Genomic DNA, 112,811 nt, shown 5'->3' with positions numbered 1-112,811 from the left:
CTTGTTCACCACGACCCAGAGGCGTGCCGGATCGCTGAGCGAGATGCAGGGGGCATTGCCGGCGACGACGGCCGAGCGGAACGCGGCGCCCCCGCCGAAGCCGGCGATCACGGACGCGTCGTCTCCGGCGGCGAGAGCATCCTGCACGGCCTTCTCTGCACACGGGTCGACGGCCATCGTCTGCCCGACGTCGACCGTCGGCACCTGCATCACCGCCACCGGCTCGGGCAATGGCGACGACTCGACCGGAGCCGCCACGGGGGCGGATGCGAGAGACAGCAGAACACCCACGGCGGTCACCGCGACGCCGACCGGCAGGGCGGGACCATGGATCGGGGAGCGCGGTGCCGCATGCTGAGCGTGCGGCGTTTCGGGCATGCCTTCCATTGTGCCCCGATCGTCGGGTGCGTGCGGGGAACCGTCCACAGGGCGGGCGCCCGTCGTAGATTTCTTCGATATCGGCTTGCGGACGAACCGTTCCTATGTTCGAATGAAGCATGCGTTGGCAGGGTCAGAAGCTCGAAGACACGGATGCCGCGGCTCTGCCCGGACTCGAGAACCGGTCGAGCGTTCTGCGATCGGTCACGACGCCGGAGTTCGCCGGGATGACGTTCCACGAGGTGCTGTCGAAGTCGGCTCTCAATCATGTGCCGGGGGCGTCGCGGATGCCTTTCGCCTGGACGATCAATCCGTACCGCGGCTGTTCCCACGCGTGCGTGTACTGCTTCGCGCGCGGCACGCACGAGTATCTCGATCTCGACGGAGGGTCGGATTTCGACTCGCAGATCGTGGTCAAGGTGAACGTCGTCGAGGTGCTCGAACGCGAACTGCGCCGCGGCAACTGGCAGCACGAGACCGTCGCGTTGGGCACGAACACCGACCCGTATCAGCGGGCCGAGGGGCGATACAAGCTCATGCCCGGCATCATCGAGGCGCTCGCGGCCTCGGGCACACCGATCTCGATCCTCACGAAGGGCACGCTGATCCGGCGCGACATCCCCCTGCTCGTCGAGGCGGCGAAGCGTGTGCCGGTCGACGTGCAGATGTCGATCGCGATGTACGACGACGACCTGCAGAAGGCGATCGAGCCGGGCACCCCGACCACGCAGGCGCGGCTCGACACGGTGAAGGCTCTGTCGGAGGCGGGGTTCCCGGTCACCGTGTTCCTCATGCCGATCCTCCCCCACATGACCGACTCGGTCGAGGCGATCGATCATGCACTCGCTCGCATCAAGGCGGTCGGAGCGCGCTCGGTCATCTACGGCGCCCTCCACCTGCGCCCGGGCGTGAAGCCGTGGTTCTTCCAGTGGCTCGGCGAGCACCGCCCCGACCTGGTGTCGTCGTACCGCGGGCTCTACCCCGGTGCCTCCGTCGAGGCCCCGAAGCCCTACCGGCAGTGGCTGGCGCGACGCGCGAAGCCGCTGATCCGACTGCACGGGCTCGACGGTCGGCATGAAGACGACTACCCCCGCCGCGGATCGCGCGCCGGGGAAGGGCACGTGCAGTCCATCTGGCGGCAGAACGACGACCAGGGCGGGGCGCGGGAATCCGACCCCGGCCCCGGCCCGGTGCGCACGACGCGGCGCCTGACTCCCGGACGCGCGGCGACGGTCTCGTTCCTGCCGACACGGTCGACCCCGCCCGCGCAGCCGCGCCTGTTCTGAGTCGCGGCGTCGGGCGCAGCCACGACGAGCGGCACGCGCCGCGGAGGACACCGCGTGCCGGGCTGCCCGGGGCGTCGGGCGCAGTGCATCCCGCCGCGTAGGCTCGAGGACTATGGCGATCGGCTCCACCATCCACACGTTCGACGTGCAGCTCGCAGATACCGACCGGGGCGTCTACGAGGACTACGCGCTGCGCGTCGCACGGCATCCGTCCGAGACCGACGCCTACATGCTCACGCGGGTGCTCGCCTACGGTCTCGAGTACGTCGAGGGCATCGCGTTCAGCGAGGGCATCTCGAAGACCGATGAGCCGGCCGTGCTGGTGCGCGACCTCACCGGTGCGATCACGGCCTGGATCGAGGTCGGTGCGCCCGACGCGGAGCGCCTGCACTACGGCAGCCGTCTGGCCGAGCGATGCGTCGTCTATACGCATCGAGACGCCGAGAAGGTCATGCTGCCGTGGACCGGCAAGCGCATCCACCGCGCCGAGCACCTGCGCGTGTTCAGCTTCGACCCCGGCTTCATCGAACAGGCCGTTCCTCACCTCGAGCGCCGCAACACCTTGACGCTCACCGTCACCGAGCGGGTGCTCTACCTCGACCTCAACGGCACCAGCCTCACGAGCTCGATCCACGAGCACTCGATCGCCTGACCCCCTCACCCGCACCCCGCACCCGCTCGCACAACTTCGGAGATCGCGCGCGACACGCCGCGCCGACTGCCCTGCACTCCGGCGCGTCGCCTCAGAACTCCGAAGGTGTGCGCCGGCTCAGGCGAAGCGGGGTCAAGAAAGGCCGGGTCGGAGGCATCCGACCCGGCCTTTCTTGACCCTTCACCGCCCGCGGCACGGAGTGCGCGCGGTCGACGCTCAGTTCGTGAGGTCGGCGGCGGTCGGAACGCGACCGGCGATCTCCTCGATCAGGTCATCGTCGAGACGCGCGTTCTCGAAAGGTGCGTCGATCTCGGCCCGGTCGAGCAGCTCGGTCATACGACGCTGACGCTGACGCGTGATCAGCGTGACGACGCGGCCGGAGCGACCGGCACGACCGGTGCGGCCCGAACGGTGCAGGTACGTCTTGTACTCGTCGGGAGCGTCGGCCTGCACGACCAGGTCGATGTCGTCGACGTGGATGCCGCGGGCGGCGACATCCGTCGCGACCAGCACGTTGACCCGACCCGAGGTGAGGCGCTCCAGGTTGCGCGTGCGCTTGGCCTGGTTGAGATCGCCGTGCAGCGACACGGCGGGGATGCCGGCGTCGTCGAACTGCTCGGCCAGCATCTCGGCGTACGCACGGGTGCGGGCGAAGACGAGCGTCTTGCCCTCGCGGTCGACGAGCGACGTGAGGATCTCGGCCTTGTCGCGGTGCTCGATCACGAGCACGCGGTGCTCGATCGTGCTCGACTCCTGGTCCTCACCGGCCACCTCGTAGACGGCCGGGTCGACGAGGAACTCATCGACGAGCGCCGCGACCTCACGGTCGAGCGTCGCCGAGAAGAGCAGCTTCTGGCTGCCGTCGGCGGTGTGGCGCAGGATGCGCTGCACCGGCTCGACGAACCCGAGCTCGCACATGTGGTCGGCCTCGTCGAGCACGGCGATGCGGCAGTCCGAGAGGTCGAGCTTGCCCTGGTTGACCAGGTCCTCGACGCGCCCCGGGGTGCCGATGACGATGTCGACGCCCTTCTTGAGAGCTCCGACCTGACGCCCCTGGGGCACACCGCCGTAGATCTGGGTGGTGAACAGACCCACGCTGCGCGCGATCGGCTGGATGGTGCGATCGATCTGCAGAGCGAGCTCGCGGGTCGGAGCGAGGATGATCGCGCGCGGCGACCGACCGAACTCGCGACGCTTGCCGGCCTGCGACTGCAGCACACGCTCGACGAGCGGCGCACCGAAGGCGATGGTCTTGCCCGAGCCGGTGCGCCCGCGGGCGAGCACATCGCGCCCCTCGAGCACGGCGGGGATGCTCGCCGCCTGGATCGGGAACGGCGTCGCCGCGCCCATGTTCGCCAGGGTCTCGACGATGTTCGATCCGAGGCCGAGGTCGGCGAAGGTCACACCGTCGACCTCGACCGCGGCGACCGACTTCGCTTCGAGGCGCTCGTGCACGACGTCATCGGTCGGCTCGAAGGCGGCCTTTGGCTGGGCGTTCCAGTCGCTGCGGTTGGGTCGCTCGTCGCGACGGGGCTGGTCGGCACGGCGAGGACGCTCGGTGCGGTACGCGCCGCCCGTCGAGGGGCGGCTGCGCTCGCCCGGCGCGTCGTACGAGCGCTGCTCGCGGTCGCGACCGAACGCACGGCGCGCACGGTCGGCGTCGTAGGAGCGCTCGGGGCGCTCGGCGCGGTCGCTCGAGCGGCCGCGGTCGGCGCCGCGGTCGTCACGACGGGGACGGTCGTCACGCTCGAAGCGCGGACGCTCGCCCCCACGGTCGAACCGGGGACGCTCACCGCCACGGTCGTCGCGACGCGGACGGTCGTCGCGGTCGAAGCGCGGACGCTCGTCGCGACGGGGACGGTCGTCACGCTCGAAACGCGGACGCTCGCCACCTCGGTCGAAGCGCGGACGGTCGCCGCCGCGGTCGAAGCGCGGACGGTCGCCGCCGCGCTCGTCGCGACGCGGACGGTCGTCACGCTCGAAACGCGGACGCTCACCGTCACGCTCGAAACGCGGACGCTCGCCGCCGCGCTCGTCACGACGGGGACCGTCATCGAACCGGCGTGCACCCGAGGGGCGCTCCGAGAACCGACCGCGGTCGGAACCGCCGTCGAAACGAGGACGCTCGTCGCGGTGGTGCGGCGCGTCCCGGCGACCCGACTCGGCGCGGTTGCGGATGCCGCGCGCCTCGTCGCGGCCGGCGCGCTGCGGCGCACCCCACCGCTGCTTCGGAGCGCCGGACTCGGCCTCCTCGGGGCGGTAGCCGCGGTGGTTCGGGCTGCGGCTGCCCGGGCGACGGTCGTAGCCGCCGGCCGAGGAACGCCGGTCTGCGGCATCCGATCGCGCACCGCGCTCGTCGCGACCGGCGCGCTCGTCGCGCGGACCGGCACCGTGGTGGCGGTCGTGGAAAGAGGTCTTCTTGGCGCCGAAGCGCGGCTCGAAGTTGCGGGCGGCGCGGCCGCCCTGGGGCTTCTTGTTCTTGGGCATGGTGTGTCTTTCGTTCTCGCACGAGAACAGCACGGCGCATGCGGAGGCACCCGGGAAGACGGGTGCCGGACGCTCGAGGGCCGGGGCCATTCATGTGATGGTTCATGCGCACCGATGGGTGCTCACCATCGGCCCCTGGACTCACACTTCACACACATAAAACGTCCGCGCCCTGCGCGGGTGTCCGAAGCCGACCGCAATAGCCTACCGGCCGCCCCTGAGAAACACCTCCATCGCCCTACGATGGCGGGATGAGCCTCCCGACCCCCACCGGCATCCAGGTCGCGCTGCGTCGCGGCGACGTCACCGCGCAGATCGCCCAGGTCGGCGCCTCCCTGCGCGAACTCACGGTCGGTGGGGTCGATCTCATCTCGACCTATCCGCTCGACCAGCCCACCCCGGTGTGCGCGGGCGTCGTGCTCGCGCCGTGGCCCAATCGCATCCGCGACGGCCTGTGGATCGACGAGGGCACCGAACGCCAGCTCGCGATCACCGAGCCGAAGCTCAGCAACGCCAGCCACGGCCTCCTGCGCTTCACCGCGTACGACGTCGAGCAGACCGACGACGCCGCCATCCTGCGCGCCCACATCGTGCCGCAGACCGGGTATCCCTATCTCGTCGAGACATCCGTCACCTACATGCTCACCGACCAGGGCATCGAGGTGACGCATGCGCTGACGAACCTGTCGGCCACCCCAGCACCCGTGGCGCTGGGCATCCACCCGTTCCCGACGATCGGCGGCGTCGACCCGCACGATCTGGTGCTGCGCGTTCCCGCGACGACCACGCTCGTCGCCGACGACCGCAAGATCCCGACCGGCAGCGAACCCGCCGACCCCGCCTTCCGCTCCGGGGTGCGCCTGGGCGACGTCGAACTCGACACCGCGTTCACCGATCTCGATCGCGATGACGACGGCCGGGTGCGGGTGTCTCTGACCGCGCCCGACGGGCGGCGCGTCACGGTCTGGCAGGGCCCCGGCTTCGACTACGCGCAGGTGTTCACGACCACGACCAAGTTCCCCGGTCTCGATCTGGCGGTCGCGATCGAGCCGATGACGGCTCCCGCCAACGCCTTCAACAGTGGCGACGGGCTACGCCGACTCGCCCCGGACGAGACGTGGATCCTGCATTGGGGCATCACGCTCGACTGAGCCGCCGCACCACCTCAGGACCGCCGGACGTCGAGAGGCCCCGAAGCGTCGGATTCGACGTCTCCGGGGCCTCTCGTCCTGAGTTGTTGTCCGGGCCGGCTCGCAAGCCACCGGTCCAGTCGACCTAGAGCACCCCGCGGTCGCGCAGCTCGCGCCGAGTCAGGTGGTGCTCCTCGGCATCGGCGGCCGCACCACCGGGTGCCGTCACTCCGACCGACTCCGCGGCCCCGTCCGTCGCGCCCGGTCCCCGGGGGTCGTCGGCGTCGCTCGGCGCCTCGGCGTCACCCGCGCCGCCGGACTTCCGGGCCTGCCGTCGCTCCCTGGCGCCCTCGACGAGGTTGTACAGCGTCGGCAGCACGATGAGCGTCAGCACCGTCGACGAGACCAGTCCGCCGATCACGACGATGGCGAGCGGCTGCGAAATGAATCCGCCGTGGCCGGTGATGCCCAGCGCCATCGGTGTGAGGGCGAGGATCGTCGCGAGCGCCGTCATGAGGATGGGGCGCAGACGCTTCTCGCCACCGGCCATCACCGCCTCGGCCGTCGACAGTCCCTTCTCGCGGTACTGGTTGACGAGGTCGACGAGCACGATCGCGTTCGTCACGACGATGCCGATGAGCATCAGCACGCCGATGAGCGAGGCGACGCCGAGCGGCACCCCTGTGACGATCTGCAGCAGGATCGCCCCAGTCGCCGCGAACGGCACCGACACGAGCAGCAGCAGCGGCTGACGCAGCGACTTGAAGGTCGCGACCATGACCACGTACACGATGAGGATCGCGGCGAGCATCGCCAGGCCCAGCTGCGAGAACGAATCGGCCTGCTGCGAGGCGACGCCGCCCACCTCGGCGGTCGCGCCGGCGGGAAGGTCGACCGCGTCGAGGGCGGCGGCGACCGACACGGTGGCGACGGTCAGGTCGTCGGATGCGGGCGGCACCGTGACCGTCGAGGTGCGCTGTCCGCGCTCGGTGGTGATCGACGTGGGGCCGTTGCGCTCCTCGACGGTCGCGATGTCGCTCAGCGCGACGGGCCCGCGGGCGCTGGGGATCGTGAGGGCGCGGAGCGCGTCGAGCGTCGCCGGCGGTTCGGACGTCGCCATGTAGACGGTGAGCGAGGTGTCGTCGATCTCGACGGTGCCGAGCTCCTGCGGGCGCATGGTGTTCGACACGAGCGCTCCGACGGCGACCTCGGAGAGTCCGCGGGCGGCGGCCGCGTCGCGATCGACCACCACGGCGATGTACGGCAACGAGGCGGCGAGGTTGTCGGTGACCTGACCGATGCCCTCACGACCGTCGAGCTCGGCGACCACGGCATCCGTCGCGGTGGAGAGGTCGTCGGCGTTCGAGGCGGCGACCGTGATCTCGATGTCGCTCGATCCGAAGCCCGCCGACGATCCGACCGTGATCTCGCCGGCGTCGTCGAGGCCGTCGACCGCGTCCTGCACCTCGGCGCGGAGCTTCTCCTGGTCGGCGTTCTCGTCAGTGAGGATCGAGTACGTCACCCCTGCCCCGCCGCCCGAGAAGGCGTCGCGCACGGCAGATCCGCTCGACCCGATCGAGGCCTGCACGTGCTCGATGCCGTCGATGCCGTCGAGTGCGTCCTCGACCTGGAGCGCGGCCTCCGACTTGGTCTCGAGGCTGGCGGTGGGCCCGAGGTCCTGCGAGACGGTCATGGTGTTCTGACCGGAGTCTCCGAGGAAGTTCTGCTTCATCAGCGGGTAGGCCGCGAGCGTCGCTCCCAGCACCACCACCGCGAGGATGACGGTGACCCCGGAGTGCTTCAACGTCCAGCCGAGCACCGGACGATACGCCTTCTGCAGGCGCGTGGGCGGCGCTTCGGGCGACTCGGGGTCGATGGCCCAGCCGTCGGCGTCGAGCAGCGGCTTGCCGGGCTTGAGGAACCAGTACGCGAGCACCGGCACGATCGTGAGCGACACGAGCAGCGAGGCGATCATCGCGATCGACACCGTCATCGCGAAGGGCCGGAACAGCTCTCCCACCATGTCGCCGACGAAGACGATCGGCAGGAACACGGCGACGGTGGTGATGGTCGATGCCGTGACGGCCATCGCCACCTCGCGCACCGCGAGGCGGATGGCGTCGCCCTTGTCGGCATCGCCGACGTAGTGCCTCTTGATGTTCTCGATCACCACGATCGAGTCGTCGACGACGCGACCGATGGCGATCGTGAGCGCACCGAGCGTGAGGATGTTGAGGGAGTACCCGAAGGCCTGCAGCCCGATGAAGGTGATGAGTACCGAGGTGGGGATCGAGATCGCCGTGACCAGGGTCGAGCGCACCGACAGCAAGAAGACGAGGATGACCAGCACGGCCATGACGAGGCCGAGCAGGCCCTCAGTCGCGAGCGTCTCGATCGACTGCACGATGAACGGCGCCTGGTCGAAGATGACGGTGAACGTGGCGTCGGGGAAGGCGTCGCCGATCGTGTCGAGGGCGGCGATCACGCCGTTCGACACCTCGACGGTGTTGGCGGCGGGCAGCTTGGTGATCGAGATCGACAGGGCATCCTTTCCGTCGACGCGCGAGAGCGAGCTGACCGGGTCGGACTCCTGCACGACGGTCGCGACCTCGCCGATCGTCACGTCGGTGCCGACGAGCGGCAGTGCGGCGATCTCGTCGACCGAGGTGATCTTCGCGCCGGTCTGCACCGTGAGGGTGCGTCCGTCTTCGGTGATGTCACCGCCCGGGAAGAGCGTGCCGTTCTGCTCCAGTGCGTCGCTGATCGCCTGCGTGCTCTCCCCTGCCGCGGCGAGCTTCGCGACGTCGGGCGTGATGGTGACGCGCTGACCGACCCCGCCGACGATCTCGGCCGCGTTCACCCCGTCGACGTCTTCGAGTTCGGGGATGGCGACGTTCTCGAGCTCGGCCTGCGCGTTGTCGGCGTCGTCGAAGCCCGAGACGGCGACCTGGATGACCGGCAGATCGTTGATCGAGATGGCGAGCACCTGCGGGGTGACGTCGGCCGGGAGCGTCGACGAGATGCGGTTGATCGCCTGCTGGATCTTCTGCTCAGCGGTGGCGAGGTTCGTACCGTACGCGAACGACGCCTGCACGATCGACGCGTTCGTCGTGCTCGTGGCAGTGGTGGCGTCGAGGTCGGGCACGCCCTGGATCGCCGACTCGATCGGGGTCGACACGTCGTTCTCGACGACCTCGGGCGAGGCACCGGGGTAGGTGGTCATGACGACGAGCGCGGGGAGCTCGAGCGACGGGATGAGCTCCTGCTTGAGGTTGGTCAGCGCGAGTCCGCCGAACACCGCGGCGACGATCGTGATGAGAGCGATGAGCGCGCGGTTCTTCAGGCTCAGGACGGCGAGTTTCGACAAGGCTGTTCCTCAGGGTGCGGAGGGGACGGATGCAGCGGGGACGGGGGCGAGGATCCCGGTGAGCGCGTCGCGGATGACCTGCTCGTCGAGGGGTTCGTCGTGGATCTGGGCGTGCCAGACGAGGCCGTCGATGAAGACGGCGGCGGCTCGGGCGCGGGCTTCGCCGTGCACGGGGGTGAGGAAGCCGACGACCTCGTCGGACCAGCGGCGGGCCAGGTCGCGCACCCGCGGGTCGTGCACGGCGGCGGTGACGACGGCGCGCTCGGTCTCGATGGCGCGCGCATCGGCGAGGCTCGCGTGCAGCAGGCGCGCGATCGCCTCGGGCGTGGCACCGGCGGCCTCGACGGCGGCGCGCGTCTTCTCGACGTGCTCCTCGATCTCACGCACGAGTTCGCGCAGCGCCTCGTCGCGCAGGTCGTCGAGCGTGGCGAAGTACTGCGTCGTCGATCCGAGCGGCACCCCGGCGCGTGCGGCCACCTTGCGGTGGGTGAGCGCCTCCACGCCGGCCTCGACGATCAACTCGGCTGCCGCGCGTGTGATCTCGCGGCGGCGCGCCTCGGGGTCGCGGCGGCGGCGCTTCTCGGTCATCGATCCTCCCGGGACATCCGTACATGTACATTTGTACATTCCCCCGATGGGAGGAGCCTGAGAGCGCCGGCGCTCACCGCGCCAGCGTCCCCAGCGCGAGCCCGGCTCCGGCGGCCCCGAGTCCCAGCACCAGCATGCCGACGGCATGGAAGGCGGATGCCCGGCGGGCACCGTCGCGCCACAGAGCCACGGCATCGAGCATCGCCGTGCTGAACGTCGTGTAGCCGCCCAGCAGACCGGCACCCAGCAGGGTGAGCTGGGAGGGCAGCGCCGCGGTGACGATGCCGAGCGCGAACGACCCGGTGAGGTTGATGACGAGGATGCCCCACGGATACCGACGCTCGAGCATCCGCCCCACTCTGCGGTCCACCACGTAGCGCACAACGCTGCCGACACCTCCGGCGAGCGCGGCCCCCACGAACAGCAGCGGGGTCATGCCCCGGTCCCCGTCGCCCGATGCGGTCGCCCGATCCGCAGTCCGAGCACCGCCGCCGCGAGACCGAGCACGAGCGACGCCGCCGCATAGGCGAAGGCGACGGGTGGGGCCTCCGTCCAGAGCTCGAGCGTGCCCGTCATGAACGCGCTGTAGGTGGTGAAGCCGCCCAGCACGCCGGTCGCCAGGAACAGGCGCACGTCGGCGGTGGACGGAAACCGGGCGGCCACGATCCCGATCAGCAGCGCACCGACGACGTTCGCCGCGAAGATCGCCCACGGGAATCCGCGGTCCGGCAGCACGAGGCCGAGCCCCAGTCGCGCCGCCGTGCCGATCGTTCCGCCCGCCATCACGAGCAGCAGGCGGCGGAGGGTCATGGCACCACGCTACCCTCGCCTGCCAGGGTGCCGCGCCGATGTCAAGGCGCTGGGGCGCGGGCGCCGACGGGCGTTGACTGAGCAGCATGAAGCCGCTGTGGAAGACCGCCCCTCCCGCTCCGACCGGCACGGCCTTCGAACCCGGCTCCCGTCACGACGTGGTGGTCGTCGGCGCCGGACTCACCGGGCTCTCGACCGCGGTCATGCTCACCCGGGCAGGCCTCGACGTGGTGGTGCTCGAGGCCGGCGAGATCGCCCAGCTCGCCTCGGGCGGCAACACCGGCAAGCTGTCCCTGCTGCAGGGCCAGCGTCTCGCCGAGATCCGCCGCCACCACCCCGCGTCGCTCGTGCAGGCCTACGTCGACTCGAACCGCGCCGGCATGGACTGGCTCACCGCGTTCGCCGACGGAGCGAGCGTGCCCTATCTCCTGCGTACCGATCACTCGTACGCCCAGGGCCCCGACGGCATCGAGTCGGTGAACGCGCAGCACCGGGCGGCACGCGAGGCGGGACTGTCGACGCGACTGCTCGACCTCGACGAGCGCCGACGGATGCCCGTTCCGATGAGCGCCGCCGTCGCACTCGACCACCAGGTGACGATCGACCCGGAGCTGATCACGCAGGCACTCGCCGCGGAGTTCCTCGCCGGGGGCGGCACCCTGCACACGGGCATCCGCGTGACCGGTGCGCGCGTGCTGGGCGACCCGCACGTGCGCACGGCCCACGGTCCCGTGTTCGCCGAGCACATCGTGCTCGCGACCGGCAGCGCCATCCTCGACCGCGGCCTCTACTTCTCGAAGACCAGCGGCATGCGGTCGTACTGCGTCTCGTTCCGCGTGCCCGGCGAGGTCCCGACCGAGACGTTCCTGTCGGTCGACGGTCCGACGCGCTCGATCCGTCCGGTCTCGGTCGGCGACGGGCCGGCCGACGTGGCCCAGCTGATCGTCGGCGGCAACGGGCATCCCGTCGGCCGCTCCGACGGCGAGACCGCGGCGATCGACGACCTCGTGGCGTGGACGCAGGAGCACTTCCCCGGCGCCGTCGAGACCCACCGCTGGTCGGCGCAGGACTATCAGTCGCACAACCAGATCCCGTTCGTCGGGTCGCTGCCCCGTGGGCTCGGACGCATCCGCGTCGCCACGGGCTACGCGAAGTGGGGGTTGTCGAACGCCCCCGCCGCCGCCCTGCGGCTGACGTCCGAGATCCTCGGCGAGAAGTGGAGCGAGCGGCCGCGGTGGATGACGCGCATTGGAACCCGCCTGACGCAGCCCGCCGATCTCGCCCAGGGCGCGCAGGAGGGGCTGAAGGTCGGAGCAGCGGCGGCCAAGGGCTGGGTCGAGGCCGAGCGCACCGCGGTGCCCGTGCCGCGCCCGGCCGAGGGCGAGGGCGTCGTCGCGAACCGCGCCGGCCTGCCGGTCGGCGTCTCGACGGTGGGCGGCGTGACGCGCGCGGTCGACGCGGTGTGCCCGCACCTCGGCGGTGTGCTGACCTGGAACGACGCCGAGTGCAGCTGGGACTGCCCGCTGCACGCCTCCCGGTTCGCCCCCGACGGCACGCGCATCGAGGGCCCGGCGCTCAGCGACCTGAAGCCGCTCCCCCGCGAGCGCTCCCGCTGACCCGCGCTCCGCGCTCCCCGCGCGCACCCACCCCGCGCGCGCCCACCCCGCGCGAGGGGTCAAGACACGCCGTATCTCCTCCGCGACTCGCGGCGTGTCTCGACCCCTCACGGGGGCGGGCGGAGGGGGCCCGCGTCAATCGGCGTGCGGGGGCGGAGCATCCCACCCCTGCTGCGGGTTCTCGCAGTCCTCGCGGAACACGTACTGCGACACCAGCTTGCGCTGGCTGCTCGACCAGTCGATGGCCGGCCGGCGCTGCTCGGGCGGTAGGTAGCCGAGGCGGTAGACGGCCATGAGCTCGAGGTCGTCGGGCACGCGCAGCAGGTCGACGATCTCGTCCCACTTGCCCGGCACCTCCATGGGGAACGAGATGAACTGGATGCCCATACCCAGCTCGACCGTCGTGAGCCAGATGTTCTCCATCGCGGCCCCCATGCTGAACACCGAGTAGAACGACGAGAGCTGCCCCGGGCGGTACTCGCTGCGGTCGAGCATCACGCCCAGCAGCAGCGGAGAGCCGGCGACCAGCTTGCGGTTCTCGTCGCCGAGGGTCTTGGGCACACCGAACGTGTTCATCAGCTTCTGCCCGCGCTTGGTGAACACCTGACTCGTGAACGGCCGCAGCGCGGCGGGAAGCTTGTCGAACAGCATGCCGCTGCGCTTCTCGTCCATCTCGGCCTGACTGAACCGGAAGTACGGCTTGTAACGCTCGAAGAACGTGCCGTTCGACATCGCCTCGGTCATGCTCTCGCCCGAGATGCGCGAGATCTGCTCGATCGTGTCGCGGTTCTCGATCACGACGAAACGCCACGGCTGGCTGTTCAGCTGCGAGGGCGCACGGCCGGCGGCTTCGAGCAGGATGCGCTGATGCTCCTCCGAGACCGCGTCGGGAAGGAACCCGCCGTTGGTCGTCTTGCGGCGGCGGATGGCGTCGAGCAGTTCCATGCGGTCACTTCCGGTCGGGACGGTTCGCGCGCACGAGGCCCGCGACGATGAAGGGGGCGGCGGTGAGGGCGACGAGCGGATGCCGGATGCTGCGGGAGCCGAGGTACGGGATGGCCGCGAGCGGGGCGGCGGCGGGCAGCAGCACCAGGGCTGCGCGTCGGCTGGCTCGTCGAGGGTGGGCCCCGAGGAACCCCGCGGCGAGCGCGGATGCGGTGGTGGCGCACGTCGCGATGTAGAGGGCGTGGTGCAGCCAGCGGAAGTCGCGGGTGTCGATGACTCGGGCGGCGACCGCACTGCCGAGTGCGACGTTGGCGCCGTACGCGATGGTCGCGGCGAGGAACAGCGGCGCCGCGTTCGTGCGACGTCGTGCCCTCCACCTCATGTCCCGACTCTACGCCCGCGGTCGCGCGGCGGGTCGGCCCCTTGCCGGTGGCCGCGTCAGCGGGTACGGGCCAGCGGGTACGGGCACCAACGGGCACGGCATCCGCCGGTGCGTCCGAGCCGGGTGCCACGGGGTTCGGACGGTGAGGGTCGGCCGGTCCGCGCATCCGGCGACGAACGCGAAGCAGCCGGCAACGGCCCCGGGGTAACGGGTCCGTTGCCGGCTCGGCACTCACAGGTACGCGTCGGCGTACACGCGCAGCGCGTCTCGTACGAACTCCGCGCCTTCGGTACCGCCGCGCGATGTCGCGTAGTTCGCGCCGAGGCGCGGGTCGGCGACGTACATCTCGCCGAGACCGATGACGTACGCCTGCACGTCGCCGTTCGGTGCCGAGGCCGGCGTGCCCGGGATGCTCCGCAGCCACGCGACGTGGCGGCCGGCGAGCTCCTGGGCGGCGTCGGATGCGGGGTCGATGCCCTCGTCGGCGACGGCGGCCCAGTCGCGGGCGAGGTCGGAGGCCGTGCGCTGCCACTCGGCGCGCTCGGCATCCGTCATCCCCCGCCACCAGCGGTCGCCGTCGGCGTAGGCCTTCGCACCCCAGCGCTGTTCGACCTCGTGCTGGTGCACGGTGTGGTCGAAGCCGTCGAACATGTTCTCTGCCATGAGTTCTTCACCTCCTCTCAGGGCGGCGATGGTGGATTCGACCGACGAGATGCGTCGGGCGAGTCTGCTCTGCTCGTCGCGGAGCAGAGTCAGGTGGGTGGCGAGCGCGGATGCTTCGCGCTCGCGGTCGTCTGCGCCGTCACCGCTCGATCCCGCGAGCAGGTCGGCGATCTGCGGGAGCCCGAGCCCGAGCTCCCGCAGCAGCAGGATGCGCTGCAACCGGACCAGCGCGCGAGCGTCGTAGTGCCGGTAGCCGTTGGCGGCGATCCGCGTCGGGGGAAGCAGGCCGATGTCGTCGTAGTGCCGCAGGGTGCGGCTCGTGGTGCCGGCGAGCCGCGCGATCTCCTGGATCGACCAGTCGCGTGCGAGCATGCTCTCTCCTCTCCTCGCCCTCCGGGTGATGTTTCCACCGTAGAAGTTGACGTCGCGTCAAGGTCAAGCGATGCGCGAACGAGTTTCGCCGGCACCCTTGACAGCATCGAGATATATCGTGTTACGGTGTGCGGACACGATATATCTCGATCGTCCGAACGAGGAGAACAAGACATGACCGAGAAGTGGCTCATCGCCCCCGGCGAGGAACGCGTCATCGACATCGAGTCCGCGTCCCGCCTGAAGATCGGGCTCGTCGGCGGGCAGGTCGACGTCATCGCCCACGACGAGCCGGGCATCCGCATCGAGGTGCACGGCGTGACCGTCAAAGACCTCCGCATCGAATCGCACGGCGGTGAGATCGAGATCGACCACCCGCAGCTCGGATGGGACAACTTCCTTGAGGTCTTCCGCAACTTCGGTTCGGGCGGCCCGCGCGCCGAGGTGAGCGTCGCCGTTCCCCGCGGCATCGCCCTCAACCTGGGGGTGGTCAGCGCCGGCGCCCTGGTCTCGGGCATCCGCAACGATGCGCGTCTCAGCACCGTCTCGGGCGACCTCATCGTCGACACCCTCCTCGGCGACCTCACCGTCAACACCGTCTCGGGCGACGTGCAGGTGCGCGGTCTGAACGGCTCGATCAACGCCAACAGCGTCTCGGGCGACGTGGCGGTCACCGGAGTCGTCCGCAAGGCCACCGTCGACATCGTCTCGGGCACCACCACGGTCGACGCGGCGGGAGACGTCAACACGATCACCGTCAACTCGGTCTCGGGCGGCACCACCGTCCGCCTCGACGAGTCGCTCGCCGCGAACTACGTCATCCGTTCGCTCAGCGGCCGTCTGCTCATCGACGGCGTCGAGCGCAACACCTCCGGACCCAGCAACTACACCGGCACCACCGGCGAGTTGGCCGGTCGCTTCGTCGACCTCCGCGTGAACTCCGTCTCCGGCGGAGTGACGGTGCTGCGACGCACCCCCACCTCGACCGCCGACGACCCCGAATGGGAGGACGCATGAGTCCCGCCGTCTTCTCCCACGGAGACCTGCGGCTGTATCTGCTGTCGCTGCTGGCCGAGTCCCCGCAGCACGGGTACGGCATCATCCAGGCGCTCACCGACCGCACGGGCGGCACCTACACGCCGAGCGCCGGAACCATCTACCCGCGCCTCGGCAAGCTCGAGGAAGAGGGTCTCGTCACCAAGACCGTCGACGGCCGCACCACGATCTACGCGATCACCGACGCCGGACGTGCCGAGCTCGCCGCACGCGAGAGCGACCTCGCCGGCATCGAGTCGGGACTCGCCGACTCGGTGCGGCTGATCGCGAACGAGGTGCGACAGAGCGTGCAGGAGGCCATGAAGAGCCTGCGTGCCGACCTCGCCAGCGCAGCGCACGACGAGCGCACGGCGGCGCAGAGCCGGCCGCGCGGAGCATCCGACGACACACGCTCGACGAGTCGCGAGGAACTGCACCGGGCGGATGCCGTCGTGAACGCGTTCCGCGCCCGCATCCGCACCGATCTCCGCACGCATGTCGCGAAGGGCGGGGCACTCCCCGCCGCGGTCGTGACGGATCTCGAGAACGCGCTCGACGCCGCCGCCCGCGCCGTGACCGCGGCTCTCTCCCGCCCCCAGCCCTGACCCCTCTCCTCTCACTGCTCCCGTCGCAAAAAGTGTCGGCTGCCACCCCGGCGGCCGACACTTTTTGCGACGGGAGCGGCGGTCTTGAATAACGATTCAGGACCTGGACATCGGGCGGCACCCCGGGGGCGATACGGTCGAGCCATGCACCGCTCCTCGCGCTTCGCGCTCGCGTCTCTCACGGGCTTCGCCCTGCTCCTCGCCGGATGCTCCACCCCGGGATCCCCCGACGCCGCTTCGAGCTCGGCCCCCTCGACGCCGTCGGCTTCCGCTCCCGCTTCGTCGCCCTCGCCGAGCCCGACGCCCGCGAACCACACAATCGAGATCTCCGTCGACGGCGTCTCGGTCGACGGCGGCGCAGTCGCCCCGTACGACGACGCCGATGCCGTGGTGCAGGCGCTCACCGACGCACTGGGCGCGCCCACCGAGACGACGGTCGATGCACCGTATGGCGGGTCGTACCCGGCCTACGACTGGGAGGGTCTTCGCGCCACGGCTCGGGAGTCGCGCATCGACCTGCGCGCGACCGCGAACCAGGCCACGGCCTCGTTCATCGCCGTCGAGGGCGTGGGCATCGGATCGACCAGGACTGAGGCGATGGCGGCCGGGGCCGAAGACGAATGGGACGAGGACGGCGACGGCGTCGCCGACTACCTCAAGGTCGGAATGCGCGAGGTGCCCGGCACGACCTCGCTCGTCACCGGTCAGGTCGGTGTGGAGTACGTCTCGTTGACGATCACCGACGACGTCGTCACCGCCATCCTGAGCGGCGCAAACGACTTCTCCGACCTCTGACCCCTCCGCCGCCTGTTCCCGTCGCAATATCTGTCGGCTGCGAGCCCGCGGGGCGACAGATTTTGCGACGGGAGCACCGGCGAGAAGGGGGCGCGCGACGGTATACTTCTAGTATGACCACGACGATCAAGGTGAGCGATGAGCTCCGGGATCGGCTCAAGGAGCAAGCATCCCGAGACGGCCTCACGCTCGGGGCGCATCTGACCCACCTCGCCGACGCCGAAGACCGTCGTCGGCGACTCGCACACCTCCGCGCCGTGATTGCCGCGACGCCTTCGTCGGTGCGCAAGGGTCACGCGGATGAGGCCTCGGCGTGGGAGCGCACCGAGCTCGCCCCCCGGTCGTGAGTACGCCCGACCTCGCTCCGGGCACCATCGCCTGGGCCTCGCTGGAGCCCGTCCGCGGCCGGGAGCAGGGTGGCCACCGCCCCGTCCTCATCGTCGCCTCAGCCGGCTATCTCGACGCGGTCACGACCCTCGCCATCGTGTTGCCCATCACGACGACCGATCGCGGGTGGCCGAACCACATCCGCGTCGAAGGGCCCAGCGGTCTCGATCGAGACTCCTGGATCATGACCGAGCAGCCGCGCACTCTGACGCGCGACCGCCTCACCGGTGTCGCGGGCACCGTTAACCCGGGCTGCCTGTCGCGCGTGCGCACCTGGCTCGGCGACTTCCTCGACCTCTGAACGATCCGTCCATCGATTGCTCCCGTCGCAATATCTGTCGCCCCGCGGCCTCGCAGCCGACAGATTTTGCGACGGGAGTGGTCGAAAAGGGGCGCGGGTCACTCGGCCGATTCGGGCCAGATCTCCTTCTGCGAGTCGGGCACCAGGTCGCCGAGCGGGACGACGAGGATCGACCGGTGCTGCCGGTGGGCGAGGCGCGCCGCGACCGAGCCGGTGAAGAACTCCCGGATGCTCTCGCCCAACCCCCGCTTGCGGGTGCCGACCACGATGAGCTGGGCGTCGAGCTTGTGCGCCAGCTGCTTGATCGCGAGCGCCGGGTCGCCGACCAGCTGCCGCGCGGTCCAGGTGAGGCCCGAGGCGTCGAGGATGGGCGCCACCGCCTGCTGGACCGCCTCGAACTCGGCGATGCCCGCGTCGAAGTTGATGTCGATGGGCGCCGAGTGCACGTAGCCGTCTGGGTCCTCGTAGGTGACGAATCGCGTCACGTCGACGTGCGCCACGACGAGCGGCGAGCCGAGCAATCGCGCGTAGCGCACGGCCTCGTCGACGACGCGACGATCCTGCGAGGGCTGCACGCCGACGATCACTGCTTTCTGCAGCGCCGCGTTCTGTGCGGCTTCATCGGACGGAGTGGAGGTGCTGTCGGACATGAGATCGCTCCCTTCACCGGTCTGGCGGCGGCCAGAGGGTCTTACCCGCGTGCTATTCTGAATGCTACTCTTACCGGCCGCGAGCCGGTGTCGTGAATGACTCGGGCCATCGTTTGCCCGTAGCTGACTCGTGAGGGGGTCTCGCGCATGGGCCGTGGCCGTCAAAAGGCGAAGCACACAAAGATCGCCCGCGAACTCAAGGCGTACAGTCCGTCGGTGAACTATTCGGCGCTGGAACGCGAGCTCGCGACGTCGGGCGACTCCGAAGACGAGTACGTCGACAAGTGGGCGGATGACTACGCCGACGAAGACGAGGACGAACTAGAGAAGGCCTGACCGCCTCCTCCTGATCGACTTCTCCCCCGCGCAACCCGCGGGGGTTTCGTCGTCTCCGCGCAGCACCTGCCGGGGATGCGCATCACCCACCCGGGTGCCGGCACCTGCCCGCGACACCAGCACCCACCGGGGATCACCAGTGGCCGTGCCGCGCCTCCCATTCGTCTTCGATGGTGCGTCGGCGCCCCGCGACGAGTCCGGCGGGGATCGACACGACGAGCACGCCCATGACGACGATGAGCGGCACCTGCCACCCGCCCGTCGTGTCGTGCAGCAGCCCGACGAGGAGCGGGAACACGGCGGCGATCGCGTAACCGATGCTCTGCACGAACCCGCTCAGCGCGACGGCGCTCTCGGGCGTGCGCGCGCGGATGCTCAGCAGCACGAGGCTCAGCGGGAACAGTGCGGCCGAGAAGCCGTAGACGATCGCCCAGAGTGCGGGCGCGACAGTCGGCACGACCAGCAGTCCCCCGAGGCCGAGGAGACCGCAGACGATCGAGAACAGGAACAACGGACGCGTCGCCTGGAATCGCACCACGAGGATGGGCACGAGCAGCCCGCAGGGCAGCCCGGCGAGGGCGAACAGCGAGAGCAGGAAACCGGCGGTCGCCGGGCTCACGCCGGCCGTGTCGACGAGCACGCTCGGCAGCCAGGCGAACGCCACGTAGGCCATGGTCGACGACGTGCCGAAGACGAGCGCGAGAGCCCAGGCGAGCGGCAGCCGCCACAGTCGGCCGAACACCTTCGGGCTGGGCGACGCGACCGCGATCGGACCGGTCGCGGCGGCGACGGCATCCGTCAGGTCGTGGACCCCGTCTGTGGGATCGTCGGCCGGCGCGGTCCCCCCGGAGGCGGGAGCGGATGCCGCTCCTCGGCCGCGTTCGGCGACGAGCAGCGCGATCCAGGGCAGCAGCGCGAGCACCGCGAACACGCCCCACACCCCCAACGAGACCCGCCAGCCGAGCGAGTCGGCGATCGGCACGGCCACGAGCGGGGGCACGAACGTCGACACCGCCATCATCGTCGAGTAGAGCGTCATCATGACGCCGAGACGGTCGGGGAAGTACTTCTTCACGAGCGGCGGGAGCAGCACGTTCCCGGCGCCGACCCCGGCGAAGACGACGACGGTCGCGGCCAGCAGCGCGGTCGAGTCCCCCGCGAAGCCTCGCAGCAGCAGACCCAGCGAGACCAGGGCGAGTGCGATGACGGCGACCCGCTCGAGGCCGAGACGCCGCTCGACGAGCGGGGTCACGAGTCCGAACACCGCGAAGCACACCGGAGGCGCGGCGCCGATGAGCCCGACGACGACCGACGACACGGCGAAGTCCCGCGCGATGTGATCGATGACCGGCGAGAGGGAGGCGACCGCCGAGCGCAGCGAGAACGCCACGAGGACGATCCCGAGGAGCGCGAGCGCCCTCCCCTGCCACAACGGACGGGGCGCGTTCATCGCCGGCCCCACGACGAGCGCTGCGGGTCGACGCGCAGAGGAACCCCCATCAGGAGGTCTGCGAGCCCTCGACCCAGGCGAGGTACTCGTCGGAGACGGTGCCGGTGACGTAGCGCCCGTCGAAGCAGCTCATGTCGAGGTCGTCGATGGAGGAGCCATCGGTGATCGCGGCCTTGAGGTCGTCGACCTCCTGGTAGACCAGGTGGTCGCAGCCGAGCTCCTCGGCGATCTGCGGGATCGTGCGGCCGTGGGCGATGAGCTCCTGACGCGACGGCATGTTGATGCCGTACACGTGCGGGTGCCGCACCGGCGGGGCCGCCGAGGCGAACGTCACCGAGGTGGCCCCGGCATCGCGTGCCATCTGGATGATCTGCTTCGAGGTCGTGCCGCGCACGATCGAGTCGTCGATGAGCAGCACGTTCTTGCCCTGGAACTCGGTCGACATCGCGTTGAGCTTCTGGCGCACGCTCTTCTTGCGCACCGCCTGCCCCGGCATGATGAAGGTGCGGCCCACGTAGCGGTTCTTGTAGAAGCCCTCGCGGTACTCGATGCCGAGCTTGCGGGCGACCTCCATCGCCGCGGGGCGGGCGGAGTCGGGGATCGGCATGACGACGTCGATCTTGTCCATCGGCACGTGCTTCGCGATGGTGGCGGCGAGGCGCTCACCCATGCGCAGGCGCGACTCGTAGACCGAGATGCCGTTCATGACCGAGTCGGGGCGCGCGAGGTAGACGTACTCGAAGGCGCACGGCGAGAGCTGCACCTCGGCGGCGCACTGCTGGGTGTGCAGCTCGCCCTCGGTGGTGATGAACACGGCTTCGCCGGGCTCGACCTCGCGCACGACCTCGTAGTCGCCGTTCTCGAGCACGAGCGACTCGCTCGCGACGACCCATTCGTCCTTGCCCTCCGACCCGGCGACGGTCGACGGACGACGGCCGAGGATGAGGGGGCGGATGCCGAACGGGTCGCGGAACGCGAGCAGCCCGTACCCCGCGATGACGGCGATCACGGCGTAGGCGCCCTCGATGCGCTCGTGCGTGCGGGCGACCGCCTCGAACACGCGATCGGGGTCGAGGTCGACCGTCGAGGTGGTGTTCTGCAGCTCGCCGGCGAGCACGTTGAGCAAGAGCTCGGTGTCGCTGGAGGAGTTGAGGTGACGACGGTCGCGCTTCGCCATGTCGGCGGTCAGCTCACGCGTGTTGGTGAGGTTGCCGTTGTGGATGAGGATGATGCCGTATGGCGCGTTCACGTAGAACGGCTGCATCTCCTCCTCGCTCGACGCGGTGCCCTTGGTGGCGTAGCGCACGTGACCGAGCCCGACGTTGCCGAGCAGCGCGCGCATGTCGCGGGTGCGGAACGCCTCGCGCACCATGCCCTGGGCCTTGGCGTTGTGCATCACGCCGTTCGCCTCTGCCGTCGCGATGCCCGTGGCGTCCTGCCCGCGGTGCTGCAGCAGGAGGAGAGCGTCGTAGATGTCTTGATTGACCGGGGCCGTCCCGACCATTCCGACGATGCCGCACATAGGGGGTTACTTCGCTCCGTCCGCGTAGGCGCCCACGAGGCGCACCGCTCCGCCGTCGACGCCCTTGGCGCCCTGTTCGAATTCTCCTGCCGGGCGACCGCCCACGTGCACCGTGCCGACCTGCCACGCGGGCATGCCTTCGGCCGTCAGCGCGGCGAGCGCGGCATCCTTCGCCGTCTCCGACACGACGGCGAGGAACCCGATGCCGAGGTTCCAGGTGCCCTCGGCCGATTCGAGCGTCGAGCCGGCGATGTCGCTGAGCACGCGGAAGACCGGGCTCGGCGACCAGGTGCTGCGGTCGACCTCGGCCCAGCTGCCCTGCGGCAGCACGCGGGCGAGGTTCGCAGCGATGCCGCCCCCGGTGACGTGGCTCAGGGCGTGCACGGCGCCGGGGATCGCGTCGATCAGGCGCAGCAGCGGAAGGGTGTACAGGCGGGTCGGCTCGAGGAGCGCCTCGCCCCACGTGGTGCCGAGGTCTGCGGCGTTGTCGCCGTAGGAGATGCCGGCGCCGGTCACGATGTGGCGCACGAGCGAGAAGCCGTTCGAGTGCAGACCGCTCGACGCGATCGCGATGACGGCGTCACCGTCGGCCACCCGCTCGGCCCCGAGGATCGCGTCGGCCTCGACCACGCCGGTCGCCGCACCGGCGACGTCGTAGTCGCGCGGACCCAGCAGTCCGGGGTGCTCGGCGGTCTCGCCGCCCACGAGGGCGGTGCCGGTCGCGGCGCACGCCTCGGCGATTCCGCGGACGATGTCGGCGATGCGCTGGGGCACCACCTTGCCGCACGCGATGTAGTCGGTCATGAAGAGCGGCTTCGCGCCCACCACGACGATGTCGTCGACGACCATGCCGACCAGGTCCTGCCCGATCGTGTCGTGCTTGTCGATCGCCTGGGCGATCGCGACCTTGGTGCCGACGCCGTCGGTGCTCGTCGCGAGCAGCGGGCGTCGGTAGTCGCGCAGCGCCGCGGCGTCGAAGAGGCCGGCGAAACCGCCGACGCCTCCGAGGACCTCGGGGCCGTGCGTCGCCTTGACGGACGACTTCATCAGTTCGACGGCGAGGTCACCCGCAGCGGTGTCGACGCCGGCAGCGGAATAGGGATCGGTGGGGGAGGCAGCCACGCCATCAGCCTACCGCCCGTCGGACGCGTCGAGACGCCGCCCGAACGCATCCGCTCCCGTCGCACTTCCTGTCGGCCCGGGGGGTCGGATGCCGACAGAAAGTGCGACGGGAGCTGCGGATGCCGCGAGGTCAGGAACCGGTGACGTTGGTCCGGGCCTCGTCGGCGCTGTCCTTCACGGATCCGGCGGCCTGGGTCGCCTCGTCACGGACGTGCTCGGCCGCGCCGGTCGCCTCGTCCTTGACGGCGGCGAAGGCCTGCTGCGCGGGCTCCTTGAGGTCCTCGCCGAGCGACTTCGCGACCGACGTCGCCTCATCGACCAGGGGCTGCGCCTTGTCCTTGACCTCGGCCGCCAGCTCCTTCTCCTTCTCGGAGGCGGGGATGACGGCAGCGATGACGAGGCCGGCGGCGAAGGCCATCAGGCCCACCGCGAGCGGGTTGCCCTGCGCCTTCGACACGGTGCGGCCGCCCGCGCCGCCGACGGCGTCGGCGACCGACGAACCGGCGTGCGACACGGCGTCACCCGCATCCTCGGCAGCGCCCATCACGCGGTCGACGACCCCGCGCACGGCGCCCTTCATCTTCTGCGTCTGACGGTGCACGACCTTCGAGGGCGTGACCTTGTCGGCCAGGGCATCGACGTCCCTGCCGAACTCCGCCCGGGTCCTCTCGATGTCGGCGCGGATCGCGTCGGGTGAATCGCTCATCGGTTCTCCTCATTCCTCTTCACGGCGTCGGGGATGCGCTTGATCGAATCGACCGTGCGCGGCGCCCCTTCCACGCTCTTCAACTGCTTACGACCCGTCACGAACAGGACGGCGGCGATGATCGCCCAGATCACGGCGACGATGACGGCCGACCAGCCGAGGCCGGTCAGGTATCCGAGCGCCCACCAGAGGGCGACGGACAGGAAGAACACCGCCATCAGTGCGGCGTACCCGGCACCGCCGAGCATCCCGGCACCGCGGCCGGCGCGCGTGGCCGACTGCTTCAGCTCGGCCTTCGCCAGTTCCAGTTCCTGCCGCATCAGGGTCGACAGGTCGGACGTCACCTCGCTGAGCAGCTCGCCGAGCGACGTGGACTCGGCCTTCTGCTCGCTGGGTGTGGCACCGGCATCGGTCATGGTCGTCCCTCTTCCTGCGAACCGCGCGCGGCGTCGGTGCGGTCGAACAGCGGGGTGTCGGTGTCGGCGGCTTCGCCGTCGCGCGCGTCTCCCTCACCATCGACGCCCCAGGGCGCCGTACCGGTGTCGATGCCGCTCATGCCGTCGTGCGCACCGGGGATGCTCCCGTCGGTGGGCAGCGGCGGCTGACGGTGGGCCTCGGTGGCGGCGGATGCTCCGACCGACGTGTCGGCGGCGCCGAGCGTGCCCGCTCCACCGTCGGCGCTGGAGCCGAGTGCGGCATCCGCTCCGACCGCGGTGGCCTGACCGGAGATGCCCGCGCCTGCGGCCGTGCCGGCGTATCCGCCCGTGACGGGGCCGCCGGTGACGGGAACACCCGTGCCGTACTCCGGACCGGTGGTGGTGTTCTGCACCGAGCCCGACGTGCCGCTCGACCCCGAGGCGCCCTCGGTGAGGGCGCGGGTGAGACGTCCGGCCACGAGGCCGGCGAGCGCCGCCACGGCGATGAACGTGCCCGGCTTGCGACGGGCGTACGACTTGACCTCGCCGAGCAGCGAGCCCGGGTCGCGGTCGCCGATCCAGCCGGCGATGCCCTGGATGCGGGTGGATGCCTGGCGCACCAGGTCGGCGGCCACCCCACCCGCGGAATTCTGGGACATGCTCTCGAGCTCGCCGCCCACCGAACGGAGACCGTCGGCGACGCGACGCTGCTGCTGCGCGGCCTGGTCCTTCAGCTGAGCGGTGCTCTGGTGGTACAGATCGCGGATCTGATCCTTGGCCTCGTGGGCCACCGCGCCGGCTTCGGCCTTCGCCGTCTCGACGACTCCGACGGCCTCGTCCTTCGCGGTGCTCGCGACACCTGCGGCCTCGTGCGCGGCGGTCTGGACGGTGCCCGACGGCCCGGCCGAACCGCTGTTCACGGAGCCCTCTTCCTGACTGTGCGACATCGTGCTTCCTCTCGACTGCGACCGACGGTTCGTCGGCGTGAAGGAAGGTCTACGCCTCGACTCCGGAGGATTCGCCAGGGTTGACGCGGCTCTCCCCGGGGGCTACCGTGTCGCCCGCGTGAGGCGGGGGTGTTCGATCCCCGCGGAGGCCGATATCACGCGGTTCGCGGATTGTCATCGGGCACGACACGACGGCCGGTGGCCGCCCTACGATGGGGCCATGGCCGACAAGCCGCAGTGGCTGATCCGCGAAGACGCGAGCATCCCGGTGCTCGTCGCGCTCGTGCTGCGGCAGGCTCTCGGCATCCGTTCCCCGCTCGATCTGCCGGGTCTGCGCGATCTGCCGCTGCGTGCGGCGGATGCCCCCGACGCCGCCCCCGCGCTCGAGGGGCAGTGGCGCGACTACTGGGACATGACGGTCGAGCCCCGAGCGCATCGGTCGGAGGTTCCGCTCGAGCTGATCGAGGGGTTCGACACCCTCGTCGCCCTGCCCGCCTCCGGCGCCGAGGAGCTGGCCACGGCGGTCGGCCCGTTCGCGGCATCCGCCCTGCGCTACGCGCGCGCCGCGCACGATCGCTACCTCTCGTCGATGAAGAGCCACACCGGCGGCGACGCCTACCGCGCCTATGCCAGCGCGATCGCCGAGTTCGAGCGCGACATCGGTCGGCGAGCGCACTCGTTCGAGTTGAATGTGCAGGTGCTGCCCCTCACGCAGCGGGGCGTGTGGTGGATCGGCGATCTGACGGTCGCCGTCACCGACGGGCTGCGGCGGGACATCGTGGCCTTCGATGCCGCGATACGGCCGGTGATCGCCGAGCTGGCGTGACGGCGGGCGGTGTCAGCCCCGCGGGGTGGAGCCGCGGTTCGGGTCGGTGCGCGAATCGACATCGTGCGCCGGGGTCGACGCAGGGGCCGAGGGCGCCACGGCGTCGGGCAGCGTCGTCTGCGGAGCTTCGTCGCCCGGTTCGTCGACGGCGATGATCGTCTCGCGGTCGACGCGCACCACCCGGTCGTGGCGGCGCCCGGTGCGCTCCAGCACCAGGGCGACCACGCCACCGAGGGCGAGGCCGATCGGCACGGTCCAGAGCAGCAGGAACCCGAACACCTGGCTGGGCGGGTAGACGACGTCGAGGGCGTCGGACTCCTCGAAGCTGCCGGCGAAGGTCAGGATGGCGGCGACGATGATGCCGAGCACCACACCGAGGCCCATGAACACGCCGTACCGCGGCACGTGGCGCACGGTCGCTTCGACGGTCTGCGGGGTCTCGGAGGAGGACATGCCTCCATTCTCCCACCGTTCCCGGAGGCGAGGACGACGAAACCGCCCACCCGTCGCGGGAGGGCGGTTCCGTCGCGGGGTCAGACCTCCGTGGTCGCGGGCGCGTCCGACGCGGTGCGCGTGCGGCGGCCGACGAGCACGCCCCCCGCCCCGGCCAGCGCGACGATCACGAGGCCGCCGACGATCCACACCCACACGGGCACGCCCTGCTCCGCGACCGGCGCCTCGGCGGCGGTGACGGAGGCCGCGGCATCCGCCCCGTCGGTCGCCGGCTCGTCCTCGACGGGCGCGGCCACGCCGCAGTCCGCCCCGACCGGGATGACGGCCGAGACCGGATCGAGCTTCTCCCCCGCGCCGTAGGTGCCGAACGCGGTCGCGCCCGCCTCGGTCAGCGTCGCCGAGACGCCGTCGAGCGTCAGAACACCGTCGACCGGTGCCGAGTCGCCGAGGGGGAACTCCGCGAACCGCACGTCCTGCAGGTCGATCGCGTCGCCCGTCTGGGTCGTTCCGGCGACGTCGACGACGATGTAGCCGGTCGCTCCGACGAGCTCGACGCGGAAGTCGGACAGGGTCGTGTCGAGCGCCCCGTCGTGCCCGGTGAACTCGATCGTGCCGCCGAAGGCCACCAGCCCCGCGGCCGTCTCGTCGTCGAACGAGCCGGAGCCGTTCTCCCACACGAAGTCGGGGTACTGGTAGGCGACGTCGGTGAGCGTCCAGCCGCCCTGCGCGATGCCCTCGATGTACGTGCGGAACGACTCCTTGAACCCCCACTTCAACGAGGCCCCCTCGACGACGCACTGCCCGATCGCGACCGCTTCACGGGCGAGCGTGAACTCGAGGCCGCGAGTGACCGACCCCTGCAGCGTGAGGGTGTGCGCGCCGTCCTCGAGCGTCGCCGGCAACGTCCCGGTCCAGGTGGCGGCGCCGGAGGCATCGGCGTCGACCATGCCGAGCAGCACGGGCGTCGAGTAGACGACCACCCGGATGCCCTTCTCACCGGGCTGGAATCCGGATGCGGTGATCGTCGCCTGCTTCCCGGCCTGCAGGGCGGCGAGGTTCTCGTCGTCGATCTCGATGCCGCGCGACGCGGGCGGTGTCGCCGGCAGAGGCGTCTGCTTCTTCACCGCGGCGGCCGTGGCCACGGTGCCCGAGGCGCCGGCCGGAGCCGCCGCCGCGGAACCCACCGTGAACGACACGGGGTCGAGGGTCGTGGAGTACCCCTGGAACACCCGGTCGACGCCGGCCGCGGTGATCGATGCCGGCGCCGAGGTGTAGGTGACCGCCCCGTTCGCCGTGGTCTTCGCCGCTCGCGACAGGTCGAGCGTGGCGAAGGGCACCTGCGCTCCGCCACTGGTGACGAAGAGGGTGGCCGACGCCGCCGAGGTCATGCGGATCTGCGGGTCGGCGATGGTGACGTCGAGCACGCCGTTGTGGCCGGTGAAGCGCACCGATCCGACGTACGACACGGCGCCGAGGCCGGTCGCGGGGTCGTAGGTACTCCCGGCGGCCTGTCCGAACTGGAACTGTTCGCCGGAGCGGGTGGCGCCGCTGCCGACCTCGATGCCGCCCTTCGCGATGGGGCTGATGATGTACCGCTGGAAGGAGGTCGAGATCGCCCAGCGGAGCGAACCGCCCGGCACCGTGGCGACCGGGGCCGTCGGCGTCGTCCCGGGGTCGGTCGGGGGCGTCGTGGGGGGCGTCGTCGGCGGGGTCGTGGGCGGGGTGCCCGGCTCACCGAGCAGGGCGTTCCACTGCTCTTCGGTGATCGTCACCGTCGAGCGCGCGTAGATGGTCGACGGTGACGGCAGCGTGTGCTGCTTCCAGACGATCACCTCGTACGTTTTGGTGCGGTCGAGGGTGTTCGCCGCCGCAGTCAGGTCGACCGAGAGCGCGCCGAGCGACACGTTGCGGACGTGCTGCATGGCGAGGAACCCGCCCCCGGCCGTGATGTCGCCCTCGGTGCCCTTCTCGATCAGGGCGACGTAGGCGCCCGTCGAGGCGGCGTCGAGCCCGGTGGCGCGCGCCGTGACGGTCAGGCCCGCCGTCGCCGACGCCGACGCGACGGTGGTCGTCGCCGTCGGGCCGGATGCCGGCGGGAACACCGCATCCCACTGCACGTCCGAGACCGCGACGGTGCTGCGGGCGTAGATCGTGGCGGCGTTCGGGAGCGTGTGCTGCTGCCAGACGATCACCTCGTACGTCGTGCCGCGATCGAGCTTCGCGGCCGCCGCCGAGAGGTCGACGCTGAACGCACCCCCGGCGATGCCGCGCACGTACTGCATCGCGACGAATCCGCCGCCGGCGGTGACCTCGGCCTCCGTGCCCTTCTCGATCAGGGCGACGTATGCCCCGGTGGCCGCGCCCAGCTTCGAGCCGGCGGCCGTGATCGTGAGGCCGTCGGCCGTCGCGGTCTTCACGGTGCCGGTGAGGGTGGGCTTCACGGCGTAGGCGAGAGGGACGCTCTTCTCCTGTGCGGGGTTCACGACCCCGCCGGCCCCGTAGGTGTACACGCCGTACTGCCCGGGCGTGGCCGGGGTGTCCTTCAGCGTGAGGGTCGCGGTGAACGATCCGTCGGCCGCGATCGGAACCCACTGGGCGCGAATGGCGCTCTGGTACTGGGCCGGGACCTTCTCGAGCACGCTCTCCGCGAGCGCCCAGGCCTGCGTGCCCACGGAACGCGCGGAACCGGCGGCGCCGGCGGACGGCTGCCACGTGGCGGCGAAGTTGCCGAACACGACGTACGTGCCCTGCGGCAGATCGGCCGGGATCGGCACGCCGCGCCCGCCCACGTTCGCCGTCGGGTCGTATCCGCTGCCCCGCACGACGATGGTGTCGCCGGCCGTCAGGGCCGACGAGCCGACGGGCGTGGTGCCGTCGGCGAGGAAGACCGCCAGCGCCGGCGTGGCCGGAACAGGGGTGCCGGGATCGGTACCGGGATCGGTACCGGGGTCCGTACCGGGGTCCGTACCCGGGTCGGTACCGGGGTCGGTACCGGGGTCGGTGCCCGGGTCGGTGCCGGGGTCGGTGCCGGGGTCGGTGCCCGGCTCCTCGGTCTGCGGCGGGAACACGGCGTCCCACTGCGCGGCCGAGACCACCACGTCGCCGCGGGCGTAGATGGTCGCCTCGCTCGGGTTGGTGTGCTGCTGCCACACGATCACCTCGTACGACTTCGTGCGGTCGAGTCCGCCGGCGGCGGCGACGAGGTCGATCGCGAAGCCGCCGTCGGTGACCGTGCGCACGAACTGCATGGCGGCGAAACCGCCGCCCGCCGAGACCGCACCCTCCGACCCCTTCACGATCACCGCCGCGTACGCGCCCGTGGTGCCGTCGGGCAATCCGGATGCCGTGGTCTGCACGGTGAGCCCCGAGGCGCCCGCCGCGGTGACCGTGGTCGAGACGGCGGCGCTCGCGGCGAGCGCGGGTTGCGCGACGGTCAGGCCGGTGACGACGAGGAAGAGCGAGAGGAGAGCGGCGAACGACGCGCGGACGCGTCTGTTCGCTGAGCTTCGGGATGCTGTGGCGTTCACGTTTTCTCTCCGGACCCCGGGCACGCGAAAGGCACGCGCGCCGGCGGAGCCACTGTGCGATCGGGCGGGAGTATTTAGGTTAGGCTGCACTAAGCAACGGCCCTCCCTGAGCGTAGGCTGTGCGCGATGCGGGCGTCAAGTTTTAGGTTAGCCTTGCCTTATGCGTCGCGTCTCCGCCGTCCTTCTCGCCGCCGTCCTGGCCGCCGGCCTCGCCGGGTGCACACAGCCACCGGCCGGAGCCTCCGCCCCGGCATCCGTCGACGGCGACTGCCCTCAGGCATCCGTCGCCCTGGCCGATCTGCCCCTCGTCGACGACGTGCGCACGGTCGAGGGCGGCTCGACCGCATGCCTCTCGAGCGACGCCATCGAACCCGTTGCGGACGAGACCGCCCCCACCCTGCCCGCGAGGTGACCGACAGCGAGGGCCGCGCGGTCACCGTGGACTCGACCGACCGCATCCTCCCCATCGACATCTCCGGCACCATCGCCGCGACCGTCTTCGCCCTGGGTCTGGGCGATCAGGTGGTCGGGCGCGACGCGTCGACGCAGTTCGCCGGCACGCACGACCTTCCCGTCGTCACGCAGAGCGGGCACACGCTCAACGCCGAGGCCATCCTCGAGCTCGCTCCGACCGTCGTCCTCACCGACACGACCATCGGCCCGAAAGAGGTGCGGCAGCAGCTGCGCGACGCGGGCATCGACGTCGTCGTCATCTCGAGCGACCGCCGCCTCGACACCACCGACGCCCTCGTCACCGAGATCGCCGACGCCCTCGGCGTGCCGACCCGTGGTGCCGCGCTCATCGAGAGACTCGATGGCGAACTCGACGACGCGCTCGCCGAGATCGCGGAGGTGACCCCCGCCGAGGCATCCGACCGCGCGCGGATGCTCTTCCTCTACGTGCGCGGCAGCGCCAACGTGTACTACATCTTCGGCGAGGACTCCGGGGCCGACTCGCTCATCGACGCGGTCGGCGGCGTCGACGTCGCCGAGGAGATCGGCTGGGAGGGCATGAAGCCGATGACCGCCGAGGCCCTCGTCGCCGCCCAGCCCGACGTGCTCGTGATGATGACCGACGGCCTGGAATCCGTCGACGGCATCGACGGGCTCATCGAACGCATCCCGGCGCTCGCCGAGACGCCGGCCGGCGCGAACCGACGCGTCATCGACATGGCCGACAGCGAGATCCTCAGCTTCGGACCGCGCTCCGCCGAGATCATCCGCGCCCTCGCCCGCGCCCTGTACGCCCCCGAGCCCGTCGGATGACCTCGGAGGTCGTCACCCCCACGCCGGCCACCCGGCGTGGTCTGCGGTTCGCCGTGGTCGTAGTCGCCCTCGTCGTCGCCCTCGCGACCACGTGCGTCGCGTCGATCACGAGCGGCCAGTACCAGTTGTCACCCACCGACCTCCTCGGCGTGCTGCTGCGCGGCATCGGCATCGACACGGCGTGGGCACCCACCGGCACCACCGACTACGGCGTCATCTACAACCTGCGCCTTCCGAGGCTGGTGCTCGGCCTGCTCGTCGGGGCGGCGCTCGCGGTGTCCGGCGTGCTCATGCAGGCGATCTTCGGCAACCCTCTGGCCGACGCCGGCGTGGTGGGGGTCTCGTCCGGCGCGGCACTCGGCGCGGCAGCGAGCATCACGCTCGGTCTCGCCACGTTCGGCATGTGGACCACACCCGCGTTCGCGTTCATCGGCGGGCTCATCGCCGTGCTCTCGGTCTACTTCATCAGCCGGTCGAATGGGCGCACCGAGGTCGTCACACTGCTGCTGACCGGCATCGCCATCAACGCGATCGCCGGCGCCGGCATGGCCTTCCTCACCTTCATCGGCACCACCTCGACCCGTGAGCAGATCGTGTTCTGGCAGCTCGGCTCGCTCAACGGCGCGCTGTGGTCGAACGTCGGCCTGGTCGCCCCGCTCGTCGCGGTCGGCATCCTCATCGGTCTCATCGTCGCCCCGCAGCTCGACCTCTTCGCCCTCGGCGAGCGCACCGCCCGCCACCTGGGCCTGAACGTCGAGCTGCTGCGCATCGTCGTGATCGTCACGGTCGCGCTCCTCGTGTGCGCGGCGGTCGCGTTCGCCGGCATCATCGGCTTCGCGGGCCTCGTCGTGCCGCACCTCATGCGCATGATCATCGGCCCGGCGCACCTTCCCCTCGTGATCGCCTCCGCTCTCGGCGGCGCCCTGCTCATCGCCGTGGCCGACCTCGTCGCCCGCACCGCCGTGCCGTTGGCCGACCTGCCCATCGGCATGATCACGTCGCTCGTGGGCGGCCCGTTCTTCCTCTGGCTGCTGGTGCGCACGCGCCGCCGCGCGGGGGGCTGGGCATGACCGTGCGACTGCGGGGCGCCCGTCTCACCGTGCGCGTCGGCGAGGGCCGGGCGATCCTCGACGACGCGGCGATCGAGATCCGCGCGGGAGAGGTGCACGCGCTCGTCGGGCCGAACGGCGCGGGCAAGTCGACGTTGTTCGGCGTGCTCGCGGGCGACATCACCCCGCAGTCGGGCAGGGTGCATCTCGACGGGGCGGCGGTCACGGGCATCCGCTCCCGTGCGCTCGCGCGGCAGCGCGCGGTGCTGCTGCAGGAGAACACGGTGACCTTCCCGTTCACCGTCGAACAGGTCGTGCGCATGGGCCGTGCACCCTGGGCACGGTCGGCGGAGGCAGACGATGACGACGAGATCGTCGCCGAATCGCTCGCCGCGACCGAGGTGGCGCCGCTCTCCGCGCGCGCGGTGACCTCGCTGTCGGGCGGAGAGCGGGCACGGGTCGCGCTGGCCCGAGTGCTGGCGCAGCGCACCGGCATCCTGCTGCTCGACGAACCGACGGCCGCTCTCGACCTCAAGCACCACGAAGACGTCATGCGCCTCATCGCCGCGCAGACCAGGCGCGGGGCCGCCGTCGCGATCGTGCTGCACGACCTCAACGCCGCCCTCGCCCACGCCGACCGCGTGACGCTGCTCTCGGGCGGGCGGGTCGTGGACTCGGGCATCCCCTCCGATGTGCTGACGACCGAGCGGATCGAAGAGGTCTACGGACAACCGGTGGACGTCTTCCCCCATCCCGTCTCGGGGGTTCCGTTGGTGGTGGCGCGGCGCTGATCCCGTGGCCGCGGGTGGGTGGCACCTGCGGGGTCGGCGAGATGCAGGCGTCGCGGCGAGATGCAGGAAGGACTCGGCGCGTTCGGCCTGCAGATCGCCGCCGAGCCTGCATTTCGCGGCAAGGCGGGGCGGGGAGGGCGTCAGGGCCGCAGGGGCAGCACGCCGACGAGGTCGGCACGGGTGCCAGAGGCGGCGATGCGACCGGATGCCGCGGCATCCGCCCAGGCCTCCTCACCGAGCGCGACGGCGATCCACGTCGCCGCGTCCATCTCGACCACGTTGGGCGGGGTCCCCCGGGTATGCCGAGGACCCTGGATGACCTGTACCGCGCCGAAGGGCGGCACGCGCACCTCGACGCTGTTGCCCGGCGCCTTCTCGTCGAGCAGCTGCAACAGGTACCGCACGGCCGTCGCGAGCGCCGTGCGGGGCGGCTTCTCGCCCGCGGCATCCGCTCGTCGCACCGTGTCGAGGGCGGCGCGACCGTCGACGATGTCGATCCTCCTGGCCATCTCCCCACCCTACGGCCCGCGTAGGCTCGCAGCATGAGCATGCATCCGGCCGGCGCGCGCGCCGAGCTGCTCGCCGCGGCGAGCGCGCACTCCTGGGGCGGACCGTTCCCGGCCCTGCTCGAGCCCGAGACGGCGCACGACGCCGCGGTGCTGGTGCTGTTCGGGGTGCTCGACCGCGAACCGGCGGTCGTCTCCGACGCGGCGGTCGCCCGTGATCTCGACGTGCTGCTGCAGCGCCGCGCCTCGACGCTGTCGTCGCACCCCGGTCAGGTGTCGTTCCCCGGTGGGCGCGCCGAGCCCGACGACGCGGATGCCGTCGCCACCGCGTTGCGCGAGGCCCAGGAGGAGACGGGCCTCGACCCGGCGGGAGTCGATGTGCTCGCCTCGCTGCCCGCCCTGCCGCTCGCCGCCAGCAATCATCGCGTGACCCCGGTGCTCGGATGGTGGCGGATGCCGTCGCAGGTCGCCGCCGTCGACCATGCCGAGACGGTGGAGGTGTTCCGGGTGCCGGTCGCGACGCTGCTCGACCCCGCCACACGGTACACCTCGGTGCGCACCTTCGGCGACCGCACGTTCCGCGCGCCGGCGTTCGACGTCGACGGGACGATCGTGTGGGGGTTCACCGCGATGGTGCTGAGCGGCATCTTCGACGCCGCGGGCTGGACGGTGCCCTGGAACACAGCGGACGAGCGCCCCGTCTGAGCCGCGCGCCGCGAAGCCCCCGCCGCATCGACCCGAAACCCGGCGGGCCCGCTCGATAGGCTGGGCGGGTGAAGATCCTCGTCCTCGGTTCCGGTGCCCGTGAGCACGCGATCATCCTCGCCCTGCGAGCAGAGCAGACGGAGCACGAGATCTTCGTCTCCCCCGGCAACGCCGGCATCGCTGCCGATGCGACGACCGTGTCGGTCGACATGCTCGACGGCGGCGCGGTCACCGCGTTCGCCAACGAGCACGCGATCGACCTCGTGGTCGTCGGCCCCGAGGCGCCGCTCGTCGCGGGTGTCGCCGACGCGCTGCGTGAGCGCGGCATCCCCGTGTTCGGCCCGGGCAAGGCCGCCGCGCAGCTGGAGGGCTCGAAGGCGTTCGCCAAGCGCATCATGGACTCCGCCGGCGTTCCGACCGGCCGCGCGGTGCGCGCGGCGACGGTCGCCGAGGTCGAGGCCGCCTTCGACGACCTGGGCGCCCCGCACGTCGTGAAGGCCGACGGGCTCGCGGCGGGCAAGGGGGTCATCGTCACCTCCGACCGCGCCGAGGCCCTCGCGCACGCCGAGCAGTACCTGCCGGCCGGGCCCGTGCTCGTCGAGGAGTTCCTGACCGGCCCCGAGGTGTCGCTGTTCTTCCTCAGCGACGGCGACACGGTGCGTGCACTCAGCCCCGCGCAGGACTTCAAGCGCGCGCTCGACGGCGACGCCGGGCCCAACACGGGCGGCATGGGCGCGTATTCGCCGCTGCCCTGGCTCGCCGAGCAGTTCGGCAGCGAGCACGACTTCGTCGCCGAGGTCACCCGCGACGTGGCCCTGCCGGTCGTGCGTCAGCTCGACGCCGAGGGCACCCCCTTCATCGGCCTGCTGTACGCCGGGCTCATCCTCACCCCGGCCGGCGTGCGGGTGATCGAGTTCAACGCGCGCTTCGGCGATCCCGAGACCCAGGTGGTGCTGCCGCGCCTGCGCACCCCCCTCTCGGAGCTGCTGTTCGCCGCGGCATCCGGCACCCTCGAAGACCAGCCCGAGCCCGAGTTCTCGGATGACGTCGCGATCACCGTCGTGCTCGCGAGCGAGGGCTACCCCGAGGCGCCGCAGACCGGTCGCCCGATCGAGCACCTCGCCGACGCCGCGGCCGTGGAGGGCGTGCGCATCGTGCATGCCGCGACCGCGGGTCCGGATGCGCCCGGCGGCGACCTCATCGCGACGGGCGGCCGCGTGCTGAACGTGGTGGCGACGGCATCCGACTTCGCCACGGCCCGCGCCCGCGCCTACGACGCCATCGCACGCATCTCGCTCGAGGGCGCGCACTACCGCAGCGACATCGCGGCGCGCGTCGCGGGATGACCGACGCAGACCCGATCGGCGCGTCCGCACGCGCTGCGCCCCCGACGGGCGAGGCGGCGGCGACGGCGCGCCTCGACGCCCTCGCCGAGGATCTCCGCCGGTTGCGCCTCGACGCGGGCGACGTCTCGTACGCCGAGATCGCGTCGCGCATCGCCGCCCGCCGGGTGTCGGAGGGGCGCGATCCCGGCGCCGCGCGCATCGCCCGGTCGACGGTGTTCGACGCGTTCCAGACCGGTCGCCGCCGCATCAATCCGGCGTTGGTGCAGGAGATCGTGCTCGCCCTCGGCTACGACGCCGACGAGGCGGAGCGGTGGCGGATGCGGTACCTCGACGCCCGGCGCCCCGAGCGGCCGACGGATGCCGTCACCGACGCCGAGCGAGACGCCACAAACGGCACTGCCCCTGCGCCCGCCACCCCGCCGCGCTCGTCCCGCTTCGGAGCGCATCCCGGTGCGCTCGTCGGGGCGCTCCTCGCGTGCGTGGGGCTGAACGTGTACCTCGGCACCCTCATCATCCGCCACGAGGTGCCGCTGTACCTCGACATGATCGGCACGGCCGCGGCGTCGTTCGCGTTCGGACCGTGGTTCGGCGCCCTGGTCGCCCTCATCACGAATCTGCTGGGCTCGCTCGTCGCCACCCCCGAGACGATCGTCTTCGCGCTCGTGAACATCACGGGCGCGCTCGTGTGGGGGATCGGCATCCGTCGCTTCGCGCACACCTTCCCCCGGTTCATCCTGCTGACGGTGGCGGTCGCCCTCGCCTGCTCGATCATCGGCGCCCCGCTGAACGTGCTGATGTACGGCGGGCCGTCGCTGCACTCCGGGTTCCTCCTCGCGTCGCTCGCCCATGCGATCGGCGATCCGTGGGCGGGCACCTTCGGGGTGAACATCGGTGTCTCGATCATCGACAAGACGATCTCGGGAGCGGTCGGGCTGCTCATCGCCGGCCTGTTCGTGCGGTGGGGCCTGGGGACCGAGCGGATGCCTCCGGTCCTGCTGCGTCGCCGCGGCGAGCACGCGTCCGACCCCGGCATCCGCTGACCCTCGTTACCCACCGGCACCGCCCGTCAGCCGATTCCGTGGCGGTCGAAGGCGGCACGCAGGTCTTCCGCGCGCAAGGCGACGAGGTCGCCCGCGCCGGCCTCCTCGCCCACGCTCAACCGCAGGTCGCGAGCTTTCATCGCCGCCTCGATCACGATGCGCGCCTGCCGCGCGTTCCCCCACCCCTCGGTGGCGAACGCTCCGGCGCGCTCGGCCGCGGCGAACCGCTCCCGCAGCACCGCTCGGGCGTCGTCGTCGATCTGCTGGCCGGCGCGACGCCCCATGCTCTCGGCGATCTGCACCAGCTCGTCGACCGTGTACGGCAGGAACTCGATGCGGTCGGTGAACCGCGACGCCAGCCCCGAGTTCGACGCGACGAAGCGGTCCATGTCGGCGGGGTACCCGGCGGCGATCACGAGGAACGATCCGCGCTCGTTCTCCATGCGCGGCATCAGCGTCTCGATCGCCTCCTGGCCGAAGTCCTGCGGTCCACCGCCGACGAGCGTGTACGCCTCGTCGATGAACAGCACGCCGCCCATCGCCGCATCGATGCGCTCGTTCGTCTTCGGCGCGGTGCTGCCGATGTGCGCGCCGACCAGGTCGCCCCGGGCCACCTCGACGATCGCCCCGGTAGGGAGCAGACCGAGGGCGCGGTAGAGGCGTCCGAGCAGGCGCGCGACCGTGGTCTTGCCGGTGCCCGGCGGCCCGACGAACAGCAGGTGCTCGAGGGGGACGGGGCCGGCGGTGATGCCCGCCTCGCGGCGACGCAGGTCGAACCGCGCCTGGGCGAGCAGCTCGCGGATCTTCGTCTTCAGCGCCGGCTGTCCGATCTGCGAATCGAGCTCGGCCAGCACGTCGTCGACCGACTCGGCGGCGGCGACGACGGCGATGCGTTCGATATCGCAGGCGGCGCGCATGTCGTCGACCTCGATCGTGAACAGCGCGTCGATCGCCGTGAGCGCGTCGTCGGGACCGCCCTGATCGGACACCCGCAGGTCGCGCTGCTGCACGGCACGGTCGAGCACATTGCGCACTGACCGCCCGTTGCCCCACTCCTTCGACGCGAAGGCGCCGACGGCCTCGGCGGCGGTCAGGCGATCGAGCAGCAGCGCGCGGGCATCCGCCGTCAGCTGCTCCCCCCGCGCCTGGGCCATCCCCTCGGCGATGCGCACGAGCTCTGGAGCGGTGTACGCCGTGAACTCGATGCGGGTGACGAAGCGCGAGGCGAGCCCGACGTTCGTCGCGAGCAGCGCGTCCATGTCGTCGGGGTAGCCCGCGGCGATCGCGACGAACTTGCCGCGGTCGTTGTCGAGCCGCGGCAGCAGCGTCGCGATGGCCTCGCGTCCGAAGTCGTTGTCGCCGCCCTCGGCCAGGGTGTACGCCTCGTCGATGAACAGCACCCCGCCCATCGCGTCGTCGATCACGGCGGTGGTCTTCGACGCGGTCTGTCCGACGAAACCCGAGACCAGCGCCTGCCGGTCGACCTCGACGATCTCGCTGCGCGGCAGGATGCCCATCGCCCGATACAGGCGGGCGATCAGTCGCGCGACCGTGGTCTTGCCGGTTCCCGGCGGGCCGACGAACAGCATGTGGTCGAGCGGGAAGGCTCCTCCCCCTCCCCCGTGCGCCATTTTCCGCTGCTGCACCCGCGCCTGGGCGAGGATCGCTCGCACCTGTCGCTTGAGGGCCGGCTGCCCGACCTGCGCGTCGAGCTCGGCGAGCACGTCGTCGACCGACTCCTCCACGCCGGACACGCGCCCGATCGCGAGGTCGTCGCAGGCCGCATCGACGTCGCCCGCGCCGATCTCGACGAGCGAGGCGCGATCGCGCGCGCCCGACATGCTGATGCGCAGGTCGCGGTGGGTGATCGCCGCTTCCACGACGTTGCGCATCGCTCGGGCGTTGCCCCAGTCGGCCCGTTCCAGCCCGCCGCGCCGCTCCTCGTCGGCGAGCCGAGCGGTGAGTCGTGTGCGGGCGTCGTCGGTGAGTTCGTTGTCCATCCCGGCGGCCATGTGCACCGCGATGCGCAGCAGCTCGTCGGGTGCGTACGAGGTGAAGGTGACGGGCGGGCGGAAGCGCGACGCCAGCCCCGGGTTCGCCTTCATGAAGGCCGACATGCGGTCGCCGTAGCCCGCGATGATGCAGACGAACTCGGAGCGCTTGTCTTCGAGCTCCTTCATGAGCACGGCGATCGCCTGGGTGCCGAAGTCGTTGTCGCCTCCCTCGGCGAGCGTGTACGCCTCGTCGATGAAGAGCACTCCGCCCATCGCGTCAGCGATGACCTGGCTGGTCTTCTCGTCGGTGCCGCCGACGTTCGACGAGACGAGGTCGGGCCGCGACACCTCGTGCACGACCGGCGCCTCGAGAACGCCGAGCGCGTGGAAGAGCCGCGCGACCAGACGGGCGACCGTGGTCTTGCCGGTTCCCGGGGGACCCGCGAAGACCAGGTGACTGCCGACGCGGCTGGGCTTGAGACGCTGCGCCTCGCGCAGCTTGTTGATCTCAACCTGGTGCACGATGCCGCGCACCTCGCGTTTGAGCTGCGCCTGACCGACGATGGCGTCGAGCTCGGAGAGGATGACGTCGATCGGCTCGACCGGATCCGGCTCGTCGACGAATGCCGCGGCGGGAGGCGCCGCGGGGCGGATGCCGGAACCGCTCGGCAGCCGGAACCCCGGCCGCGTAGGCAGCAGGAACTCGACGGCGCCGAACGTCGGCGGCTCGCTGCGGCTCGCCCCGTAGAGGCGAACGGCAGCGTCGGGTGCACCGAACTCGAGCTGCACCCGGGGGAACTTCACGTCGGTGACCGTCGAGATCGCGGCGTCGAGCGCGCGCGTCTCGCACGTGACCTCGGCCACGGCCGAGGAGTGGACCTCGACCGTGACGGCCCGTCCGTCCGCTCCCACGACCTCGAGGGAGTCGTGGCGGATGCGGAGGGCGACGCGCCCCGTCGGCGGCATCTCGCGGAGCGCGGCACGCAGCTCGTCGCCGCGAAGACTCAACGCCCCCGTCGCCGCCCCCACGATCGCGAGAGCGTTGTAGGCGTCGATCGCCGACCGCTCGTCCCAGAGCGGCAGCACCAGCACGCGCGGGCCGTTCGGGCGGCGCACCAGGAGTTCGCCGTCGGCCCGCGCCACCTCGACGGTCTCGGAGCGGTCGAACTCCTCGCGGAGGGCGGCTGCACACCCCTCGGGTACGACCGCCGCCCCGGACGTTCCGGGCGCGATCTGCGCCGGCACCGTCATCACTGCGAGTCCGGCGTCGGTCGCGGCCCAGGCCACCAGGCCGTCGGGGGAGGCGTGCAGCATGGTGCCGCTCCGCGGTGACGACGCGTCGTCGGACCGGGCCGGTGAGAGCTTCTGCAGCGCGAGGATCAGGTCGCCTGCGCGCAGCGTTCCCCACGACTGCGCGCGCCGCCACCGGGCGTCGGCACCCCCGGCGCCTCCGACCCGACCGCCGTTCAGGGCGCCACCGGGGGCGTCATCCCCTCGGCGGGCACGAACAGGTCGGGGATCCAGCCGCCCGCGAGCGAGAAGCACAGAGCGGCGATGGCCATAGTGCCCCAGCCCGCGGTGAACAGCCACGGACGCTTCGCCCGGAAGCGACGCGGCGTGATGAGCGCGCGGAACAGGAAGAACCCGCCGATCAGCGCGAACACCGACCCGAGGATCTGCAGCAGCTCGATCATCGCAGGCCCTTCGTGCGGTTCGCGGGGTCGGCGGCCTTGTAGTTCAGCTGGTACTGCTTGCGGAACGCGAGACCCCAGAACGCCCAGCCGAGCAGGGCGCCGAAGAGCAGCCAGATGAAGCCGCCGCTGGCGATGTTCGCGAGTCCGACGAGGATGAGGATGACCGCGACGATCGCCAGGATGATCTTGCCGAGACCCAGCTGCACCTTCGTCTTGGTCTGGGCCGTGTGGTACTCGCGCATCCCGGCGACCGCCCGACGAACGTCGGCATCCTGCGGCGCCATGACCTCGATCTCGCGGATCGCCTCGTCGTAGTACGTCGCCTGCGCCTTGTTGAGGATGATGTGACTGCGGGGTCCCGCCGGGCTGAGGCGCGTCTCCGCCTCGGCGATGCGCGACAGGGCGAACGCCGCCCGCACCTCCTCGTCGCCGGGGTGCGCGGCGAGCAGACGGCGCGATTCGGCCAGCGCCTCGCGGGCCAGCCCACGCTGACGCAGCCCGGCGATCACATAGCGCATGAGTCGCTGCGCGCGCTCGTCGTCGGGGTAGGAGTCATGCAGACGCCACGCCTCGGCGACCGCCGTCTGGATGTCGCCCGCGGCCTCGATGTCCTGCACGGCCAGCACCACGAGCAGCACGGCGTCACTGTCGCCGGGGAACCGGCCGAGGATCGACCCCGCGAGGGCGAGCGCATCCTTCGGCCGCTTGCGGTCGCGCAGGTACTCCGCGGCCGCACGCAGCACCTTGAGCGCGAAGGTGTCGTCGGGGAACCGGTCGACGAGGGTCCACGCCTCGCGCACGGCCTCGTCGACGCGGCCCTGGTCGAGCATCGCCCAGGCGACGCGACCCTGATAGTACGGGTTCGCCGGGGGCGAGTGCCACGGCCTCGCGGAAGGCGCGTTCGGCCTCGGCGTACCGGCCCATGCCGTCGAGCACCCCGGCGCGCATCTCCAGCGGCACGGGGTCACCGGGCATCCGATGCACCAGCTCGGCCGACGCGAAGTCGGCGTCCTCGTGACGCTTTAGGTCGGTGGCCGCCCAGACGTAGACGAACCAGGCGAGCAGCCCCGCCGGGTCGGCGTCGGTCCCCTTCTTCGCCGCGAGGAAGGCGTTCCGCACGTCACCGGCGTCGTAATAGGCCTTGGCGCGCTCCCCCCAGCCGCTCGCGACGGGCTCGGGGGCCGTCGGCGCCGCGGCCGCGGGCGCGCTACGGGTCGACGTCAGCTCGCGGTCGTATGCGGCTCGGGAGGATTCGTCGAGCAGCGTGGTCTCGGCCGCCTCGATCTGCTCCATGCGCTGCTCGGCGGTGCGCGCGCGGTTCTTGTCGGGCGAGCCGGTCATCTGCCGCCACTTGCGGCGGGCGGCCTTCAGGCCGGCGCGGATCGTGTCGGCATCGGCGGCCGCATCGATGTCGAACAGCGTGTAGTAGTCGTCGACCACAGGAGCAGTCACACTCATGCGCTTCTTCTCTCAGTTCGGGTGGGTAACGGCCCTAGCGCGCGGACGGCGCGGGGGCGGGCGTGGCGGACGTCGCGGATGCGGTCGTATGCGGTGTCGGGATGGTGCGCGGGAGGGCCGCCGGCTTCAACGCCACGGCGGGGGCCGTGGGCGCGGCCGCCACGACGGGTGCCGGCTCGGCGAGGCGGTCGATGCGGTCGACCGCCTCCTCCACCTTCTCGGCGGTCAGGTTCGCGACGCGCTCGATCGAGAAGGCGCCCACGTAGAGGTCGTCGGGGAGGCGGTAGATCTCGACCGTCACCGTCTGGTCGACGTCGTAGCGGTAGACCACGGCGAAGTCGACCCCGGCCGGCCATTCTTCCTCGAGCTCGACGATGCCCTCGCCGATCACGGTCGTGAAGTCGGGGTCGGGGTCGTCGCCCTGGGTCACGGTGACGACGAGCCGCGTGCGCGGGCCGCGCGTCGAGAGCACGTTCACGCCCTGCGCGGGCACCTTGGTGTTCTTCTCGATGAGCACCCAGTTGCGCTCGTTCTCGTCCTCGTCGAGCGCGAGCGTGCCGAGAGCGTGCGAGGTGACGTCGGCGATGCGCACGTCGGCCAGCGCCGCCGGCGGCGGCCCACCCACCAGGGCCGCCTGGATCGCTGCCCCGAGCGCCACCGAGAGATCGGGATCGACGCCCTCGACCGGCGTGCGCCCGGCCAGCCGCTCGATGAGCGAACGGATCGCCGGCATCCGCGTCGACCCGCCCACGAGCACCACGTTCGAGATGTCCCCCCAGCCGATCCCGGCCTCGTCGAGCGTGTCCTCGACGAGCTCCTGCGTCCGCCGCACCAGCGATCGCGTCGCGGTCTCGAACTGCTCCCGCGTCACCGCGACGCGACGCTCGACGCCGCCGTGCACGACGGCGATCTCCGTCGACTCCTGCGTCGAGAGCGCACGCTTCGCCTGCTCGGCGGCCTCGCGCAGAGCGGCCACCGCATCGAGGTCGTCGTAGAAGTCGCTCGCGCCATGACGTTCCTCCAGCTCCGTCACGACGAGCGACATCAGCGCGTTGTCCCAGTCGAACCCGCCGAGGTTGCGGTCGCCCTCGGTGGCCAGCACGACGAACTCGTTCCCCTCGATGCCCAGGATGCTCACGTCGAAGGTGCCGCCGCCCAGGTCGTACACCAGCGTGATCTCATCGGTCTGCGCAGCGACGCCGTAGGAGAGTGCGGCGGCCGTCGGCTCGTTCAGCACCCGCAGCACGTTGAGCCCGGCGATCTCTCCCGCCTGCTTCGTGGCCGTGCGCCGCGAGTCGTCGAAGTACGCCGGCACCGTGATGACCACGTCTTCGATCGGCTCCCCCAGGGCCGCCTCGGCCTGCCGCACGAGTGCGCGCAGGATGATCGCCGAGATCTCCTCCGCCCGGTACTGCTCGTCCCCCGGGGAGTCGTACCGCCAGCTGGGGTCCCCCATGTGTCGTTTGACGTGCTGCACCACGTCGTCCGGACGCACCCCGGCCTGATGCTTCGCCTCGTGCCCCACGATCGGCGCATCCGCGCCGCCCGCGGTCTCGAAGAGCACGACGGAGGGCGTCGTCCCCCGGCCCTCGGCATCCCTCAGGATCACGGGCACCCCCGACTCGTCGACGATGGCCACCGCCGAGTACGTCGTCCCGAGATCAATGCCGACAGCTCGTCCCACCGTCGCCCCTTCCGTCCGCGGCACGGCCGCTGCTCCTGCGGCGCGGAGTCCCGGCTGAGACGACCGCACCGGGAATCACGCTAAGGAGCGCGCGGGGGCGCGGATGACGCGTCCGCGGTATTCCGGACGATCCCGGACACCGTCCGAACGTGTCCGGACGGTGGAGCGTGCGGCGGCGCGGGAAGGCGGCGGCCTAGAGCGCGATCCAGTAGCGGCGGAGCATCCCCATGCCGCGCGCCGACTGGTCGCTGACGTCCTGGAGCACGCCGCCCGCACCCTCGATCGTGCGGTACGACCCCTCGTTGTCGACGGCGCACGTAAGCAGCACCCGGTCGAGGCCGAGCTCGCGGGCACGCTCCAACCCCCGTCGCAGCGCCGCCGATGCGATGCCCTCCCGGCGCCGTGAGGGACGCACGGCGTAGCCGATGTGCCCGCCGGCCTCGGCGAGCCACTCGTTGAGCGCGTGGCGGAACGACAGGAACCCCACCACCTCGTCACCGTCGACGACCCAGTACAGGTCGTTGTGCACCCGATCCTCGGGCGGCGCGATGGAGGTGTCGGCCAGACGCCGGGCATCCGAGATCAACGCCGCGAGCGTGGCGCGGTCGGGCGTGACCGGCGCCGTGAGACCCGATCCGTCGACGTGCCCGTCACCGAACTCGCCGACGGCCGAGGCCCACGAGTCGAAGAGGTCGGCGGTCGGACGAACGAGACGAACGGTCATCGACCCACCCCATCAGGTCCCGCCCGCCGACACAACTTCGGAGCCGCCTCGGGGCCTGCACAACTTCGGGGAGCCGACGCGACACGCCGCATCGCGGGCATCCGTCCCGGCGTGTCGCCCGCGAACTCCGAAGTTGTGCCTCGGAAGACGGCGGGCGGATGCCCGCAGGGCGGATGCCGGCGCGGTTACAGCACCTTCGAGAGGAACTCCCGCAGACGCTCGTTCTTCGGGGCACCGAACAGCTCGGCGGGAACGGCCTCCTCGACCACTACGCCACCGTCCATGAACACGGTGCGGTCGGAGACCTCGCGGGCGAAGCCCATCTCGTGCGTGACGAGCACCATGGTCATGCCGCCCTCGGCGAGGTCGCGGATGACCTGCAGCACCTCCCCGACCATCTCGGGGTCGAGGGCGCTCGTGGCCTCGTCGAACAGCATGATCTCGGGGTCCATCGCGAGCGCACGCGCGATCGCGACGCGCTGCTTCTGCCCGCCGGACAGCGAGGCGGGCTTGGCATCCGCCTTCTCCGACAGCCCCACCCGGTCGAGCAGAGCCAGGGCGCGCTCGCGCGCCTTCGACTTCGACAGACGACCCAGCTCGATGGGGGCGAGGGTGATGTTCTCGAGCACGGTCATGTGCGGGAACAGGTTGAAGTGCTGGAAGACCATGCCGATGCGCTGGCGCACCTCGTCGAGCTTGACGCTCTTGTCGGTCAGGTCGACGCCGTCGATGACGACGTGTCCCGACGTGGGCTCCTCGAGCTTGTTGAGGCAGCGCAGCAGCGTCGACTTGCCCGACCCCGAGGGACCGATCACGGCGACGACCTCGCCGTCGTCGACGGTCAGGTCGATGCCCTGGAGCACCTCGTTGCTGCCGAACGACTTGTGCAGGTCCTGCACGGCGATCTTGCTCATGCGTTGAACGTCCTCTCCAGGCGGTTCGCGAGCAGCGTCAGAAGCGTGATCACGACGAAGTAGATGATGGCGACGATCGTCAGCACCTGGGCCGACAGATACGTCGAGGCGATGATCTGCCGCGACTGGAACGTCAGCTCGGCGAGGCCGATGACGCTGATCAGCGACGTGTCCTTCAGGGTGATGATGCCCTGGTTCACGAACGACGGGATCATGATTCGGAACGCCTGCGGCAGCACGACCTTCTGCATGGTCTTCCAGTGGCCGAGGCCGAGCGAGCGCGACGCCTCGTTCTGGCCCGGGTCGACCGCCTGAATACCGCCGCGGATGATCTCGGTCATGTACGCGCCGGTGTTGAGCGAGAGGGTGATCGCGCCCGCCACGAACGGGTTGAACGTGAGCCCGGGGAACAGCTGCGGGATGGCGAAGAAGACGAAGAAGGCCTGCACCAGGATCGGCGTGCCGCGGAAGACGAACACGTACGCGGTCGCGAGCCACCGGAACGGCAGGAACCGCGAGAGGCGTCCGAACCCGAACACGATGCCCAGGATGAACGCGGCCACGAGCGCGACCAGCGTCGACAGGATGGTGAGCCACAGGCCCTGCATGAGCTGGGGCCAGTACTTCACCGCGACCGAGACGATGTCGGTGGGCTGCTCGGATGCCTCGCCGCTGAGGTACGTGTCGACGATCTCGTCGTATTCGCCCGACTCCTGCAGGTTCGCCAGGCCCGCGTTGAACATCTCGAGCAGCTCGGGGTTGAGCCCCTTGTTGACCGCGAAGCCGTACTCGCCGCCGAGCTCGGGGTCGCCCACGAGTCGGAAGCCGGAGCCCTGCTGGATGCCGTAGGCGAGCACCGGGAAGTCCTCGAAGTACCCGACGGCCTGACCGGCCTTCACGGCGTCGACCATGTCGGTCGTGTCGGAGTACGGCGCGATGTCGAAGCCGAACTCCTCCTGGTTCTCCTCGGCGAAGGTCTGGCCCTGCGTGCCGGTCTTCACCGCGACCGTCTTGCCGTCGAGGTCGTCGAGCGACTCCACGTCGCTCGCTTCGAGCACGCCGAGCTGAATGCCCGAGGTGAAGTACGGGTCGCTGAAGTCGAACGCCTGCTTGCGCTCGTCGGTGATCGACATGCCCGCCATGACGGCATCCACCTGGTTGGCCTGTAGCGCCTGCACGGCGGCGTCGAACCCGAGCTGACGGATCTCGACCTCGAAGCCCTGGTCTTCGGCGATCGCGCGCAACAGGTCCATGTCGATGCCGACCAGCTCGCCGTCGGCGTTCGTGAACTCGAACGGCGCGAACGTCGTGTCGGTGCCGATCACGTAGGTCTCGCCGTCGCCCGCGGCGTTCGCAGGAGCGGCGGCTCCGAACAGCGAAGCGCCCGCCACGAGCGCCGTGAGCGCGATCGCGCTCGTCGTGCGGCCGAGGTGCCGAAGCCGCTCGCGCAGGGAAGAGGGGGTTCGCATCACGACGGGTGCTCCTCGAATCGGGACGGCGACCGGTCGATCGCCGCCGTCTACCTTAGTCGCCGCTCGAGGGCAGCCCCGCCCCGCTCCCGCGAGACGGCGGGAGCGGGCACGAGGTCAGGACGCCGGATGCTTGTCCGCGCCGCGCAGGAAGAACGACGCCACGAGCGCCACGAGGATCGCGCAGGCCGGCAGCAGGATCGCCTGCGACATTCCCGCCGAGAAGCCCTCGGCCACGGCATCCGGCAGCGTGCCCCCACCGGCGCCGATCGCGCCGGACGCGTCGTCCATACCGGGTAGGTTCGCCTCGAGGCGCGCCTGCATGAAGGTCGCGATCGCCGCCGACCCGACCACCGAACCGATGGTGCGGGTGGTGTTGTAGATGCCCGCTCCGGCACCGGCCTGACGCATCGGCAGGCGACGGGTGGCGGTCGTCGCGAGCGGACCCCACATGCCGGCGTTGCCGATGCCCATGAGGGCGGAGGGGAGCAGGAACATCCACACCGGGGTGTCCATGTTCACCAGCGACGAGTACCAGAACAGACCGCCGGAGACCGCAAGCAGACCCGGGATGAGGATGAGGCGCGGATCGGTGCGGTCGAGGATCTTGCCGGCGACCGGAGCGAGTACGCCCGAGAGCACAGCGGTCGGGATCATCAGCAGGGCCGACTGCGTCGGGGTCAGGCCACGGGCGGTCTGCAGGAAGAACATGAGCGGCAGCGACATGCTCGTCACCGTGAAGCCGACGGCGGCGATCGCGATGTTCGCGCCCGAGAAGTTGCGGTCGCGGAAGAGCTCCAGCGGCACGAGCGCCTCGCTCTTCGTCTTCCACTGCTGCAGCACGAAGATCGCCAGCACCACGATGCCCGCGATGATCATGCCCCACACCGAGATCGGGCCCCAGATGACGCCCCAGTCGTACTTCTCGCCCTCCTGCAGCCCGAAGACCACGAGGAAGATCGCGACGGCGCTCAGCACCACGCCGAGGATGTCGAAGCGGTGGGGGTGCGTCTTCAGACGCGGCACGAGGATCCACGCGGCGACGAATGCGATCACGCCGACGGGCAGGTTCACGAAGAAGATCCACTCCCAGCCGAGCCCGTCGACGAGCACGCCGCCGAGCAGCGGGCCGACGAGCGTCGCCACACCCGCCGTCGCGCCCCACAGCCCCATGGCCGCCCCTCGGCGCTCGGGCGGGAAGGTGCGGGTGATGACCGCCATGGTCTGCGGCGTCATGAACGCCGCCCCGAGTCCCTGCACGGCGCGGGCCGCGATGAGTCCCTCGAGCGAGGTCGACAAACCGCACCAGAGCGAGGCCGCGGTGAAGATCGCGAGGCCGATGAGATAGATGTTCTTCGGGCCGAAGCGGTCACCGAGGCGCCCGGTGATGAGCAGCGGCACGGCGTAGGTGAGCAGGTAGGCGCTGGTCACCCACACGACGTTGTCGAGGTTGTTGGTGTTCGGGTCGAGGGCGGCCTTGATCGCGGGGTTCGCGACCGAGACGATCGTCGTGTCGACGAGGATCATGAAGAAGCCGATGACGAGCGCCCAGAGGGCGGGCCAGGGGCTCTTCGGTTCGTTCCCGGCCGCGAACGGCCCGGTCTCGGGATTCGCGGTCTGACGGGTTTCGGTCATTGCTGGGCAGCCTTTCGCTGAGCGAGATAGCGGTCGGAGTCGTCGAAGGCGTCGGGACCCCAGGGGAGGTCGTCGCCGTCGAGGCGGAGGAGGAACGCGTCGAGCCATCGCAGCTCGGCGTCGAGGAGCGCCTCTTCGCGCTCGATCTCGACGAGCACCTGCGGCGGCACGCCCTTCGCGTGCGCCTCGTGCAGCCCGTCGCGGAGGACGGTGTGCGCGGCGGCGAGCGCATCGCGGCGTTCCCGCAGCAGGGCCGCGGTGTCGTCGCGTTCGAGGTTGTGCGCCTCAGCGAGCGCGATGCGGAAGTCGGTCTCGCGGTCGATCCGCGGCAGTTCGCGCCGCACCCAGGCGACGACCGTGTCGCGACCGGCATCCGTCAACGTGTAGGTGGTGCGCTCGGGGCGGTTGCCCTCGCGGTCGATGCCCACCTCGTCGATGAGGCCAGCCCGCTGCAGGCGGGCGACCGTGTGATACAGCGTGCCGTTGGTGATCGTGACCAGCCGATCGTCCTGCCGCACGCGCAGCAGTCGCACCATCTCGTAGGGGTGCATGTCGGACTCGCGCAGCAGCGCGAGCACCATCACCCCCATGGGGGTGAGCGTGTCGATCGGTTCTTTCGCCACCTGCTCCACCTCGATTAGTCCACGTGGACTATACGCCTGCGGGTCCGTGGTCTGCAAGACAGCCGGACTCCGGCGCGTCGGCGCGGCGGGTCGGCGCGGCGCGTCGGCGCGGCGCAACCTGCAGGCACGAAGACGGGATGCAGGCAGCATCCGGCGGCTTCCGCCTGCATCCCGCCGCGGAACCTGCAGTTCGCGCCGCAGCGCGGGGTCAGCTCTTCAGCTTGCGCAGCGCAGAGCCCTTGTGGGCGGCCTTGTCGCCACTCTTCTCCGACTTCACGATGTAGGCCGGCTCGTCATCGGATGCCGTGAACTTCTGCCCCGCGAACTCGAAGTCCTTCACCCGCTTCTCCTCGACCGTGCCCTGCGTGCGCCCCTGCGAGGTGCTCCAGCTCACCCGGTCGCCCTTCGACAGTTCCTTCGCCATGATTCCTCCGCTCGTTGCTCCGAGGGTCGCCCACCCTCCACCCCGCGCACCAGGGGTTGACACCGCCGCGGGCGCGCGACCGGGATAATGGGGCGGGTGAGCACTCCTGCAGAAGGCACGGCACAGAGCATCCCCGGTTGGCGTCACCTCTATTCGGGCAAGGTCCGCGACCTGTACGCCTCGGAGGACCCCGCCGACACCCGCATCCTCGTCGTCGCGAGCGACCGGGTGAGCGCTTTCGACGTCGTGCTCGAGCCCGGCATCCCGCAGAAGGGTGCACTGCTGACCCGCCTCAGTCGCTGGTGGTTCGCGGAGCTCGACGCCCCGAACCACCTCGCCGACGGCGAGATCCCGGATGCGGTGGCAGACCGCGCCATGCTCGCGCAGTCGCTCGAGATGCTGCCGATTGAGTGCGTCGTGCGCGGCTACATCACGGGCTCGGGATGGGTCGAGTACCAGCAGAGCGGCACCGTGTGCGGCATCGCCCTGCCCGCCGGTCTGCAGAACGGCGACCGCCTGCCCGAGCCGCTCTTCACCCCCGCCTACAAGGCACCGCTGGGCGAGCACGACGAGAACATCACCTTCGAGAAGACGGTCGAGCTGGTCGGCGCCGAGCGCGCGGTCGAGCTGCGCGACGCCTCGTTGGCGATCTACACGCGCGCGGCGGCGATCGCCGAGGAGAAGGGCCTGATCCTCGCCGACACGAAGTTCGAGTTCGGAACGGATGCCGAGGGCACGCTGCGCCTGGCCGACGAGGTGCTCACGAGCGACTCGTCGCGCTACTGGGATGCCGAGGCGTGGCGCACCGGCGCGACCCCCGCCGAGCGCATGGCGAGCTTCGACAAGCAAATCGTGCGCGACTGGCTCGCCGCGAACTGGGACAAGCAGGGCGAGCCGCCCGTGCTGCCCGACGATGTCGTCGACCGCACGGCCGACCGCTACCGCGAGCTCATCGAGCGCCTCGGCGCCTGACCGCGACGGTTCCCGCGCACCCAGGGAACACTCAGGAATCGGTAGTGTGGCTCCAGCACTCCCCCACCCCGATTCTTGAGGAGCCCGCATGCCCCTGTGGAACATCCACGGAAACGGCCGTACGGTCGCGCCCGGTGCCGTCGTCGGCCCGACCGAACGCCTGAACTGGCCGGCCACGATCGCGATCGGCGCCCAGCACGTCGTCGCGATGTTCGGCGCGACCTTCCTCGTGCCGACACTGACGGGCTTCCCCGTCTCAACCACGCTGCTCTTCAGCGGCATCGGCACGCTGCTCTTCCTGCTCATCACGAAGAACCGCCTGCCCAGCTACCTGGGCTCGTCGTTCGCGTTCATCGCCCCGATCACCGCGGCGACCGCCTCGGGCAACTTCGGTTCGGCGCTCGCGGGCGTGGTGGCCGTCGGCATCCTGCTCGCGATCGTCGGCCTCGTGGTGCAGTTCGCCGGCCTGCGCTGGGTCGACGCGCTCATGCCGCCGGTGGTCGCCGGTGCGATCGTCGCGCTCATCGGCTTCAACCTCGCCCCGACCGCCTGGAGCAACTTCGCGCTCGATCCGCTGACCGCCACGATCACCCTCGTGGCGATCATCTTGTTCGCGGTGCTGTTCAAGGGCTTCCTGGGGCGCATCTCGATCTTCCTCGGCGTGGCCGTCGGCTTCGTCTGGGCCGCGTTCAACGGCTCGTTCGAGGTGCCGAACGCCCTGCGCGGCGGCAAGACCCCCGCCGAACTCATCGGCGAGGCGCCGTGGGTGGGCCTGCCCGACTTCCACTTCCCCGACTTCGTCGACCCGGGCACGTGGTCGACGATCGCCATGTTCCTGCCGGTGGTTCTCGTGCTGGTCGCCGAGAACATCGGGCACGTGCGCGGTGTCGCGACCATGACCGAGGATCCGGCGATCAACAAGCAGACCGGTCGTGCGCTCATCGCCGACGGTGTGGCGACGACGATCGCCGGCGGTTTCGGTGGCTCGGGCACGACGACGTACGGCGAGAACATCGGCGTGATGGCGGCGACGCGCGTCTACTCGACGGCGGTCTACTGGGTCGCGGGGCTCTTCGCGATCCTGCTGGCGTTCTCGCCGAAGGTCGGCGAGGTGTTCAACTCGATCCCCGCGGGCGTGCTCGGCGGCGCGACCACCGCGCTGTACGGACTCATCGGCATCATCGGCATCAAGATCTGGGTCGACAGCCGGGTCGACTTCTCGCGCCCGGTGAACCAGTACACGGCGGCGGTGTCGCTCGTGATCGGCATCGCCGGGTTCTCGATGAACCTGGGCGACTTCGCGTTCGGCGGCATCGTGCTCGGCACCGTCGCGGCGCTGCTGATCTACCACGTGGGCAACCTCATCGCCCGCGCGCGCAAGACGGGCGCCGACGACCCGAAGCCGCTCGAGCCGGTGGGCCCGCTGGGCGGCGACCCGGCCTGACCGCAGGCATGAGAGACGAGAAAGGCCCCGGATGCTCCGCTCGAGCATCCGGGGCCTTCTGCGTCGCTCGGCGGCGTCACCCGACGGCGTCGCCCCGTGGCATCACCCGACGGCGTCACCCAACCGCATCACCCGGCGGTGTCGTCGCGGACGGCGCCGCGGGCGCGGGGCCGCGGCTCGCCGGTATGCCGTGGAACCGAGAGGGGCAGCGGCTCGGTCGGCGCCGGCAACCGGTACAGGTCATGCACCCACATGCGGGAGTCCTCGAGCGGGTAGGTGTCGCCGTACACCGAGTACTTCACGAAGATGCCCTCGAGCACACTGCGCAGCATCACCTCTTCGAGCGCCGGATCGGCGGCACCGCGGGCGCGGAAGAGCTCGCGCACCGCGTCTTCGGCCACCGTGACCGCGTCGTCGTGCCGCTCCTCGGACTCGGCGAAGAGCCGCCGTGTGGCCGGCTGCTGCTGCATCGCGATCACCACGCGCTGCAGAGGCACCGCGTAGGCCGTGGCCATGAAGACCGCGTCGATGATCGACGCCAGCACCTCATCGGGGGTGCCCTCGACGCTGGGGAGGCCGAGCAGCGTCTCGAACCAGCGGTCGATCACCGCGGAGATGAGCTGGTCCTTGCCGCCGAAGTGGTAGCTGACCAGCCCCTGCGCGACGCCCGCCCGCTTGGTGATCTCGGCGATGCTGGCGCCCGAGACGCCGCGCTCCTCGAACACCTCGATCGCGGCCTGCACGATCACCTCTTTGGCGCGCTGTCGAGCCAGGCGATTCTGATCCTCTGATCGGGCCATGTGCTGTTCACTTCCCATTCCCCGATGCGTGTGTCGGAACACACCCCCCGGGGTATAGAGTAAACACTGAACGTACATTCAAGCTACGAGTTTCCCCGGAGGGTACGTCGCAGCGACACGTTCGGGCGTCTCCGCCCACGGGTGCGTCCCTGTCCACGAGGGGGCGACAGGGCCGCACCCGTTCCGGAGAATCAGGTCAGGCGGATGCCCGCACGACGAGCTCCGTCGGCAGGATCGTCGTGCGGGGCGGTTCCTCCCCCGCCAGCCGCGAGAGCAGCACCTGCGCCATCGCCTCGCCCTGCGCGTACATGGGTTGGCGAATCGTCGTGAGGGGCGGATCGCAGCTCAGCGCCACCGACGAGTCGTCGTATCCCACGACGGCGATGTCGTCGGGCACGCGCACCCCGGCCGCGCGCAGTGCGGTGAGCGCCCCGCGCGCCATCAGGTCGCTCGCGACGAACAGCGCGTCGGGTCGCCCGGCCGCGAGGATCCGCCGCGCGGCCTCCGCTCCGCTGGCCTCGCTGTAATCACCCGACTCCTCGACGAACGGTGCGAGCCCGGCATCCGCCAGCGCATCGCGGTAGCCCTGCACGCGGTCGATCGCCGACTCCATCGTGAGCGGCCCGGTGATGGTGGCGATGCGAGTGCGGCCGATGTCGAGCAGGCGCTGGGTGGCCACCCGCGCCCCCGCGACGTTGTCGACGTCGACCACGTAGTCGCTGGGGCGCGAGGTCACCGGGCGACCGCCGTAGACCACCGGCACGGCGTCGGCGACGCGCTCGACGAACGCGTCGCTCGTGTGATGCGACACCAGCAGCGCCCCATCGACGCCGCCGTTGCGCACGAAGCCGGTCATCTTGTCACCCGGGTCGTCGCTCGCGATGAGCAGATTCAGCAGATAGTCGGAACTGTGGAGGGCCCCCGTGATGCCCGCGACGATCGCCGCGAAGAACGGGTCGCCGAAGAAGCGCGACGTGTCTTCGGGCACGATCAGGGCGATCGCGCGGGTCTGCCGAGACGCCAGCGAGCGGGCCGCCCGGTTGGGCACGTAGCTGAGCTGCTCGATGGCCATGCGCACCGCGGCGAGCGCCTCCGGACTCACCGCCGTCGACCCGTTCACCACGCGCGACACGGTCGACCGCGACACTCCTGCGGCAGACGCGACCTCTTCGATCGTGGCTCGCGACGACACGGCTCTCCTTCCGGGCGGACGGCGGATCGGATGCCCGACCCGCCGTCGCCGCCCGTGCTCGAAGGACGAGCCCGCGGGCTCAGAGGGAACGAGCGGCGATGATGCGAGCGTACTCCCGTGCCGAGTCCTTCAGACTCCGCTCCTGGGTGTCGTAGTCGACGCGCACGATGCCGAAGCGCTTGTCGTAGCCCCACGCCCATTCGTAGTTGTCGAACAGCGACCAGTAGAAGTAGCCGCGCACGTCGACCCCCGCCTCGGCGGCGTCGAGCACCGCACCCAGGTGCAGGCGGAGGAACTCGGTGCGATCGGCGTCGTGCACGCGCGTCTCCCCGTCTTCGACCACGGCCTCGTCGTCGTACGCCGCGCCGTTCTCGGTCATGTAGAGCACGGTGCCGGCCGGCTGCGCGTACTCGGCCCACACCCGCTGCAGCAGGCGCGTGAGACCCTCGGGCTGCACCTCCCAGTTCTGCGCGGTGCGGGGCAGGCCGCGCTCCACGTTGAAGATGTTCTCGTGCGACGGGTAGGGGCTGCGGGTCTTGCGTTCCGTGTCCGGCACGAAGTCGACCGCCGCCTCGGCCGGAGCCGTTCCCGACAGCAGGTCGCCGTGGTAGTAGTTCACGCCCTGCGTGTCGATCGGCTGCGCGATGGTCGCGAGGTCGCCGTCGTGGATCGCCGCCTCGAAGGCGGCGACGGCCTCGGCATCCACCGCGCGGATGTCCTCGACGATGTCGGCGGGGTACTCGCCGCGGTAAATGGGGTCGAGGAACCAGCGGTTGAACTGGCCGTCGACGCGACGCGCGGCGTCGACGTCGGCCGGGTCGTCGGGATTCGCCGGGTCGGCCACGGTGTGGTTGAGCGTGATGCCGAGATTCAGCGACGCATCGCGGCCGCGCAGCTCGCGCACCGTCTCGCCGTGGGCGAGCAGCAGGTGGTGCGAGGCGAGCAGCCCCTCGGCGATGCTCGTGTGACCGGGCGCGTGCTCCCCGCTCGTGTACGAGAGGAACGACGAGCACCACGGCTCGTTGAGCGTCGTCCACACGTTCACCCGGTCGCCGAGCGCGTCGTGCATGGTGCCGGCGTACTCGAGGAACCGGTCGACGACCTCGCGGTTCGTCCATCCGCCCTTGTCCTGCAGCGCCTGCGGCATGTCCCAGTGGTACAGGGTGAGCCACGGCAGGATGTCGGCGGCGAGCAGTTCGTCGACGAGGCGGCTGTAAAAGTCGACGCCCGCGGGGTTCACGGCGCCGCCGTCCGGCCGCACGCGCGACCACGACGTCGAGAAGCGGTACGTCTGCAGCCCGAGGTCCTTCATGAGCGCGACATCGTCGCGGTAGCGGTGGTAGTGGTCGCACGCCACATCGCCGTTGTCGCCGTTGATCACCGCTCCGGGCACCCGCGAGAAGGCATCCCAGATCGACGCCGTGCGCCCGTCGTCGAACGCCGCCCCCTCGATCTGATAGGCCGCCGTGGCGGCTCCGAACAGGAAATTCCGGGGGAAAGCACGGGTCATAGAGGTCATCCTTTCACCGCGCCCGCCATGATGCCACTGACCAGCTGCCTGCCCGCGGCCACGAAGAGCACGAGCAGGGGGAGGGTCGCGAGCACCGCACCGGCGAGCACGATCGAGTAGTCGATGTAGTAACCGGACTGCAGCTGGCTGAGTGCGGTCTGGAGGGTCGGGTTCTGCGGGGAGAGCACGATGAGGGGCCACAGGTAGTCGGTCCACGCGGTCATGAACGTGAACAGGCCGAGGATGGCCATCGCCGGGCGGGCGGCGGGGAGCCCGACGGTCAGGAAGGTGCGGAACTGGTTCGCGCCGTCCATGCGCGCCGCCTCGATGAGCTCGTCGGGGATGACGTCGACGAGGTACTGGCGCATGAAGAACACCCCGAACGCGGTCACGAGCGTCGGCACGATCACGGCACCGATCGACCCGGTCCAGCCCAGCTCGCGCATGAGCATGAACAACGGGATGATGCCGAGCTGCGTGGGGATCGCCATCGTGGCGATCACGAACACCATGAGGCCGTCGCGCCCGCGGAACCTCAGCTTCGCGAACGCGTACCCCGCGAGCGTCGAGAACGTCACCACCGACAGCGTGATGATGCCCGAGATGAGGAACGAGTTGCCCAGGGCCAGCCAGAAGGGGATGGCGTCGAGCACCTTCGCCGCGTTGGCGAGGAAGTTGCCGCCGGGGATCAGCGGTACCGTCTCGCCGCGGGTCGCGTTCGTGCCGCTCGCGACGACGAACGACCACCACAGCGGGTAGGCGCTGCCGAGCACGAACGCGGTCAGCAGGCCGTAGGTGACGAATCCGGGCCGGCTGCCGATGCCGGCGGCGCCTCCGGATGCCGCGCGGCGGCGACGGATCTTCTCGGGGACGCTGAGCGCCATGGTCGCGGTCATCGGGCGTCCTCCTCGACGCGGGTGCGTGCGGCGCGGCGGCGCGCGCGACGGCTGGTGGCGGCATCCCCGGTGGCGATGCGCCGCGAGATGAGGAAGTTGATCACGCCGATGCCGACGATCAGCAGGAACAGCAGAATCGCGACGGCGGATGCTTCGCCCAGGTCTCGACGGAAGAAGGCGAGCTCCCACAGGAACAGCACCGTCGTCTGGAACTGCCGATCGCTGCCGCCGATGCCGCCGGCCGTCGACACGTCGAACAGCCGAGGCTCGGCGAAGATCTGCAGCCCGCCGATCGTCGCCGTGATGACGACGAAGATGAGCGTGGGGCGGATCGTCGGGATGGTGATCGAGAAGAAGCGGCGCACGGCGCCCGCCCCGTCGAGAGCCGCCGACTCGTAGAGGTCGCGCGGCACGGACTGCATCGCCGCGAGCAGGATGAGCGCGTTGTACCCGGTCCAGCGGAAGTTCACCATGATCGCGATCGCGAGGTGCGACAGCAGCGGATCGTGCTTCCACTGCTGATCGGCGATGCCGACGAGGTTGAGGAGATTGTTGGCCAGCCCGTCGGCCTCGTTGAAGATGCTCGAGAAGATGATCGCGACCGCCACCGGTGTCACCACGAACGGGATGAGCACACTCATGCGCCAGAACGTCGGAGCCCGCAGGCCGCGGTCGAGCAGAGCGGCGATCACGAGAGCGATGCAGAGCTGCGGGATCGCGGAGAGCAGGAAGATGCTCAGCGTGTTGCGGATCGAGTTCCAGAACATGCCGTCGCCGAGGATCTCGACGAAGTTGCCGAGACCGACGAAGCCGCCCTCGCCCTTCAGCAGGTCCCATTCGTGCACGGCGACGTAGACCGTGTACAGCAGCGGGAACAGGCCGACGAGGCCGAACAGCAGGAAGAACGGCGAGATGTAGAGGTACGGCGAGGCCCGCTGGTCGAACCGCGAGACCCGGTGGCGCCAGGAGCGCCGGGGGCGGGCATCCGGGGTCGTCTCGGATGCCGTCGCCGACTGCGCCTGCGCAGGCGGTGCAGTGAGAGTCATGGTGCTGTCCTCATCCAGGATCCGGTGCTCCCGTCGCAGTTTCTGTCGGCTCGCGCGGGCGCGACCGACAGAAACTGCGACGGGAAGGGGGCCGGGGTCAGCCGACCAGCTCGTCGAGGAGGGACAGGGCCTGCTTCCAGGCGCCCTGCGTGTCGGTGTCGCCGCGGTCGAGCGCGGTGAGCGCCGGGCCGAAGACGTTCTCCTGGATGACCGAGTCGTCCGCACCCTTGAACTGCGCGACCACTCCCTTCGCCCGCTCGGCGAGGATGGCGCCGGTCGGGGCGTCGTTGAAGAAGGCGTTCGGCGTGGCATCCGAGGCCAGCGACTCCTGGGCCTCGACCGTCGAGGGGAAGTTGCCGGCCGCGGCCGACTGCTTCACCTGCTGCTCGGGCTGCGTCAGCCAGTCGGCGAGCTCGGCCGCTGCCTCCTTGTGCTGCGAGCTCTCGGGGATCGAGAGGAACGCGCCACCCCAGTTGACCGCGCCGCCCGGGAAGACGTCCGCGAAGTCCCAGCCCGTCGACGCGTCGCCGCCGCCGGCCTCGACCTGACCCTGCACGACGCCGAGCATCCACCCCGGGCACACGAACGTGGCGAAGGTGCCGTCGACGAACGACTTGCCGCCGTTCCAGTCCCACGCGGTCTGCGCGGCCGACTGGCCACCCTCGGTCGCGGCACCGAGCATCTCGAAGCGCTCCTGCAGCTCGGCGTTGCCCTCGACGTTCAGTTCGCCGTCGGAGGTGTAGTAGCCCTCGTCGAGCTGGTTGACCATGGCGTTCCAGACGAAGCCCGAGTGGTCGTACCAGGCCTTGCCCGTCTTGGCTGTGTAGTCGGCACCGACCTGGAAGTAGTTCTCCCAGTCGCCCTCGAGCAGCGCCGCGACCGACTCGCGGTCGCTCGGCAGACCCGCCGCCTCGAACGCGGCGCCGTTGTAGCAGATGCCCGAGGGGCCGATGTCGGTGCCGTAGCCGATGACCCGGCCCTCGGCATCCGTCGCCTGGCCGTACTTCCAGTCGACCCAGTCGCCCTTGCGGTCCTCGATGCCGTAGTCGCGCAGGTCGACGAAGGTGTCGGAGACGTCCATGACGGCACCGAGCCACCCCTCCTCGATCGCGACGATGTCGCTGAGCCCCGAACCGGCGGCGATCTTGGTGAAGGCGTCGGTGCGGGCGTTGCCGCCCGTGTCGATGTTGGTCGCCTCGATGGTGATGTTCGGGTGCGCTTCCTCGTACTCGTCGTACAGATCGTCGTAGCCGAACGTGCCGAACGTGGTGACGGTCAGCGTGATCTTCTCGTCGGCTCCGGCCTGGCCGTCGGTCGTGCCTCCGGCGCAGCCGGCGAGGGCGAGGGCCGAGGCGGATGCCACGGCGGCGGTGATGAGTACCCGGTGGCGGGCGCGTGGGTTCACGGTTCACTCCTTTGTGAGGTGGTGCGAGGTGGGTGGTGCGAGGTGGTGGTGCGAGGTGATGGTGCGGGAGGTGCGGCGCTGATGGTGCGGCGCTGATCAACGACGTCGGGACGGCTCACGATGGGAGCGCTCCCACGACGTTCCGGCCACTGTATGGGAGCGCTCCCAAAGGTGTCAAGAGCAGGTCTCCGCCCGGCGCATCCGTCGCCCGCCGACATCAACTCAGGACGCGCGGCCCCGGATCGGCCGTCCCATCGCCCCGCGGTGACCCGACGGCTGCCTGCGTCCTGAGTTCGGGTCGACACCGCGCCGAGGGGTACCCTTGCTCGGTGCCCGAAGCCGAACTCTCCCCCGCCCTCCGCCGCGCCGAAGCCCTGATCCGCAGCGTTCCGGACTACCCCGAGCCCGGCATCGTCTTCCGCGACATCACACCCCTGCTCGCCGACGCCGAGGCATTGCGCGTCACCACCGAGGCGATCATCGAACCGTTCGCGGGGCAGTTCGACGTGATCGCGGGCATCGAGGCGCGTGGCTTCATCCTCGCCAGCGCCGCGGCGATCGCCGCCGGTACGGGCCTCATCCCGATCCGCAAGGCCGGCAAGCTCCCCCGGCCCGCGGCATCCGTCGACTACGCGCTCGAGTACGGCACTGCGACGATCGAGATGCACGACGACCTGCCCGCCGGATCGCGCGTGCTGCTGATCGACGACGTGCTCGCGACCGGGGGAACCCTGGCCGCGGGGCGGCAGCTGGTCGAGCGCCTCGGCAGCCACGTCACCGGCATCTCGGTGCTGTTCGAGATCGACGGCCTCGGCGGCCGCGACCTGATCGGCGACCTGCACACCGTCTTCCACGCCTGAACCGGCCGCCGGCACCGCCGCCCGCGGCGGGACGACCCGCCCGGGACGGTAGACTGATCGCGCCAGCCCTCCCGCGACTTCTGGAGCCGTTCATGCCCACCATCGTCGTCGACGTCATGCCCAAGTCCGAACTGCTCGACCCTCAGGGGAAGGCCGTCACCGGCGCATTCGCCCGGCTCGGCGTCGAGGGCTTTACCGATGTGCGCATCGGCAAGCGCTTCGAGCTCACGGTCGAGGGCGAGGTCACCGACGAGCTGCTCGCCGAGACCCGCCGCATCGCCGACGAGGTGCTCTCGAACCAGGTGATCGAAGACGTCGTGGGCATCGAGGTCGTCGAGTGACCGTCCGCATCGGCGTCGTCACCTTCCCGGGTTCGCTCGACGATCGCGACGCGCAGCGCGCCGTGCGCATCGCCGGCGCCGAGCCCGTCGCCCTGTGGCACGGCTCGCACGACCTCGAGGGTGTCGACGCCCTCGTGCTGCCCGGCGGCTTCAGCTACGGCGACTACCTGCGCGCGGGTGCCATCGCGGCGCTCTCGCCGATTATGGCCGAGGTCAAGGATGCCGCTGCGAAGGGCATGCCCGTGCTCGGCATCTGCAACGGCTTCCAGATGCTCGTCGAGTCGCACCTGCTGCCCGGCGGCCTGATCCGCAACAGCCACCAGCACTTCATCCGGCGCGACCAGCGCCTGATCGTCGAGAACTCCGACACGGCCTGGACGAACGAGTTCCGCCGCGGGCAGGAGATCGTTATCCCGCTGAAGAACGCCGACGGCGGGTACATCGCCGACGAGCAGACCCTGGACCGCATCGAGGGCGAAGGGCTCGTGGCTTTCCGCTACGCGGGCGTGAACCCGAACGGCTCGCTGCGCGACATCGCCGGCATCACGAACGAGGCCGGCAACGTCGTGGGGCTCATGCCGCACCCCGAGCACGCCACCGAGGCCGGCTTCGGCCCGAACACCTCCGCAGCGATGCGCTCGGGCATCGACGGCGTCGGCTTCTTCGCGAGCGCGGTCGCCGCGGTCGCCCGCGTCGCCGCCTGATCCCGCGGAGCCCCGCACCTTCTCGCAGATCTGCAGATTCCCACAGCGATACCGCCCGGGTCGTGCGTGATCGTGCAGATCTGCGAGATCATGAGCGGCCGCTGCGGCAGCCGGATCAGCGGATGCCGAGCTCCTCGGCGATCACCAGAGCCGTGCCGCCGAGCAGCACGATGTCGTCACCGCGCACGGCGACCCGGATCTCGAGGTCGTCGGTGACGATCGCGAGGGAGTGCAGTTCGACGGCAGCCCGCATCTCGTCGAGGAACACGCCGCCCACGATGTCGAGCGGCCCCGACACCACGACCTGTTCGAGGCCCAGCGCGGCGACCACCGGGCTCATCACCCCACCGAGCGCGCGCCCGGCCCGCGAGAGCACGTCCGACGTCGAGGCCGGGTCATCGGCCAGACGCTGCCGCAGGTAGGGCACGGCCGCGACGACCTCGAGACATCCGCGCCGTCCGCAGCGGCACACCTCGCCTCCGGGGTCGACGAGCACATGGCCGATCTCCCCGGCCGTGTACCGGGGGCCGGTGACCAGCATCCCGCCGACGATCACCCCACTGCCGATGCCCTGCCCGATGCGCACGAGCGCGAGATCTTCGGCGCTGGGCTGCCCGTACGTGCGGGCGGCGAGTGCGGCGGCGTTGGCGTCGTTGGCGATATGCACGGGCACCGGGACCACCGCCGACACGGCCGCGGTGACATCGAGGTCGTGCCAATGGAAGGCGACGGCCTCGCGCACCACGCCATCGGCTCCGACGACGCCGGGCGAGCCGATCCCCACCCCGAGCACGCGCACGGTCGAACGCTTCACGAGCGCCGCCGCGAGATCGCACACCTTCTCGAGCAGAGCGGTGCCCCGCGCTCCACGGGTGGGCACCGTCCTCGTGTGCACGACCTCGCCGTCGAGGTTCATGATGGCGCCGGTCAGCTCGGCGTAGGCCGAGAGGTCGAGGCTGACGACGTGGTAGGCGTCCGGGTTGAGCGCGATGAGCGTGCTTGGCTTGCCCACCCTGCCCTCGGGACTCGGCCCCGTCTCGCGCACGAGTCCCTCGGCGCCCAGGTCGTCGACGATGCGCGACACGCTCACACGGGTGAGTCCGGTGGCGCGCGCGAGGTCTGCGCGGCTCATCGCCTCGCAGCGGAACAGCGTGCGGAGGATCAGCGACCGGTTGACCTGCCGTGCGTGCTCGGGCAGCGCCTTCTCGCTCACGAGATGCCCAACTCTGCCGAGAGCACGGCAACGAGGGGGCCCTGCAGGGCGAGCAGTCCGCCGTCCGATCCGATGTCGACGCTGATGGTGCTGGTCGTAGTGGGCAGGGTGCGCTCGGTGAGGTGCGCGCGGGTGCCCGCCGCGAACCCCTCGTCGAGGATGTCCTCCGGCCCGACGAGCACGACGTGCGTCGCGCCGAGCACCGAGATGATCGGCGCCAGGGCGGCGCCGAGCGCCTCCGCGGCGTCCGCGATGACGACGTCGCGATCCTCCCCCGCGTCGAGACGACGGCGCATCTGCGGCACCGCGACGATGGAGTCGAGGCATCCGGACCGGCCGCACAGGCAGGTCGTCTCACGGCGCGGATCAACGACGACATGGCCGATCTCCCCGGCCGCGAAATCGACTCCGTCGACCAGCGTCTCGCCGACGATGAGCCCGGCGCCCGCACCGCGCTGGATCGTGACGACCAGGATGCTCCGCCCGTCGTTGTCGCGGAAGGTGTGCACCGCGAGCGCCATGCCGTTCGCGTCGTTGACGACGTGCACGGGAACGCCGAAGCGGTCGGCCAGCGCCCCGCGCAGGTCGGTGTCGAACCACCCGAGGTGCGGCGCGAAGCGCACCACGCCCGCACGGTCGACCATGCCCGGGCTGCCGACGCCGATCCCGAGAACGGGGGCGTGCGCTCCGGCGAGGAGCTCGCCGGCCAGTTCCACGACCCGTGCGACCGCGGCATCGCCCCGTTCGGTGTCCATGGCGACGTCGCGCTGGTGCGACACCTGGCCGCGCAGGTTCATCACCGCGCCGCGGAACGACAGGGCGTCGCTGAGGTCGAGGCTGATCACCGATCGGGAGTCGTCGTCGATCGCGACGAGAGTCGCGGGCTTCCCGACGCGCACGTCGGCAGACTGCCCGGCCTCGATCAGGATGCCCTGCTCGATGAGGTCGCCCACGATCGTCGAGACCGTGACCTTGTTGAGCCCGGACCCCCGTGCGATGTCGGCGCGGCTGCGCGGCCCTTCGTGGAAGAGCGTCTGCAGCAGCATCGCCCTGTTGCGCACGCGATTGTGCTCGGGGAGCGCCTTGGTCGTGATGCGGAGATCGGCCACAGCCCATTGTCCCCCGGCGGGCTCCGGCGTCGAGCCCGGTTCCTCACCGGGGGGTGCCTGGGTCATCGGGCGCGCTCAGCCCTTGACGGCGCCGGCCGACATGCCGGTGACGAGGTTGCGCTGGATGATCATGAAGAACACCACCACCGGCAGCGAGAACAGCGTCGCTGCGGCCATCTGTCCGCCGTAGTCGGTGCCGAGTTCGCCGCCCACCGACACGGTGAACGAGTTCAGCCAGACGGGGAGGGTGTAGTTCGCCTGGTCCTTCATGAAGGTGAACGCGACGATGTAGTCGTTCCACGCGGCGATGAACGCGAAGACGCTGCTCGATACGATGCCCGGCATGACGAGCGGGAACAGCACCTTCGTGAGCACCTGCCAGGTGGAGGCTCCGTCGATGCGCGCCGCCTCGTCGATCTCGATCGGGATGGCGAGGAAGAAGCCGCGCATCACCCAGATCGAGAACGGCAGCACGCTGGCGACGTACGCGAAGATCAGACCCCAGTACGTGCCGAGCAGACCCATCGAGTTGAAGATGAGGAACTGCGGAATGAGCAGGGCGGTGCCGGGCAGCATCTGCACGATGAGGATGAGCACGAGGATGGCCCGGCGTCCGCGGAACCGGAAGCGCGACAGGGCCGCCGCGGCGAAGATGCCGAGCACGATCGCGAAGATCACGGCGCCGGCGACGACGATCACCGAGTTCTGCAGGTACACGAGGAACTGACCGCTGCCGACCGCGGTGACGAAGTTGTCGAACGTGGGGGCCTCGGGGAAGAAGTGCGGGGTGCTGCTGAGCATCTCCGAGCGGGGCTTGAACGCCGTGTTGACCATCCAGTAGACGGGGAACGCCCACACGATGCAGAAGACGATCGCGATGCTGCTGCTGATCCAGGGGAGGCGCCGCAGGCGACGGGTTCGGGTGGTCATGTCAGAGGTCCTCTCCCGTGCGCACGAGCTGACGGATGTACACGGCGCTGAGCACCGCGAGGATGACGGTCGATGCGACGGCGATGGCCGACCCGGCCCCGATCTGCAGGTTTCCCGAGAACGCCGTCGTGTAGGTGAACACGCCGAGGGTCGACGTCGCCCCGTCGGGGCCGCCCTCGGAGATGAGCCAGATCTGGTTGAAGACGTTGAAGTCCCAGATGATCGACAGCATGGTGACGAGCAGGATCGTGGGGGCGATCGACGGCAGCACGACGACGCGGTAGATGCGCCATTCGGATGCTCCGTCGAGACGTGCCGCCTCCTTCAACTCGACCGCGACCTGCGTCTCGGCCGCGTACAACGTCAGGGCGATGAACGGCACCGCACCCCACACGACGAGCAACCAGATGCACACCCAGGCGAGGACGGGGTCGGAGGCCCAGTCGCGACTGGTCATGTCTCCGAAGATGCCGAGCTGCGTCAGCATCCAGTTGATCACCCCGTACTGGGGCTGGAACAGCCACGACCATACGATCGACGAGGCGACGTTCGGCATGGCCCACGCGAGGATGAGCACCACGGTGGTCACGTGGCGCAGGGCGGAGGGCAGCCGTGTCATGAGGTGCGACATGCCGGCGCCGATGGCGACGCTGCCGATCACGAGGGCGGCGGTGAACACGAGCGTGCGCAGGAGCGAGAGCCAGAACTCCCGATCGGTCAGCACGGCGGCGTACTGGTCGAAGCCCACGACGTCGAAGGCGCCCGTGAAGAGCGTGCGCTGGTTGTAGTTCGTGAACGACGTGAAGACGAGGAACCCGATCGGCAGCAGCGTGACGAACACGATCATCAGGCCGGCGGGCGTCAGCAGCCAGAAGGGCGCGGACGAGCGGGTGAGGCTGCGGGAGCGGGGCCGCGGCGCGGGGCGCGCGGGGCGGGCGGTGCGGGTGGGAGGCGTCGGCGGGGACTCCACGGAGGTGGTGACCAAGGACTCGCCTTTCGTCGGGTCGGCGGCGTGCCGCACGGCGGCAGTCGGGGTCGGAGGAGGGGATGCCGCGCGGGTCGTCCGCGCGGCATCCCCCGGTGTCACGGGGTGTTGAGCGTCTTGTCGGCGGCGGCGTCGTAGTCGGCGGCCGCGTCTTCGATGCTCTTCGACCCGGAGGCCACGGCCGAGAACAGGCTGTTGATGTCCTTGTTGCTCTCGATCGTGGTCCAGTTGGCGTTGGCGGGTGTGGCCTTCGACGTGAGAGCGGCGGTGAAGAAGCTCGACCGCACCTCGTCGAGGGTCTCCTGCGCGAACTCGATCCCCTCGACGCTGTTCGGGATCCACTTGTCGACGCCGACGACGAACTCGCGCTGGATCTCGGGGCTCGCCGCGATCTTCACCCAGTTCAGGGCCAGGTCGGCGTGCTTCGACTTGGCGGGCACCGCCCAGTCGGATCCGCCAAGCATGACCGGCTGCAGGTCGCCGGAGATGCCGGGGAAGGGGAAGGTGCCGAGATCCGCCTCGAGCGCCGGGTTGATCTTCAGGATCGCGGCGGTGTTGGTGTTCAGGATCGCGGACGTCTTGCCGTCGGCGAAGAGCTGGCTCTGGTTCGGCTCGAAGACATCGAGGGTCGCCGAGGCCGAGGTCGAGTACGAGTTCTGGAAGGTCTGGAACGCCTCGAGCCCCTCCTGCGCCTCGTCGGAGGAGAAGCCGGACGCCCACTCCCCGTCCTTCTGGGAGGCGATGTCGCCGCCCGCGTCCCAGACGAACTGCATGCCGGCGTAGAAATACTGGCCGGGCAGGTAGAACGCCGAGAAGTCGGGAGTCTGCGCGTTGGCGGCCTTGACCTTGTCGAGTGCAGCCGTCAGCTCGTCGTAGGTCTTCGGGGCCTCGGTGACGCCGGCATCCGCCCACATCTTCTTGTTGTAGATGACCGCCCTGGCGCCGGCGAAGCCGGGCACTCCGTAGAGGCTGCCGTCGACCGTGGCGGGGTCGACCAGGCCGTCGAGCCAGGTCTGGTCCTGGGCGAGATCGTCCTGGTACGGCGTGAGGTCGAGCAGCCCGCCGTTCGCCGCGTAGCTGGCGATCTGGGTGTTGCCGACGTCGAGCACGTCCGGAGGGGTGTCGGTGGCGAGCGCCGTGGTGATCTTGGTGGTGATGCCGTCCCACGTCTGCGACTGCACGCTGACCTCGGCCCCGGTGAGCTCGGTGAACTTGGCGTTGATCGCGTCGAGGGTCTCGGCGCTGTAGTCGTTCTGCATCACCCAGACGGTGATCTTCTCACCCGCCCCGTCGACCTCGGGCACCTTGCCGTCGCTGGGCGCTGCCGCGTTGCCGCCGGCCGATCCCGAGCACGCGGTCAGTGCGAGAGCCGTGGCGATACCCATCGCCCCGATCGCCGTCATTTTCCTGATTGCCACTTAACTCTCCTTGGTAGGTGGGATTACCGCGAACGATACGTCGATGTGTCGTACGCCGAAGTTAGTACACATCTGTTGCATATCGCTTGTCAATGATTATGTTGGCAAATGTACAACTGTTATATTTCCGCGTGATGACGGCTCTGTTGCCGGGTGTACCGCACCTGGAGGCGGGAAATTAGGTCACTTTGTTTACTAACTATTAGGTCATGAAACCAACTAATTCGCGACCTTTCGAATAGCCCAGGAGAACACACGAAAATGCCCACGCTTCTACCCCGACCTCAGACCTCGAAAACCACACCCGGGGAATTCGCGCTGGCCAGCGATACCCGTCTCTCGACCCACCCCGACCTGCTCGAACCGGCGCTCCGGCTCCAGGAGAGGCTGCGCGCCGCGACGGGCTTCGTCCTGCCGATCACGATCGGCGGGGCGGACGCACCCGACTCCGAAGGCGACGCCCCGTGCATCCGCCTCGACGTCGACCCGACGCTCGCGCCCGAAGGGTTCACGCTCGAGACGACCCCGCACTCCGCGGTACTGGCGGCATCCACGCCCCGCGGCGGGCACTGGTCGGTCCAGGCCCTGCTGCAACTCCTCCCCGCCGCGGTTTACCGTCGCTCCCCCGCGAGCGACACACGCTGGACGGCGCCGCTCGTGCAGCTCGACGACGAACCCAAGTTCCCGTGGCGCGGCGCGATGCTCGACGTGGTCCGGCACTTCGCCCCGACGCGCGACGTGCTGCGCTTCATCGACCTGCTGGCCATGCATCGCCTCAACACGCTGCACCTGCACCTCACCGACGACCAGGGGTGGCGCGTCGAGATCGCCCGGTACCCGCGGCTGACCGAGGTCGGCGGCTGGCGACCCGAGACCCAGCTGGGCGCCGCCCACGGCTCCGCCGCCGACGGCCGACCGCACGGCGGCTTTTACACGCAGGACGACATCCGCGAGATCGTCGCGTACGCCGCCGCCCGGGGCATCACGGTCGTGCCCGAGATCGAGTTGCCCGGCCATGCGCAGGCGGCCGTCGCCGCGTATCCCGAACTCGGCGTGGGCGACGCCGCCCCCACGACGCCGTGGACCCTGTGGGGTGTGAACCCCGTCATCTTCAACGTCGAGGAGTCGACCATCGACTTCCTCTGCGGGGTGCTCGACGAGGTGATCGAGCTGTTCCCCTCCGAGTACATCTGCATCGGCGGCGATGAATGCCCGAAGGTGCAGTGGGTCGAAGACGCGCGCACCCAGGAGCGCATGCGCGAACTGGGCGTGCACGACGAGGAAGAGCTGCAGAGCTGGTTCGTCGGTCGCATCGGCCAGCATCTCGCCTCGCGCGGGCGCAAGCTGCTCGGCTGGGACGAGATCCTCGAGGGAGGTCTGGCCGACGGGGCGTCGGTGCTCTCCTGGCGCGGCCGGGTGGGAGCGCTCGGGGCCGCCCGCGCCGGACACGACGTCGTGGCCTGCCCCGAAGACACGGTCTACCTCGACTACCGCGAGTCAGACCTCGCGTCGGAGCCGATCCCGACCGGCACGGTGACGACGCTCGAGAAGGCATACTCGTTCGACCCCGTTCCGGCCGAGCTCGACGCCGACGAAGCGCGGCACGTGCTCGGCGGCCAGGCCAATCTCTGGACCGAGCACATCGACTCGATGCGGGTGCTCGACTATCGCGCGTTCCCCCGTCTGGCTGCGGTCGCCGAAGCCCTGTGGACGCGGGGGGAGCGCGACTTCGCCGAGTTCGCGCCCCGTCTGACCGAGCACCTCGCCCGCCTCGACGCCGCCGGGGTCGAGTACCGGCGGGCCGATGGGCCCCGTCCGTGGCAGGAACGCCCGGGCGTCAGCGGACGCACCCGATCGGTGGAGGAGGCTGCGGCGCACCTCGCCCGGATCACCGCGAACATCAGCTAGACGCGAGCGGGCGCGCGGGATCTCGCAGATCTGCCGCATCTCGCAGGGAAGAGGCCCGTTCCCTGCGAGATCGTGCAGATCTGCGAGATCGATGGGGTCGCGGTCAGTCGGCGGGGAGGGTGAAGGGGTTGTCGCCGGCCTCGGCGAGCAGGAACCAGGCGGTCGCGCCGGTGTGCAGGCTGGCGTAGTAGAGGTCGCCGAACCCCGAGTCGAGGCCGTCGGTCGAGGTGGCGGTGATGCCCTTGCCGTCGCCGTTCGGCTCGTCGCGCTGACCGAGACGGATGCTCGCCAGCAGCGACTCGGCCTCATCGGCATCGCCGGGCTGGGCGCGCAGCTTGAGGGCGAGGGCGAGGTGCCCTGCACCCTCGAACCAGACCTTCGACACGTCGACGTCGCTGATGCCGGGGCCGAGGTACGGGCCGTCGGTGGCGATGAGGTGCGCGAGGGTCCAGTCGAGTGCCGTGGAGTACCGCGGGTCGCCCATGGCGAGCGCGCTCCAGGTCTGCGCATCGAGCGGGATGGGGCGGGTGTTCACCGTGCTGCCGTCGTTCAGGGTGCCGGTGTCGACGTGTCCGTCGGCGCTCTGCATCGCGGTGACGAAGTCGGCCGCGACCGTGGCCCGCTCCGCCCACACCTGGTCGCCGGTGAGCTGGGCGAGCTGCGTGAAGAAGCCGGCGATGTCGCTGTTGTGCTCGGTGGACTTCCACTCGAGCGAGACACCGGCATCCGTCTGTCCGCCGGTATACCCGTAAGGAGCCCGCACCATGTCGGCCGTGTTCGTCTGAATCCAGTTCGCGATGCGCAGCGCGCCGTCGAGATAGCGCTGGTCGCCGGTGGCGTGGAAGAGCCGGGTCAGGGCGAGGCCGGCCCAGGCCTGGTTGCCGGTGAAGGTGCCGGGCCCGGTGATGACCATGCGCCCCTCGCGGATGCCGTGCGGCTCGTAGTGGGTGCGCACGCGCCCGTCGCCGATCGGGTCGTTGGCCTGCACGAACAGCAACGCCTCGCCGATCGACTCGGCGCGGCGGATGTCGTCGGGCAGGCCGCGCGCCGTGTAGGCGATGACGACGAGCGCGTCGTCGTAGACGAACGACGGAGTGAAGTCCCACGTGGGGGTGGTGAAGAAGCCGCCCTCGTAGCTGCGCGGCAGGCACATGCCGTCGTCGTCGCAGAACTGGTCGATGCGCGCGTCGAGGAACTCGTAGGCGCGCGCGATCGAGACCGTGCGGTCGGGGGCCCCGGTCGGCGGAACCGGGTCGTCGGCGGCCTCGGCGCTGATCGAGGCCGTCGCCGCACTGCCGGCGAACACGGCTGAGGCCACGAGAACGGCAGCGACAACCCATCCGGCGGCACGGCGCGGAGAACGGGACATGGCAACCTCGCAGGAGATGTGGGAGGTCGGCAAGACAGCGCCGCCCCCCGGTCGTGCCACGATCTTCGCATCTCTAACCCGCTCAGTGGAAGGGGTTTGGGAGGGATATTTCCTCTCGTTTACGAGTCGTTCGTGCTGCGGGATCACTTTCGCACGCAGAACGGCCCTCGGAGGTGGAATTTTGATCCCGCACCCGCGGAGGGCGGGAACGATGTAAGCGTTTGCATTAGGGTGGGGGCATGACTCAGCTCGAACAGTTCGCCGCGCCCGGTTCCGAGTGGTGGCGCAGCGCCGTCATCTACCAGATCTACCCGCGCTCCTTCGCCGACGCCTCGGGCGACGGCATCGGCGACCTCCCCGGGATCACGGCCCGCCTCGACTCGCTGAAGGACCTCGGCGTCGACGCGATCTGGCTGAGCCCGTTCATGACCAGCCCGCAGCGCGACGCGGGCTACGACGTCGCCGACTACCGCGACGTCGATCCCCTGTTCGGCACCCTCGCCGACTTCGACACCATGCTCGCCGAGGCGCATGCCCGGGGCATCCGCGTGATCGTCGACCTGGTGCCGAACCACTCCTCCGACCAGCACGAGTGGTTCCAGCAGGCGCTGAAGGCCGGCCCCGGCAGCCCCGAGCGCGCCCGCTACATCTTCCGCGACGGCCGCGGCGAGAACGGCGAACTGCCCCCCAACAACTGGGAGTCGGTGTTCGGCGGCGGCATGTGGCAGCGCGTGACCGAGTCGGACGGCACCCCCGGCCAGTGGTACCTGCACATCTTCGACGTGACCCAGCCCGACTTCGACTGGAACAACGAGGAGGTGCAGGAAGAGTTCCGCTCGATCCTGCGCTTCTGGCTCGACCGCGGCGTCGACGGATTCCGCGTCGACGTGGCGCACGGCATGATCAAGACCGAGGGCCTTCCCGACTACGTGCCGCCGGCGGATGCCGACTCGATGGGCGGCGGACAGGCCGACGTGCCGTACTGGGGCCAGGACGGCGTGCACGAGATCTACCGCGACTGGCACAAGGTGCTCGCCGAGTACGACGGCGACCGCGCCCTCTGCGGCGAGGCCTGGCTGCCCACCCTCGAGCGCACCGCCGAGTGGGTGCGTCCGGACGAGATGCACCAGACCTTCAACTTCCCGTACCTCATGACCCCGTGGGACGCCGAGAAGCTGCGCTCGGTCATCCGCGAGTCGCTCGACGCGTTCGGCAACGTCGGCGCCCCCAGCACCTGGGTGCTGTCGAACCACGATGTCGTGCGTCACGCGACGCGCCTGGCGCTCACCGTCGACAACCCGCAGGGTGAGGGCATCGGACCGAACACCCCGGGCAAGCCCGACCCGGTCGTCGGCCGCGCCCGCGGTCGCGCCGCGACGGCGCTCATGCTCGCTCTCCCCGGATCGGCGTACATCTACCAGGGCGAGGAACTGGGTCTGCCCGAGGCGATGGAGATCCCCGACGAGTTCCGTCAGGACCCCACCTGGTTCCGCACGAACGGCGAGCGGTACGGACGCGACGGATGCCGCGTGCCCCTGCCCTGGGACGCGGATGCCCCCGCCTACGGTTTCAACGAGACCGGCCGGTCGTGGCTGCCGCAGCCGTCGGAGTGGGCGCAGTTCGCCCGCTCGACGGAAGAGGCCGACCCGACCTCGACGCTCGCGCTCTACAAGGAGCTGCTGGTGAAGCGCCGCGAGTTCGGTTTCGCGACGGGATCGCTCGTCTGGGAGGACGCCGGAGCGGATGCGGTCGCCTTCCGCCGCGGTGACGTGCACGTGCTCGTGAACCTGGGTTCCGCGCCGCTCCCCCTGCCTGCTGACGCGACGATCGTGCTGGCCAGCCAGCCGGTCGAGGGGTCGGAGCTGCCGGTCGACACCGCCGTCTGGTACACCCGGGGCTGAGGCCGATGCCGGGGCGGCGCGCGTCGTCCCGGCATCCGCCACCCGCCACCCGCATCCGACGTCCGGAGAGGCACGACATGACGAGCATCGACGACGTGGCCCGCCGCGCGGGCGTCTCGACGGCGACCGTGTCGCGCACGCTGAGCGGAGGGGCCGCGGTGTCTCCCGCCACCCGCGCGCGGGTGATCGAGGCGGCTGACGCTCTGGGCTACGTGGTGTCGTCGCGGGCATCCAGCCTCGCCTCCGGGCGCACGCGCACGGTCGGGGTGATCGTGCCCTACCTCGACCGGTGGTTCTTCAGCACCGTGCTGTCGGGCGTCTCGACGGCCCTCATGCGCGCCGGCTACGACATCAGCCTCTACAACATCACCCCCGACCGCGAGGTGCGGCGGCACGTGTTCGACACGTTCCTGCGCCGACAGGGGGTGGATGCCGTGATCGCCGTGTCGATCGAGCTCGACGACGACGAGACGCGGCGGCTGCTCGATCTCGGTCTGCCGGTCATCGCGATCGGCGGTCCGCATCCCGGCCTCGACACCCTCACCGTCGACGAGATCGGCATCGCCCGTCTCGCGACCGAGCATCTCGTCTCCCGCGGGCACCGCGACATCGCGTACATCGGCGCCGGAGCCGAGTTCGACACCGACTTCCACGTGCCCACCAACCGGCGCCGCGGGTTCGAGCAGGTGCTCGCGGCCGCCGGCATCCCCCTCGATCCGGCGCGGGTGCTCGTCGCCGACTTCACGATCCAGGGCGGGCACCGGGCGGCGACCGCACTGCTGAGCGCCGAGGGGCCGCGGCCGACGGCGATCTTCGCGGCATCCGATGAGATGGCCATCGGGGCGATTCTCGCCGCGCGGGAGCTGGGCATCCGCGTGCCCGAGGACCTCGCGGTCATCGGCATCGACGGGCATGAGCTGGGCGCGATCTTCGACCTCACCACGGTCGACCAGTTCCCCTTGCAGCAGGGCGAGCGCGCCGCCGCCGCCGTGCTCGCGCGCCTGGGCGAGGCGGAGCCGCCCGCCGCCGCGTCGCCCTTCGTGCTCACCGAGCGCGGCTCGACCGCCGGTTCCTGAGCGCTTCTGGGGTTTCCCGTCGCACGAGTGGCTCGTCTGAGCCCTCAGAGCAGCCGTTCGCGCGACCGGAACGGTGCCGACGGGACCGTCAGGGCTGGGGCGGGAGGGAGTGGAAGCGGCGGTCGACGTAGACGAGCGGGCGTCCCTGCGGGCCCGCGAGGACGTCGAGCACCTCGGCGATGACGACGCTCGACGTGCCGACGGGCACGACTTGCAGGGCGCGGCTGCGCAGGGCGAACCGGGCGGCGGGCAGGTAGGGCTCGCCGGTGGGCAGCGTGCTCCAGCCCTGCTCGGGGGTGAAGCGCTCCGACCCGCTGACCGCGAACCGCTGGGCGAGTTCGGAGTGGTCGTCGTCGATGAGGTGCACGACGAACGAGTCGGCCGAGAGGAGCCCCCCGGCACTGCCGGTCGCGCGAGTGACGGAGAAGACGATCGCGGCGGGGTCGACGGCGACGGATGCGACGCTCGACGCGGTCAGCCCCACCGGCCCCTCGGAGGTCGAGGCCGTGATGATGGCCACCCCGGCGGGATGGGTGCGGAAGGCCGCCTTGAGACCCTCGCCGACCGCGCTCGGCACCGGAGCTCCGGATGCGGGGGGCACCGCATCGCCCGATGCGCCCGCGGCGGACGTCGGGACGGTCGGTGCATCGGATGCGGCGCGGGAGGTGTCGGCGGTCACTCTGCACCCTCGGCCTGGGGCGGGAGGGCGGCGATGATCGGATGATCGTGAGCGATCACGCCCACCTTCGCCGCACCACCGGGAGAGCCGATCTCGTCGAAGAACTCCACATTCGCCTTGTAGTAGTCCTGCCACTCATCGGGCAGATCATCCTCGTAGTAGATCGCCTCGACCGGGCACACCGGCTCGCACGCCCCGCAATCCACGCACTCGTCGGGGTGGATGTACAGCGACCGCTCCCCCTCGTAGATGCAGTCGACAGGACACTCGTCGATGCACGCACGATCCTTCACATCGACACAGGGCAGAGCGATCACATAGGTCATGGGGGAATCCTCCGGGTCAGCGTCTCACGCTAAAACCTCAAGTACACTTTAGGTCAAATCCGCAGGCGGGGGCTTGCGGTCCGAGCATCCGCAGCGAACGGGGAGGGCGCCGATGACCTCGCACGCCGACTCACCCGACGCACCCGACGCCGCGAGCCCCGACGAACCGCTCACGATCGGCGAGATGACGCGCCGCACGGGGGTGGCGGCATCCGCCCTGCATTTCTACGAGTCGCTCGGACTCATCGCCTCGACCCGCACCTCGGGCAACCAGCGGCGGTACCCGCGGCACATGATCCGGCGGGTATCGCTGATCTCCGTGGCGAAGCGCCTCGGTATCCCGCTGTCCGACGTGCAGAGCGCCTTCGCCGACGTGCCCCTCACCGAGACCCCCACCCACGACGAGTGGCAGCGCGCCTCGCGGCGGTGGAAGCGCGAGCTCGAGAAGCGCCGCGAGGGCATCGAGCGTCTGGAGCGCGAGCTGACCGGATGCATCGGTTGCGGCTGCCTGTCGATGAAGGCGTGCAGTCTGCTCAACCCCGACGACGCGCTGGGCAGCAAGGGCGCGGGTCCGCAGCGACTGCAGGGCGACCCGCTCGCCGAGTGACGCCTGCGGGCGAGCCCGCATGACCCCGTGTTGCAGTCCGACGTGCAGGGCGGATGCCCGGGGCCATAGCGTCGCGGAAGAGCCCCGGGCGCCGTCGCGGCCGGGTCGAGAGACATCCGCGAGCAGAGAGCAGAGCATGAGCGCCTACTTCGACAGCGAAGCCGACAAGACCTACACGAAGGTCTACAAGGAGCACACCCCCGACATCCTCGCGGCGTTCGCGGCGTTCGACAGTGCGGTGTTCGCTCCCGACGAGTCGCGGGCGATCCCGCTCAAGTACCGCGAGCTCATCGCGCTGGCGGTCGGCATCACCACGCAGTGCGTCTACTGCATCGACGCGCACTCCCAGAAGGCCGTCGCCGCCGGCGCCGACGAGGCCGAGTTGGCCGAGGCCGCGTGGGTCGCGACGGCCATCCGCGCCGGGGGCGGCTTCGCGCACGGGCGTCTCGCGTTCAAGCTCGCCGACCCCGCGCACGACCACCAGCACTGATCCGACGCGCATGTCCGACGACCTGCTCGCGCTCACGTCCGTCGCCGACGTCGGCATCGGCGGCCGGAACGTCGCCGCCATCGATGACGTCATCGCCCGGATCGCCACCGCATCCGCTGCCCGCGACCGCGACGGCGACCCCGAGCGGGGCCTGCGCGCCAATGTGCGCGCGCTCGCGTCGCTGGGCCTCACCGCCGCCCGTCTTCCGGTGGAGGCGGGCGGAGCGGGGCTGAGCTACCCGCAGCTCGTCGATCTGCAGATCCTCCTTGCGCGCGCCGACGCGAACGTGACCCAGAGCATGCGCACGCACTTCACCGCGAGCGACCGCGCCGCCCGGGCGATCGCCCGCCGCGAGGCGGATGCCGCGACCGACGAGCTCGCCGCCGAGATCGGCGCCGGCCGCCTCTTCGCGGGGGCCACCACCGAAGGCACCGGGGAGGTCGGAATCGTGGGCACGACCCTGCGGGCCGATCGCGACGGCATCCTGCGTCTGAACGGCCGCAAGGCCTACGCGACCGGCACCGGCTACGCCGACTGGATCCAGGTGCTCGCGTCCGACGACGACGGTCGGCATCTGGTGGCCGTGGTGCGGGCGGATGCCGACGGCATCACCCGGCACGACGACTGGCACGGGGTCGGCCAGCGCCTCACCACCTCCGGCACGGTCGAGTTCACCGACGTCGCCGTCGACCCCGCGCGCGTGCGCGCCGGCGAAGCACCGGGGGCCGATCGGCCGGGGTCGCTCGACGCCGTGCTGCAACTCACCCATCTCGCGACCCTCGCGGGGATCGCGCTGCGCGTGCGAGACGACGCCGTCGCCTGGCTGCGCGGTCGCACCCGCACGTTCAGCCACGCATCGCACGCAGTGCCCGCCGACGACCCGCAGCTGCAGGAACGCATCGGCACGCTCGAGGGCCTCGCGCAGGCGGTCGTCGCCTCCGTGCGCGCCGCGGCTGCGGTGCTCGGCACCGACCTCGACCGACCTCGCGACGCGCAGACGGGCGACGGGCACCTCGCCGTCACCCGCGCACAGGTCACCGTGCCCGCGCTCGTGCTGCAGGCCGCGCAGAGCGTGTTCGACCTCGGCGGCGGATCGCTCGTCGACGCGCGCCTCGGCCTCGACCGGCACTGGCGCAACGCCCGCACGCTCAGCAATCACAACCCCGTGCATCTCAAGGCGCGGGCGCTCGGCGAGCGTGCACTGGGGGGCGGCGACCTGCCCGCCATCTGGTACGTCGGCAGCGCGGGCGCGCCGGCTACGGGGGCGGCAGAACTTCGCAGTTCTGCAGAATCTCAGACGGTTCGCCCCCAACAGCTGCGAGATTCTGCAGATCTGCGAGATTCCGAGGAGGTCCTCCGATGACCCGGCCTGTGGTGCTCGGCGCCAACGTGTACGACTACGGGACGGATGCAGGCGCATGGCGCGCGCCGGGCGAAGATCCGCGGCGCGTGTTCGGTGCCGACTTCTGGCGCGACGCCGCGCGCACCGCGGAGGATGCCGGGCTGCACGCCATCTTCCTCGCCGACACCCCGGGCCTGGCGTCGAACCCGGCGATCCGTCCGAGCCGGTTGCTGGAACCGCTCGCCGCACTCGCGACCGTCGCCGCGGAGACGGAACACCTCGGCGTCATCGCGACCGTCTCATCGAGCACGAACGACCCCGTCGAACTCGCTCGACGCCTGCTGAGCGTCAGCGCCTTCAGCGGTTCGCGGTTCGGCTGGAACGTGGTGACCGGGGTCACCGGCCCCGCGATCACCGACTTCGGCTACGACGCCGACCCCGGCCGCGAGGAGCGCTACGCCCGGGCCGAGGAGTTCGTCGCCGCCTACACCGCGTTCCTCGCCGCGGTGCAGGGAGACACCGACTACGTGCACGAGGGCGAGTACTTCGGCGACAGCATCCGTCGTGACGACCTGGGCGTCGACCCGGCGATCCGCGCCCTGCTGCCCGACGTCGCGCCGCTCGTGGTGCAGGCGGGCGGTTCGCCCCGCGGTCGCCAGCTCGCTGCGGCGAGCGCCGAGGCGGTGTTCGCCGCCGAGACCGTGAAGGAGACGGCGGTGGAGAACCGTCTCGACCTGCGCCGACGCGCGGCAGCGCTCGGGCGCCCCGCGCCGCTCGTGCTGCCCGGCATCCACCTCGTCGTCGGCTCGACCGAGGAGGAGGCGGAGCGACGGTTCGCGCTCATCCACGAACGCGGCCCCGACGGATACGTCCTCAAACGGTTCACGGCGATGTTCGGCATCGACGGCTCGCGGCTCGACCTCGACGCCCCCGCCGAGGGCGAGATCCGGCGCCTGTCGGGCGATCCCTCCGCGGCGCCGATCGGGTTCCGGAAGGCGATCGCGGCGTACGGCGCGGCGGGCGATCTCACGGTGCGCGAGCTGCTGCGGTACTTCGCGGGGTTCGGGCATCAGCTCTTCGTCGGCTCGCCCGAGCGGCTGGTCGACATCATGACCGACTGGGTGGATGCCGGCGCCGCCGACGGATTCAACCTGCTCTTCGACACCAATCCGTGGGGACTGCGGGAGTTCGCCGAGCACGTCACGCCGGTGCTGCGCCAGCGCGGGCTGCTCACCCGCCCCGGCGACGAACCGTTCACCGCCTGGCTGAGAGGACTGCGCCGATGACCCGTCTGCTGCGCGTCGATGACGCGACCCTTGCTGGCTTCGCTGTACGCGCAGGTTCGGGGCGCGATGCCCGTGCCGCGCTCGGCGCCGAACTCGATGCAGCGACCGACGTGCTGCTGTTGGGCGACCTCGACGGGCCGGGGCCCGATCGCACGGCCGCGGCGGCCGCGCTGCTCGCCATCACCCGGCGGGTCGTGGTGGTGCCGATCGTCGGTGCGCGACAGCATCCGATCAACCTGGCCCGCACGATCGCCACCCTCTCGAACCTGCACGAGCGGCGGGTCGGCCTGGCCGCGACATCGGCTGCGGTGCTGGCGCTCATCTCGCGACTCTTCGAGACGTGGCCGCTGGATGCGGTGGCCCGCGACACCGGCGCCGAGGTGTTCGTCGACGATTCACGCATCGTGCGGATCGACGACCCGGAGTTCCCGTCGATCGGCGGGCCGCTGACCGTGCCCGTCGACGTGTTGGACAAGCCGGTGACGGTGCTGCTGTCATCGACGGGGTCGGTGGGCCCGGGAGTGGACATCGTGCTCGATGCCGCCTCTCTCCCCGTGTGGGTCGCGGGAACGCGCCTCGAGGCCTCGGACGATGCGGGCGAATCCGCGGCGGGAGGCGCACGAGCGGTGTTCGGTGTCGGAGCATCCGTCGCCTTCGCCACCGGCACGCCCGCGTTCGCCGGCCCAGGGCGCCTCACCCAGGTCTGACGCCGCTGCACCATCTCGCAGATCTGCAGAATCTCGGATGCTCCGCCCCCAGGGTCTGCGAGATCGTGCAGATCTGCGAGCCCGCGCGAGCCGCTACGGCCTCCGGAAGCGCTCCAGCACCCCGCCCTGGCCGTACTCGCGGCGGAAGATGCCGCGGCGCTGCAGCTCGGGCACGACCTGATCGACGAAGTCCTCCAAGCCGGAGGGGAAGAGGTCGAGCATGATGTTGAAGCCGTCGGCCGATCCTGCCCGGAACCACTCCTCCATCGTGTCGGCGATCTGCTCGGGCGTCCCGGCGAGGAACCGCTGCCCGTAACCGCCGAAGTCGCGCAGCAGGCGGCGGATCGTGGGCTGCTCGGCGCGAATCCGGGCGATCAGCACCCGACGGTACGCCGCCGACCACCCGGCATCCTGCGCCTCCGCATCGGCCAGCACGCTCTCGGGCACCGGCGCATCGAGGTCGAGCCCCGAGAAGTCGGCGCCGAGCGCCTTCGACAGCTCGTTGAGGCTGTAGGTGGCGGGGGCGAGGTGCTCCCAGTGGTCGAACCGGTCCCACGCCTCCTGCTCGGTGCTGCCGATCACCACGGCGAGCCCGGGGAACACGCGCACGTCGTCGGCCGACCGCCCCGCCTCCACCGCGTACGAGCGGATCTTCTGCCGGTGCTCGGCCGCTGAGACCGGATCGTGGTCGACCGAGTACACGCCGTCGGCGACGAGGCCGGCCAGGCGCCACCCCGGCTCCGATCCGCCGGCCTGCACGATCGCCGGGCGGTCCGGAACGAGCGCCTCCATCTCGAGCCCGGCGCGCACCACGAATGAACCGTCGTGCTCCACGACCTCCGACGTTCCGGCGGTCGCCCACAGCCGCTTCACGACCGAGACGAATTCCTCGGCGCGGGCGTACCGCACCTCGCGTTCGGGAACCTCGGTGAGACCGAAGTTGCGCATGGCCTCGACGTCCCAGCTGGTGACGGCGTTCCACGCGAAGCGCCCCTGCGTGGCGGTGTGCAGAGCCCACAGGCGGCGCGCGAGTTCGACCGGTTCGTTGAGCGTGGTGGATGCCGTCGCGACGAAGCCCAGGTGCTCGGTCGCCGCGGCCATCGCGGGCACGAGCACCCCGGGGTCGAGGTACTGCACCGGGCGGCTGCGCGGGTCGGTGATCGCGGGGCGGTCGGCGAGGAAGATCGCATCGACCAGCCCGCGCTCGGCGATGCGGGCCACATTCTGCCAGTGGGCGAGGTCGACGATCGCGTCGGGGCGGATGTCGGGCGAGCGCCAGGCCGCCGGCCGCTGGCCGACTCCGAGCACGTTGATGTTGACCGTGAGCAGGCGGTTCTCGTCGCTCATGACGCCTCCGTCTCGCTGCCGCGCTCGAAGCGGGCGGATGCTCCGGGGAGCTCGTACAGGGCCGGCGCGGGTAGCCGCAGCCGGGCGCGCAGGGTCTGCGGGGATGCACCGGCGTCGGCATCCGCGACGACCGGCAGGGAACCGGCGATCGCGAGCACCCCGTCGAGGTCGCGCGCCGCGTAGGTGGTCGCGAGCGGGTGCCCCGAGGCATCCGCATACGGCAGCACCCACGCACCGTCGCGCACCAGGAGGTCGACATATCGGTGCACGTCGTCGAACCGACGCGACGACACGAACACCGGCAGCTGCTGCGGGCTGCTGGGCACGTTCAGCGGGCCCGCCGTCGGGTAGGCACCGGCCGCGTTGATGCGACGGATCTGCTCGGTCTGCGCGAAGTGCGGGGCGTCGGCATCCGCGGCGATCGACTCGCGGGGCCAGCTGCTCAGCAGCTGCTGCACCACGCGGATGCGGTCGCGCTCGGCCTCGCTCTCGTCGTCGCCGTCGTCGAGCACCCAGGCGGTGCGTCCACCGGAGAGCTGCTCGAGTGAGGCGATGCGGCGGGCGAGGTTGTAGGGGTGCCCGGTGTCGTCGAGGTCGCCGGTGCCGACCGCGAACCAGGCCGAGGGCAGGCGGTGCAGCAGCGTGGCGATCGCGACCGCGGGGTCGAAGTGCGCCCCCGGGCGCTCGTCGAATTGGAGCAGCACCGGCTCGCGCCCCGCGAATGCGTCGGCCACGGTGTCGAGCGACCGCGGGTCGGCGGTGAGGCGGCCGGCGAGCGCGGCATCGATGCGCACGACGGTCAGCGGACGGATGCCCTCGGCGATCGCGCGCGACACGGCGACTTCGCGTTCGGCCGGCTCGGCGATGCGGTCGATCGCGTAGATCTCACGGTCGGCGATCGCGCGGAGGCGGTGCAGCACCGGGTTGTGGGTCGAGAGCGTCTGCGCGTTGCGCCAGAACCGGTCGAGCCGCAGCGTGCTGCGCAGGTTCTGCGCCTCGGCCGGCTCGTCGAGCAGCGCCGGCAGGGTCATCAGCCGGTCGGCCGCTTCGATCACCTGCGGAACGATGGTCGCCTGCGCCTGGAACACCGCGTTCACGGCGTCGTCGGCGAGGGTCTCGGCATGCTGCTGCTGACCGATGATGGCCTGGTGCGCGATCTCGCTGAGGCGGCCGATCTCGCCGAGCGAGGCGCGCGCCGAGGCGACGAGCGCGCTGATGCGGCCGTACCCCTCGAGCACGAGGATCGGCGAACCCCCGTGGGAGCGGTCGACCCGGTCGATGAGGTCGGCGGCCGCGGCGCGCGCACCCTCGCCGATGCCGACCAGCACGGCGAGCAGGATCATCTGCTGCCACCCCGGCGTGCCGAGGTGCTGCGTCTGCCACGGGGCGACGTCGTCGGGGTCGACCGGGGCTCCGTCGAGCACAGTGGTGCCGCTCGCGGTGGCGCGCTGGCCGAAGCCGGTCCAGTCGTCGAGCAGCGTGACGCCCGGCGAGTCCTTCGGGAGCGCCGCGATGACGAGCTCGTCCGCGTCGTCGACCGCGCTGTATTCGAGCCAGTCGGCGTATCGGCTCCCCGTCGAGTAGAACTTGCGGCCGGTGAGACGCGGGATGCCCGTCTCGGTCGAGAGGCGGGTGGTGAACACGCGGGGGCCCGAACCGTCGGCCTCGGTCCATCCGCCGCCGATGATCGCCCCCGCCGCGATGCGCGCGATCCACCGGTCGCGGAGCGGGCCCGCGGGGGTCTTGACGTGCCGTTCGGTCGCGAGCACGTGGGTGCGCCAGGCCTGGGCGAGGTTCGAGTCGGCGGCGGCGACGGCGGTGAGCGCGTCGATCAGGTCGAGGACGTCGCCGCCCAGACCGCCTTCGGCGGCGGGTACGCGGATGCGGCCGAAACCGGCGGCGGCGAGACGGGCGAAGAAACTCTGCGGAAGCTCGGGGGCGTCGGAGATGCTCGACTGGCGGATCTCATCGAGGAGCCCCGGAACACCGGGAGTCCTCCGCGCCCAATCCAGGGAGCCGAACGGACGGGAGGTCATGGGGTCAGCGTATCCAGCGGCGGCACCCCGGCATGCTCCTGTTAACGCGCATGACGTCGGGGCGGACGCCGTTCGCTACAGTCGGAATCCCGCGGGGCCGCCCCGCGCATCCGCCGAGGAGGACCATGCCCGCCGCCGCTCCGACCGATCGCTCCCGCACCGCCGACCTGAGCGCGCCGTGGACCGACGGCGCCGGGGCCCGGGCACTGGCGCTCGTCATCGACCGGGCCGCCCTGATCGCCGAAGTGACCGAGACGGGCGCCGCGCAGACCGCCGCGCGCACCCGACGGCAGCAGCACGGCAACACCGAGCAGGCGGCCGACGACCCCCAGTTCCTGCGCGTTCTTGCCGACGCTGCGGCCCGTTCGGCCGTCGCGACCGCGGTCGCCGATTCGCTGTTGCGGCGCGTGGCGGAGGGCACGGCATCCGTCGACGAGGCCGAACTGCTCGCCGCGGGTCTCGCCCCGCTGGCGTCGGAGGCTGTGCGCTCCCTCTTCGAGACGCTCGGTGCCTCGGCGACGCTGACGGAGCACGGCCTGCACCACTTCTGGACCCGCCTCCACGCCCTCGAGGCCCGCTAGCCCCTCACCCACCTCCCGCTCCCCTCCCTTACTCCCGCTCCCGTCGCATTTTCTGTCGCCTAGCCGCGCGCCGAGCGACAGAAAATGCGACCGGAATCGAGGGGGTGCGGCGGGGTCAGGCGGGCACCGACTCCAGGTGACGGAGCACCGCGGCGAGCGCGGAGTCGAGGTCGGCGATCAGGTCGTCGACCGTCTCGATACCCACCGACAGTCGCACGAGTCCGTCGTCGATCCCCAACTGCGCCCGCAGCTCCGGCGTGAACGACAGGTGGGTGGTCGTCGCGGGATGCAGCACCATCGACCGCACGTCTCCGATGTTCGTCATGCGGCTGAACACCCGCAGGCTGTCGATGAAGACCTCCGCCCCCGCCCGCCCGCCGCGCACCGTCACCGCGAAGACCGACCCGCTGCGGCCCCCGAGCGCACGCTGAGCGATCTCGTGCTGCGGATGCCCCGGCAGGCCGGCGTAGTCGACGTACTCGACCGCCGCATGCCCCGCGAGGAACTCGGCGATGGCCTGCGAGTTCGACACGTGCCGTTCCATGCGCAGCGACAGCGTCTCGATGCCCTGCTGCAGCAGGAACGCGTGCAGCGGTGAGAGGGCCGGCCCGAGGTCGTTGACGATGCCGCCGCGCACGAACTGCTCGTAGGCGCGACGTCCGTGCGTCGCGAGCGCGCTGGGCACGCCGGGCGCCGGCGACTCGGTGATGCCCGCGTAGGAGCGGGGGCTGCCGGCCCAGTCGAACGTCCCGCCGTCGACGATGACCCCCGAGATCGCCGCGCCGTGCCCGGTGAGGAACTTGGTTCCCGAGTGCACGACGATGTGCGCACCCTGCTCGATCGGACGCACGAGGTACGGGGTGCCGATCGTGTTGTCGACGATGAGTGGCAGGCCGTGGCGCTCGGCAATGCGGGCCACCGCGGCGATGTCGACGACGTCGTTCTTGGGGTTGGGGATCGTCTCGGTGAAGATCGCCTTCGTGTCGGGGCCGATGGCCGCCTCCCACTGGGCCTCGTCGCTGGGGTCGAAGACGTAGTCGACGCCGACGCCGAAGCGGGCGAACGAGCGCCCGAACAGGATGCGCGTGCCGCTGTAGATGCTGGCGGTCGAGACGAACCGGTCGCCGTTGCCGACGATCGAGAGGAGGGCCGCACTGATCGCCGCCTGCCCGGAGGCCACGACGATCGCCCCCACTCCGCCCTCGAGCGCGGCGATGCGCCGCTCGGCGACGCCGTTCGTCGGATTGAGGTTGCGCGAGTAGATCTGACCGTCCTCGCCCCCGAACCGGCGCGTGCTCTCGTCGAACGAGTCGAACCGGAAGGCCGCGCTCAGGTGGATGGGGGCGACGCGGGAGCCGTAGGCGGGCTCCTCGACCTCCCCGGCGTGCACCTGCCGCGTGTCGAACCCGAACCCGGTCCAGTCGTACACGGGCGGGAGCACGTCGTGCGGCACGGATTCGGGACGGATGCCTTCGCTCATGCTCCCGACGGTAGAGACTGCTCCGCTCGGGCGCGCGGTCGCCCGTCACGAGAGGTCACAGTCGGCGGCGGGGCACACCTCCGCCCTAGCGGGGCGAGACCGCCCGGCTCACCCCGACGCGCTCCAGCTGACGCACGAGCCGGGCGGACAACAGCGCTCCGGCCGCCGTCGCGACCACCCGGGCGAGCAGCGTGAGCCCGAGGATCACCGGGCCGAGGTGCTCCGCCGACATCACGGGCAGCGAGACCGCGAAGAGGGCCGCCCCCACGACGACACCGCTCACCAGGCTGTCGCGGCGCTCCGTCCAGCGTCGGCGCTGCGCCGCGCGAAGCACGAGGTCGAACAGCACTCCAGCGGTCATCAGGGGCACCGCGAGCAGCCAGCCGAGCGGGGTGAACGGCGCACAGACCAGTGCCGTGATGCCTGCCGCCAGCGTCGCTCCCCACGCCAGGCCCGTGAACCGGCGCGCCGCGAAGAGGAGGAACGTCTGGGTGCAGGCGACGAGCGCGTAGACCGGGGGGAACCAGGCCGCGAGACGTCCGAGTACGGGCATGAGCACGACGATGACGATGACCTGCAGCGCGGCGAACGCGGCGACCTGGAGCAGAGCGCGGGTGGTCGACCGGCGCGCACCGTGGGGAGAGGTGGGGCCGCCGGACATGGCTCGATCCTACGGCGACGGCGGCTCTCTCGAGCGCGCCTCGGCCCGCCGACGGCACCTCGCCGACGGCCGCGCCCGCGACGGACTCAGACCCTCGCGGGCTCCGTCGCGCGGGCGAGCAGACCGCCGAGGTGCCGCGCGATCTGGCGCGGACCCGAGACCGCGGCACCCGCCTCGACATCCGGGTTGTAGTTCGTGTTCGTGTTGACGTCGTACGTCACCAGACGCCCGTCGACCGTCTCGATGAACTCGATCCCGGCGATGGCGATGCCGGCGTCGGCGAGGAACGTCCGGTACTTCTGCACCAGCGGATGCTGCGCCACGACCTCCTCGCGCACACGGAACAGCGGCTCGGGCTCGACGCCGTCGGCGCCGGGCAGCGCGCAGGCCTCGGCCGGGCACAGCTCGAAGCTGCCCGCGCTCGTGTCGACCCGCACCGCATAGACGAACTCACCACCGGCGAACTCGACCCGTGTGACGAAGGGCGCCGCGGCGAACAGGTTCTCCTGCAGCAGTGTGATGCCGTCGGGCGAGGGCTCGAACTCCGGGCCGGCGACCCAGGCGTCGAACTCCTCGTGGCTCTCGTGGCGACGCACCCCGAGCCCCTTGCCGCCCTGGTTGTGCTTGCTGATGAAGGGGGCCGTGAACTCCCGGGCGCGCTCCGTCAACGCCGCAGTGCCGAACACGGCGACCGTGCGCGGAACGTCGATGCCGGCGCGCTGCAGCGCGGCGTGCTGGGCCGCCTTGCTGACCTCGAGCTCGAGCACCCCGCTCCCGTTCACGACCGTCCGTCCGGCGGCTTCGAGCCACCGCAGCACCGCACGCCCGTACTCCTTCGAGTGGGCGTGGTCGCGCGTGTGCGCCGACGCGCTGAGCCGCGACCAGAACACGCCCTGCGGGGGCTCGGACGTGAGGTCGATCGACCCCTCCGTGAGCAGCCACTCCTGCGCCGGCACCCCCTCGGCCTCGAAGGCGGCGGCGAACGGCGGGAACCATTCGGCGTTCTCGTGGATCACGTACACGCGGGGTTCGGCAGTCATCCCCTCACGCTAGAACAGCGTGCCGACGCACGGGCGTCCGCTGAGATGCGGCGTAATGCGGAGCATCCGTCGCGCGCCGCAGCCGTCTCAGCGCCGCAGCCGTCCCAGCGCTGCAGCCCTCTCAGCGCCGCAGCCGATCGATCTGGAAGAGCCGCTGCAGCTCGTCCCGACTCGTGACCCCGAGCTTGGTGTACGCGTGGCGCATGTGGGTCTTGACGGTGTTGATGCTCACGTGATGCGCGTCCGAGATCTCGGAGTTCGAGAGGCCCGCGAGCGCGGCCTGCACGACGGCGGCCTCCCGATGGGTGAGGGCGTCGCTCCCGGCGATCGTCGCCCCGCCCGCCAACGCCTCCAGACGATCGGCCACCTCGCCGTCGCCGCGTTCGCGGGCATCCGTCGCGAGCACCGCGCGCACCTCCGCCGACGCGAACGCCCAGGACTGGTGGCAGAGGTTCCACGCCGACAGATCGCCGACCCGGCGGATCAGCTCGTCGCGCTCCTCCCCCTCGACGCCGTCGGCGGCGATCAGCAGAGCAGCGACGAGGATGCGCGGGCGGGCACTCGACACGTGCAGCAGCGGGGCGATGGCCCGGGCCGCGTCAGCCGCCCGTCCGCGTCGGGCCAGCATGCGCGCGTGCAGCACGGCCTGCATCTGCCGCACGAGACTCGAACCGGCATCGACCGGTTCCTCGCCGAGCATCCGCTCCGCCTCATCGGCCCGGCCCATGAGGCGCAGCAGCAGCGAGCGGATGACCACCGCGAACTCCGAGCCGAGAGGGTTGTAGGCGTGCTCATCGGTGAGCGTGCCGACGAACGCGTCGAACTCGGCGAGCAGCGCACGCGCCGATGCCTCGTCGTCGGGGGTGATGTAGGCGCGCACCGCGAAATACGGGGCCCAATAGTCGAGCCCTTCGCGGATGTCGACGCCGAGCAGCACGACCCGCGCCGCGTCGACCTCGAGGCGCTCGACGTACAGGATCGCCTCGGCCAGAGTGCCGGGGGTGCGTGCGGTGGCGGCCCACCACGCATCGTCCGGGATGCGGGGACGTTTGAGCAGCCACGCCGTGGCCTCGCGCCCCCGCCCGTGCAGGGCGTGGATGAGCGCGACCCCACCTGCCGCCCGTGCGGCTGCCATGTGGTTGCCCACGGTGCCCGCCCAGTCGTAGCTCAGCGCGAACTGCTCGGCGGCCGTGTCGAAGCGGTTGACCAGCTGGAAGGCCAGCGCCCAGTGATAGTGGAACTCGGGCAGCGCGGTATCGAGGGTCGGCACGATGTGCGCGGGGGTGTCGGTCAGCAGCGCCACGGCCCTCTCGGCGGCGGCGACCGCCTCGAGGTACCGGCCCTCCACCCGCGCGACCCGCACCTCGTTCGTGATCTCGGCGAGCAGGTCGAGGGCATCCTGCGCGGGCGTGTCGCCGACGTCGTCGAGGCGATCGGCAGCCTCGCGATGCAGGATGCGCCGCAGGTACTCCTCCGCGAACCGGAGGCGGGAGTTCGCCTCGACCACGTCCGGCGGGATCGACACGAGCAGATCGAGGAGGTCATCCGGATGCACCTGGAACAACTCGCTCCACTGCACCCGCAGCAGATCGAGGAACCGCGGCCAGTCGCCGTCGTCGCGGGCATCGCCGAACAGCCCGATGAGGTCGCGCAGGCTCGCCTCTGACATCGCCGCCTCCCTCTCCCTCGAGCGTCGACGCGTCCAGTGTCGCAGACGTGCGGGAGGGGAGGGCGCTCGGCGCGCGAACGTTCGCCGCCGCGGCGTGGTCATTCGGGTGTGGTCATCACGGCGGGAGCGTCGAACCACGGCGATCTGCAGGCACCGCGGCGACGTGCAGGCACGATTCAGCGGATGCCGCCCGCATCCCACCCCCGCGCCTGCATTCCGCACCCCACCCGCCGCGAACGCTCACCGCGAAGGCCGCCCCCACGGCCCGCCGGATAGGCTCGGGCCATGACGATCGATCTCGAAGCGCTCTACGTCGACCTGCACCAGCACCCCGAGCTCTCCTTCCAGGAGACCCGCACGGCCGGCATCGCCGCCGGCCACCTGCGCGACCTCGGACTCGACGTGCACGAGGGCATCGGTGTCACCGGGGTCGTCGGCATCCTGCGCAACGGTGACGGCCCGGTGGTGTGGGTGCGGGCCGACATGGATGCTCTGCCCGTGGGCGAGCTGACCGGTCTGCCGTACGCCAGCACCGCCACCGGGGTCGACCCGGCGGGGAACACCGTGCCGGTCATGCACGCGTGCGGTCATGACATGCACGTGACCGCGATGATCGGCGCCGTCGAGAAGCTCGTGTCCGAGCGCGCCGACTGGGCGGGCACCCTCGTCGTCCTCATCCAGCCCGCCGAGGAGTACGGAGCCGGCTCGCGGGCCATGCTCGACGGCGGTCTGCTCGACCTCGCGCCGAAGCCCGACATCGTGCTCGGCCAGCACGTCACTCCCCTGCCCGCTGGGACGATCGGCGTGCGCTCCGGAACGCAGATGGCCGCCTCCGACGGCATCACCGTCACCCTGCACGGACGCGGCGGCCACGGTTCGCGCCCGCACTCGACCGTCGACCCAATCGTGATGGCGGCGGCGACCGTGATGCGCCTGCAGACGATCGCGTCGCGCGAGGTCGACCCGCGCGACGTCGCCGTCGTCACCGTCGGATCGATCCACGCCGGTTTGAAGAACAACATCATCCCGGCCGAGGCGAAGCTCGAACTCAGCCTGCGGTACCCGAACGACGAGATGCGCGCCCGGGTGCTGGCGAGCGTCGAGCGGATCGTGCGGGCGGAGGCCGCGGCATCCGGTGCCGAGCGCGAGCCCGAGTTCCACACCGTGCACACCCTGCCGCCCACCATCAACGACGTCGAGGCGACGGCCCGCGTGACGCGCGCCATCCAGGCGGCCGTTGGCGAGGGTTCGGTCGTCGACCCCGGCATGTTCACGGGCAGCGAGGACGTGTCGTGGTTCGCCCGCGACACCGGCGCCCCGCTCGTGTTCTGGTTCTGGGGCGGCGTCGACCCGGCCGCGTTCGCCGCCGCACTCGAGGCCGGCACGATCGACCGCGACGTGCCGACGAACCACTCCCCCTACTTCGCCCCGGTGGTCCACCCGACCATCGAGGTCGGCGTCACCGCGATGTCGGCCGCCGCGCGCGAGTTCCTCGCCTGAGCCGCAGCGCCGCCTAGATCGCCGGTCGGGCGCCCGGTCAGCCGCCGATAGCGTTCATTCCGCGGGCCGGCTGCAGGAAGGACGGGTCGTCGATCGCGTGTCCCGGCAGCTTGCCGAGGATGCAGGACCGCAGCAGGTCGGCGATCGCGTCGTCGCGCTGACCCGGAACGGATGCCTCGCCCCGCAGCAGCCCGGTGAGGTCGTACTCGTCGTTCGAGAAGAGGCAGTTGCGCAGCTGTCCGTCTGCGGTCAGCCGCAACCGGTCGCAGGCGCCGCAGAAGGGGGCGGTGACCGAGGCGATCACGCCGACCTCGTGCGGGCCGCCGTCGATGCGCCACTTCTCCGCCGGTGCGCCGCCACGGCCGGGAACCGGGTCGAGCGTCCATCGCTCGCTCAGTGCGGCGAGGATCTCCTCCCGCGTGACCATGGTCTCGCGGTCCCACGTGTGGCCGGCGTCGAGGGGCATCTGCTCGATGAAGCGCAGCTGCGCGCCGGACTCCATCGCGAAGGCCACGAGGTCGGCGAGTTCGTCGTCGTTGACGCCGCGCATGGCGACGGCGTTGAGCTTGAGCGGGCGCAGGGCGGATGCCGCGGCGGCCGCGATGCCCTCGAACACGTCGTCGAGCCGGTCACGGCGGGTGAGGTCGGCGAACTTCTGCCGGTCGATCGTGTCGATGCTGATGTTGAGGCGGGTCAGCCCCGCATCGATGAGCGCGGGGAGTTTCTGCGCGAGCGAGATGCCGTTCGTCGTCATGGCGACCTCGACGGGCCCGTCGTCACCCTCGATGAGGGCGATGCGCCGCACGACGTCGACGATGTCGGGGCGCAGCAGCGGCTCACCCCCGGTGAGTCGGAACGTGCGGATGCCGAGCGACGCCGCGACGCGCGCGACCTCGACGATCTCGTCGGTGGAGAGGATGCTCGTGCGGGCGAGCCACTCGTTGCCCTGCTCCGGCATGCAGTAGGTGCAGCGCAGCGAGCAGCGGTCGGTCAGCGAGATGCGGAGGTCGCGGTGCACGCGGCCGTGCGTGTCGACGAGCCCGCGGACCGACGGATCGGTCACCATCCGCGCCGTGTCGCCAGCGGCTGCGGTCGCGGGGCGACGGCCGATCACGACCGGCACGGCCGTCATCGCGTCCCCTCGATCCCCATCATCTTCCGAGACTAACCCGCGGCGCGCCGGCCGGGGGCGGGTTCGCGGGCATCCGCTACCTCGCCGGCACGAACCGCACGCCGCCCGGGTCGATGCGCAGACGCACCGTATCGCCGACCGCGAAGCGGCGGCCGTCGGCGAGGGGAACATCGACTGCGCACAGCTCGGTGTGCACCCGCATCCCGTCGAGCGTCGGTTCGACGTGGACGACCGCGATGCGCCATCCGTCCGCATCTCCCTCACCCTCGCCGACGATGCGCGCGTCCGCCGGCCGGAATACCGCAGCGATCGGTTGCCCATCGACCGCGGCGAACGCCCGCGACGCGGCATCCGTGCTCGTCAGCCGCAGGTCGCCGCGACGCCAGCCCCCGGCATCCGCCATTCCCTCGATCCGATTCACACCGGCGATCGCCGCGACGAAGGCGGATGCCGGTGCGGCGAGCACCTCGCGCACGGACCCGGTCTGCGTCACGCGCCCCGCTTCGACCACCACGAGTCGATCGGCGAGGGCGACGGCGTCGGCGGCGTCGTGGGTCACGGCGACGGTGGTCGTGCCGGCGAGCTGTTCGCGCAGCATCCGCCGGATATCGGATGCCGTCGACGGGTCGAGAGCGACGAGCGGCTCATCGAGGAGCACGGCGCGGGGCGCCGCGGCGAGCGCACGGGCGACCGCCACGCGCTGCGCTTCGCCGCCGGAGAGCTCGCGGGGCGCGCGGTCGCCGGATCCGGGCAGGCCGACGCGGGCGAGGAGAGCATCGGCTGCGTCTCGCGCCTCGCGTGCCGCGACCCCGGCGGCCCGTGGACCGAACGCGACGTTCTCGCGCACCGAGAGGTGCGGGAACAGGCGGGCGTCCTGGCCGAGCAGCACGATGCCGCGGCGCATCGGAGCGGTGCGCACCGGCGACGACCCGACCCGGTCGACCACCTTTCCGCCCACCGAGATCTCCCCGTCCGACACGGGCACCAGACCGGCGAGGGCCTGCAGCAGCGTCGACTTGCCCGCCCCGCTCGGACCCATCACCGCGACCGTCTCACCCGCCCCCACCTCGAGCGAGACGTCGACGACGAAGTGCTCGCGCGGCACGACGACACGGGCGCGCAGACCGGTCATCGTGCCGCTCCGGGGCGCCATCCGCGGACGAGCAGCAGTACCGCGACGGCGGTGGCGAGCAGCAGCAGGGCGAGGGCCACGGCCGCCCCCTGCGACACCCCGGCGCCGTTGAACGCGGTGTAGATCGCCAGCGGCATGGTCTGCGTGACGCCGGGGCGGTTGCCGGCGAACAGCGCGGTCGCCCCGAACTCGCCGATCGCCCGCGCGAAGCACAACACCACTCCGGCGACGATCCCCGGCGCGGCGAGGGGCAGGGTGATGCGCCGCAGGATGGTCCAGCGCCCGGCGCCGAGGGCCGCTGCGGTGCGTTCGTGATCGACGCCCGCGGCGCGCACGGCGCCTTCGACGGCGAGAACGAGGAACGGCAGCGCGACGAACGTCTGCGCGAGCACGACCGCGGGCGTGCTGAACGAGAGGCCGAGCCCACCGAGCCACCCCGCGCGCCCGAAGAGGTACAGCAGCGCGACGCCACCCACCATCGGGGGGAGCACGAGCGGCACGGTGACCGCCGCGCGCAGCACCGCGGCGAGCCGGGGTCCCGAGCGGGCGATGAGGAGCGCGAGCGGCACGCCCCCCACGATGCACAGCAGGGTGGCGGCCAGTCCGGTGCCGAGCGAGAGGCCGAGCGCGGTGCGTGCGGCGTCGGACGTCACGTCGGCGACGAACGTCGCCCACTGCACCCGGGCGATGAGCGCGGCGAGCGGAACCAGGAGGAAGGCGAGCCCGATCGACGCGGGGATCGCGAGGGCGCGCGGCACGTAGCCGGTGAGCCGCGCGGGGGTCACGGCGCCCCGAACCCGAAGTCGGCGAGGATCGTCTGTCCCGCATCCGACAGCACGAAGGCGACGAACGCGGCCGCCGCGTCGGGATTCTCGGCATCGCGAAGCGCAGCGATGGGATAGCGGTTGATGACGTCGGCCGCCTGGTCGGGCACGATCGCCTCGACGTCGGCGCGGCCGACCACGTCGGTCGCGTAGACGAGCCCCGCATCGGCTTCGCCCGCCGCCACCTTGGTGAGCACGGCGGTGACGTTCTGCTCGACGCTCGCCGGGTCGACGACGACGCCCGCCTCGTCGAGGAGAGCCGTGGATGCCGCACCGCACGGAACCTCGGGCGCGCACAGCACGGTGACCGCGTCGGCGAGGTCGTCGAGGGTCGCGACACCCGCCGGGTTGTCGGCGGGCACCGCGATCACGGGCGTGTTCGTGGCGAACAGATCGGGGTCGCCGGTCAGTTCGGACGCCTTCTGCATGGTGGCCTCGTCGGCCGACGCGAACACGTCGGCGGGCGCGCCCGCGAGCAGCTGGGTGACGAGCGTCGACGACCCGTCGTAGACCGGTACGACGGTCAGGTCGGGATGCTCGGCGGCGAAGGCATCCGCGATCGCATCGAACGCCCCCTGCAGCGAGGCCGCGGCGTACACCGTGAGCTCGCCGCTGACGTCGCCCTCGGTCTCGTTCGCCGACGACGGGCCGGATGCCGGGGCCGCGCATCCGCTGAGGGCGAGCAGCGCGGCGGCGATGACGAGGATGCGGGCGCGGCGCGCGACGGTGCGCATGTCAGCCCTTCGGGATCTCGACGACGACCTGGGTCGCTTTGACGGACGCGGTGGCGAGAGCGCCGACCTCGAGCTGCAGCTCGCGCGCTGCCTCGGCGGACATCAGCGAGACCACGCGGTGCGGGCCCGCCTGGATGTCGACCTGCGCCATGAGACCGTCGATCTGCACCCGCGTGACGAGGCCCGTGAAGCGGTTGCGCGCGCTCGTGCGCGCCTCGCCCGACGCCTCGGCTGCGGCCGCCATCGCGAGGGTGTGGGCGGCGAGGGCGTCGCCGGGGATCTCGGCGGGCGACGAGTCGGTCGTCGGCAGCAGGCCCTGCTCGATCCACCGCCGCACGGTGTCGTCGCTGACCCCGAGGAGCTGGGCAGCGCGGGAGACGCGATACGTGTGCATGAGGCGAGAGTACCGCAGGTGCGGGTTGCTTCCCTTGTTTCTTCCGCGGATGCGGAATACCTGCGAGGTCGACTCGTCCTCCACATCTCGCGGGTAATGCGCGTTGATCGCCGAGCCGTCGTTCTCCTTCTGCGTGCTGCGCAACCCGTCGGCCCACGGCATAGCCTGAGTTCATGCAGCCCCTCGTCGCCCCCGCATCCGCCCTCGCTCCCACCGAGCTCGTGCGCACGGCGCGGCACGCGGTCCTCGCCGGCATCGGCGAGGAAGGACAACGCCGACTGAGCGCGGCGCACGTCGCCGTCGTCGGTGCGGGCGGGCTGGGGTCGCCCGTACTCCTCGCTCTCGCGGCGGCGGGCGTGGGCACCCTCACGGTCATCGACGACGACATCGTGGAGCTGACGAACCTGCAGCGCCAACTCGCGCACCGCGTCGACGACATCGGCGTCGCCAAGACCGCCTCGGCCGCGCGCGCGATCATCGCACTCGCTCCGCACACCGTCGTGGTCGAGGCCGCCGAACGCCTCGACCAGGCGAACGCGGAGGGCCTGCTCGCCCGCGCCGACATCGTCGTCGACACGAGCGACTCGTTCGCGACGCGGCGGGCGGTCGCCGCGGCCGCCGAGAACCTGGGTCTCCCGCTGGTGTGGGGGGCCGTGCAGGAATGGCATGCCCAGGCGACCGTGTTCTGGTCGGCACCGCCCGAGGGCGAGCCCGTCGTGCTCGCCGACCTGTTCCCCCCGGGCACCGAGGGCGAGCCGCCGAGCTGCGCACAGGTCGGCGTACTCGGCGCACTCTGCGTGCAGGTGGGCGGGATGCTCGCGGCCGAGGTCGTGAAACTCATCACCGGCGCCGGCGAGCCCCTGCTCGGCCGCCTCGCCGTGATCGACGCGCTCGGCGGCCGGCAGCACGAGATCGCCCTCCGCCCGGCCTCCGTCGGACCGCGGGAGGTGCAGGCATGACCGCCGCGACGCCCCGCACGGTCGAGGAGCAGCTGAGCCGCGTGCTCGACGCGGTGCGCGTCGTCGAGTCCGAGACGCATCCCGTGGAGGTCGCGGCCGGACGCACCCTCGCGCGGTCGGCGACCGCGGCGCACGACATCCCCCTCTTCGACAACTCGGCCATGGACGGGTTCGCGGTGCGCGGCGCCGACGTCGCGCATGCCAGCGCCGAGCATCCGGTGACCCTGCGTGTCGTGGCCGACCTGCCCGCCGGCGGCGCCGACGACCCCGCCCTCGCAAGCGGCGAGGCGGCCCGCATCATGACGGGATCGCCGACACCGACCGACGCCGACGTGATCGTCCCCTTCGAAGACACTGAGGGAGGCCTCGCCGACTCGCTCGGTGACGTGCGGGTGCTCCGCGCACCCGCGAAGCCCGGGGCGTTCGTGCGGCGCCGCGGGTCCGATCTGCGACGGGGAGATGAGGTGGTGCGCGCGGGCGAACGACTGGGCGCCTTCCAGGTCGCGGCCGCGGTGGCCGCCGGCATCACCGAGGTGCAAGTCACGCGTGCGCCTCGCGTCGTCGTCGTCTCGACCGGCAGCGAACTGCTCGGCGCCGGAGAGCCCGCCGCGCGCGGGCGCATCCCCGACTCGAACGGCCCGCTGCTGGCGCGGCTCGTCGCCGACGCCGACGCCGACGTGGTGCAGGTCGCGAGGGTGGCGGATGAGGCCGACGCCGTGCGCCGAGTGACGGCCGAGGCCGACGCGCTCGGAGCCGACGTGATCGTGTTCACCGGGGGCGTGAGTGCGGGGGCCTACGAGCCGGTGCGCGGTGCCTTCGACGGCGGCGGAGAGGTCGAGTTCACGCCCGTGGCGATGCAGCCGGGCAAGCCGCAGGCGTTCGGGATGCTTCCGTCGGGTGCGCTCGTGTTCGGACTGCCGGGAAACCCCGTGAGCGTCGCGGTGTCGTTCGAGGTGTTCGTGCGCCCCGCTCTTCTCGCCCTGCAGGGCCGGGCGCAGCTGCACCGTCCGCTCGTGCGGCTCGCCGCCGACGCCGCGTGGACGACGCCGCCGGGGCGGCGTCAGTACCTGCCTGCCGTCGTCGACCTCGCTGCGGGCACGGTGCGCCCCGCCACGGCCGGCGGATCGGGCTCGCACCTCGCCGGCGGGCTGGCTCGCGCCGAGGCCTTCGCAATCGTGCCGGCCGAGGTCGACGCGGTCGCCGTGGGCGATCGGATCGATGTCATGCTGGTCGGATGAGCTTCCCGCACCTCGACGCCGCCGGCCACGCGCACATGGTCGACGTCACCCTCAAGCAGCCGACCGTGCGCACCGCCACCGCCCGCGGCTTCGTGCGGTGCAGCACCGAGGTGGTCGCGGCGCTGCGCGACGGCAGCATGCCGAAGGGCGACGTGCTCGCCGTGGCCCGTATCGCCGGCATCCAGGCCGCCAAGTCGACCCCGGCGCTGCTCCCCCTCGCGCACGTGATCGGGGTTCACCGGGCCAGCGTCGACCTCGAGATCGTCGACGAGGGCGTGCGCATCGAGGCGACCGTCGGCACCGCCGACCGCACCGGCGTCGAGATGGAGGCCCTCACCGCCGTCTCCGTCACCGCTCTCGCCGTGGTGGACATGATCAAGGGCGTCGACCGCGCGGTCGTGATCGAGAACGTGCGCATCACGGCGAAGTCCGGCGGACGGTCGGGCGACTGGGTCCGGCCCGACGAAGACGCCGCCGGAGCATCCGCGTCAGACCTTCCCAGCGGAGCATCCGCATGACGCGCGTGCGCTACTTCGCCGCCGCCGCGGAGGCCGCGGGCACCGACGCCGAGGACCGTGACGAGGCGACCCTGAGTGCGCTGCGGGAATCGGTGGTACGCGAGCATCCCGCCCTCGCCGACATCCTGCCCCGCTGCGCCGTCATGGTCGACGGCGTGCGCTCCGACGACGACCGCCCCCTCACCGACGCCGAGCTGATCGACGTCCTCCCGCCCTTCGCCGGCGGCTGAACACCCCACCCTCGGGCCCCTTCTCTAGCCGCCCGCGGCACGGCAGCCCGCCGCGCGCTACCCACCACATGCAAATGCAGGCGATCACACGATCGGCAGGCTGCTTTCGCCGAATCCCGCCTGCAGACCGGAAATTCGCCTGCATACCGCGCGGCTGAGAACCGCCACCCGACAGCGGCGCAGTGCGCGGTCCTCGCCACCCACCCACCGGCGGCACACAACCCAGCGGCGGCGCGCGCAAATGCAGGCGATCACACGATCTGCAGGATGCTTCCGCCGGATCCCGCCTGCCGAAGGCGAGTTCGCCTGCATACCGCGCGGCTGGCGGCCGGCCCACCGCGAGCGGACGGTGCATACCGCGCGGCTGACGAACCGCTAGCGGGTGAGACCATCCCGCCCGGGCGTGGGGTGGGTGGGGTCAGCCGCCGATACCCTTCCACGACGATGACCCGTCCGACTCGTGCTGACGCTTCCACACCGGGAGGTCGCGCTTGATCGCCTCGATGATCTCCCGGCACACCGCGAAGGCCTCCGCCCGGTGCGCCGAGGCGACCGCGATCACCACTGCGGCGTCTCCGACGGCCAACTGCCCGACCCGGTGGCTCACCGCGACGAGAGTACCGGCGTCCCGCCCGACGGCCGCCCCGCCCGCGTCGCCCTCATCCCCGCCGCCCTCATCCCCGCCGCCCTCGGCTTCGGCCGCGATACGGCGGAGGGTCGCGGTGGCATCCGGATGCGCGCTGTATTCCAGCCCGACGACCGGCGAACCGGCATCCGGATCGTTGTTGCGCACGCGCCCCACGAACGTCGTGACCGCACCGAGCCGGGGGTCGTCGACGGCCGCTAGATGCGCGTCGAGGTCGAGGGCGTGCTCGACGATCGCGGCGATGCGTACGTCGTTCATCAGTGGTCCCCACCGGCGAGCTGATCGACGATGTGCGCGGCGACCGTGAGCACGATCGGCACGCCAGACGACACGGCGTTCGTCGAGCCGGGCAGGTTGACGACGAGCGCGCCGTACGGGTCGATGATTCCGGCGAGTCCGCGCGACAGCACCGACTTCGGGGTGTCGGCGAGTCCCTGGCGCCGCAGCTCCTCGGCGATGCCCGGCACCTCCCGCGTGATCACCCGACGGGTGCCCTCGGGGGTCTCGTCGCGCGGCGCGACGCCCGTGCCGCCCGTGGTCACGATGAGCTTGATGCCGCGGGCGGCCGCGCGGCGCAGGGCATCCGCCACCGATTCGGCGCCGTCGGCGATGACCTCCGCGTCGGGGCAGTGCCACCCCGCCTCGCGCAGCAGCGCGACCGCGATGGGGCCGCCGCGGTCCTCACGCTCCCCCGCGGCCGATCGATCGGAGACGGTGATCACGCATGCGGGGGTCGAGGTCATGGGTCCACCCTAGAGGCGGGACGCCGTCAGTTCACCCGGATCAGCGAGCGCTGCCACCCCGACGACCCGTCGGGTGCGATCGGCGCACGCTCCTCGATCTGCAGGTCGCCGTTCTTGTTGACGGCGCGCACGGCCACGTAGTGGGTGCCGGGGGTGGCATCCCAGTCGACGAACCACTGCACCCACGTGTCGTCGTTGACGGGGGTCGACAGCGTCGCGGGCATCCACTCGCCGTCGTCGATGCTGACCTCGACCCGCTCGATCCCGACCGACTGCGCCCAGGCGACACCCGCGATGGGCGTGCGTCCGGCTTCGATGGCCGACCCGAGCTTGGGGGTGTCGACGCGCGACGAGAACTTGATCGGGGCTTCGGCGCTGTAACCGCGCGGGGTCCAGTACGCCTCGTCCTTGTCGAACGTGGTGACCTTCAGCTCGGTGAGCCACTTGGTGGCCGACACGTAGCCGTAGAGGCCGGGCACGACCATGCGCACCGGGAACCCGTGCTCGAGCGGCAGCGGTTCGCCGTTCATCGCGACCGCGAGGATGGCGTCGAGGTTCTCGTCGGTGAGCGACGAGAGCGGCGTGCTCGCGGTGTACCCGTCGACGCTGCGCGACAGCACCATGTCGGCATCCGACTTCACCCCGGCCTTCTTCAGCACGTCGCGGATCGGCACGCCGAGCCACTTCGCGCTGCCGACCAGCTCGCCGCCGACCTCGTTCGACACGCAGGTCAGCGTGATGGAGTACTCGTCGAGCCCCATGTCGAGGATGTCCTGGAAGCTCATCTCGACCCGCTGGTCGACCATGCCGTCGATCACGAGCCGCCAGGTGTCGGGGTCGATCGTCGGCACGGTGAGCGCGGTGTCGACCCGGTAGAAGTCCTTGTTGGGGGTGTAGAGCGGGCTGAGGCCCGGCACGTCGAGCTCGGCACCATCGGGCACCGTCACGGTGCTGCGGGGCGAGGGGAGGTTGAGGGCCTTGCGGATCGACTCGACCGAGCTCACCGTCATGCTCACCGCGCGCGATGCGACGCCGACGACGACGGCCGAGATGCCGGCGATGGCGGCGAGGGCGAAGAACCCGCGGCGCCCCATCTGCGCGTCTGCCACCGACTTCTTCGGCATGTCGGTGGGCGACGGCTTGGTGATGGGCGGCGTCGTCGGCTCGGGCGTGCTCTTCGCCGGGACGGATGCCGTCGCCGCCGACCGCCAGCGCCGCAGGCGCCGAGTGAGCAGCACGAGGATGACGGCGCCCGCGACAGTGCCGAGCACGGGCGGCATGAACGCGAGCGGGCTCACCCCGGCGCGGGTCACGATCGCGGCGGTCGAGAGCGCCCCCGCGATGACGAGCACGACCACGCCCAGCGGCGCGCGCACCAGCTGCAGGATGCCGCCGATCGCCGAGGCGATCACGACGGCGAGGCCGAGCCCCGCGAGCAGCGCGATCTTGTCGTACTCGCCGAAGGTCGCGATCGCGAACTCCTTGAACGGCTGCGGCACGATGTCGATGACGAAGCCGCCGACCGCGAGGATCGGGCTCGCGGTGCGTGCGAGCAGGAGCGCGAACAGCTCGGCCACGGCGAGGAACACGGCCCCGCTGACGAGGCCGGCGACGGCCGCCCAGAAGAAGAATCGCTTTCCCGTTCGGCGCTCGGCCATGGTGTCCTCCTGGTCCGCCCGTTGATTGGTCGCCGGTTGTTCGGAGCGGATGCCGGAACGGATGGCGGAACGGATGGCGTCGAGGCTACACGGCGACGATGCCGGGCGGGGGCGGCGGCGCGAGAGGGGCAGCGGGCGCCAGAGGCGGAGCCGGTGCGAGTCGTCGCTGCGGCACCCCGTGCGCCTCACGATGCAGGCGCTCCATGCGGGCGTCGAGTTCCGACGCCGCCTCGGCGGCGGAGGTGAGGCTCTCGACGAGATGCGCGGGCACCTGGTTCGAGAACTTGTAGTAGATCTTGTGCTCGAGGCTCGCCCAGAAGTCCATCGCGATGGTGCGGAACTGCACCTCGACCGGGATCGACAGCGCGCCGGTCGACAGGAAGACCGGCACCTCGATGATCGCGTGCAGGCTCTTGTACCCGTTGTCCTTGGGGGTGGCGATGTAGTCCTTCACGACGCGCACCGTAACGTCATCCTGCGCGGTGAGCAGGTCGAACAGCCGGTAGACGTCGGCGACGAAGCTGCAGGTGACCCGCACCCCGGCGATGTCGGTGATCTCGCGCCGGATCAGGTCGAAGTCGGGCTCGTCGATGCCCTTGCGCGCGAGCTTCTCGACGATGCTGTCGGGCGACTTCACCCGGCTCTTCACGTGCTCGATCGGGTTGTACGCGTGGTGGTGCGTGAACTCGTCGCGCAGGATCGAGATCTTCGTCTCGACCTCGCGCATGCCGAACTCGTACTCGCGCAGGAACCGCTGGAACCGGTCGCGCAGCTCCTTCGCTTCGTGGAAGGCCTGCTCGTCGACGGAAACCGTGCTCATGTCCTCGACGTTATCGATCCGTGATCGGAATGGGCTGAGCATCCGTTCGCCGGCTCGTAAGGATTCCGTGAGGGCGCACCCGGCGGCCGTAGGGATTCCGTGAGGATGCCGTCAGGACGTCGTGGCGCAGGAGTAGTGTCGCCCGACGTGTCAGAGCAAACCAGAGACAGCACGGATGCGCCGCAGACCGTCAAACGCATCCTCATCGGCGACCCGCTCACGAGCGCCCAGGTCGACGACCAGCTGCTGCCGAAGAAGATGGCCCTGCCGATCTTCGCGTCGGATGCTCTGAGCTCGGTCGCCTACGCGCCGCAGGAGCTCGTGATGATCCTGCTCATCGGCGGACTCGCGTTCCTGTCGTTCACCCCGCTCGTCGCGGTCGCCGTGGTCGTGCTGCTGGCGGTGGTGGTGCTCAGCTACCGCCAGCTCATCAAGGCCTACCCCTCGGGAGGCGGCGACTACGAGGTGGCGTCGAAGAACCTCGGGGAGGTGCCGGGCGTCGTCGTGGCGGCGGCGCTGCTCGTCGACTACGTGCTGACGGTCGCGGTCTCGGTCGCGTCGGGCGTCGACAACATCATCTCGGCGGTGCCGGGTCTCGATCCGTTCCGCGTCGAGCTCGCCGTGGGCTTCGTGGTGCTCATCATCATCGTCAACCTCCGCGGCGTGCGGGAGGCGTCGCTGGTCTTCGCGATCCCGACCTACGTGTTCATCGGGTCGGTCGGCCTCATGATCGTCACCGGCCTCGTGCGCACGTTCCTCGGCGATGCCCCGGTCGCGTCGAGCGCCGCGTTCTCGGTGCAGGCCGAGAGCCTCAGCCAGGCCGCGGTGATCCTGCTGATCCTGCGGGCGTTCTCGAGCGGATGCTCCGCCCTCACCGGCGTCGAGGCCGTGTCGAACGGGGTGCCGGCGTTCCGCACCCCGAAGGTGCGCAACGCGCAGTCGACCCTCGTGCTCATGGGCACGATCGCGGTGTGCCTGTTCTCCGGCCTCACGGCTCTCGCCCTCATCACCGGCGTGCACTACGCCGAGAACCCCTGCGACCTCATCGGCTTCGACTGCGCCAACCCGCAGCCCAGCCTCATGGCGCAGATCGCCGCAGCGACGTTCGGCGGCGGAAGCATCCTGTTCTTCGTCGTGCAGGCCGCGACCGCCTGCGTGCTGCTGCTCGCGGCGAACACCGCGTTCAACGGCTTTCCGCTGCTCGGCTCGGTGCTCGCCCGCGACGGCTATGCCCCGAAGTCGCTGAACACGCGCGGCGACCGCCTCGTGTTCTCGAACGGCATGATCCTGCTCGGAATCGGCGCGATGATCGTGCTGGTCGTGTTCCAGGCGCGGCTGACGACGCTGATCCAGCTCTACATCATCGGCGTCTTCGTGTCGTTCTCGCTCGGGCAGCTCGGCATGGTGCGACACTGGCGTCGGGTGCTGCGCGCCCCGCAGGATGCTCCGCAGAACGGCGAACGCGACGGGGCCGCGGCGACCGACCGACGCTCGGCCCGGGTGGGTCTCGCGATCAACTCGGCCGGGGCCACGCTCACGGTGCTCGTGCTCCTGATCGTCACGATCACGAAGTTCACGCACGGCGCCTACCTCGTCTTCTTCGCGATCCCGATCCTCGCGTTCCTCATGCTCGGGGTGAAGCGGTACTACCGCGACGTCGAGCACGAGATCGCGATCGACGACACGACGCGGTTCGGGGCATCCGGCGACGTCGCGATCGTGCTCGTGAGCCACCTGCAGAAGCCGGTGATGAAGGCCATCGACTACGCGATCGCCGCCAAGCACGACAAGACGCTCGCGGTGCACGTGGCCGTGTCGGCCGAGGCTGCGGCCGCGGTGCAGAAGGACTGGGCCGACCACCTCGTGCCGATCCCGCTCGTGATCCTCGACTCGCCTTACCGGTCGTTCGCGCAGCCGATCAGCCAGTTCATCGCGCAGTACCGGGAGAAGCACGGCTCGTCGGTGGTGACCGTCTATCTGCCGCAGTACATCGTCGGCCACTGGTGGGAGACCTTCCTGCACAACCGCCGCGCCCGCCGACTCGCCAACAAGCTCATGCTCGTGCACGGTGTCTCGATCACTCTCGTGCCGTGGCTGCTCGACTCGTCCGAGCTCATCTACGGTCGCCGCTCCCGCCCCCTGCCCGGCCAGGAGCGCGCCGGCCGCCCCGTCGCGCCGGTCGTCGTCTCGGGCCGCCGCGCCCACCGCCCCGAGGGTCCCCCCGCCGCCTGACGCGGGGGTGCGCCCCGCCCCCTCCCGCCCCCTCCCGCCCCGCGTTCGGCCGTCCCGCCCTGCCCCCCTCCGCGCCCCGCGCTCGGCCACTCCCGTCGCATTTTCTGTCGCTCCGACGCACTCTGGGCGACAGAAAATGCGACCGGAGCGGAAGAAGAGGGGGAAGGAAGGGAGGGGTGAGGGGAAGGGAGGGAAGGAAGGGAAGGGGAGGGAGGAGTCGGCGGGTCAGGCGATCAGAGACAGGGCGAGGGTGGCGAGGAGCACCGTCGGCACGGCGGCGATCAGGCCCCAGAGCATGAAGCGACCCCAGCGCACCTCGACCCCGAGCGACGTGACGCGGTGGTGCCAGAGCAGCGTCGCGAGCGACGCCCACGGGGTCACGAGCGGCCCCAGGTTCACCCCGATGAGCAGCGCCATGAGCGCCACCGGATCGCCCGCGGCGGGCTCGAGCACGAGGTAGGCGGGGAGGTTGTTGATCGCGTTGGCACTCAGCGCCCCGAGGCCGGCGAGGCGCAGCAGCTCGCCCAGGCCGCCGGCGCCCGGCGCGGTGAGGAAGTCGAGCAGCCCCTGCGCGTGCAGGGTCTCGACGATCGCGAACAGTGCCGTCGCGAGCGCGAGCGCCTGCCAGGGCACCAGGCCGATGCGCAGCGCACGTGGGCGCCGCACGACGAACAGCACGACGAGCGCCAGAGCAGCGACGGATGCCGGGATCCACACGTCGTGCGAGACGGCGAGCAGCGGCATGAGCGCGAGCAGGATGCCGGTGGCCGTCCAGAACAGCACCGGGTCGGCGGGTCGTCGCGCGGGCGGCATCTCGTAGCCGGCGAACACGGTGCGCCGGTGCGCGATCGTGAGGATGGCGACGGGCACGAGGATGCCGACGAGGGTCGGAGCCCAGCTCAGCGCGAAGAACGCCGCGGGAGACTCGCCGATGCGCGAGGCGGCCAGCAGGTTCGTGAGGTTCGAGACCGGGAGTGCCATGGATGCCGTGTTCGCGAGCCACACGGTGGCGAGGGCGAACGGCAGCGGAGGCAGCCCGATGCTCTGGGCGAGCACGACCACCACGGGCGTCACGATCACCGCGGTCGTGTCGAGCGAGAGGAACACGGTGCTCACCACGGCGAGCGCGACCACGAGCATCCACAGCACGATCACACGCCCGCGACCCCATCGCGCGAGCCGCTGCGACACGACGTCGAACACGGCGGCGTCGCGGGCGAGCTCGGCGACGATCGTGATGGCGACGACGAACCCGAGCACCGGGGCGATGCGTGCGCCGAGCGCTCCGGCATCCGCCTGCGGAAGCAGCCCGGTCACCACGCAGATGCCCGCGACGACGACCAGCCCGATGACGATCCACGTGCCCACGCCCACCCGGACGCTCTTGATTCCCACCTCGCAACCCTAGACCCGCCCCTCTCCCCTCGCTTCCCGTCGCACTTTCTGTCGCCCGGCCCCGCCGCAGGCGACAGAAAATGCGACGGGAGCGGAAGGAACGGGAGCGGCGGGAACCAGGGCGGGGGGAAGGGGACCGGGGCGGCGGGAACGGATGCCGGTGTCAGGAAGGCGCATGCGTTGGGGGCGGGGGCGTAGGGGAAGCGTGAGGAACCGGGGAACGGGGGCTGCGGGCGGGTTGTATCGACGTCGTGCTCGACTTCCTCTACCTCGCGCTGACTCTCGCGCTGTTCGCCCTCGTCTCGTTCGCCGCGAAGGGGGTGGAGAAGCTGTGATCGTGTTCGAGATCGTCGCCGCGACCCTCGCGGCCGCGGCCATCGTCTACCTCGTGATCGCCCTCGTCGCGGCGGAGCGCATGTGATGGGCGAGGTCATCTGGTTCGGAATCCTGCAGGCCGCCGCGGTCGTCATCGCCCTCGTGCTGCTCTACCGCCCCCTCGGCGACTACATCGCCCACGTCTACTCCACCGCTCGCGATGCCCGCGTCGAGCGCGGCGTGTACCGGGTGATCGGTGTCGACCCGGCATCCGAGCAGACGTGGCGCGCGTACGCCCGCAGCGTGCTCGTGTTCTCGGTCGTCGGCCTCGTGCTCGTCTACGCCCTGCAGCGGCTCCAGGCCTTCCTGCCCGCCTCGCTCGGCCTGCCCGCGGTGCCGGAGGGTCTGGCCTTCAATACCGCCGCGTCGTTCGTCGCCAACACCAACTGGCAGTCGTACTCGCCCGAGCAGACCATGGGCTACACCGTGCAGCTCGCCGGCCTGACGGTGCAGAACTTCGTCTCGGCGGCGGTCGGGCTCGCGGTGGCGGTGGCGCTCATCCGCGGCATCGCCCGCCGCGGCTCGACCACGATCGGCAACTTCTGGGTCGACCTCGTGCGGGGACTCGGCCGCCTGCTGCTGCCTCTCGCGGTCCTCGGCGCGCTCGCCCTCATCGCGGGCGGCGTGATCCAGAACGTCGCGGGGTTCACCGAGGTGACGACCGTCGCCGGCACCCCCCAGACGATCCCGGGCGGCCCGGTCGCCTCGCAGGAGGCCATCAAGCTGCTCGGCACGAACGGCGGCGGCTTCTTCAACGCCAACTCGGCCCACCCGTTCGAGAACCCCGCGGGGTGGACGAACCTGCTCGAGATCCTCCTCATCCTCGCCATCCCGTTCGCCCTCCCCCGCACCTTCGGGCGCCTCGTGGGCGACCACCGTCAGGGCTACGCGATCGCGGCCGTCATGGGCACGATCTTCCTGCTCTCGACGTTCGCGCTCTCGGCCCTCGAGCTCGCCGGCCGCGGCACCGCCCCCGAACTGGCCGGAGCCGCCATGGAGGGCAAGGAGGTGCGCTTCGGCATCCTCGGGTCCACCCTGTTCGGCAGCGCGAGCACCCTCACCTCGACCGGCGCCGTCAACTCGATGCACGACTCGTACACGGCCCTCGGCGGCATGATGCCGATGCTCAACATGATGCTCGGCGAGGTCGCCCCCGGCGGCGTCGGCTCGGGGCTGTACGGGATGCTCGTGCTCGCGATCATCGCGGTGTTCGTCGGCGGGCTGCTCGTGGGCCGCACACCCGAGTATCTCGGCAAGCGGATCGGCCCGAAGGAGATCAAGCTCGCGAGCCTGTACATCCTCGTCGTGCCCGCGCTCGTGCTGGGCGGCACGGCCCTCAGCTTCGCGATCCCGGGCATCCGGGCGGATGTCGAGGCGACGAGCATCCTGAACCCCGGGGTGCACGGCATGGGCGAGGTGCTCTACGCCTTCACGTCGGCGGCGAACAACAACGGCTCCGCGTTCGCCGGGCTGACCGCGAACACCCCGTGGTTCAACACCGCGCTCGGTGTGGCGATGCTGCTGGGGCGCTTCCTGCCGATCGTGCTCGTGCTGGCGCTCGCCGGCTCGTTCGCCGCGCAGGAGAAGGTGCCCGAGACCGTCGGCACGCTGCCCACCCACCGGCCGCAGTTCGTCGGCCTGCTCCTCGCCGTGACGGTGATCGTCACCGCCCTCACCTACTTCCCGGTGCTCACGCTGGGACCCCTCGCCGAAGGACTCGTCTGACCATGACCCTCATCACCACCCCCGAGACGGATGCCCCGGCATCCGCCCCCGTCGACGCCCCGAAGACCCGCACGTTCGGGTGGCCGCAGCTCGCGGCGGCCCTGCCCGGGGCGCTGCGCAAGCTCAACCCGGCCGCGCTCGTGCGCAATCCCGTGATGCTGCTCGTGTGGGTCGGCGCCGCGTTCACCACGCTGCTCGCGATCGCCGAGCCCTTCCTCGGCGGGCCGGGTGAGTCGGGCGGCACGCCCGTGCCGGCCCCGTTCACGGCGGGCATCGCGGTGTGGCTGTGGCTCACCGTGCTGTTCGCGAACGTGGCCGAGTCGGTCGCCGAGGGCCGCGGCAAGGCCCAGGCGGCGAGCCTGCGCAAGACCCGCACGAGCACGATGGCACGCCGAGTCGTGGCCTACGACGCGACGACGGATGCCGGTGCCCACCGCGCGGCGACCGCCGAGGTGTCGTCGGCCGAGCTGCAGCGCGACGATGTCGTGGTCGTGGAGGCGGGCGAGCTGATCCCGGGCGATGGCGGCGTGCTCGCCGGCATCGCGACGGTGGACGAGTCGGCGATCACGGGCGAGAGCGCCCCGGTGATCCGCGAGTCGGGCGGCGATCGGAGCGCCGTCACCGGCGGAACCCGGGTGCTGTCCGACCGCATCGTCGTGCGCATCACGTCGAAGCCGGGCGAGACGTTCGTCGACCGCATGATCGCGCTCGTCGAGGGCGCGAGCCGTCAGCGCACGCCCAACGAGATCGCGCTGAACATCCTGCTCGCGAGCCTGTCGATCGTGTTCGTGATCGTGGTGCTCGCACTCAACCCGATCGCCTCGTACGCGGCGTCGCCGGTGAGCATCCCCGTCCTCATCGCGCTGCTCGTGTGCCTCATCCCCACCACGATCGGCGCGCTGCTGTCGGCCATCGGCATCGCCGGCATGGACCGTCTCGTGCAGCGCAACGTGCTCGCGATGTCGGGGCGCGCGGTCGAGGCCGCGGGCGACGTCACCACGCTCCTGCTCGACAAGACCGGCACGATCACCTACGGCAACCGCCGTGCCCACGAGGTGCTTCCGCTGCCCGGTGTCGACGCCGACGAGCTGCTGCGGCTGGCTGCGCTGTCGTCGCTCGCCGACCCCACCCCCGAGGGTGCGTCGATCGTCGAGTTGGCCGCCTCCCGCGGCATCCGCGTCGACGAGCCGGCGGACGCCGTGATCGTGCCGTTCACCGCGCAGACCCGCATGAGCGGACTCGACCTCGCCGACGGCGCGCAGATCCGCAAGGGCGCCGGTTCCGCGGTGCGCGCGTGGCTGTCGACGGCCTCGACGCAGACCGACGCCGAGGTGGCCAGCCGTACCGCGATGGTGTCGGAGAGCGGCGGCACCCCGCTCGTGGTCGCGGTGAAGGACCGCTCCGGCGAGCGCCTCCTGGGCATCGTGCACCTCAAGGACATCGTCAAGGAGGGGCTGCGCGAACGATTCGACGAGCTGCGCAGCATGGGCATCCGCACGGTCATGATCACGGGCGACAACCCCCTCACCGCGAAGGCGATCGCCGCCGAGGCCGGGGTCGACGACTTCCTCGCCGAGGCGACCCCCGAGGACAAGCTCGAACTCATCCGCCGCGAGCAGGAGGGCGGCCGTCTCGTCGCGATGACCGGCGACGGGACGAACGACGCCCCGGCGCTCGCGCAGGCCGACGTGGGCGTCGCGATGAACACGGGCACGTCGGCGGCGAAGGAGGCGGGCAACATGGTCGACCTCGACTCCGACCCGACCAAGCTCATCGACATCGTGCGCATCGGCAAGCAGCTGCTCATCACCCGCGGCGCGCTCACCACGTTCTCGCTCGCGAACGACATCGCGAAGTACTTCGCCATCATCCCGGCGATGTTCATGGGCGTGTTCCCGGGGTTGGCGGTGCTCAACATCATGCAGCTGCACTCCCCGGCGTCCGCGGTGACGAGCGCGATCATCTTCAACGCGATCGTGATCGTCTTCCTCATCCCGCTGGCCCTCCGCGGCGTGAAGTACCGTCCGGTGAGCGCCTCGCAGATCCTGCAGCGCAACCTCCTCGTCTACGGCCTCGGCGGCGTGATCGCGCCGTTCATCGGCATCAAGCTCATCGACCTCGCCGTGAGCCTCCTCCCCGGTTTCTGAGCCCACTCGGCTCGCACGAAAGGCATCCCATGTCCTCCACCCGCACCACCCTGCGCACGACCGGCGTCGCGATCCGCACCATGCTCGTGCTCACGCTCGTGCTCGGCGTCGCGTACACGCTCGTCGTGACCGGCATCGGCCAGCTGCTGCTCCCCTGGCAGGCGAACGGCTCACCGCTCCCCGACGACCGGGGCAGCGCACTCATCGGGCAGTCGTTCACCGATGCCGACGGCGAGGCGCTACCCGAGTACTTCCAGTCGCGCCCGTCCGCCGCGGGCGACGGCTACGACGGCGCCGCATCGAGCGGCAGCAACCTCGGCCCCGAGAACGCCGACCTCATCGCGGCGATCGACGAACGGCGCACCGCGATCGCCGAACGCGAGGGGGTCTCCCCCGCCGACGTGCCGGCGGACGCGGTCACCGCGTCCGCCTCGGGACTCGACCCGCACATCAGCGTCGCCTACGCGCTGCTGCAGGTGCCGCGGGTGGCGGCGGCGCGCGGCCTCGACGAAGACGCGGTGCGCTCGCTCGTGGAGTCTAGGATTCAAGGGCGGGATCTGGGATTCCTCGGCGAGGAGCGCATCAACGCCGCCGAGCTCAATCTCGCTCTCGACGCGCAGGAGGGCGAATGACACGAGAGCGGCGGGGCAAGCTCCGCGTTCTCCTCGGTGCCGCACCCGGCGTCGGCAAGACCTACGAGATGCTCGTCGAGGGGCGCCGGCTGCTCGACGACGGGCACGACGTGGTGATCGCCGTCGTCGAGACCCACGGCCGCGCCGCGACCCTCGCCCAGACCATCGGCCTCCCCGAGGTGCCGCGGCGCACCGACGAGCACCGCGGGGTTCTGCTCACCGAGCTCGACCTCGACGCCGTGATCGCCCGGCGGCCCGAGATCGCGCTGGTCGACGAACTCGCGCACACGAACATCCCCGGTTCGACGCGTGCCAAGCGCTGGCAGGACGTCGAGGCGCTGCGGGATGCTGGGATCGACGTCGTCACGACCGTGAACGTGCAGCACATCGAATCGCTGAACGCGGTGGTCGAGAAGATCACGGGCATCGCGCAGCAGGAGACGATCCCGGATGCCGTGGTGCGGGCGGCCGACGAGATCGAGGTCGTCGACCTCGCGCCGCAGACGCTGCGCGACCGCCTGTCGGCCGGACTCGTGTACCCGGCCGAGCGCATCGACGCGGCGCTGTCGAACTACTTCCGCCTCGGCAACCTCACGGCGCTGCGCGAACTCGCGCTGCTGTGGCTCGCCGACGAGGTCGACAGCGCTCTGCGCAGTTACCGCGCGGATCACGGCATCGACAGCACCTGGCAGGCGCGGGAGCGCGTGGTCGTGGCCCTCACCGGGGGCCCGGAGGGCGAGACGCTGCTGCGCCGCGGCGCCCGCATCGCCGCCCGCGCCGCCGGGGGCGAGCTGCTCGCGGTGCACGTGTCGAGCCAGGACGGCCTGCGCGACGAGGCCCCGGGGGCTCTCGCGGCCCAGCGGGCGCTCGTCGAGTCGCTCGGCGGCAGCTTCCACCAGATCATCGGCGACGACATCCCCGCGGCGCTCGTCGAGTTCGCGCAGGGCGCCGACGCGACGCAGCTCGTGATCGGCGTGAGCCGCCGCGGACGCCTCGCCGCCGCACTCACCGGCCCGGGGATTGGGTCGGAGGTCATCCGCCGCTCCGGCGACATCGATGTGCACATCGTCACCCATGCTGCGGCGGGCGGCCGGCTCGCGCTCCCCCGCATCTCGGGCGGCGCGCTGGGGTGGCGGCGCCAGGCGCTCGGGTTCGCCGTGGCCCTCGTGTTCGGCCCGCTGCTGTCGTGGCTGATGTTCGCCTTCCGAAGCCCCGAGTCGATCACGTCCGAGGTGCTGGCGTACCAGCTGCTCGTCGTGGTGGTGGCGCTGATCGGCGGTGTGCGTCCCGCCGTCTTCGCCGCCGTGCTCTCGGGGGTCACCCTCGACTTCCTCTTCGTGGCGCCGCAGTTCACGATCACCGTCGCGCATCCGCTGCACGTGCTCGCCCTCGCCCTGTACGTGGTGATCGCGGTGCTCGTCAGCATCATCGTCGACCAGGCGGCGCGCCGCGCCCGCACGGCGACCCGCGCGACCGCCGAGGCCGAGCTGCTGGCCGCGGTCGCGGGCAACGTGCTGCGCGGCGACAACGCCGTGCTCGCCCTCGTCAGCCGCGCCCGTGAGGCGTTCGGTTTGAGCGGGGTGCGACTGCTCGGGGCCGACGGCGAGGTGCTCGCCTCCGACGGGGAACCGTTGGCCGACGGTCGCGCCACCCGCCTGCCGGTGGGGTCGACCGGCAGCGTGCTCGAACTGAGCGGCGACGCCCTGGACGCCCCGGCCCGCCGCCTTCTCGACGCGATCGTCGCGCAGCTCGTCGCCGCTCTCGAGCACACCGACCTGCGCGCCACCGCCGCCGAGGCCGAGGCCCTCGCCGAGACCGATCAGGTGCGCAGCGCGCTGCTCTCGGCACTCAGCCACGACCTGCGCCGTCCGCTGGCGTCGGCGGTCGCGGCGATCGGCGGCCTGCGGGCCGCTCACGACCTGTCGCCCGACGACCGCGCCGAACTGCTCGCCACCGCCGACGAGAGCCTGGCGACCCTGTCGACGCTCGTCACCGACCTGCTCGACGTCAGCCGCGTGCAGGCCGGGGTTTTGGCCGTGTCGGCGACGCGCCTCGACGCGACGGGTCCGGTGCTCGCCGCGGTCGACGAGCTGGGTCTCGGGCCGGCCGACGTCGACCTCGCGCTCGACCCCTCGCTGCCCGCACTGCGCGCGGACCCGGTGCTGCTGCAGCGGGTGCTGGTGAACGTGCTCGCCAATGCGCATCGGCACTCCCCCGACGGCACCCGCGTGCTGGTGTCGACGAGCGCGGTGGCCGACCATGCCGAGATCCGCATCGTCGACCGCGGCGAGGGCGTTCCGGCCGACCGCCGCGACAGCATGTTCCAGCCGTTCCAGCGGTTCGGCGACACCGACAACACCACGGGCCTGGGCCTGGGGCTCGCGCTCTCGCGCGGATTCACCGAGGGGATGGGCGGTAGCCTGACACCCGAGGACACCCCGGGCGGGGGACTCACCATGGTCATCTCGCTGCCGCTCGCCGGCGCCGACACGGAGGGCACGGAGTGAAGCTCCTCATCGCCGACGACGATCCGCAGATGGTGCGGGCGCTGCGCATCACGCTCGCCGCGCACGGGTACGAGGTGGTGGTGGCGGCCGACGGCGCCGCCGCGATCGCCGCGGCCGCACAGGCCCACCCCGACCTCATCATGCTCGACCTCGGCATGCCGCGACTCGACGGCATCGAGGTGATCCAGGCCCTGCGCGGCTGGACAAACGTGCCGATCATCGTCGTCTCCGGCCGCACGGGGTCGGCCGACAAGGTCGAGGCGCTGGATGCCGGGGCCGACGACTTCGTCACCAAGCCGTTCCAGGTCGACGAGCTGCTCGCGCGCCTCCGCGCCCTCTCGCGTCGCGCGGTGCCGGCCGGCGGGGAGTCGACCGTCGCGTTCGGCGATGTCGTGGTCGACCTGGCCACGAAGACGGTCACGCGGGGCGGCTTGCGGGTGCACCTGACCCCGACCGAGTGGCGGATGCTCGAGCATCTGTCCCGGCATCCGGGCGCCCTCGTGACCCGGCAGGACCTGTTGAAGGAGATCTGGGGCAGCGAGCAGGTCTCGGACTCGGGCTATCTGCGCCTGTACATGTCGCAGCTGCGCAAGAAGTTGGAGCGCGAGCCCAGCGCGCCCGTGCACCTGCTGACGGAGTCGGGCATGGGCTACCGCCTCGTCGTCTGACGCCGGCGGGGGCCGCGCCGAAACACCACATCCGTCGTGAGACACCACGTGCCCCGTGGCTTCTCACGCGAGGAATGGTGTCTCGGCGACGGGTGGCGTCTCAGCGACGCGCGCCCCGGCCCCGAATCACGGCAACGACGGCAGTGAGCACGAGCAGGGCGGCGACGATGAACGCCGCGACGGCGGTCGGCGTGCTCTCGGGCGCGCCGGTAAGGCGCCCGACGGCGAGCCACACGAGGCCCCACGACGTCGCGAGAGCCGGCGCGAGGCGCTTCGTCGCCCAGGCGGCCGCCGCTCCGATGACGAGCACGACGATGAGAACGCCGATCGCCCAGGCATCCGCCGCATCGGCCCAGCTGGCGGGAGCGATCTGGGTGAGCCACGCGGCCGTGTTCGCGACGGTCGCGATCGTCACCCAGCCGAAGTGCAGGCCGTTGGCGCCGTCGGTGAGGATGCGGTCGGCGAGGTTCCGCGCGGGGAAGCGCCCGAGCAGCACGATCACACGAGCGAGCGTCGCGAGCAGCAGGGCGATCACGAGCACGGTGAGCCACAGGGTGAGGAAGCGGGCGGTGACCAGCCAGAGTCCGTTGAGCACCATCGACAGGGCGATCCATCCGCCGACGGCCTGCTGCCGGGCATCCGTCCGTTGCGCGGGCAGCGCCTGCCAGACCGTGTACGCCAACAGCCCGACGTAGATCAGCGACCAGATCGAGAACGCGGGGCCCGCCGGTGCCAGGTACGAGCCCTGGGCCGAGAGGGCTCCGTCCTGCAGGTCGTCGACGGATGCTCCGCCGAAGGCGCCGGCGCCGACGGCTGCCGCGATCAGCATGAACACGGCCGCGGCGATGATGAGGCTCTGACGGGCGATGCCCGCCGTGGGGGTCTTCGTCTGCGTCTCCATGCGGGCACGCTACGCGCCGCTCGCGTGGCGACCCATCCCCTTGACTCTCGCCAGGCTATCCTCTAGCTTGGCTAGCGAATGCCCCCGACAGGCGGATGCCTCAGGCGGCCGTCGCCGCATCCACCAGAACCTCGGCCGCCGCGCGCGCTTGAGCAGCGGCGGACGAGTCGCCCGATATCGCTGCCGTGCTCTGCGCGCCCTCGGCGAGGATCGACAACTGCGCGGCCAGCGCGCTCGACCCGCCGCTGCGCGCGACGAGCTCGGACATGTACCGCTGGAACGAGGCCTTGTGCGCCCGCACGATCTCGGCCACCTCGGGGTTCGTGCCGCCGAGCTCCCCGAATGCGTTGATGAAGGCGCACCCGCGGAACCCGTCGGAGCAGAACCAGTCCTCGAGGTACCCGTAGACCGCGAGCAACCGAGCCCGCGCGTCGTCTCCGGCATCCGCGACGGCCGCCTGCAGTCCGCTCTCCCATTCGCCGTGCCGGCGAGCCAGTACGGCGGCGACGATGTCGGTCTTGGCGGGGAACAGTCCGTACAGGCGACGCAGCGACACCCCGGCGGCCTGCCGGAGTTCGTCCATGCCGACAGCCGCGAATCCCTTGCGGTAGTAGAGCTCCTCGGCGGCGGCGAGGATGCGCTCGCGAGCGTCGTCTTCGGTCATGCCCAGAAGTTTACTTGACACGAGAACGAACGTTCTCTATGTTGGACACATCGAGCGAGAACGATCGTTCTCACCGGAACCGAAAGGACCAGGATCATGGGTTACATCACCGTCGGAAACGAGAACAGCACCCCGATCGAGCTCTACTACGAAGACCAGGGTTCGGGGCAGCCCGTCGTCCTGATCCACGGCTACCCGCTCGACGGCCACAGCTGGGAGCGCCAGACCCGCGAACTGCTCGACCAGGGCTACCGCGTCATCACCTACGACCGCCGCGGCTTCGGTGGCTCGTCGAAGGTCAACGCCGGCTACGACTACGACACCTTCGCCGCCGACCTGAACACCGTGCTCGAGACCCTCGACCTGCGCGACGTCGTGCTCGTCGGCTTCTCAATGGGCACCGGCGAACTCGCCCGCTACGTCAGCCGCTACGGCCACGAGCGCGTCGCGAAGCTCGCCTTCCTCGCCTCGCTCGAGCCGTTCCTCGTGCAGCGCGACGACAACCCCGAGGGCGTGCCGCAGGACGTGTTCGACGGCATCGCCGCCGCCGCGAAGGGCGACCGCTTCGCCTGGTTCACGCAGTTCTACAACGACTTCTACAACCTCGACGAGAACCTCGGCTCGCGCATCA

At 71.0% G+C, this 112,811-nt stretch carries 106 protein-coding genes (2 of these 106 cut by a window edge); 45 read left to right on the top strand and 61 right to left on the bottom strand.

Annotation, left to right across the window (positions count from 1 at the left end; translation table 11 throughout):
* Positions 1–378 carry the start of a M15 family metallopeptidase gene (locus RWS82_RS09300; RefSeq protein WP_314649205.1) on the bottom strand. It extends 552 nt beyond the left edge of the window, so only the first 378 of its 930 coding nucleotides appear in the window; its start codon is at positions 376–378; the stop codon falls past the left edge of the window.
* Between the two features lie 119 nt (positions 379–497).
* Between RWS82_RS09300 and RWS82_RS09295 the strand changes: the two genes are divergently transcribed.
* A complete protein-coding gene (locus RWS82_RS09295; RefSeq protein ID WP_314649203.1) occupies positions 498–1,664 on the top strand; it encodes an Rv2578c family radical SAM protein in 1,167 nt (388 codons plus the stop codon).
* Positions 1,665–1,776: 112 nt separating this feature from the next.
* The gene (locus RWS82_RS09290; protein ID WP_314649201.1) at positions 1,777–2,316 is read left to right on the top strand and encodes a YaeQ family protein; all 540 of its coding nucleotides are present in this window, start codon (positions 1,777–1,779) and stop codon (positions 2,314–2,316) included.
* A 216-nt stretch (positions 2,317–2,532) separates the two neighbouring features.
* Here the strand turns inward: RWS82_RS09290 and RWS82_RS09285 are convergent, their stop codons facing one another.
* Positions 2,533–4,803: a DEAD/DEAH box helicase gene (locus RWS82_RS09285; protein ID WP_314649199.1), complete on the bottom strand. Its 2,271-nt coding sequence runs from the start codon at positions 4,801–4,803 to the stop codon at positions 2,533–2,535.
* A 251-nt stretch (positions 4,804–5,054) separates the two neighbouring features.
* Between RWS82_RS09285 and RWS82_RS09280 the strand changes: the two genes are divergently transcribed.
* A complete protein-coding gene (locus RWS82_RS09280) occupies positions 5,055–5,954 on the top strand; it encodes an aldose 1-epimerase family protein (RefSeq protein WP_314649197.1) in 900 nt (299 codons plus the stop codon).
* A 124-nt stretch (positions 5,955–6,078) separates the two neighbouring features.
* Here the strand turns inward: RWS82_RS09280 and RWS82_RS09275 are convergent, their stop codons facing one another.
* The 4 genes from RWS82_RS09275 to RWS82_RS09260 all read right to left on the bottom strand — a co-directional run bounded on the left by RWS82_RS09275 (position 6,079) and on the right by RWS82_RS09260 (position 10,698).
* Complete coding sequence (locus RWS82_RS09275) at positions 6,079–9,300, bottom strand: efflux RND transporter permease subunit (protein WP_314649195.1); 3,222 nt, start codon at positions 9,298–9,300, stop codon at positions 6,079–6,081.
* Between the two features lie 9 nt (positions 9,301–9,309).
* Entirely contained in the window at positions 9,310–9,888 is a 579-nt protein-coding gene (locus tag RWS82_RS09270; RefSeq protein WP_314649192.1) for a TetR family transcriptional regulator, read from the bottom strand.
* Between the two features lie 73 nt (positions 9,889–9,961).
* Positions 9,962–10,324: a CrcB family protein gene (locus RWS82_RS09265; RefSeq protein WP_314649189.1), complete on the bottom strand. Its 363-nt coding sequence runs from the start codon at positions 10,322–10,324 to the stop codon at positions 9,962–9,964.
* Positions 10,321–10,698 (bottom strand): CrcB family protein, encoded by a 378-nt coding sequence (locus tag RWS82_RS09260; RefSeq protein ID WP_314649187.1) that lies wholly within the window; start codon positions 10,696–10,698, stop codon positions 10,321–10,323. Before RWS82_RS09260 ends, RWS82_RS09265 begins: the two co-directional genes overlap by 4 nt.
* Before the next feature lie 86 nt (positions 10,699–10,784).
* Between RWS82_RS09260 and RWS82_RS09255 the strand changes: the two genes are divergently transcribed.
* Positions 10,785–12,314, top strand: coding sequence for an FAD-dependent oxidoreductase (locus tag RWS82_RS09255; RefSeq protein WP_314649185.1), 1,530 nt, complete (start codon positions 10,785–10,787; stop codon positions 12,312–12,314).
* 135 nt (positions 12,315–12,449) lie between these two features.
* Here the strand turns inward: RWS82_RS09255 and RWS82_RS09250 are convergent, their stop codons facing one another.
* The 3 genes from RWS82_RS09250 to RWS82_RS09240 all read right to left on the bottom strand — a co-directional run bounded on the left by RWS82_RS09250 (position 12,450) and on the right by RWS82_RS09240 (position 14,676).
* Complete coding sequence (locus RWS82_RS09250; RefSeq protein ID WP_314649183.1) at positions 12,450–13,259, bottom strand: nitroreductase family protein; 810 nt, start codon at positions 13,257–13,259, stop codon at positions 12,450–12,452.
* A gap of 4 nt (positions 13,260–13,263) precedes the next feature.
* The gene (locus tag RWS82_RS09245) at positions 13,264–13,641 is read right to left on the bottom strand and encodes a hypothetical protein (RefSeq protein WP_314649181.1); all 378 of its coding nucleotides are present in this window, start codon (positions 13,639–13,641) and stop codon (positions 13,264–13,266) included.
* Between the two features lie 231 nt (positions 13,642–13,872).
* Complete coding sequence (locus RWS82_RS09240) at positions 13,873–14,676, bottom strand: MerR family transcriptional regulator (protein WP_314649179.1); 804 nt, start codon at positions 14,674–14,676, stop codon at positions 13,873–13,875.
* 174 nt (positions 14,677–14,850) lie between these two features.
* On the opposite strand from RWS82_RS09240, the gene RWS82_RS09235 reads away from it, so the two are divergent.
* The 5 genes from RWS82_RS09235 to RWS82_RS09215 all read left to right on the top strand — a co-directional run bounded on the left by RWS82_RS09235 (position 14,851) and on the right by RWS82_RS09215 (position 17,799).
* Positions 14,851–15,693 (top strand): DUF4097 family beta strand repeat-containing protein, encoded by an 843-nt coding sequence (locus tag RWS82_RS09235; protein ID WP_314649176.1) that lies wholly within the window; start codon positions 14,851–14,853, stop codon positions 15,691–15,693.
* The gene (locus RWS82_RS09230; protein WP_314649173.1) at positions 15,690–16,316 is read left to right on the top strand and encodes a PadR family transcriptional regulator; all 627 of its coding nucleotides are present in this window, start codon (positions 15,690–15,692) and stop codon (positions 16,314–16,316) included. The genes RWS82_RS09235 and RWS82_RS09230 overlap by 4 nt, the downstream gene beginning before the upstream one ends.
* Positions 16,317–16,460: 144 nt before the next feature.
* Complete coding sequence (locus RWS82_RS09225) at positions 16,461–17,111, top strand: hypothetical protein (RefSeq protein ID WP_314649171.1); 651 nt, start codon at positions 16,461–16,463, stop codon at positions 17,109–17,111.
* Between the two features lie 113 nt (positions 17,112–17,224).
* A complete protein-coding gene (locus tag RWS82_RS09220) occupies positions 17,225–17,458 on the top strand; it encodes a hypothetical protein (RefSeq protein WP_314649168.1) in 234 nt (77 codons plus the stop codon).
* The gene (locus RWS82_RS09215; RefSeq protein WP_314649166.1) at positions 17,455–17,799 is read left to right on the top strand and encodes a type II toxin-antitoxin system PemK/MazF family toxin; all 345 of its coding nucleotides are present in this window, start codon (positions 17,455–17,457) and stop codon (positions 17,797–17,799) included. The genes RWS82_RS09220 and RWS82_RS09215 overlap by 4 nt, the downstream gene beginning before the upstream one ends.
* Before the next feature lie 98 nt (positions 17,800–17,897).
* On the opposite strand, the gene RWS82_RS09210 is transcribed toward RWS82_RS09215, so the two are convergent.
* A complete protein-coding gene (locus tag RWS82_RS09210; protein ID WP_314649163.1) occupies positions 17,898–18,449 on the bottom strand; it encodes a universal stress protein in 552 nt (183 codons plus the stop codon).
* Positions 18,450–18,596: 147 nt separating this feature from the next.
* Here RWS82_RS09210 and RWS82_RS09205 point away from each other — a divergent pair, with 147 nt between their 5' ends.
* Positions 18,597–18,785, top strand: coding sequence for a DUF3073 domain-containing protein (locus RWS82_RS09205; protein ID WP_314649160.1), 189 nt, complete (start codon positions 18,597–18,599; stop codon positions 18,783–18,785).
* Positions 18,786–18,918: 133 nt separating this feature from the next.
* On the opposite strand, the gene RWS82_RS09200 is transcribed toward RWS82_RS09205, so the two are convergent.
* From RWS82_RS09200 to RWS82_RS09175, 6 genes are all read right to left on the bottom strand, one after another.
* On the bottom strand, positions 18,919–20,235 hold the full coding sequence (locus tag RWS82_RS09200) for an MFS transporter (protein ID WP_314649158.1): 1,317 nt from the start codon (positions 20,233–20,235) through the stop codon (positions 18,919–18,921).
* 49 nt (positions 20,236–20,284) lie between these two features.
* Positions 20,285–21,757: an amidophosphoribosyltransferase gene (gene purF, locus RWS82_RS09195; protein WP_314649156.1), complete on the bottom strand. Its 1,473-nt coding sequence runs from the start codon at positions 21,755–21,757 to the stop codon at positions 20,285–20,287.
* Between the two features lie 6 nt (positions 21,758–21,763).
* A complete protein-coding gene (purM, locus tag RWS82_RS09190; RefSeq protein ID WP_314649153.1) occupies positions 21,764–22,879 on the bottom strand; it encodes a phosphoribosylformylglycinamidine cyclo-ligase in 1,116 nt (371 codons plus the stop codon).
* Between the two features lie 130 nt (positions 22,880–23,009).
* Positions 23,010–23,585, bottom strand: a complete 576-nt coding sequence (locus RWS82_RS09185) for a DUF3618 domain-containing protein (RefSeq protein ID WP_314649151.1) — start codon at positions 23,583–23,585, stop codon at positions 23,010–23,012.
* Entirely contained in the window at positions 23,582–24,001 is a 420-nt protein-coding gene (locus RWS82_RS09180; protein ID WP_314649149.1) for a phage holin family protein, read from the bottom strand. Before RWS82_RS09180 ends, RWS82_RS09185 begins: the two co-directional genes overlap by 4 nt.
* Positions 23,998–24,948, bottom strand: coding sequence for a hypothetical protein (locus RWS82_RS09175; RefSeq protein WP_314649147.1), 951 nt, complete (start codon positions 24,946–24,948; stop codon positions 23,998–24,000). Before RWS82_RS09175 ends, RWS82_RS09180 begins: the two co-directional genes overlap by 4 nt.
* Positions 24,949–25,168: 220 nt before the next feature.
* Between RWS82_RS09175 and RWS82_RS09170 the strand changes: the two genes are divergently transcribed.
* Positions 25,169–25,774, top strand: coding sequence for a zinc-binding alcohol dehydrogenase (locus RWS82_RS09170; RefSeq protein WP_314649144.1), 606 nt, complete (start codon positions 25,169–25,171; stop codon positions 25,772–25,774).
* Between the two features lie 12 nt (positions 25,775–25,786).
* Here the strand turns inward: RWS82_RS09170 and RWS82_RS09165 are convergent, their stop codons facing one another.
* Complete coding sequence (locus RWS82_RS09165; protein WP_314649142.1) at positions 25,787–26,227, bottom strand: potassium transporter Trk; 441 nt, start codon at positions 26,225–26,227, stop codon at positions 25,787–25,789.
* A gap of 80 nt (positions 26,228–26,307) precedes the next feature.
* Positions 26,308–29,754 carry an HtaA domain-containing protein gene (locus RWS82_RS09160; RefSeq protein ID WP_314649139.1) on the bottom strand — a complete coding sequence of 1,149 codons (3,447 nt, stop codon included), beginning with the start codon at positions 29,752–29,754 and terminating at the stop codon, positions 26,308–26,310.
* Between the two features lie 160 nt (positions 29,755–29,914).
* On the opposite strand from RWS82_RS09160, the gene RWS82_RS09155 reads away from it, so the two are divergent.
* From RWS82_RS09155 to RWS82_RS09140, 4 genes are read left to right on the top strand one after another with little or no spacing between them, the layout of a single operon-like run.
* The gene (locus RWS82_RS09155; protein ID WP_314649137.1) at positions 29,915–30,166 is read left to right on the top strand and encodes a hypothetical protein; all 252 of its coding nucleotides are present in this window, start codon (positions 29,915–29,917) and stop codon (positions 30,164–30,166) included.
* Positions 30,163–31,020, top strand: a complete 858-nt coding sequence (locus RWS82_RS09150; protein ID WP_314649133.1) for an ABC transporter substrate-binding protein — start codon at positions 30,163–30,165, stop codon at positions 31,018–31,020. The genes RWS82_RS09155 and RWS82_RS09150 overlap by 4 nt, the downstream gene beginning before the upstream one ends.
* Positions 31,017–32,090, top strand: a complete 1,074-nt coding sequence (locus RWS82_RS09145) for an iron ABC transporter permease (protein WP_314649130.1) — start codon at positions 31,017–31,019, stop codon at positions 32,088–32,090. Before RWS82_RS09150 ends, RWS82_RS09145 begins: the two co-directional genes overlap by 4 nt.
* Positions 32,087–32,860, top strand: coding sequence for a heme ABC transporter ATP-binding protein (locus RWS82_RS09140; protein WP_314649127.1), 774 nt, complete (start codon positions 32,087–32,089; stop codon positions 32,858–32,860). Before RWS82_RS09145 ends, RWS82_RS09140 begins: the two co-directional genes overlap by 4 nt.
* A 140-nt stretch (positions 32,861–33,000) precedes the next feature.
* Here the strand turns inward: RWS82_RS09140 and RWS82_RS09135 are convergent, their stop codons facing one another.
* A complete protein-coding gene (locus RWS82_RS09135) occupies positions 33,001–33,369 on the bottom strand; it encodes a sterol carrier family protein (RefSeq protein ID WP_314649125.1) in 369 nt (122 codons plus the stop codon).
* 33 nt (positions 33,370–33,402) lie between these two features.
* Here RWS82_RS09135 and RWS82_RS09130 point away from each other — a divergent pair, with 33 nt between their 5' ends.
* From RWS82_RS09130 to RWS82_RS09120, 3 genes are all read left to right on the top strand, one after another.
* Positions 33,403–34,071 (top strand): CoA pyrophosphatase, encoded by a 669-nt coding sequence (locus RWS82_RS09130; RefSeq protein ID WP_314649123.1) that lies wholly within the window; start codon positions 33,403–33,405, stop codon positions 34,069–34,071.
* A gap of 68 nt (positions 34,072–34,139) precedes the next feature.
* Entirely contained in the window at positions 34,140–35,417 is a 1,278-nt protein-coding gene (purD, locus tag RWS82_RS09125) for a phosphoribosylamine--glycine ligase (protein WP_314649121.1), read from the top strand.
* A complete protein-coding gene (locus tag RWS82_RS09120; protein WP_314649119.1) occupies positions 35,414–36,457 on the top strand; it encodes an ECF transporter S component in 1,044 nt (347 codons plus the stop codon). The genes purD and RWS82_RS09120 overlap by 4 nt, the downstream gene beginning before the upstream one ends.
* Before the next feature lie 26 nt (positions 36,458–36,483).
* Here the strand turns inward: RWS82_RS09120 and RWS82_RS09115 are convergent, their stop codons facing one another.
* From RWS82_RS09115 to RWS82_RS09070, 10 genes are all read right to left on the bottom strand, one after another.
* A complete protein-coding gene (locus RWS82_RS09115) occupies positions 36,484–39,765 on the bottom strand; it encodes an AAA family ATPase (RefSeq protein WP_314649118.1) in 3,282 nt (1,093 codons plus the stop codon).
* A gap of 152 nt (positions 39,766–39,917) precedes the next feature.
* Positions 39,918–40,145, bottom strand: coding sequence for a hypothetical protein (locus RWS82_RS09110; protein ID WP_314649116.1), 228 nt, complete (start codon positions 40,143–40,145; stop codon positions 39,918–39,920).
* A complete protein-coding gene (locus RWS82_RS09105) occupies positions 40,142–40,975 on the bottom strand; it encodes a hypothetical protein (protein ID WP_314649114.1) in 834 nt (277 codons plus the stop codon). Before RWS82_RS09105 ends, RWS82_RS09110 begins: the two co-directional genes overlap by 4 nt.
* A gap of 662 nt (positions 40,976–41,637) precedes the next feature.
* Positions 41,638–43,287, bottom strand: a complete 1,650-nt coding sequence (locus RWS82_RS09100) for an Hsp70 family protein (RefSeq protein WP_314649112.1) — start codon at positions 43,285–43,287, stop codon at positions 41,638–41,640.
* A 193-nt stretch (positions 43,288–43,480) separates the two neighbouring features.
* Positions 43,481–44,011 (bottom strand): GNAT family N-acetyltransferase, encoded by a 531-nt coding sequence (locus RWS82_RS09095; protein WP_314649110.1) that lies wholly within the window; start codon positions 44,009–44,011, stop codon positions 43,481–43,483.
* Positions 44,012–44,196: 185 nt separating this feature from the next.
* The gene (locus tag RWS82_RS09090) at positions 44,197–44,925 is read right to left on the bottom strand and encodes an amino acid ABC transporter ATP-binding protein (protein ID WP_314649109.1); all 729 of its coding nucleotides are present in this window, start codon (positions 44,923–44,925) and stop codon (positions 44,197–44,199) included.
* Complete coding sequence (locus RWS82_RS09085) at positions 44,922–46,394, bottom strand: amino acid ABC transporter substrate-binding protein/permease (RefSeq protein WP_314649518.1); 1,473 nt, start codon at positions 46,392–46,394, stop codon at positions 44,922–44,924. The genes RWS82_RS09090 and RWS82_RS09085 overlap by 4 nt, the downstream gene beginning before the upstream one ends.
* A gap of 117 nt (positions 46,395–46,511) precedes the next feature.
* Complete coding sequence (locus RWS82_RS09080) at positions 46,512–48,029, bottom strand: DHA2 family efflux MFS transporter permease subunit (protein WP_314649107.1); 1,518 nt, start codon at positions 48,027–48,029, stop codon at positions 46,512–46,514.
* Positions 48,026–48,652 carry a PadR family transcriptional regulator gene (locus RWS82_RS09075; protein ID WP_314649104.1) on the bottom strand — a complete coding sequence of 209 codons (627 nt, stop codon included), beginning with the start codon at positions 48,650–48,652 and terminating at the stop codon, positions 48,026–48,028. Before RWS82_RS09075 ends, RWS82_RS09080 begins: the two co-directional genes overlap by 4 nt.
* Before the next feature lie 208 nt (positions 48,653–48,860).
* A complete protein-coding gene (locus RWS82_RS09070) occupies positions 48,861–49,076 on the bottom strand; it encodes a DUF2945 domain-containing protein (protein WP_314649101.1) in 216 nt (71 codons plus the stop codon).
* Positions 49,077–49,163: 87 nt separating this feature from the next.
* Between RWS82_RS09070 and RWS82_RS09065 the strand changes: the two genes are divergently transcribed.
* The gene (locus RWS82_RS09065; protein WP_314649099.1) at positions 49,164–50,048 is read left to right on the top strand and encodes a phosphoribosylaminoimidazolesuccinocarboxamide synthase; all 885 of its coding nucleotides are present in this window, start codon (positions 49,164–49,166) and stop codon (positions 50,046–50,048) included.
* Between the two features lie 88 nt (positions 50,049–50,136).
* A complete protein-coding gene (locus tag RWS82_RS09060; protein ID WP_314649095.1) occupies positions 50,137–51,492 on the top strand; it encodes a solute carrier family 23 protein in 1,356 nt (451 codons plus the stop codon).
* A gap of 128 nt (positions 51,493–51,620) precedes the next feature.
* Here the strand turns inward: RWS82_RS09060 and RWS82_RS09055 are convergent, their stop codons facing one another.
* The 6 genes from RWS82_RS09055 to RWS82_RS09030 all read right to left on the bottom strand — a co-directional run bounded on the left by RWS82_RS09055 (position 51,621) and on the right by RWS82_RS09030 (position 58,341).
* Positions 51,621–52,292 (bottom strand): TetR family transcriptional regulator, encoded by a 672-nt coding sequence (locus RWS82_RS09055; RefSeq protein WP_314649092.1) that lies wholly within the window; start codon positions 52,290–52,292, stop codon positions 51,621–51,623.
* A 196-nt stretch (positions 52,293–52,488) separates the two neighbouring features.
* Positions 52,489–53,484 carry a LacI family DNA-binding transcriptional regulator gene (locus tag RWS82_RS09050; RefSeq protein WP_314649089.1) on the bottom strand — a complete coding sequence of 332 codons (996 nt, stop codon included), beginning with the start codon at positions 53,482–53,484 and terminating at the stop codon, positions 52,489–52,491.
* Positions 53,485–53,563: 79 nt separating this feature from the next.
* Complete coding sequence (locus tag RWS82_RS09045; protein WP_314649087.1) at positions 53,564–54,994, bottom strand: GH1 family beta-glucosidase; 1,431 nt, start codon at positions 54,992–54,994, stop codon at positions 53,564–53,566.
* Between the two features lie 5 nt (positions 54,995–54,999).
* Positions 55,000–55,890 (bottom strand): carbohydrate ABC transporter permease, encoded by an 891-nt coding sequence (locus RWS82_RS09040; protein ID WP_400190077.1) that lies wholly within the window; start codon positions 55,888–55,890, stop codon positions 55,000–55,002.
* Positions 55,887–56,936 carry a sugar ABC transporter permease gene (locus RWS82_RS09035; RefSeq protein WP_314649084.1) on the bottom strand — a complete coding sequence of 350 codons (1,050 nt, stop codon included), beginning with the start codon at positions 56,934–56,936 and terminating at the stop codon, positions 55,887–55,889. The genes RWS82_RS09040 and RWS82_RS09035 overlap by 4 nt, the downstream gene beginning before the upstream one ends.
* A gap of 97 nt (positions 56,937–57,033) precedes the next feature.
* Positions 57,034–58,341: an ABC transporter substrate-binding protein gene (locus RWS82_RS09030; protein WP_314649082.1), complete on the bottom strand. Its 1,308-nt coding sequence runs from the start codon at positions 58,339–58,341 to the stop codon at positions 57,034–57,036.
* Between the two features lie 329 nt (positions 58,342–58,670).
* Here RWS82_RS09030 and RWS82_RS09025 point away from each other — a divergent pair, with 329 nt between their 5' ends.
* The 3 genes from RWS82_RS09025 (at position 58,671) to purQ (ending at position 60,246) form a co-directional block, all read left to right on the top strand.
* A complete protein-coding gene (locus tag RWS82_RS09025; protein WP_314649079.1) occupies positions 58,671–59,201 on the top strand; it encodes an adenine phosphoribosyltransferase in 531 nt (176 codons plus the stop codon).
* A 92-nt stretch (positions 59,202–59,293) separates the two neighbouring features.
* Entirely contained in the window at positions 59,294–59,542 is a 249-nt protein-coding gene (gene purS / locus RWS82_RS09020) for a phosphoribosylformylglycinamidine synthase subunit PurS (protein WP_314649076.1), read from the top strand.
* Positions 59,539–60,246 (top strand): phosphoribosylformylglycinamidine synthase subunit PurQ, encoded by a 708-nt coding sequence (gene purQ, locus RWS82_RS09015; RefSeq protein ID WP_314649071.1) that lies wholly within the window; start codon positions 59,539–59,541, stop codon positions 60,244–60,246. Before purS ends, purQ begins: the two co-directional genes overlap by 4 nt.
* A gap of 115 nt (positions 60,247–60,361) precedes the next feature.
* On the opposite strand, the gene RWS82_RS09010 is transcribed toward purQ, so the two are convergent.
* The 5 genes from RWS82_RS09010 to RWS82_RS08990 form a co-directional block, all read right to left on the bottom strand.
* Positions 60,362–61,459: an ROK family transcriptional regulator gene (locus RWS82_RS09010; RefSeq protein WP_314649069.1), complete on the bottom strand. Its 1,098-nt coding sequence runs from the start codon at positions 61,457–61,459 to the stop codon at positions 60,362–60,364.
* Complete coding sequence (locus tag RWS82_RS09005; RefSeq protein WP_314649066.1) at positions 61,456–62,568, bottom strand: ROK family transcriptional regulator; 1,113 nt, start codon at positions 62,566–62,568, stop codon at positions 61,456–61,458. The genes RWS82_RS09010 and RWS82_RS09005 overlap by 4 nt, the downstream gene beginning before the upstream one ends.
* Before the next feature lie 75 nt (positions 62,569–62,643).
* Positions 62,644–63,498 carry a carbohydrate ABC transporter permease gene (locus tag RWS82_RS09000; protein ID WP_314649063.1) on the bottom strand — a complete coding sequence of 285 codons (855 nt, stop codon included), beginning with the start codon at positions 63,496–63,498 and terminating at the stop codon, positions 62,644–62,646.
* A 1-nt stretch (position 63,499) separates the two neighbouring features.
* Positions 63,500–64,483 (bottom strand): sugar ABC transporter permease, encoded by a 984-nt coding sequence (locus RWS82_RS08995; protein WP_314649060.1) that lies wholly within the window; start codon positions 64,481–64,483, stop codon positions 63,500–63,502.
* A 98-nt stretch (positions 64,484–64,581) separates the two neighbouring features.
* Positions 64,582–65,901 (bottom strand): extracellular solute-binding protein, encoded by a 1,320-nt coding sequence (locus tag RWS82_RS08990; protein WP_314649057.1) that lies wholly within the window; start codon positions 65,899–65,901, stop codon positions 64,582–64,584.
* Positions 65,902–66,162: 261 nt separating this feature from the next.
* Between RWS82_RS08990 and RWS82_RS08985 the strand changes: the two genes are divergently transcribed.
* Positions 66,163–67,809: a beta-N-acetylhexosaminidase gene (locus tag RWS82_RS08985; protein WP_314649054.1), complete on the top strand. Its 1,647-nt coding sequence runs from the start codon at positions 66,163–66,165 to the stop codon at positions 67,807–67,809.
* Positions 67,810–67,912: 103 nt separating this feature from the next.
* Here the strand turns inward: RWS82_RS08985 and RWS82_RS08980 are convergent, their stop codons facing one another.
* Positions 67,913–69,178 (bottom strand): hypothetical protein, encoded by a 1,266-nt coding sequence (locus RWS82_RS08980; protein ID WP_314649052.1) that lies wholly within the window; start codon positions 69,176–69,178, stop codon positions 67,913–67,915.
* A 239-nt stretch (positions 69,179–69,417) separates the two neighbouring features.
* On the opposite strand from RWS82_RS08980, the gene RWS82_RS08975 reads away from it, so the two are divergent.
* Together RWS82_RS08975 and RWS82_RS08970 are read left to right on the top strand one after the other, a co-directional pair.
* Positions 69,418–71,079 carry a glycoside hydrolase family 13 protein gene (locus RWS82_RS08975; protein WP_314649049.1) on the top strand — a complete coding sequence of 554 codons (1,662 nt, stop codon included), beginning with the start codon at positions 69,418–69,420 and terminating at the stop codon, positions 71,077–71,079.
* Between the two features lie 77 nt (positions 71,080–71,156).
* On the top strand, positions 71,157–72,155 hold the full coding sequence (locus RWS82_RS08970) for a LacI family DNA-binding transcriptional regulator (RefSeq protein WP_314649047.1): 999 nt from the start codon (positions 71,157–71,159) through the stop codon (positions 72,153–72,155).
* Between the two features lie 88 nt (positions 72,156–72,243).
* Here the strand turns inward: RWS82_RS08970 and RWS82_RS08965 are convergent, their stop codons facing one another.
* Entirely contained in the window at positions 72,244–72,732 is a 489-nt protein-coding gene (locus tag RWS82_RS08965; RefSeq protein ID WP_400190082.1) for a flavin reductase family protein, read from the bottom strand.
* A gap of 98 nt (positions 72,733–72,830) precedes the next feature.
* Positions 72,831–73,160 (bottom strand): ferredoxin, encoded by a 330-nt coding sequence (gene fdxA / locus RWS82_RS08960; protein ID WP_314649044.1) that lies wholly within the window; start codon positions 73,158–73,160, stop codon positions 72,831–72,833.
* A 112-nt stretch (positions 73,161–73,272) separates the two neighbouring features.
* On the opposite strand from fdxA, the gene soxR reads away from it, so the two are divergent.
* The 5 genes from soxR (at position 73,273) to RWS82_RS08935 (ending at position 77,592) form a co-directional block, all read left to right on the top strand.
* Entirely contained in the window at positions 73,273–73,767 is a 495-nt protein-coding gene (gene soxR / locus RWS82_RS08955; protein ID WP_314649043.1) for a redox-sensitive transcriptional activator SoxR, read from the top strand.
* A 136-nt stretch (positions 73,768–73,903) separates the two neighbouring features.
* Positions 73,904–74,257 carry a carboxymuconolactone decarboxylase family protein gene (locus RWS82_RS08950; RefSeq protein ID WP_314649040.1) on the top strand — a complete coding sequence of 118 codons (354 nt, stop codon included), beginning with the start codon at positions 73,904–73,906 and terminating at the stop codon, positions 74,255–74,257.
* A 10-nt stretch (positions 74,258–74,267) separates the two neighbouring features.
* Positions 74,268–75,620, top strand: coding sequence for an acyl-CoA dehydrogenase family protein (locus RWS82_RS08945; RefSeq protein WP_314649038.1), 1,353 nt, complete (start codon positions 74,268–74,270; stop codon positions 75,618–75,620).
* Positions 75,617–76,885, top strand: coding sequence for an LLM class flavin-dependent oxidoreductase (locus RWS82_RS08940; protein ID WP_314649036.1), 1,269 nt, complete (start codon positions 75,617–75,619; stop codon positions 76,883–76,885). The genes RWS82_RS08945 and RWS82_RS08940 overlap by 4 nt, the downstream gene beginning before the upstream one ends.
* Positions 76,882–77,592, top strand: a complete 711-nt coding sequence (locus tag RWS82_RS08935; protein ID WP_314649034.1) for a hypothetical protein — start codon at positions 76,882–76,884, stop codon at positions 77,590–77,592. The genes RWS82_RS08940 and RWS82_RS08935 overlap by 4 nt, the downstream gene beginning before the upstream one ends.
* Before the next feature lie 93 nt (positions 77,593–77,685).
* Here RWS82_RS08935 and RWS82_RS08930 read toward each other — a convergent pair whose 3' ends face one another.
* Entirely contained in the window at positions 77,686–78,939 is a 1,254-nt protein-coding gene (locus tag RWS82_RS08930; protein ID WP_314649033.1) for an LLM class flavin-dependent oxidoreductase, read from the bottom strand.
* Complete coding sequence (locus tag RWS82_RS08925) at positions 78,936–80,975, bottom strand: hypothetical protein (RefSeq protein ID WP_314649031.1); 2,040 nt, start codon at positions 80,973–80,975, stop codon at positions 78,936–78,938. The genes RWS82_RS08930 and RWS82_RS08925 overlap by 4 nt, the downstream gene beginning before the upstream one ends.
* A 125-nt stretch (positions 80,976–81,100) precedes the next feature.
* On the opposite strand from RWS82_RS08925, the gene RWS82_RS08920 reads away from it, so the two are divergent.
* On the top strand, positions 81,101–81,556 hold the full coding sequence (locus RWS82_RS08920) for a hypothetical protein (RefSeq protein WP_314649029.1): 456 nt from the start codon (positions 81,101–81,103) through the stop codon (positions 81,554–81,556).
* Positions 81,557–81,671: 115 nt separating this feature from the next.
* Here RWS82_RS08920 and RWS82_RS08915 read toward each other — a convergent pair whose 3' ends face one another.
* The 4 genes from RWS82_RS08915 to RWS82_RS08900 form a co-directional block, all read right to left on the bottom strand.
* A complete protein-coding gene (locus RWS82_RS08915; protein ID WP_314649027.1) occupies positions 81,672–83,036 on the bottom strand; it encodes a PLP-dependent transferase in 1,365 nt (454 codons plus the stop codon).
* Between the two features lie 85 nt (positions 83,037–83,121).
* Positions 83,122–83,697, bottom strand: coding sequence for a hypothetical protein (locus RWS82_RS08910; RefSeq protein ID WP_314649025.1), 576 nt, complete (start codon positions 83,695–83,697; stop codon positions 83,122–83,124).
* A gap of 86 nt (positions 83,698–83,783) precedes the next feature.
* Complete coding sequence (locus tag RWS82_RS08905) at positions 83,784–84,737, bottom strand: alpha-L-glutamate ligase (RefSeq protein ID WP_314649023.1); 954 nt, start codon at positions 84,735–84,737, stop codon at positions 83,784–83,786.
* Positions 84,738–84,858: 121 nt separating this feature from the next.
* A complete protein-coding gene (locus tag RWS82_RS08900; RefSeq protein WP_314649020.1) occupies positions 84,859–86,406 on the bottom strand; it encodes a helix-turn-helix transcriptional regulator in 1,548 nt (515 codons plus the stop codon).
* Positions 86,407–86,691: 285 nt separating this feature from the next.
* On the opposite strand from RWS82_RS08900, the gene RWS82_RS08895 reads away from it, so the two are divergent.
* Positions 86,692–87,906: an amidohydrolase gene (locus RWS82_RS08895; RefSeq protein ID WP_314649019.1), complete on the top strand. Its 1,215-nt coding sequence runs from the start codon at positions 86,692–86,694 to the stop codon at positions 87,904–87,906.
* Positions 87,907–87,943: 37 nt separating this feature from the next.
* On the opposite strand, the gene moaA is transcribed toward RWS82_RS08895, so the two are convergent.
* From moaA to RWS82_RS08870, 5 genes are all read right to left on the bottom strand, one after another.
* Positions 87,944–89,038, bottom strand: coding sequence for a GTP 3',8-cyclase MoaA (gene moaA, locus RWS82_RS08890; protein WP_314649017.1), 1,095 nt, complete (start codon positions 89,036–89,038; stop codon positions 87,944–87,946).
* A 76-nt stretch (positions 89,039–89,114) separates the two neighbouring features.
* A complete protein-coding gene (locus RWS82_RS08885; RefSeq protein WP_314649016.1) occupies positions 89,115–90,170 on the bottom strand; it encodes an ATP-binding cassette domain-containing protein in 1,056 nt (351 codons plus the stop codon).
* Positions 90,167–90,955, bottom strand: coding sequence for a molybdate ABC transporter permease subunit (modB, locus tag RWS82_RS08880; protein ID WP_314649013.1), 789 nt, complete (start codon positions 90,953–90,955; stop codon positions 90,167–90,169). The genes RWS82_RS08885 and modB overlap by 4 nt, the downstream gene beginning before the upstream one ends.
* Positions 90,952–91,728: a molybdate ABC transporter substrate-binding protein gene (modA, locus tag RWS82_RS08875; RefSeq protein ID WP_314649011.1), complete on the bottom strand. Its 777-nt coding sequence runs from the start codon at positions 91,726–91,728 to the stop codon at positions 90,952–90,954. The genes modB and modA overlap by 4 nt, the downstream gene beginning before the upstream one ends.
* Position 91,729: 1 nt before the next feature.
* Positions 91,730–92,122, bottom strand: coding sequence for a TOBE domain-containing protein (locus RWS82_RS08870; protein ID WP_314649513.1), 393 nt, complete (start codon positions 92,120–92,122; stop codon positions 91,730–91,732).
* A gap of 173 nt (positions 92,123–92,295) precedes the next feature.
* Here RWS82_RS08870 and RWS82_RS08865 point away from each other — a divergent pair, with 173 nt between their 5' ends.
* The 4 genes from RWS82_RS08865 to RWS82_RS08850 are packed head-to-tail and all read left to right on the top strand — an operon-like array spanning position 92,296 to position 95,067.
* Positions 92,296–93,081 carry a HesA/MoeB/ThiF family protein gene (locus RWS82_RS08865; RefSeq protein WP_314649009.1) on the top strand — a complete coding sequence of 262 codons (786 nt, stop codon included), beginning with the start codon at positions 92,296–92,298 and terminating at the stop codon, positions 93,079–93,081.
* On the top strand, positions 93,078–94,319 hold the full coding sequence (glp, locus tag RWS82_RS08860) for a gephyrin-like molybdotransferase Glp (protein ID WP_314649007.1): 1,242 nt from the start codon (positions 93,078–93,080) through the stop codon (positions 94,317–94,319). Before RWS82_RS08865 ends, glp begins: the two co-directional genes overlap by 4 nt.
* Complete coding sequence (gene moaC, locus RWS82_RS08855; RefSeq protein WP_314649005.1) at positions 94,316–94,837, top strand: cyclic pyranopterin monophosphate synthase MoaC; 522 nt, start codon at positions 94,316–94,318, stop codon at positions 94,835–94,837. Before glp ends, moaC begins: the two co-directional genes overlap by 4 nt.
* Positions 94,834–95,067, top strand: a complete 234-nt coding sequence (locus RWS82_RS08850) for a MoaD/ThiS family protein (RefSeq protein WP_314649002.1) — start codon at positions 94,834–94,836, stop codon at positions 95,065–95,067. The genes moaC and RWS82_RS08850 overlap by 4 nt, the downstream gene beginning before the upstream one ends.
* 418 nt (positions 95,068–95,485) lie before the next feature.
* Here the strand turns inward: RWS82_RS08850 and RWS82_RS08845 are convergent, their stop codons facing one another.
* The 4 genes from RWS82_RS08845 to RWS82_RS08830 all read right to left on the bottom strand — a co-directional run bounded on the left by RWS82_RS08845 (position 95,486) and on the right by RWS82_RS08830 (position 98,934).
* Positions 95,486–95,971, bottom strand: a complete 486-nt coding sequence (locus RWS82_RS08845; protein ID WP_314649000.1) for a molybdenum cofactor biosynthesis protein MoaE — start codon at positions 95,969–95,971, stop codon at positions 95,486–95,488.
* The gene (locus tag RWS82_RS08840; protein ID WP_314648998.1) at positions 95,971–96,456 is read right to left on the bottom strand and encodes a MogA/MoaB family molybdenum cofactor biosynthesis protein; all 486 of its coding nucleotides are present in this window, start codon (positions 96,454–96,456) and stop codon (positions 95,971–95,973) included. Before RWS82_RS08840 ends, RWS82_RS08845 begins: the two co-directional genes overlap by 1 nt.
* A 26-nt stretch (positions 96,457–96,482) precedes the next feature.
* Complete coding sequence (locus RWS82_RS08835) at positions 96,483–98,114, bottom strand: molybdopterin-dependent oxidoreductase (protein ID WP_314648996.1); 1,632 nt, start codon at positions 98,112–98,114, stop codon at positions 96,483–96,485.
* Between the two features lie 85 nt (positions 98,115–98,199).
* Positions 98,200–98,934: a GTP pyrophosphokinase family protein gene (locus RWS82_RS08830; RefSeq protein ID WP_314648994.1), complete on the bottom strand. Its 735-nt coding sequence runs from the start codon at positions 98,932–98,934 to the stop codon at positions 98,200–98,202.
* Positions 98,935–99,069: 135 nt separating this feature from the next.
* Here RWS82_RS08830 and RWS82_RS08825 point away from each other — a divergent pair, with 135 nt between their 5' ends.
* Complete coding sequence (locus RWS82_RS08825) at positions 99,070–101,166, top strand: APC family permease (RefSeq protein ID WP_400190075.1); 2,097 nt, start codon at positions 99,070–99,072, stop codon at positions 101,164–101,166.
* A gap of 225 nt (positions 101,167–101,391) precedes the next feature.
* Here RWS82_RS08825 and RWS82_RS08820 read toward each other — a convergent pair whose 3' ends face one another.
* Positions 101,392–102,561, bottom strand: a complete 1,170-nt coding sequence (locus RWS82_RS08820) for an SLC13 family permease (protein WP_314648992.1) — start codon at positions 102,559–102,561, stop codon at positions 101,392–101,394.
* 331 nt (positions 102,562–102,892) lie between these two features.
* On the opposite strand from RWS82_RS08820, the gene RWS82_RS08815 reads away from it, so the two are divergent.
* The 6 genes from RWS82_RS08815 to RWS82_RS08790 are packed head-to-tail and all read left to right on the top strand — an operon-like array spanning position 102,893 to position 110,615.
* Positions 102,893–102,982 (top strand): potassium-transporting ATPase subunit F, encoded by a 90-nt coding sequence (locus RWS82_RS08815; protein WP_314648990.1) that lies wholly within the window; start codon positions 102,893–102,895, stop codon positions 102,980–102,982.
* Entirely contained in the window at positions 102,982–104,661 is a 1,680-nt protein-coding gene (gene kdpA / locus RWS82_RS08810; RefSeq protein ID WP_314648989.1) for a potassium-transporting ATPase subunit KdpA, read from the top strand. The genes RWS82_RS08815 and kdpA overlap by 1 nt, the downstream gene beginning before the upstream one ends.
* 2 nt (positions 104,662–104,663) lie before the next feature.
* Positions 104,664–106,808 (top strand): potassium-transporting ATPase subunit KdpB, encoded by a 2,145-nt coding sequence (kdpB, locus tag RWS82_RS08805; RefSeq protein ID WP_314648986.1) that lies wholly within the window; start codon positions 104,664–104,666, stop codon positions 106,806–106,808.
* Between the two features lie 29 nt (positions 106,809–106,837).
* Positions 106,838–107,440, top strand: coding sequence for a potassium-transporting ATPase subunit KdpC (gene kdpC, locus RWS82_RS08800; RefSeq protein ID WP_314648979.1), 603 nt, complete (start codon positions 106,838–106,840; stop codon positions 107,438–107,440).
* A complete protein-coding gene (locus tag RWS82_RS08795) occupies positions 107,437–109,947 on the top strand; it encodes an ATP-binding protein (RefSeq protein ID WP_314648978.1) in 2,511 nt (836 codons plus the stop codon). The genes kdpC and RWS82_RS08795 overlap by 4 nt, the downstream gene beginning before the upstream one ends.
* Entirely contained in the window at positions 109,944–110,615 is a 672-nt protein-coding gene (locus RWS82_RS08790; RefSeq protein WP_314648977.1) for a response regulator, read from the top strand. Before RWS82_RS08795 ends, RWS82_RS08790 begins: the two co-directional genes overlap by 4 nt.
* Before the next feature lie 100 nt (positions 110,616–110,715).
* On the opposite strand, the gene RWS82_RS08785 is transcribed toward RWS82_RS08790, so the two are convergent.
* Together RWS82_RS08785 and RWS82_RS08780 are read right to left on the bottom strand one after the other, a co-directional pair.
* Positions 110,716–111,516 carry a tryptophan-rich sensory protein gene (locus RWS82_RS08785; RefSeq protein ID WP_314648976.1) on the bottom strand — a complete coding sequence of 267 codons (801 nt, stop codon included), beginning with the start codon at positions 111,514–111,516 and terminating at the stop codon, positions 110,716–110,718.
* Between the two features lie 100 nt (positions 111,517–111,616).
* A complete protein-coding gene (locus RWS82_RS08780) occupies positions 111,617–112,180 on the bottom strand; it encodes a TetR/AcrR family transcriptional regulator (RefSeq protein ID WP_314648974.1) in 564 nt (187 codons plus the stop codon).
* A 96-nt stretch (positions 112,181–112,276) separates the two neighbouring features.
* On the opposite strand from RWS82_RS08780, the gene RWS82_RS08775 reads away from it, so the two are divergent.
* A protein-coding gene (locus RWS82_RS08775) for an alpha/beta hydrolase (protein WP_314648972.1) crosses the window boundary here: on the top strand, positions 112,277–112,811 show its 5' portion. 308 nt of this gene lie beyond the right edge of the window; only the first 535 of its 843 coding nucleotides appear in the window; the start codon lies at positions 112,277–112,279; the stop codon falls past the right edge of the window.

The sequence above is a fragment of the uncultured Microbacterium sp. genome (assembly GCF_963528945.1).
Classification (GTDB): Bacteria; Actinomycetota; Actinomycetes; order Actinomycetales; family Microbacteriaceae; genus Microbacterium.
The sequence above is the reverse complement of the archived record's forward strand: the minus strand, read 5'-3'. Positions and strand labels throughout refer to the sequence as shown.

Excerpts from the sequence above, each read along its gene's own strand:
- RWS82_RS09295 (WP_314649203.1), top strand. The coding sequence starts at position 498 with ATGCGTTGGCAGGGTCAGAAGCTCGAAGACACGGATGCCGCGGCTCTG.
- RWS82_RS09290 (WP_314649201.1), top strand. The coding sequence starts at position 1,777 with ATGGCGATCGGCTCCACCATCCACACGTTCGACGTGCAGCTCGCAGAT.
- RWS82_RS09285 (WP_314649199.1), bottom strand. The coding sequence starts at position 4,803 with ATGCCCAAGAACAAGAAGCCCCAGGGCGGCCGCGCCGCCCGCAACTTC.
- RWS82_RS09280 (WP_314649197.1), top strand. The coding sequence starts at position 5,055 with ATGAGCCTCCCGACCCCCACCGGCATCCAGGTCGCGCTGCGTCGCGGC.
- RWS82_RS09270 (WP_314649192.1), bottom strand. The coding sequence starts at position 9,888 with ATGACCGAGAAGCGCCGCCGCCGCGACCCCGAGGCGCGCCGCCGCGAG.
- RWS82_RS09265 (WP_314649189.1), bottom strand. The coding sequence starts at position 10,324 with ATGACCCCGCTGCTGTTCGTGGGGGCCGCGCTCGCCGGAGGTGTCGGC.
- RWS82_RS09260 (WP_314649187.1), bottom strand. The coding sequence starts at position 10,698 with ATGACCCTCCGCCGCCTGCTGCTCGTGATGGCGGGCGGAACGATCGGC.
- RWS82_RS09255 (WP_314649185.1), top strand. The coding sequence starts at position 10,785 with ATGAAGCCGCTGTGGAAGACCGCCCCTCCCGCTCCGACCGGCACGGCC.
- RWS82_RS09250 (WP_314649183.1), bottom strand. The coding sequence starts at position 13,259 with ATGGAACTGCTCGACGCCATCCGCCGCCGCAAGACGACCAACGGCGGG.
- RWS82_RS09245 (WP_314649181.1), bottom strand. The coding sequence starts at position 13,641 with ATGAGGTGGAGGGCACGACGTCGCACGAACGCGGCGCCGCTGTTCCTC.
- RWS82_RS09240 (WP_314649179.1), bottom strand. The coding sequence starts at position 14,676 with ATGCTCGCACGCGACTGGTCGATCCAGGAGATCGCGCGGCTCGCCGGC.
- RWS82_RS09235 (WP_314649176.1), top strand. The coding sequence starts at position 14,851 with ATGACCGAGAAGTGGCTCATCGCCCCCGGCGAGGAACGCGTCATCGAC.
- RWS82_RS09230 (WP_314649173.1), top strand. The coding sequence starts at position 15,690 with ATGAGTCCCGCCGTCTTCTCCCACGGAGACCTGCGGCTGTATCTGCTG.
- RWS82_RS09225 (WP_314649171.1), top strand. The coding sequence starts at position 16,461 with ATGCACCGCTCCTCGCGCTTCGCGCTCGCGTCTCTCACGGGCTTCGCC.
- RWS82_RS09220 (WP_314649168.1), top strand. The coding sequence starts at position 17,225 with ATGACCACGACGATCAAGGTGAGCGATGAGCTCCGGGATCGGCTCAAG.
- RWS82_RS09210 (WP_314649163.1), bottom strand. The coding sequence starts at position 18,449 with ATGTCCGACAGCACCTCCACTCCGTCCGATGAAGCCGCACAGAACGCG.
- RWS82_RS09205 (WP_314649160.1), top strand. The coding sequence starts at position 18,597 with ATGGGCCGTGGCCGTCAAAAGGCGAAGCACACAAAGATCGCCCGCGAA.
- RWS82_RS09200 (WP_314649158.1), bottom strand. The coding sequence starts at position 20,235 with ATGAACGCGCCCCGTCCGTTGTGGCAGGGGAGGGCGCTCGCGCTCCTC.
- purF (WP_314649156.1), bottom strand. The coding sequence starts at position 21,757 with ATGTGCGGCATCGTCGGAATGGTCGGGACGGCCCCGGTCAATCAAGAC.
- RWS82_RS09185 (WP_314649151.1), bottom strand. The coding sequence starts at position 23,585 with ATGAGCGATTCACCCGACGCGATCCGCGCCGACATCGAGAGGACCCGG.
- RWS82_RS09180 (WP_314649149.1), bottom strand. The coding sequence starts at position 24,001 with ATGACCGATGCCGGTGCCACACCCAGCGAGCAGAAGGCCGAGTCCACG.
- RWS82_RS09175 (WP_314649147.1), bottom strand. The coding sequence starts at position 24,948 with ATGTCGCACAGTCAGGAAGAGGGCTCCGTGAACAGCGGTTCGGCCGGG.
- RWS82_RS09170 (WP_314649144.1), top strand. The coding sequence starts at position 25,169 with ATGGCCGACAAGCCGCAGTGGCTGATCCGCGAAGACGCGAGCATCCCG.
- RWS82_RS09165 (WP_314649142.1), bottom strand. The coding sequence starts at position 26,227 with ATGTCCTCCTCCGAGACCCCGCAGACCGTCGAAGCGACCGTGCGCCAC.
- RWS82_RS09155 (WP_314649137.1), top strand. The coding sequence starts at position 29,915 with ATGCGTCGCGTCTCCGCCGTCCTTCTCGCCGCCGTCCTGGCCGCCGGC.
- RWS82_RS09145 (WP_314649130.1), top strand. The coding sequence starts at position 31,017 with ATGACCTCGGAGGTCGTCACCCCCACGCCGGCCACCCGGCGTGGTCTG.
- RWS82_RS09140 (WP_314649127.1), top strand. The coding sequence starts at position 32,087 with ATGACCGTGCGACTGCGGGGCGCCCGTCTCACCGTGCGCGTCGGCGAG.
- RWS82_RS09135 (WP_314649125.1), bottom strand. The coding sequence starts at position 33,369 with ATGGCCAGGAGGATCGACATCGTCGACGGTCGCGCCGCCCTCGACACG.
- RWS82_RS09130 (WP_314649123.1), top strand. The coding sequence starts at position 33,403 with ATGAGCATGCATCCGGCCGGCGCGCGCGCCGAGCTGCTCGCCGCGGCG.
- RWS82_RS09120 (WP_314649119.1), top strand. The coding sequence starts at position 35,414 with ATGACCGACGCAGACCCGATCGGCGCGTCCGCACGCGCTGCGCCCCCG.
- RWS82_RS09115 (WP_314649118.1), bottom strand. The coding sequence starts at position 39,765 with ATGCTGCACGCCTCCCCCGACGGCCTGGTGGCCTGGGCCGCGACCGAC.
- RWS82_RS09110 (WP_314649116.1), bottom strand. The coding sequence starts at position 40,145 with ATGATCGAGCTGCTGCAGATCCTCGGGTCGGTGTTCGCGCTGATCGGC.
- RWS82_RS09105 (WP_314649114.1), bottom strand. The coding sequence starts at position 40,975 with ATGCTCGACCAGGGCCGCGTCGACGAGGCCGTGCGCGAGGCGTGGACC.
- RWS82_RS09095 (WP_314649110.1), bottom strand. The coding sequence starts at position 44,011 with ATGACCGTTCGTCTCGTTCGTCCGACCGCCGACCTCTTCGACTCGTGG.
- RWS82_RS09090 (WP_314649109.1), bottom strand. The coding sequence starts at position 44,925 with ATGAGCAAGATCGCCGTGCAGGACCTGCACAAGTCGTTCGGCAGCAAC.
- RWS82_RS09085 (WP_314649518.1), bottom strand. The coding sequence starts at position 46,394 with ATGCGAACCCCCTCTTCCCTGCGCGAGCGGCTTCGGCACCTCGGCCGC.
- RWS82_RS09080 (WP_314649107.1), bottom strand. The coding sequence starts at position 48,029 with ATGACCGAAACCCGTCAGACCGCGAATCCCGAGACCGGGCCGTTCGCG.
- RWS82_RS09070 (WP_314649101.1), bottom strand. The coding sequence starts at position 49,076 with ATGGCGAAGGAACTGTCGAAGGGCGACCGGGTGAGCTGGAGCACCTCG.
- RWS82_RS09065 (WP_314649099.1), top strand. The coding sequence starts at position 49,164 with ATGGGGCGGGTGAGCACTCCTGCAGAAGGCACGGCACAGAGCATCCCC.
- RWS82_RS09060 (WP_314649095.1), top strand. The coding sequence starts at position 50,137 with ATGCCCCTGTGGAACATCCACGGAAACGGCCGTACGGTCGCGCCCGGT.
- RWS82_RS09055 (WP_314649092.1), bottom strand. The coding sequence starts at position 52,292 with ATGGCCCGATCAGAGGATCAGAATCGCCTGGCTCGACAGCGCGCCAAA.
- RWS82_RS09045 (WP_314649087.1), bottom strand. The coding sequence starts at position 54,994 with ATGACCCGTGCTTTCCCCCGGAATTTCCTGTTCGGAGCCGCCACGGCG.
- RWS82_RS09040 (WP_400190077.1), bottom strand. The coding sequence starts at position 55,890 with ATGACCGCGACCATGGCGCTCAGCGTCCCCGAGAAGATCCGTCGCCGC.
- RWS82_RS09035 (WP_314649084.1), bottom strand. The coding sequence starts at position 56,936 with ATGACTCTCACTGCACCGCCTGCGCAGGCGCAGTCGGCGACGGCATCC.
- purS (WP_314649076.1), top strand. The coding sequence starts at position 59,294 with ATGCCCACCATCGTCGTCGACGTCATGCCCAAGTCCGAACTGCTCGAC.
- RWS82_RS09000 (WP_314649063.1), bottom strand. The coding sequence starts at position 63,498 with ATGACCACCCGAACCCGTCGCCTGCGGCGCCTCCCCTGGATCAGCAGC.
- RWS82_RS08985 (WP_314649054.1), top strand. The coding sequence starts at position 66,163 with ATGCCCACGCTTCTACCCCGACCTCAGACCTCGAAAACCACACCCGGG.
- RWS82_RS08980 (WP_314649052.1), bottom strand. The coding sequence starts at position 69,178 with ATGTCCCGTTCTCCGCGCCGTGCCGCCGGATGGGTTGTCGCTGCCGTT.
- RWS82_RS08975 (WP_314649049.1), top strand. The coding sequence starts at position 69,418 with ATGACTCAGCTCGAACAGTTCGCCGCGCCCGGTTCCGAGTGGTGGCGC.
- RWS82_RS08970 (WP_314649047.1), top strand. The coding sequence starts at position 71,157 with ATGACGAGCATCGACGACGTGGCCCGCCGCGCGGGCGTCTCGACGGCG.
- fdxA (WP_314649044.1), bottom strand. The coding sequence starts at position 73,160 with ATGACCTATGTGATCGCTCTGCCCTGTGTCGATGTGAAGGATCGTGCG.
- soxR (WP_314649043.1), top strand. The coding sequence starts at position 73,273 with ATGACCTCGCACGCCGACTCACCCGACGCACCCGACGCCGCGAGCCCC.
- RWS82_RS08950 (WP_314649040.1), top strand. The coding sequence starts at position 73,904 with ATGAGCGCCTACTTCGACAGCGAAGCCGACAAGACCTACACGAAGGTC.
- RWS82_RS08945 (WP_314649038.1), top strand. The coding sequence starts at position 74,268 with ATGTCCGACGACCTGCTCGCGCTCACGTCCGTCGCCGACGTCGGCATC.
- RWS82_RS08940 (WP_314649036.1), top strand. The coding sequence starts at position 75,617 with ATGACCCGGCCTGTGGTGCTCGGCGCCAACGTGTACGACTACGGGACG.
- RWS82_RS08935 (WP_314649034.1), top strand. The coding sequence starts at position 76,882 with ATGACCCGTCTGCTGCGCGTCGATGACGCGACCCTTGCTGGCTTCGCT.
- RWS82_RS08930 (WP_314649033.1), bottom strand. The coding sequence starts at position 78,939 with ATGAGCGACGAGAACCGCCTGCTCACGGTCAACATCAACGTGCTCGGA.
- RWS82_RS08925 (WP_314649031.1), bottom strand. The coding sequence starts at position 80,975 with ATGACCTCCCGTCCGTTCGGCTCCCTGGATTGGGCGCGGAGGACTCCC.
- RWS82_RS08920 (WP_314649029.1), top strand. The coding sequence starts at position 81,101 with ATGCCCGCCGCCGCTCCGACCGATCGCTCCCGCACCGCCGACCTGAGC.
- RWS82_RS08915 (WP_314649027.1), bottom strand. The coding sequence starts at position 83,036 with ATGAGCGAAGGCATCCGTCCCGAATCCGTGCCGCACGACGTGCTCCCG.
- RWS82_RS08910 (WP_314649025.1), bottom strand. The coding sequence starts at position 83,697 with ATGTCCGGCGGCCCCACCTCTCCCCACGGTGCGCGCCGGTCGACCACC.
- RWS82_RS08905 (WP_314649023.1), bottom strand. The coding sequence starts at position 84,737 with ATGACTGCCGAACCCCGCGTGTACGTGATCCACGAGAACGCCGAATGG.
- RWS82_RS08900 (WP_314649020.1), bottom strand. The coding sequence starts at position 86,406 with ATGTCAGAGGCGAGCCTGCGCGACCTCATCGGGCTGTTCGGCGATGCC.
- RWS82_RS08895 (WP_314649019.1), top strand. The coding sequence starts at position 86,692 with ATGACGATCGATCTCGAAGCGCTCTACGTCGACCTGCACCAGCACCCC.
- moaA (WP_314649017.1), bottom strand. The coding sequence starts at position 89,038 with ATGACGGCCGTGCCGGTCGTGATCGGCCGTCGCCCCGCGACCGCAGCC.
- RWS82_RS08885 (WP_314649016.1), bottom strand. The coding sequence starts at position 90,170 with ATGACCGGTCTGCGCGCCCGTGTCGTCGTGCCGCGCGAGCACTTCGTC.
- modA (WP_314649011.1), bottom strand. The coding sequence starts at position 91,728 with ATGCGCACCGTCGCGCGCCGCGCCCGCATCCTCGTCATCGCCGCCGCG.
- RWS82_RS08870 (WP_314649513.1), bottom strand. The coding sequence starts at position 92,122 with ATGCACACGTATCGCGTCTCCCGCGCTGCCCAGCTCCTCGGGGTCAGC.
- RWS82_RS08865 (WP_314649009.1), top strand. The coding sequence starts at position 92,296 with ATGCAGCCCCTCGTCGCCCCCGCATCCGCCCTCGCTCCCACCGAGCTC.
- glp (WP_314649007.1), top strand. The coding sequence starts at position 93,078 with ATGACCGCCGCGACGCCCCGCACGGTCGAGGAGCAGCTGAGCCGCGTG.
- moaC (WP_314649005.1), top strand. The coding sequence starts at position 94,316 with ATGAGCTTCCCGCACCTCGACGCCGCCGGCCACGCGCACATGGTCGAC.
- RWS82_RS08850 (WP_314649002.1), top strand. The coding sequence starts at position 94,834 with ATGACGCGCGTGCGCTACTTCGCCGCCGCCGCGGAGGCCGCGGGCACC.
- RWS82_RS08845 (WP_314649000.1), bottom strand. The coding sequence starts at position 95,971 with ATGAACGACGTACGCATCGCCGCGATCGTCGAGCACGCCCTCGACCTC.
- RWS82_RS08840 (WP_314648998.1), bottom strand. The coding sequence starts at position 96,456 with ATGACCTCGACCCCCGCATGCGTGATCACCGTCTCCGATCGATCGGCC.
- RWS82_RS08835 (WP_314648996.1), bottom strand. The coding sequence starts at position 98,114 with ATGGCCGAGCGCCGAACGGGAAAGCGATTCTTCTTCTGGGCGGCCGTC.
- RWS82_RS08830 (WP_314648994.1), bottom strand. The coding sequence starts at position 98,934 with ATGAGCACGGTTTCCGTCGACGAGCAGGCCTTCCACGAAGCGAAGGAG.
- kdpA (WP_314648989.1), top strand. The coding sequence starts at position 102,982 with ATGGGCGAGGTCATCTGGTTCGGAATCCTGCAGGCCGCCGCGGTCGTC.
- kdpB (WP_314648986.1), top strand. The coding sequence starts at position 104,664 with ATGACCCTCATCACCACCCCCGAGACGGATGCCCCGGCATCCGCCCCC.
- kdpC (WP_314648979.1), top strand. The coding sequence starts at position 106,838 with ATGTCCTCCACCCGCACCACCCTGCGCACGACCGGCGTCGCGATCCGC.
- RWS82_RS08795 (WP_314648978.1), top strand. The coding sequence starts at position 107,437 with ATGACACGAGAGCGGCGGGGCAAGCTCCGCGTTCTCCTCGGTGCCGCA.
- RWS82_RS08785 (WP_314648976.1), bottom strand. The coding sequence starts at position 111,516 with ATGGAGACGCAGACGAAGACCCCCACGGCGGGCATCGCCCGTCAGAGC.
- RWS82_RS08780 (WP_314648974.1), bottom strand. The coding sequence starts at position 112,180 with ATGACCGAAGACGACGCTCGCGAGCGCATCCTCGCCGCCGCCGAGGAG.